Here is a 109,106-nt window from a genome sequence, read left to right as displayed (position 1 = left end):
GCTTCATCACTCCGGACGGCGGCGGCGAAGATCTGTTCGCGCACTTCTCGGAAATCAAGGTCGACGGCTTCAAGACCCTGCAAGAAAACCAGAAGGTTCAATTCGAAGTTCGCACCGGCCCGAAGGGCAAGCAAGCTGCGAACATCAAGCCGGTCTAAGCTCATGGCTCACCAGGATCGCTGGAACGCGGTCCTGTCAGGCTAGCTGACCGAGAAACCCCACGCTTCTCCCTGAAGGTGGGGTTTTTTCATTTCTGCCGTTTTTCTGCCGTTTTCCTTCCGCTCGCCAGGCCGCGTCAGACTGGCCCGCAGACGCTCCCGCTTCAGCCGAACAGACGCTGGGCGTGAATGCCGAGGCCCGTCGCCACGCTCGCCAGCCTGTCGCCGAACACCGGTTGCGCCTGCGAAAACGCCTCCGACAGCGCCTCGGTCAAGAACAGCAAACCGGTCGAGCCGCCCGTGAAATACAGTGCGCCGACCTCGGCGGGCGCAACGCCCGCAGCCTGCACCGTATCGCGAGCGGCCTGCACGATGCGGCGCGTTTCCTCACGGCCCGCTTCGATCAGTTGCGCGTCGCAGAAGGCCAGACGCAGATCGGCCTCCACCGCGTCCAGATCGATCATCGTCTCCCCGCCAGCCGAAACGCCGATCTTCGCCTCTTCGCCCCGCGCCGCCAGCGCATGTCCAAGACGCTGCTCGATCACGCGCATCAACCGGTCGTGGTGCCGCACGTCGCCGTACAGGTGGCGCATCAGTTTCAGTTCGGCCGTGCGCTTCGGCGTGTAGATCGTGTTGATCAGATGCCAGGTCGCGAGATCGAAGTAGACCCGGTTGGGGATTTCGCGGCCTTCCGGATCGAGCGTCTGGTAGCCGAGTTCGGGCAGGATCGTCGAGAGTTCCACACGGCGGTCGAAGTCGGTCCCCGCGACGTGAACGCCGTGGTGCGCGAGCACGTCGTCCTTGCGTTCGAGCCGCTGCATGCGCTGCGGTCCGACACGCACAAGCGAAAAGTCCGACGTGCCGCCGCCGATATCGGCCACGAGCACGAGCCCCTCTTGCGTGAGGCGCGATTCGTAGTCGAATGCGGCTGCAATGGGCTCGTACTGGAACTGGATGTCGCGAAACCCCACGGCACGCGCGGCGGCTTCGAGCTGTTCCTCGGCGAGGCGGTCGGCGCGCGCGTCGTCGTCGACGAAGAACACCGGGCGGCCGAGCACCGCACGCGTAATCGGCGCGCCTGCGCAGGCTTCGGCGCTGCGCTTCAGGTGCTCAATGAAGATCGCGATGATTTCGGTGTAGCGGATTGCGCTGCCGTCGCCGAGATCGGTCGTGCTGGTCGCAAGCGGCGAGCCGAGAATGCTCTTCATCGAGCGCATGAGGCGCCCGTCGAAACCGTCGATGTACGACGCCAGCGCCGCGCGGCCGAACTCGCGGGTGTGTTCGTCGGCGTTGAAGAACACCGTCGTCGGCAATGTGGTGTGCTCGCCTTCCACGGGCGCGAGCCGCATTGCGCCGCCAGCCGGGGACACAGGCAGCGCCACGGCCGAATTGGAGGTTCCGAAGTCGATCGCGCAGAACGTGGTCATGGCAGATGGGCGCCACGCAGAGCGCGCGCAAGTATGGACGGGGAGGACGGGCTTTGTATCACAGAAGTCCGGCGCGCGGCAATCGCAGCACATCACGCGCCAGCACCCATTAAACGCGCGGCCAGGCCGCGCATTTAATGGGTGCTCATGGGGATTTATTAAGGATTTATTGGGGGTTTATCGAGGATTTATCAGGGATTTATCGAGGGGTTTATCGCGATTTTATGGGCGGCGCAAAGCCCTGCCGCGCGTCGTGCCGGATGCCGGTCACGCCTTGAAGGGCTGCTTCCACGCGTTCGCGTAGGCCACGTCGCCCACCGCCGAGCGCGTGCGCTCCGCCTTTTCACGATCGCGCAGCACCGGATCCAGCTTGTCGACGTCGCCGTAATGGCCGATCGAGATGATGGCAAGCGGTTCCACATCGTTCGGCAGCGCGAACTCCTTGCGGAACGCGTTGACGTCGAAGCCGCTCATCTGGTGCGCCGCGAGGCCGAGCGCGTGCGCCTGCAGTACGAGCGACATCGCCGCTGCGCCCGCGTCGTATTGCGCCGTGCGGTTCACCTCGCCCTTTGCGTTGAGCGTGAGCGCCGTCACGGCGATCAGCACCGGCGCGGGCGCATTCCAGTTCTGGTTGAACGGCACGAGCGTCGCGAACGCGCGCTTGAAAGCCACTTCGTCAGCCGTGCGGTCGAACACGATGAAGCGCCACGGTTGCAGGTTGTAGCCCGACGGCGCCCAGCGCGCTGCCTCGATGACCGCATGCAGCGCCTCGCGGCTCACGGGTGCGCTCGAATACGCGCGCGGGCTCCAGCGCCCTGCGATCAGTTCGTGGATGGGCACGGCTGTCTGTGCGGTTTTTTGCTTCGTCATGCCTGGTCTGTCCTCGGTGTGTGAGGGCGGCTCGCCCGGAGCCCATAAGGATAACCGCGCAGCGTGAAACCCGCTCGACGTAGATCAGCAGTTCGAACGCCCGCGCTTATGCGGTTTGCACAGCAACGGCGCGCTCGCCGCGGTTGATCCGCAAAACGAGGAACGAAGCGACGAGGCACAGCCCGCCGGAGATCATCGACGCAACCGTGTATGTGCCGAGGCTCGAGCGCAGCAGCCCCGCACCGTAGGCCGCGAACGCCGCGCCAAGCTGATGCCCGGCCACCACCCAGCCGAAGATCACCGGCGCGCGTTCCTTGCCGTAGACATCGGTGGCGAGACGCACCGTCGGCGGCACGGTCGCGATCCAGTCGAGTCCGTAGAACACCGCGAAAATCGGCAGACCGAAAAATTCGATTCCGAACGCATGCGGCAGATAGATCAGCGAAAGCCCGCGCAAGCCGTAGTACCAGCAGAGCAGCCAGCGGCTGTTGAAGCGGTCCGAAAGCCAGCCCGAAAGCGTCGTGCCGAAGAGATCGAAGATGCCCATCGTCGCGAGCAGCGACGCGCCCTGCACCTCGGTCATGCCGTAGTCGCCGCACATGGCGATGAGGTGCGTGCCAACGTAACCGTTCGTGCTCGCGCCGCAAATGAAGAAACTGAAAAACAGCAGCCAGAAGTCGCGCGTGCGGCTCGCCGACGTCAGCGCGCCCAGCGCGATCTTCAGCGGATTCTCCTGTGGCTGCGGCGGCGCGACCGGCATGTCGTGCCCTTCGCCGTAGGGGCGCAGATTCAGGTCGGCGGGCCGCTCGGGCAACAGCAGCGCGACGAGCGGAATCACCACTGCCGCAGCCACGGCAACCACCAGCACGACCGGCTGCCAGCCGTATTTCTGCGCAATCGCCGCGAGGAACGGCAGGAACACAAGCTGCCCCGTGGCCGAACTTGCGGTGAGGATGCCCATTGCGAGGCCACGGTGCGTCGTGAACCAGCGCGTCACCACGGTTGCCGACAGCGCCAGTGCCGCGACGCCCGTCGCACCGCCCACCATCACGCCCCAGATCAGCACCATCTGCCACGGGTGCGTCATCATCGACGACAACGCCACGCCGCCGCCCATCGTGGCGAGCGCGGCGAGCAGCGTCGGACGCATGCCGAAGCGCTGCATCGCCGCGGCTGCGAACGGCCCCATCAACCCGTAGAGCGCGATGTTCACCGAAATCGCGAGCGAGATCGTCGCGCGGCTCCAGCCGAACTGGTGTTCGAGCGGCACCATCATCACGCTCGGCGTCGCGCGCGTGCCGGCGGCCGCCAGCAACACCAGAAACACCACCGCCACGACGAGCCATCCGTAGTGAAAACGCCCGCCGACCCACCTCGCTGCCCAGTTCATTCGCGCTCCTGTCGCTCCTCGCGGAGCCGCATCCTGCCCGATTTCGTCCGCCTTATTTCTTCTGCCTTGCTTCGCCTGTACGCTGCACCGCCGGCTTGTTACCGACCGGTCACAAGGGCGTGTTGCGATACTAGTTACCGCTCGGTAACATGTCAAGCAGATCCCTTTTATCGAGCATGTCATGACCGAACTCGAACCGACCGCCACCGCCCGCCGCACGGGCAAACCGCGTACGCAGACGGCGGGCGCGCGCGCGCATGAGCATCTGCTCGATGCAGCGGGCGAGCTGTTCTACTGGGAAGGCGTCCGTGCCGTGGGCGTCGAAGCCGTCGTGGAGCGCGCGGGGCTCAACAAGATGAGCCTGTACCGGCAGTTCTCGTCGAAAGACGATCTGGTGGTTGCTTATCTGAAGCGTTGCGACGATCGATTCTTCGAGCGCTTCGAATCGAACCTCGCCAGATATCCCGGCGAGCCGGTCAAGCAGCTGGTCCACTATTTCGAAGACCTGTCGCGGCGTGCTTCTGTGCCCCACTACCGCGGCTGCCCGTTCGTCAACGTCGCGGCGGAATTTCCGGAGCCGTCGCATCCGGCGCGGCTCGCGGTCGCCGACAACAAATCGAAGCTGATCGCGCGGCTCACCACGCTGGCCACCGAGGCGCAGGCGACGAATCCCGCCGCGCTCGCCAACGCGCTGGCGCTCCTGATCGAAGGGGTTTATGCGGCGAGCCAGACTTACGGCCCCGGTTGCGGCCCGATCCTCGCTGCGCCGCACACCGCAAAGCTGCTGATTGAAGCGATGTGCCCGGCGCCGGGTGTGGCGGCGCGGCCAGACGAAACGTAGAAGCCGGGCATCGCTTGGGCATCGCGTCACGCGAGGCCCACCGTGCAGGCCTGCCGTGCAAGCCCGCTTCACAGGCCCGAGTCACAGACCCACCTCGCAGGCCCGAGTCACAGGCCCGAGTCACAGGCCCGAGTCACAGACCCACCCCGCGGGCCCGGTAGAATCACGCCATGAACGCTATCGCCGCCCAGCCCTCCGACGCCAACGCCGCACACGCGGAAATCCTCACCGCAACCCGCCACTGGCTCACGCGCGCGGTGATCGGCCTGAACCTGTGCCCGTTTGCGAAGAGCGTGCATGTGAAGCAGCAGATCCGCTACGCGATCAGCGAGGCGACCGATCTGGAGGGCGTCCTCACCGATCTCGAAGCGGAGTTGAAGACGCTCGATGCAGCCGATCCCGCGCAACTCGACACGACGCTGCTGATCCTGCCCCACGCGCTCGCCGATTTCGCCGACTTCAACGACGCGACCTGGCTCGCGGATCGCCTGCTCGAACAGTTACGCCTCGAAGGCACGCTGCAGATCGCAAGTTTTCATCCGCAGTATCAGTTCGCGGGCACCGCGCCCGAGGACATCGAGAACTATACGAACCGCGCGCCCTACCCGATCCTGCATCTGCTTCGCGAAGCCAGCATCGAGCGCGCGGTGGAGGCGTTCCCCGATGCCGCCGACATCTACGAGCGCAACATGGAAACACTGCGCCGCCTCGGGCTTCAAGGCTGGCGCGACTGGATGCGCCGTGACGGCGAGGAGTAGAAAGAATCAGGCGCCGGTTTCGGCAACGCTCGCGGCTGCCGCGCCTTCGTCGATGAAGAAGCGCTCCTTCAGGTCGGCCAGGCCGAAGGTATTAAGGATTTCCGTAAGCCGTTCGGCGGGCCGCCGCCGCGGCAAATTCTTGTACTGGGCGATGATCAGCTCGTTCTTCATCGAGTGTTCCCAGCCCACCAGCTCCGTCACGCTCACCTGATAGCCGTGCGCCTCCAGTTGCAGGCAGCGCAGCACGTTCGTGATCTGACTGCCGAACTCGCGCGTATGCAACGGATGACGCCAGATCTCGGTTAGCGCCTCGCCGAGCGACTTCCCCTTGTTCCGCCGCAGCACGCCCGCCACCTCGGCCTGACAGCAGGGCACGACGACGATGTAGCGCGCGTGTTTTTTCAGCGCGAAGCGCAGCGCGTCGTCGGTGGCCGTGTCGCACGCGTGCAGCGCGGTCACGATATCGACAGTGGACGGCAGCGCTGTCGACGCAATCGAATCCGCGACAGAGAGATTCAGAAACGACATGCCCCCGAAGCCGAGCCGCTGCGCCAGATCGCGCGAGCGCTGTACGAGTTCGTCGCGCGTCTCGATGCCGAAGATGTGTGACCCGTCGAGCAGTTCCTTGAAAAACAGGTCATAGAGAATAAAACCCAGATAGGACTTGCCCGCGCCGTGGTCGACGAGCGTGACGTCATGCCCGTCCTGCTTCAGGTCTTTGAGAAGGGGCTCGATGAACTGGAACAGGTGATAGACCTGCTTGAGCTTGCGGCGGCTATCCTGGTTCATCTTGCCGTCGCGCGTCAGGATGTGAAGCTCCTTGAGGAGTTCGATCGACTGGTTCGGGCGGATTTCGTACGTCTTGCTGGACATCGGGTCAGGCACAGGTAGTGAGTCATTTACCGCGAAACGTGCGACAGATGACGGAAGGAGTAGGGTTGGCCTGCCATTTTACGTAAAAAGCGTGACCAGGCTGTCAATTGGCCCGCGACGCCCGAAATGCGAATCCGCGTTCGGGCGGCAGGAAGGGGTTGATTACACGGCACGGCGGACATCGATCCTCCATGTCAACAAAGGACCGGTAGTAGCACCGGCGGTGAGCGCGACTGGACGGCCACTGAGCGGCAACGGGCCGGACAGCGCGTGCGGGAGATCACTCCGGCAATGACCGGCGTCGACAGGACAGGCACGTCGCAGTTCACCGGTACGCAACATGCGCCCGGCGCTGTACGTCCTTGCATGGGGCACGCAATGAATACGATACCCGACGGAAACGCCGAACAGAAATTTCAGGAACTGCTCACGAAGCTGGTCACGCTTCCTCAGTGGACGGAAAAGCAGCAACTTGAGCTCGAGATGGCGCGCGACATCTCGGTACAGATGCTGCAGATCGCCGAAGTCATGCGTGACGGCACCGCCGATCTCGAGACCTGCCTGATCCTGCTGAAGTATGCAAAGGTTCTCGAGTTCGTGATGTCGTCGCTTGCAGCACGCCGCGAAATCAAGCCACAAACGTTGCGCGTGATTTTCAAGCTCGCGGGCCTGACGGTCGACGAGGCCTATCCGGGCTGATGCGCTTGCGAGCATCGCGCGCTGGACTGTGCCGATGCCGCAGCCTCACGCTGACGCACCATTGCACCAGTTCACCAGTGCACCGGCCAGGCCACTTTGTCCGCGGCGCCTGGCCGTGCGCGCGAACAGCGGCACCTGGCCGTGCGCGCGAATAGCGTCGCCTCACCTCACCTCGCCTCACGCGCCGCGAACCTTCAAACGCCACAGCGACGTCACTTCCTTCGCGCGCGCTTCGTATAGCGGATCGGTGCGGTCCGTTGCCTTCGGATGACGCGCGCGGATATCCTCGCGGCCAACCACTTCCAGCCCCGCATTGACGATCATCTCCATGAGCGCCTCGCGCGTGCGCAGGCCAAGATGCTCGGCGAAGTCGGAGAGGATCAGCCAGCCTTCGCCGCCGGGCTCCAGGTGATCCTTCAATCCGGCCAGGAAGCCGCGCAACATGCGGCTCTCCGGATCGAACACGGCATATTCGATCGGCGACGCAGGCCGCGCAGGCACCCACGGCGGATTGCAAACGACAAGCGGCGCGCGCCCGGCCGGAAACAGATCCGCTTCCACCACCTCGACCTGCCCGCCGTAACCGAGCCGCGTGAGATTCTCGCGAGCGCAGGCGAGCGCGCGCGGGTCCTGATCGGTCGCAACGATCTGTCTCACGCCGCGCGCCGCCAGCACCGCCGCGAGCACGCCCGTGCCGGTGCCGATATCGAACGCCTTGTCGAGCGACGGCAGCGCCACGCGCGCAACCAGATCGACATACTCGCCGCGTACCGGCGAAAACACGCCGTAGTACGGGTGAATGCGCGCATGATCGAGCGCCGGGATTTCGACACCTTTCTTTCGCCACTCGTGCGCACCGATCAGTCCGAGCAGTTCGCGCAGCGACACTGCGGACGCCTCGCCCGTCGCGGGTCCCCAGGCCTCCTCGCAGGCGAGCTTCACGTCGGGCGCGCGGCGCAGGGAAATCGTGTAGTCGCCTTCCAGCGGAATCAGCACCATGCCCAGCGAGCGTGCGCGTTGCGACTGCGCCTGGCGGTGCAGATTGAACGCGTCGAGCAGCGAGTCCGGCGCCTTGCGCGGCTTGCGATCGGCGCGGCGGGCGAGCGCCTGCAACAACTGGCGCGCGTTCTGGTAGTCGCCTCGCCACAGCAACGCCGTACCTTCGCAGGCGAGCCGGTAGGCGGCGTCGGCGCTCGTGCGGTCGTCTGCGAGGACAACACGCTTCGGCGGTGCAACGCCCGCCTCCGAACGCCAGCGGACACTGCGAGGGCCGTCCGTGTCGGGCCAGGTGAGAGTGGGAAAGTCGGTCATAGGCAATAGGTAGCAAGCGATACGGCAAGAGCGGCGCCATCATATAGCAGAGCAGGAAGGCATGTTTCGCCGCCCCCGCTTGCCATGATCATCGTCCACCTGCGCGCTGGCGTCGACTCGTCCGAAAGTCGTAGGACTCGTATCGACGGAGCGGGCATGGCGAAGCACACGAAAGCGCACGAACGCGCGCGGTAACAGTCTTGAGGCCAGGCACCGCGAGACAATCAATCAGCCATACGAATCAATTGCGCGCGCAAGCAATCGATTCCGTAAGCGCCCGAAGCAGACATAGCGGACAGGCGCGTGAAAAGCAAAAAGGGTTGCAACCGAAACGCTGCAACCCTCTATGTCGCGGCCCTATCCACATGAAATGCGACGTGGCTGCGGAACACGAAAACCACTTACCTCACCGGCCGCCACCCGCGGCCCCGGCCTGAAATATCTTCACCGCTTCAACGAGACGGCCCGTACGAATCTGCAGATCGTCGGCAGCGTCGGCCGACTGCTGCACCAGATTGGCGTTCTGCTGGGTCATCTGATCAAGCTGCGTGACCGCGACGTTCACCTGGCTGATTCCGGAGAATTGTTCGTTGGTCGCCGAGCTGATTTCGCCGATCAGGTCGGCGACGCGCGTTACCTGCCCCAGAATATTGCGCATCGCGTCGCCGGCCTTGCCGACGAGTTCGCCGCCCGAAGCCGTCTTGGCCACGCTGTCGTTAATGAGCGCCGTGATCTCTCTGGCCGCGGACGAACTCCGTTGCGCGAGCGTGCGCACTTCACCGGCGACCACGGCGAACCCGCGTCCGTGCTCGCCCGCGCGCGCGGCTTCGACGGCGGCATTGAGCGAGAGGATGTTGGTCTGGAACGAGATGCCTTCTATCAGGGTGATGATCTCTCTGATCTTCCTGCTCGCTTCGGTGATCTCGCTCATCGTTGCGATCACGTCGCGCGCGACGGCGTTGCCATCCGAAGCCGCCTGACTCGCCGATGCGGCAAGCCGGCTTGCCTGGATAGCCGTATCGGCGTTGTTTTTCACGGTGACCGTCATCTGCTCCATCGAGGCGGCCGTCTCTTCGAGGCTGGCAGCCGACTGAAGGCTGCGGTCATTCAGGTGCTGGTTACCCGCAGCGATGTCACTGCTGGCCCGCCGGAGCCCGCCGAGTTGCCCGCTCACATCGTCCACCAGCGATCGCAAGTTGAGCCCTGACTGATTGATCGCCCGCAGGATCATGCCGATCTCGTCGACGCGGTTCAGGTGCCGGTTTTCGCCAGGCTGGCCTGCGGCCACGGCTTGCGCCTGATTCAGCACCGCCTGGAGCGGCCGGCTGATCTGTGCATCGAGCCAGAGCGTGGCAAGCAGCGAAATGACTGCCGCCGCGCCGCAGAACGCACCGAGCATCGGTCCTTGCAACCCGGCCAGCCAGGCCGCGAGCACGACGAGCGCAAGCGACGCGAGCGTACTGGCACCGATTCGCCAACGCACGGACAGGGTTTGCAGCAGCGACATCCAGCCGAGAATCCCGGTTCGCACGACAAGCCCTTTCCGAAAACGACGCAGACCGACCTTGTTCTCGCGAAAGTCGCGGTAGAGGGATTCGGCTGCCTCGACTTCTTCACGACCCGGACTGGTGCGAACCGACATGTAACCGACGGTTTGTCCGTCGTGGATGACCGGCGTTGCATTCGCACGCACCCAGTAATGGTCGCCATCCTTGCGCCGGTTTTTGATCAGCGCAGTCCACGAAAGGCCTGCTTTTAGCGTCTCCCACATATCCGCAAACGCCTGCGAAGGCATATCCGGGTGACGTACGAGGTTGTGCGGTTGCCCCAGGATTTCGTCGGTATCGTAGCCGCTGACCTCGATGAATGCCTCGTTTGCGTAGGTGATGTGGCTGCTTGTGTCCGTCGTGGACAGGAGCGTCGCATCGGGAGGGAAATGAAATTCTTGCTGCGTGATCGGTAGATTGGTGCGCATTTCGTAGTGTGAGAAAATTTCTGACACCGAAGCATGCTTGCCCGGTTGACCTGCCCGCCCTGTTTAGACGTGCCGCGACGGATGTGCAGGGTGCGCTCGACGCCCCGAATCCCGCCCGGCAGCCATCTATGCGCATCGCATGAAGTATTCACATGCTCCTGGATCGACATCAAGGTTTACAAGAATTTTCGTTGCGATTGTGGCTAAAACCATGTAGTGACATCGCGCCGCAACATTGCCGGGGATTTTCTGCTAGCGGGAAGTTCGGCCAGGTGAGTTTGCTGTGGCGCGTGGTGCGTGGTGAAGCTGCTGCAATCGTGCGGAAATTGTTCGCGATCCTGAGTGCGCCGATGAACGGAGGCAATCTGAAATGCCCATATCGCGCGTGCGGATTACCGGACTTGAATCCGGCATTTGAACCGCAGACATTTTGACGCAGATTAATAAATCATCCACTATCACACGCATGCATGCACCTGTGCAGACACATATAATTCATTAACATTCAAATACTTAACGCAAATACGTGAAAACAACGCAGAGCCGCGGGGTCTTTACCTGCGCCACAGCGGCGAGGCGTAAAATTCGCAGCTTCAGGCAATCTGTGTGCGGCGTTACATGCCGGTGTGCACGATCCCCCTAATCTGGCTTTAAAGGAAGTTCACATGACCGAAACTGGCACTCACGTTTATCAGTTCGACGCACGCGGTCTCTCGAAGCGCCTGCGCCACGCATCCATTTTCGCTGCCCTCGAATCGCTCGATCACGGCGAAACGATGCGCTTCGTCAACGACCACGATCCGCTGCCGCTGCTGCAACAGATCCAGCAGCGCTATGGCAATCAGGTGCAGGTCAATTACGTCCAGCGCGCCGCAGAAGGCGTTGTCATCGACATGCTGATCTCCATCCCCGGAGCCGAAACGGCAGCCCCGGCGCGTACGAGCTGCTGCGGCGGCGGTTGCGGCGGCTAAGCCGGCAGGAACGCAGCCAGGCAGCGCGCGATTTCGCGGGGCGGTAGTCGAACTGCCGCTCATGTAACGCGCCGTGAGACTTGCTTGCAGAACAAAAAAGGGTCCCCGAGGGGACCCTTTTTTGCGTGTACGCGCTTTGAATTTGGTGCGGCTGCAGCAATCGAACCCTGAACCAAACCCGTCACTTGGCGCGGCTTTCGGCAATTTCGATCCCAAAAATACCAACAAATATACCAACAAAATTCGTGCATTCCCCTGTCCAGCAACGGAATCCCGAGTTCCTGCAAGCATCGCGACAGAACTCCAACGCTGGGCATAGACGGCGAAATTCGGCCGTGGACCCCGTACCGGCAGGCCGAGATCAAGGGGACATGACGCAATCATCACATTCGCTCGCGTCATGTCCATCGTCGTTCAGTCAGCGTACTCATCTTGCCAGCCATCGAATGCGCCCTGCTTTGGCACCGGGTCCGACCAGTCATCTACAACGTCGGCGGATTCGCCGCTGGCACCCTGCGCCTCATCGGCACCGGAGTGAGCCCCCGCGCGCAGCAGTTCAGCGGTCAGTTCCTCCAAGCGCTCGTAGGCCGCAGGGGCAGTCGTCTTCGAGTAGACGACGGTCCGGAGGTGCTCGTGCGGCTCGAACTCACCCGGATACTCGAACACACTAGCCAGCCCCGGGCGCACCCCTGCTTGCTGCACCCTCCACGGAATACGCAGGTCGATGCCGGTTTCGTCAAAGACCCGCTTGCGAATCGCAGAAAAGCGCTTGCTTCTCGCGTTCGCATCTGGATACACATTCAGCACCGGATAATCGCCAGGGTCCTTCCCTGAAAGATGCAGAAGGAGACAGGTTTTATCATCCTGTGACAACGATAAATTTCTGACAGACGTTTTCTGCATTCGCTTGACCCTCCACGACCGACCTAATTGAATTTTCACCCTCATTAAACCGAACACCTTCTTATAGGCATCAGGGTTATTACGCCAATTCTCCGGCTTGTCGAGGTCATTTTCTGCCAGCCACGCTTTGTGCGGCGTGACCTCTATTCGCACAGTACGCCCTGACCGTTCGGCCACCTCGGATTCTAGTTCCGGCTCATCAATCTCCCTCGAAAATGCCTTCGCCACACCGGGCTGTTTCACATAAAGGGCAATCCCGAATTCTCGATCCCGAATATACAGCGTGAAAACATCCTCGGGCCATTCCGCACCATCCGGCTTTACGTAAGCAGCCTTCATTCCTGGCCGCGAGTGCGGGCCATGATTAAGAACTGCCTCAACGTGCTGTCTAATATCGTTCAGCAACTCAAGCGCGGCATCCCTACTTTCGCACTCTTCCAAATAGGTCAGCGTGAATGGGCCAATAAAAACGTTTCCCCACTCAATATACGACAAGCCTTTGACAGTGCAGCCACGGCTAGCAAGAAAGTTCCGGAGAAGCGCAAAGCATATTTTTGCAGCCCAATACACGCCATTAACTAGCTCCCGGTTATGCCCGACCACACAAGCGGGGATATTGGCGCTGAGCCAGTATCCGCCAATACGGCCATGCCGGATACCACCTACGCCAACTGCCTTGATTTTAAATCCGGCGCCAGTGATCGGACTTTTCATCTCAAACTCATAGAACTCTCCACGGACACCATTAGATCCTTCAGGCTCCCATGGAAAGCGGCACGCCTCGTACTCGTCGTCGGGCATATCCGGTGCGAGGCCAACAAATATTTGCATTGAATCACACATGCAAGTTTCCTTGGTTATAAGGTGACTGCACGCTGATTATCCGCGGCAAGTAGCTACCCCTACGACTACTGGTCCACACACTGGAACTGTCCAGCGCTATGTAGCCGATACTTATGTACCCTCACACTGAAGCTTGATACTGCTTGGCTAGCTGTACGTGAGGGTTGGCTACTGGTGAGCTGTAGGCTGATTAGTGTAATAGTTACTATTGCTGCATTTTTCGGTTCCGCTCGACCGCTGAAAGCCGCTCAAAGAGCTACCTCTGAGCCTTTTTTGCAGGGCGCCTACGCGACCAACGGCTGGATGCGAAGGTCTGGCGCGTGGCGCAGCGTCACGAGCTTCCCGCACATACCCGCGACGAAAACTTCGCGGCCTTGACGCGCGTTTTTCGGCATGGTGCTGACCGAAAAATACACGGCTTTCACGCACACTGTTCAGTCCGACCAGAACTGAAAAATGCACCATTTCTGCGTGCATTTTTCAGCCCTGCCAACCCGACGCCGCGGATAGTCAGCACGATCATTTCAATAGGAACGATATTAATGTGCCTCACCTCGCTCTTTACGACGAAGCTCGATCCACTCAATGACCTCACCATAAACCCAGAAACTTGAACGGCCGTTTTTAATCGGGGACGGGAATAGTCCTTTTTTGACAAGAGCGTACATATAAGCCGGACTCATACCGGTCAAGGATTTCACTTCCGATTTTTTGATCAGGGCAAACCAGTTTCTGCTCATACTGCGGCATCTCCTTGCTTCTTCAGTTGGCTGTGCGGATTGCACAAGACGCAGCTTATTCTTCGGAGACACGCATGTAACCTGTATCAGGCACGCTGACACACCAAAACCCCCTACCGCCTCAGCTTGCTTTCTGGCCTGAATTGCTCGAACACGTCAACGAGCGCAGAAGGCAACTCATCCGCCAGACCGAAAGAAATTTCGGGCCAATCGAATTCAATGGAATCCACTCCCTCCAGGATAGCAACTCCGGTATTAAGCTTGCCTCGCCCGAAAACAAGGGCCGATTTGGCGCCATCCAGAATTTCACTAACAGTGACATTCCCCATAAAATCGATTGAAATCCTACTCCCCAATCCCCTGAGCATTTCTCGGTCCACACGCAAATCGGCATCCTTAAATTTCCGCAGCAACCAAGACGCCCACAAATGGGCTACGCCATCGAAATCCCCGAAATACTCCCTGACCAAAGTCAACCCGATTTTTGTCATTTCGGCCACGGCTTTTTGAGCCCCAGCCTTTCCATCACCATATCGCCTCACAAATTTATTCTGAAAAGAGCAACAGACAAGCAGAATTAACCCCGAAACAACTCCTTTCCTGAATAAGAGATCGATATCTGCGCGTCGCAAGAAATTTTCGTAATCCTCGAAGAATTCAACGATTTTATCCGGCGATCCGATCAAGGCAGGCCCGGCTTCTTTAGCCGATAGGTCCGGGGTATTTTGTTCAATCGCAATCATTTCGCCCCCGGATTTGACCCATTTATATTTCTGTTCTGCTGGGTCAATTGACTGGCCCGCGTCTTTCAGGATATGCATAACGCGAACGTGCTGAATCGCGGAACGGTACAGGCGTCTCAAATCGTCATCTTCTGGCCGGGGAAATAGCATCCACCCTGCAATAGCCAGTCTTCTTGAAACGTCGTGCTCCGGGAGTTTGATCAGCATGTTGCACGCGAGAAGTCGGTTGTCGTCTGCGTGCATAGAGTAACCGCATCGCCGTGCGTGACTCAACCCCATAACAAATCGAAAGGTCGTCCTTGGCTGCCGCCGTTATATGTTCACGCTTCGTGGATGACTTGTGTTCGCCGATCTAAATGCCTCAGCCCGCGACCGGTAGAGTTACGACGAACGTCGCTCCACTCGGTTCGATTTTGGTCAGCGTAACGGTGTACCGTTTGCCAGCCAGATCGAAGGGTAGTTGGCCGCCCACGTCAAGCAGATGCGGTGCCCCGTTGAAGGTCGCCTCAATATAGCTTCTATCGACGGAAGTTACACCGATCGTGACCAAGTTCGGAACAATCCAGTGCGCCTCGCCAACAGGCACCTCGATTTCCGTATTTTTTTGGAGCATCGAACTCACAGTAACTTTGAGGCTGTCGCGGTCACGCGTCACTTCATCGAGCCTCGTTTTCATATCTGTGTTCGCCTTCATCAGAGCCGGGAGCTGCCTATCTAAGGCGGTTAGTCTTGCTCGCTCGTCAGACGTTAGCTTTGCGGCCTCGGCGTAGCTCGAAAGGGACGAAATAGCATCCTTAAGGTGTAGTTCCTGCGCCGCCTTATAGCCTTGCAGCTCGTCAGACTGCGTTTTTTGACAAAACTGCCAAGTTGCAGCAACGCTGGCTGCACTTACCGCCCCGGCCACCGTCACTAAGAGCGTAATAAGTTTGAAGGGTGTGATGTCTTCTAGGACTTTCATTTTTCTCGTTCTGTCTCAATCCGACTATGGACGCCGGCAGGTTGCTTTAGTGCCGCAGATCATGACAGCGCATGCATAAACTGTCCAATACCACTCGTCCAACCGTAACCGTTCGGATGGGTGGATTGCTGACGTTCGATAGTTGTTGTTGGATTTGGGTTGCCGAGTGGAGCTGCCGTCTGAGGGTCCTAGCGCCCCTTTGCATGAAAGACCCCTCAACGGCCGACGGCCGCCTACCGATTCGATTAACGCTCGGCCAGCATCATTGCGATACGGTCTCGAAGTGGTATTGCAACAGCAACCGCCGTTATTCAACAGTTTTCGATACAGTGCGACACGCAGTTTCGGGTGTGGCGTATCGGTAAAGCCAAATGCAACGGCAGTGGTCGAGCGTTGCTCGAATCAGTCGGCGGCAGTCGGGCCAGGTCCGGCCATTCTCAACCGAGCAAAGACGGACATCCGAACGACCGTTCCCCCTTTGGTCATCGGCCGATCGCTGTGGCCCCGAGAGCGATTTCGGCTTCACCACCAGCGCGGAACTGCGATTTATGACCTTGCTGCAGATCTGTCTGACCGCACTGCATAAAATGCAATGCCGCTAACTCGAGTTAGCGGCATTGAGGCGTTTGCAAACAAACCCGGGCGAAGCCGGGCTGGTGATGCCTCACGTCTCTGTCGTTGGTGGCCGCTCCCATGGCTGCCGCCACTGGAAGCAGGGGATCACTCGGTCGGCTCGTCAATGAGGACCGTCTTCGTGCCCGGTTCCTGCACCAGCAGGACATAAGTCTCCGGCAACGCCTCCAGCCAATACCCTTCCTGTGCGCTGCATGGATACATCGCTCCGACGTGCCCCGTCGTCTGGCCATTGAAGCGCAATTCGCCCTGCAGAACCACTTTCAGGTTGTCACCGCTGTGGTTGTGCCGTGGCGCCCTCGCACCGGGCTCGTAGCGAATTACCTTCGCTTCAAATCCGTTGAACGCAAACGTTTCTGACGCGCTCACGCCATCATAGAGCGGCGTATATGTCAGGTCTTTGTAGTTCTTTATCTCCATTTTGTTCTCCTAGTTCGCATGGAAGCCTTAGGGACATGGTGGCTCCGCCCTTGGAGCCGTCGCGAAGCATAGGCGACGGGTATTTGCATGCGCTTTCTACTTTGTGCGGTACACCACACAAGGACGCAGTTAGGTTCGCGCATGGCCGTTCAATACGGTTCGGCCGGCGGTAACGGCGGCCCCTGCACGCGCGTTAGGACGGGGGTGGGGGTTGTTCAAGGGTGTGGAAGAGTTTTCGCGCGCCACGCTGCGGGTGATGCTGTTATTCCCATCAGATCTCATTCACCCTTACCCTTATGCTGTCCATTCCGAAGCCCATCCTCCAGCGGACCAGCGCTGCTACCCATCACGACATGGCGAAATACGACGCCCTTGAAGCGCATCTGCGCAGCCTGACCGGCGATACCGTCCGGCTCACCTTTGAAGAGATCAACACTATGCTTCCGAAGGGGCTGCCCCCCTCCGCTTACGAGCACCCGCCGTTCTGGAGCAACACGGACTCGCACGTCCACGCCGTGGCGTGGCAACGCGCAGGATGGCGGACGGTCGGCCACAACCTCGAGCAACAGTACGTGGACTTTCGCCGATTCGCGTCCGTACCACCTGACGGACCTCAAGCGGACGCCGAGCCTGCAGACGAAGCTGCCGCGTTAGCGGCCAGTGACGACGCGGCGGCGGACGGCACCGCCGACGACAGCAAGGACGGTGAGAACCGGCAACTCGTCGCCATCAAGACCCGCCGTGGCCAGCCCGAATTCCGCGACCGTCTTCTCAGCGCCTACGACAGCACCTGCGCCGTCAGCGGCTCAACGGTCGAACCGCTGCTCGAGGCGGCTCACATTGTCCCGCATGCACTCGAAACGAACTACACGACCTCCAACGGGCTCGCGCTGCGCGCCGATATTCACACGCTGTTCGATCTGCACCTGATAGCCGTCGATGCGGGCGGGCGAGTGGCCGTTTCGCGGTCACTGGAACGGACGGAGTACGCGCAGTACCGCGGCCGCCGCCTCGTTGCGCTTCCTGCCGATCCGGACGATCAGCCGTCCCCGGATCGGTTGAAGCGCCACCACGACCTGTTCCTTGCGCGCGAAGACGCGCTGGATGCCTGACGATCCGCCGCCTATGGAAACTGAGACCCTCTTTCTGCTCGACCGCAACGCTGTCTCGCTCATCAAGGACGCCGTCGCCGGCAGAGAGCCACCAAACGCCAAGAAGCAGGCCGACCTTGTAACGTTGCGGGCGCTCGATGTCCCGCAGCACAGCATCAGCGCACTGCTGTCCATCATGGAAGGGGCGCGCGGTAACGCAGATAGCATCGGGGAAAAGGTTGACTGCCTTATTGAGGAAACAGATGCGATCGCAGAGTTCTTTTTGCGGGCACGCACAGATTCGGTCTATCTCCGGGTGCTCAGTAACTTGGTGGCCCAGATCTTTACCGGCTCGCGAGAAAGCCAGTGGGATGAACGGGCGGAATTCCTCGTAAAGGCAGCGCCGCTCGTTGTTCAGAAGATCGCCGCGCGCAAGCGTCGTGGCGTCGAAAACGAACTCGTTTCGCTCGCGCTAGAAACCAGCCTGGCCGCCAACGACGCGATCGTGATGCTCTTCCTTGCCTGCCTTTACGGGAACGACGCTGCGCGCAAGGTGATCAAGCCCACGGAGCCGAACGCCTACAACGTTCTCTCGGATGTCCACGCAATATCCCGCGTTGGCATGGTCAAGGCAGCAGCTCGACAGATTTCAAGACCCATCAAGGTCCGGTTCCACACACTTGACGAAGGTTTGCGGGACGTGCTGAAACACGTGGACATCGTGCGTCCGCGATTCACGAGCGCCGGCGGGCTGGCGATGCAGATGCGGTACGGCCTCCGGCTTTTTCCCGAGCTTGCCGCTACGGAGTCGATTGCACTGCTGCAGCGGCTTGAAGATGCTGCCGTGAAGTAGTGATATTCGTCGACGAACACTAGGTCAAAGCCATCACGCTCGCGCAAGGCTCTACCACCAGAGTAACCCGCCCGATGTTGGGCTTTTTGCGCCCAGTGGTTGCCGAGTCGTCTTGCAGTCGGCGGCACCGTGTGCGGGTGTCCGCAAGACGATTCGGGGCCCGCAGGCGGTGGGCGACATGCGGGAAGCGTGCATTTTGTTGCACTCTCATGCAACCGTGCGCCGTTCTTATGCCGCCTCGTAGGCTTCCCATGGTTGATGGTAGCGTGATGACCGATGGCTCATGTCGGGGGGAACAAGTCCCTCCGAAAAATATACGAGTTCGGTGCCACGGCGTGCGTTCCCGTGCGCGCTGTAATGAAAATTCATTTCGCCTTCGGTGTGGCCGCCATAGCATTCGCGGATAAGTGGATGCGCGTCATACGAGACCATCCAGGGACGGCGCAGCTTGGTCGCCACCCATTTAGCCAGCGAGCGATGATCTTCTTCGCCATAGTGGTTCAGGTACAGGCCCGGGCCCTTTTCCACATAGGGTGGGTCGAGATAGATCAACGACTTGCGCGGCAGGTCCGGTTGCAGGGCTTTCAAGAATTCAACGGCCTCTTGGTTATAGACGTGTATCCGCGAACGAAACCGCCCTATTGCTTCGATTCGCTCGATCAACCGGTCACGGTTGTAGCGGGCATCCAGTTTCCATCGTCCCGTCTGGTTTTTCCCGCCAATGACACCCGCATCAAGTATTCCTGATCTGTTGGTTCGATTAAGAAAAAAAGTTGCAAAAGCAAGGTCGAGCAAATTCGATTTTGCACGGTTCACCCAGACAGCACGTTGCTCGTGCCACGTGTCGATCGAGCAGGGCGTGTCGCCGATTCGTGTGCACAACGCGTCTGTGCGTCTCGTTGCGCTATACCAGAACGCGTAAACGGCCCGATCAAGGTCGTTTATATGGATCGTACTGACCGTGTAGTTCATGAGTAATTCGAGCGCCAAGCCAGCTCCACCGCAGAACGGCTCGACGTAGTGAGCATCGTACAGGTGGTTTTGCTCGATCAATCGTTCGAGGTAGGGGCGCAAGCGTGCCTTGCCGCCTGGGTACCGAAGAGGGGTGCAATTGGCCATTGATGCTTATGTATTACTTAGGCGACCGCCGTTGCTTTCTGCGCGCGAGCGACTTCAGCAGCATGGATTCTTTTCCACAAAAGTTCCATTCCGCCGCCTAGATTATTCCATGTTGCGCGAAGGTGGTCAGCGCTGAGATCAGTCAGCTTGCTGTGCGCAGTCGACGACAATTCCTCATAGGTCTGCCGGAATTGGTTGAAGTTCTCGGCGATGTCTCGCTTATCGCCTGGATCTGTCGGATGCGAATTTCCTAGGAGGTGCTTTGCGGCTGCGTCAATGTTCGCGCTGCGGTTCGTTGGCTTCTGGTTAATCACAGTCGATACGTAAATCTCTGCCGTCAGCTCTTGGAGGCAGCGCATGAGCAGGGCACATCCGTAAGGTGCATATTGCACCGGCACTGTTTGTTTCAGCTCAGAAACGATTTCCCTGCATTTGGGATTGGTCACCGTTGTGAGCTCATGTTTTGCCAGGAGGAATTTCGACACGCGTTTCTTCCGTACGGGCGGAAGGGTTGCTCCCGAGCCTCCCGCGCTTGCCGTTCCCGCAGAGCTTCCCATTCCGCCGGAACTTCCGGTGCCAGCCGCGGGAGGCGCAGGCGGTATGAACGTTGTGTGCGAACCACCTGAGCCGGCACTCGGCTGTGAGGGCGGCGGCTTTGCAGGATTTCCAGCCGCGGGTGCCGCCGTTTGAGCAAAATGGTCATTTACACCTTTCTCAACCTCATCGATGTAAGGCCCCATGGACTTCGCTTCTGCGAATTCCCCCCGAGAATGCACGCGGCCAGTAGTCACATCATTGGCGACCCGCGCGAGAGCCTTTAGCGCTCGAGGGGCACCAGCACCGGCATCGAAGGTATTCTTCCCTATCGAGCATCCGAACCGTCGCTGGAACTCTTCGGAGGTCACCACACGATCGAAGCTCGTGATATTAAATTCACTACGGTCGAGTTCGCTCAAAACCGCCAAGCTGAGTTCTTTGGCAGCGCGGAGGCGATCGAGACACTGCCAAAGTCCGGTATTGTCGAAACGGGCAATTTGCAAGGCCGACCAAGCGCTGCGGCCTGCCCCTGCGTTCTCCCCAGTGTGTCGCAACCGAATGAAATGGTCCGCCGCATCACGGTTGTCGAAGACAACGACGTCGACCTCGGTAGGCCAACGATTTGCGTAGTCAGTTTGTAGTCGTTTGAAGCGATTTTTTAATGTAGGTGTAATCCCCACGTCGTCACGCTCAATAAGTCCCGGCTGGGAGAGCAAGCGTAGCGCGGCCAGGCGGCGATTACCATCGAGCACTGTGAAGCGATTTTTTGACTCTGATGGGACCACGTACAGCCGATCGCCTGGATCGAGCATCTCTGTCTCGCAGATGTCCTTGGCGAGCTCGTAGACTTTCTCACCATCCCGCTCCACTGCGAGCAGTCCGCGCAGAGCGTCAGTCTGATTATCTTCCGGCTTAGCTCGCGGATTGGTGACGTCTAGATCGAGCTGCGTGACACTTAGCGTTCGTTTTGTGGCCATCTGTCGATTCCCCGTATCTTCTTCGTGCCGCCGAGATTAGTGGCTGATGTTGGTCGCCATATTGTAAGCGTTGATGCTCGACGGACCGGCGGGAGGTGGCGACGAGGATCACTTCGGGCCCGAGGGCGCCCATAAAAGGCGGAGTCGAAGGACTGCAACTGGTCGGCGATGAGCCTGATTAGAGGGCGCCGCGGTGACGTAGCGCCCTTTTTTCCTGATACGTTGAAAATTCGGATGGCAGGTCAATATCCGGCAGCAGTCTTGCGGCTCGCGGCGGAGTCAGCGTCCCCTTCGGGCCCGAACGGAGACAAACACGTCTCAATCGCCAACGCCAGCGCAATACCTGTGGACCGTAACGCGATCAATGCCAAAGTCCCGCGCGAGCGCGCTGCGGTTCTCGCCCGCCTCAAAACGCTGTCTTAGCTCAGCCTGCTGCCCTGCCGTGAGTTTGGGTCTACGGCCCCGATACTTTCCTCCCTCCGCGCGGGCGCGGGCAATCCCCTCGCGCTGGCGCGCCTTGCGTATGCCGTTCTCGAACTCGGCAAACGCCGCGAACATCGTCAGTGCCAGCTTGCCCGCTGGCGTACCAGTGTCGAATTGCTGCTGGATCAGGATGAGTCGCACCCCACGCTCGTGCAACGCATTAATGGTCGAGAGTACGTCAACGGTGCTACGGCCCAGCCGGTCGAGTGCATACACAACGAGGGTGTCGCCCTCGCGAAGATATTGCGCACACGCGGCCCAGCCCTCCCGGCTGTCGGCGGCGGTCGTCCCACTCGTCGCAGCATCGATAAATTCCCTCCCGGTTTTCAGGCCCGCGGCGGCTATGGCCTGCCTCTGATTTTCCACGGTTTGCCCGGCCGTCGATACGCGCAGATACGAAATGATGCTCATGGCACTCCCTCTGTCATTGCGGGCCGAGCGGTGCATCAAACCGCTCAAGCATCCACTGCGCGGCGCGTCCGAGCGCCATGTCTTCACTTTCAGTCATTTCTACGTGTTCCCGTGTACGTGGGCGAATCAGGGGAGCGATTCGTCCGATGATGTTGAAGCGATCGCCTTCGCAAACTCGTCCTCGAACCATCGCTGGAAGGGTGCGAAGACCTCGTACCACCACAGCCGGTACAGGTCGTGGTACACAACGACGTGCTCTGGCAACAGGCCATCATCGACGTAGCCGCCTGCGACCTTGCGCGGATCGGATTCGAAGACTCGCAATTCGCAGAAGCGGCCCGCACGGAACGTCGATACGCGAATGCAGGTCGCCGAGACAAAAAACGCTACGGGTGGCCGGTCAACGCGCAAAACCATGTCAATTCGCGTTTGGCGTAGCGCGACGGTTGCCCCGGGTATCATCGCGTGCCGGTTGGCCCATGCCAGAAACGCCCGTCGCCGCAGGCTGTGCTGCTGGTGCTCGCTGCGCATGGCGGACGCCTTGCCCCCGGCGCGCTCGTGCAGGCCGCGTGTCGGCTCCCTCTCGCGGGCAGGCCGCTTGCTGCGGAGCCTTCGCTTCATCAACCGCGTGAAAAACCACGCCTGTTGCGAATGGGTCACGAGCCTCATGTGCAGCGCCCTCCGGGCTGACGCTGGCCGGTACTGCCAGTACCACGGGCGATGTAATCAGCCGTATGGCGACGGCAGGCCACGGCAAGCGCGTAGGCGTATGCAAGTGCCTCACCGAGTTCAACCTGTAACCGGCCAACGGCTACGATGTGTTCGGCGCGTAGTTCGCCGTCCGCGATCCGTTGCGCCGTGAGCGCATTCAGCAACCCGATGGATGACACGCCGTCGTGAATGATCTGGAGCACGAGTTCAGCCGACTCGGCCAAGCTCACCAGCAGGTCCGCATCCGCTTCGGCATAGTCGGGCACACCAGTCTCCGTCGTAGGCAACTGAGGCAGAAGCGCCAGCATGTCGCGCAGCGGGCGGCGCAGCCGGTTCGTTAAGGCCATTTCGGGCGCGGCAGGGTGAATGCTGCTCATAATCAGTATTCCTCGGGTAGGAGGAGCGTCGTGACGGATCGATCAGCCTCCGTGATGATCCACACGCGCTCATTGGCAATCGAATAGCTCGACAGGATGCGCCCGCCGTGCGCGACGGCCTGCCGGTTTGCCTCCGCGTCTTCGGGCGGAATCGCCCCCCAATCCCCCCAGGCATGCATCCGAAGGTAAGACACGGCGTCGATGCCGTGGCGTTCGAGATGAAGGGCGACGCCGCGTGTCGCAACGACTCGCCCCAACGGGAAGAACGGCCAGGACGGCGGCGGCGGCACGTCAGTGCGATCATCTGGCGTGCTCGATGCTGAGTTGTTGCTGGACATAAAAAGGTCTCCATTGATGGGAAAACACCCGCCGCCACGAATTCATGAGCCGTAAACGCACGAAGCCGGAGCATGACGCTCCGGCTTCGGCTTGGTGCTACGGTAACGGGAATGATTTGGGCGATCAGGCCCGGTTGTTTAATTGCGTGATTGCACGCCCATATTCAGGTTGTCGTGTTGCACGCGATCAGTTCAGCTTCGATGCGATCCAGGCGTCGGAATCGGCCAGGGCCTTGGCCTCGATGCCGAGGTATCCATGCGGCGATTCCGGGCCGCACTCTTCACCGCCGTCTTCGGTTGAAGACTCGGTTATGAGCGTCAGGCCGTTCTTGCTCACGAGGCGCTGCGCGCCCGAATACCGGGCTGCGGGGCACCCGTCATTCTCGTTGGACATCAGCATGGTCCTGTCACGGTACGCTTGCGGAACGTCCAGATCAGCGATGCCGATGTACTTCCGGGCAATCGATACCGGCGAAGTCAGCACGTACAGGTCTGCCAATTCCGGCGCGCCCATGAGGATATTGCCCTCGGTGGCGGTGCCGTTACTCGTCCCATAAAGCACGACCTTCACGCCGGGGAAGCGCTTGCGAATTTCGGCAGACACGACCTTCTGGTCGGCAAGGATATCGGGAGTTCGGCGCGTATATGCACTCAGGCCATCGCGCCAATGATCGGACGGCACATCGACCTGCACCACTGCGTAGCCGTGGTCGATCCAGTAGCTCGCCGTGCGGATCACGAAGTTGTCGCGGGACTTGCTCGGACCGTCGGCCTCCAGGTGCAGGCGGCCCTCTCCCCCCGAATACAGCACCATGACGGCCTTCGGCGGCGTCTGCCGCGGTGTCGTGATGAAGATGCCTTGCGTCACACCGGGTCGCGTGTCGAGTTTGACGAGTTCGCCCTGGCCAAGCGGTTCAGCCAGGGAGACGAGCGGGATAGCGATGAGCAAGGTCCCCAATGCATATCCAATACGTTTCATTGTTCTTGTCTCTGTTGGTGTAGGCAGGTCGTCAGCCATCCACGTGGAAACACCCGCCGTATCAGGGCTTCCATCACGCGTTATGGCTGGATTCGTTGGTTCAGTTTTGGCTGAAAGTGTAGGTATAGTCCCCGCTGTCAGCCTTGACCTCGACTTCCATCACGTTACACATGCCTGTCAGGATAATGGCCCTTTGCCCGAATTTCAGGGGTTCTTTCACTCCAACGTAGGGCGTAATTTCACAATTACCTCGATTGACGATGACCTCATTAATCGTTTCCCTGTCACTCGTTACCGTGATATTGATACTTGGCGGCCGTGGATTCGTCACCACAGAAAAATGAGGCTTATCGTCTGAGCACCCAGACAGAAGGATTATGCCGATACCTACGATTGCGGCGGTAACGAATTTGAATTGATTCATGGTAATTTGAATTTCCAGTTACTCTTTCCGGATTGCCAGGAATCGGCTGCCCGCCAGCATCAGTTTTCGGCCATTCACCTTGTAGGTGAGCTGGGTTAAATGGCTCGGGAAGTTCGGCGAATCTTCCTGCCCGACTTCAAGGCTTTTAACGACGATCTGGTCGTCACTGAACGCAAGCGAGTCCAGTTGATTGGGTGGCTGGTTCGTCTGGCTGCTGCTGCCGTCGGCGAAAAATACCCAGAGCCAGTTGCGCGGAGCCTGCCCACCCGCACAGCCGTTCGACCCCGCCGATATGACGGTCACCGGCCCCACGCCAGCGAGATTCCCCGAATACGCCGTCGTGGCGACCCCATCGCCGGTATCGCCATCGCATTCCCTGGTCGCTGCCTGCACGACCTGCTTTTTATAGTGGGCGATCTGCGATTGGCCGACCGCATGGGAATCGAGTTGAGCTGCGTCGTTGGTGTATTTCTGTATGCGGCCGACGCGCGCGGCAAAGTACGCGGTGGTGTCATCGTTGCTGGCACTCATGCCGTAACGCCGCAGAACCGCATTGATGCGGTTTGCCGCTGCGACCTCCATAAAGCGCGGGTCGCGCGGGAAATGCTCGGCGCTTGCCACCTCGGAATCGATGACCACCCCGCCGATATCGAGCGCGACGCAAAACTCGACGCTGCGCTCAAGCGCTTTCTGACCGGGACGCAAATGCCCGTAGCACTGGGTGACGGCCGTATAGACCCCGGTTATGCCGCCCTGCCGGTACGTCTTGAATGCTTTCTGCCCGGCAGCCATGAGATTGATGTCCTGATCGGAAAAATTTTGCGCACTGGCAAGCGATGCCGACGCGGCCAGGACTGCCGCAAGAAAAACTCCTCTCATTGATGCCCCCGCAAGGTTTGTTAACACTTTGAGTTTGGTTATTCGCGAATATAGCCCAAACCAAACTCAAAGTGTGTGGATTAAGGGTCACAGCCCCGGGACACTCCGGGCATGACTCACCCAACGCAAAAGTGTGATGTCCAGCAGCTGTTCGGAAGTAATGTGCGACGCATCCGCCACGCGAAGGGACTGACACAGGAAAAACTGGCCGAAGCGGCCGACCTGCATCCGAACTACATCAGTTCGGTGGAGCGTGGTGAGCGCAATATCTCAATCGGTAATATCGAGCGCATCGCCAAGGCGCTTGGCGTCACGATGGCGGAGCTTGTCGCGGAGGGTGCCCGGTAATGGCCCGGTGCTTACTTGCTGGTTTTCGCTTTCTGCTGCATCGCGTGGATGCCGATGAAATAGGCCGTTGGCGGTAGAGCGGCCCGAACGTGGTCCTGTGGCCTGATCCAGTACGCCGGGTCGATTATGTAGTGCACGTTCACGTTCGGATCATGAGACGCGCGTCCACGGTGGTAGATCACGTGGCGACCCATTTCGAGTTCTGGCAAGTAGTCAGTGAGAAGAATCGCCAGCGGTGGCAATTCGCTGAAGGAAGTAAACTCCTTGTAAACCGTGGCGACGTACTGGTAGTGCGCCAGCAGGCTGCAGATCAAATCCTCGGTAATCCAGCGCGGCGGATGTGCCGGGAACCTGAACGCCTCTATGGCCGCCGTTCTCACCTCGTCGAGTGTCTTGCCGACGATCATGGCGATGCAAGCGAAGGCGCAGTCTGCCTCGCCCTCCTGCTGCACCCGCGTAAATGCGGGTGTAAAACTCTCCGGGGTGCTGGTCACGGTGGCGGGAATGCCTGACATATACGCTCCTGAAAATGCAAAAGAGAAGCGCGCAGCAACGCCTGCCTTGGCGGCATCGGACATTTTGGGTAGATCAGAAGGGAAAATTCGAGGAGAAATCCGACCAAATTCCGGCGGATTTGCTCAGGCATGCGCTGCGGCGCGAGCGGCGAGCCGAAAACCGGTCAAACGACGGTTTTTCGGTCGTATTGACATGCTACCAGGGTCAAATCAAGGCATCAACGGCCAAATAACTTTGACAGACAAGCGAAAAGACGCCGATTTCCGCTAATTTTCACTCCGTTTCTGCCGAAATTCACTCAGCACGACATTCTCCCCGCGCGAAACGGCGTCCAGATAATCCGACCATACCTGCATCATCTGCTTACGCTCGGAAAGATATTGGGCACGGTTATACGCCGCGCGGACTTTGTTCCGTTCCGCGTGGGCGAGTTGCCGCTCGATCCAATCAGGATGGAACCCCATTTCGTTCAGGATCGTCGACGCTGTCGCGCGAAAACCGTGCCCTGTGGCTCGGGAGTGATAACCCATCCGGTACAGTGCATAGAGCAAGGTGTTCTCGCTGATGCACTTGTCGCGACGTCCATTGCCAGACGGAAACACGAGTTCCGAATCGCCATTGATGCACTCCAACTGACGAAGCAGGGCAACCGACTGCCTCGACAGCGGAACAATGTGCTCATCGCGCATCTTCATGCGTTCGGCAGGGATGCGCCATTCGCCCAATTCGAGGTTGAATTCAGCCCACCTAGCTGCACGCAACTCGCCAGTCCGGACAAACGTGTGGGCCAGTAACTGAAGCCCGATGCGGGTCTGAAAGTCGCCATCGTACCCATCCACGTGAGACATGAACGCAGGAAGTTCGGCGTGTGACAACGCAGCATGGTGCTTTCGCTCAGGCGTCTTCAAAGCGCCCCGCAACTCGGCCGCCGGATTGGCGGTGATCCGCCCCGTCGCGACCGCGTATCGAAAGACCGCGTTGCAGCGCTGCAATACGCGCCCAGCGATTTCTAGTGCTCCACGACTCTCGATGACTCGCAATGCCGCCAGCAGGTCGGGGGCGCTGATCGCGGCAATCGGGCGGTCGCCAAGCTTCGGGAAAATATCTGCCTCAAGCGAATTCATGATCTTTTTCGCATGAGACTCCGTCCAACTCGATTGCTTCGTCCTATGCCAGTCGCGGGCAATGAGTTCGAATGTGGTTGCCTGCTCGTCGTATTTGCGACGTGAAGTCTGCTTTCGCTCGACAACTGGATCAATTCCCTGCTTGATGAGCTTTTTCGCCTCGTCTCGCATCTGCCGCGCCTCGGCCAGAGAGACCTGAGGATAGACGCCGAGGGCGAAAATCTTCTGCTTGCCGAACAGGCGATAGGCTAGCCGCCAGTATTTGCCGCCGTTCGGCGTGACGTGTAAATACATACCGCCGCCATCAGACCGTTTGTATGGTGCGGCTGCAGGCTTGAGATTCCGAACTGCCGTATCTGTAAGGGGCATATTCCTGATACCAACATTTTGAACGTCGATACCAACCAATATACCATCATCGATACCAGCAATCAGTGCACGACCACGGACACCGAAAAACAAAAAACCCCGCAAAATCAACGATCTCACGGGGTTTTCTGGTCACCACCATACAACGGCGGATAAATATGTGGTGCCGGCTGCAGGACTCGAACCCGCCACCTGATGATTACAAATCAACTGCTCTACCAGATGAGCTAAGCCGGCGTAGCCCGCGATTTTACTTCATTTCACGACCTTGAGGTGCCCCTTGCCGCCCTTCGCGCCCTCGTCTGCGCCCTTCTCCGGAGCGGACACAGCCGGTTCGCTGACAGGTTCATCATGCGCCGCTGGCGCATCGGCAGACGCTTCGTACTCGTCCTGCGCCGAAGGCAGCACTTCATCGGCGTCGCCCGGCGCCATTTCGACCGGAAACGCCATACCCTGCCCGTTTTCACGCGCGTAGATCGCGAGCACGTTCGCCACCGGCACCTCGATCTTGTGCGACTTGCCCGAAAAGCGCGCGTTAAACTCGATCAGCTCGTTGCCCATCTGCAGCTGGCTCGTGGCCTCGAAGCTGATGTTCAGGACGATCTCGCCGTCGCGCACGAACTGGCGCGGCACGCGCGTCTGGTTGTCGACCCGCACCGCGATATGCGGCGTAAAACCGTTGTCGGTGCACCACTCGTACAACGCGCGAAGCAGGTACGGCTTCGTGGAAATCTCTTGCATCAACGATCCTTGTCGGGAACCGCATGCGGCGTCCAATCCGCCGCACACCGCATGCCGCCCCTGGTTGCCTTGCCCGCAGGCGTTTAGCGACGCATCACCTTTTCCGAGGGCGTCAGCGCCTCGATGTAGGCCGGACGGCTGAAAATGCGCTCGGCGTACTTCATCAGCGGCGCAGCATTCTTCGACAGTTCGATGCCGTAGTGATCCAGGCGCCACAGGAGCGGTGCGATTGCGACGTCGAGCATCGAGAACTCTTCGCCCAGCATGTACTTGTTCTTCAGGAAGATCGGCGCAAGCTGCGTGAGGCGGTCGCGGATCGCGAGGCGCGCCTTCTCGTGATTCTTCTCGGCGGCCTTGCCCTTCTCGTTTTCGAGCGTGCTCACGTGCACGAACAACTCTTTCTCGAAATTGAGCAGGAACAGCCGCGCACGCGCACGCTGCACCGGGTCGGCCGGCATCAGTTGCGGATGCGGAAAGCGCTCGTCGATGTATTCGTTGATGATGTTCGATTCGTACAGGATCAGGTCACGCTCGACCAGAATCGGCACCTGGCCATACGGATTCATCACGGCGATGTCTTCCGGCTTGTTAAACAGGTCGACGTCGCGGATTTCGAAGTCCATGCCCTTTTCGAACAACACCAGCCGGCAGCGCTGGGAGAACGGGCAGGTAGTGCCAGAGTACAGAACCATCATGATTTACTTTTCCTCAATAAACCCAAAAGGCCAGCGTGCGAACGAATCGTCAGACGGCTTCCAGACGGTTCGCTCGCGGCGCCGGCCCCACGTCGGTACGGACGTGCCTATTTGATATCTTTCCAGTATGCAGCGTTCAGTCGCCACGCAAAAAAGCTCAGGACGCCGAGAAACAGCAAGACCCACACGCCAAGCTGCCTGCGGGTTTTCTGCGTCGGTTCTGACATCCAGCCGAGATATGCCACCAGATCGGCCACGGCAGCATCATAATCCACCCGCGATAGCTGCCCCGGCACAACCTGTTGGTACCCCGCAAAACGATGGACCTTTTCCCCGGTTCGTTCGTCCACCGTATCCTCGAACTTCGCCGTGCGGATTCCCTGCAATTGCCACAGCACGTGCGGCATGCTCACGTTGTCGAATACCAGGTTGTTCCAGCCGGTCGGGCGCGTGTCGTCGCGGTAAAAGCTGCGCAGGTACGTGTACAACCAGTCGCGGCTGCGCGAGCGCGCAATCACGGAAAGGTCCGGCGGCGTCACGCCGAACCACGTTTTCGCGTCGTCCGGCCGCATGGCGACCGACATCGTGTTGCCGACCTTGTCGGTCGTGAATAGCAGATTGTCCTCGATCTGCTTCTGCGTAATGCCGAGATCCTGCAACCGGCTGTAGCGCATCAGATTCGCACTGTGGCAGCTGAGGCAGTAGTTTACAAACAATCGCGCGCCATGTTGCAGTGAAGCAAGATTTTCGCCGTTATCGGGAGCACGGTCGAGCGGAATGTTTTCCTGGGCGTGCGCCGGCGCAACCGCCAGCGCGCAGCCGAGCGCCAGCGCGGCCATGCCGAATCCGCGCGTGAGCGCCGCCAAGAGGGATTTCGTCGTCATGATTTCCTCGCTCCCGGGTTAATGGGACTTGAACCGCACGCGCTCGGGCGGCTGCTTGAACGTGCCAAGCCGCGTCCAGAACGGCATGCCAAGGAAAAACGCGAAGTAGATCAGCGCGCAGATCTGGGCGATCAGCGTCGCAGCCGGCGACGGCGGCCGCGTGCCGAGGAACCCGAGCGTCAGGAACACCACCACGAAAATCGCGTAGAAGACCTTGTGGAAGAACGGCCGATAGCGAATCGACTTCACCGGGCTCTGGTCGAGCCACGGCAGGAAGAACAGTGAAATCACGGCCGAACCCATCACCACGACGCCCCAGAACTTCGACTCCGTGAAGTACATCGCAAGGATCACGAGGATGGCCAGCACCGGCAAGCCCAGTTTCCACTTGCCGCGTGCACGCACGAGTGCGAGCACGCCGAGCAGCGCGATCACGACCATCAGCACGATCTTGAACGGGTCGGTCGTGGCGCGCAGCATCGCGTAGAACGCCGTGAAGTACCAGACCGGCGCAATTTCAGGCGGCGTCTGCAGCGGATTCGCGGGGATGAAGTTGTTCGCTTCGAGGAAGTAGCCGCCCATCTCCGGCATGAAGAACACGATCGCCGCAAAAACCATCAGGAAGATGCAGACGCCCAGGAAATCGTGCACCGAATAGTAGGGATGAAAAGGAATGCCATCGAGCGGAATGCCGTCGGCGTCCTTTTTCTCCTTAATTTCGATACCGTCCGGGTTGTTCGACCCCACTTCGTGCAGCGCGATGACGTGCGCGATCACGAGCGCGAGCAGCACGAGCGGGATGGCGATCACGTGGAAGGCGAAGAAGCGGTTCAGCGTAACGTCGGAGACCACGTAGTCGCCGCGGATCCACAGCGACAGGTCAGGCCCGATGAACGGAATCGCCGAGAACAGGTTCACGATCACCTGCGCGCCCCAGAACGACATCTGTCCCCAGGGAAGCAGGTAGCCGAAGAACGCTTCGGCCATCAGGCACAGGAAGATCGCGCAGCCGAAGATCCACACGAGTTCGCGCGGCTTGCGATACGAGCCGTACAGCAGCCCGCGGAACATGTGCAGATAGACGACGATGAAGAACATCGACGCGCCCGTCGAGTGCATGTAGCGGATCAGCCAGCCCCACGGCACTTCGCGCATGATGTACTCGACCGAGGCGAACGCGAGCGTCGCATCGGGCTTGTAGTTCATCGTGAGAAAGATGCCCGTGACGATCTGGTTCACCAGCACCAGCAGCGCGAGCGAGCCGAAGAAGTACCAGAAGTTGAAATTCTTCGGCGCGTAGTATTCGGACAGATGCTCGCGCCAGAGCGCGGTGAGCGGAAAGCGCCTGTCGATCCAGCCAAGCAGGCCCGTCGTTTCTACCTTGTTCGCGGTTCCCGTCGCCATCACGCTTCTCCTTGTTCGTCGCGGCCGATCGAAATCTGCGTCGGGGACGTGAACATGAACCTGGGGATGTCGAGATTCTGCGGCGCGGGCTTGTTCCTGAACACGCGCCCGGCGAGATCGTAGGTCGAGCCGTGACACGGGCACAGGAAGCCGCCCGGCCAGTCGTCGGGCAGGTTGGGTTGCGGGCCCTCCTGAAACCGCGGCGTCGGCGTGCAGCCCAGATGCGTGCACACGGCCACCGCGACGAGAATGTTCTTGTGCTCGGCACGCGACCGATATTCGTTGCGGCAGTAATCCGGCAGCGGCATCGAGAACGGGTGCGTGGAATTGGGATCGGCCAGTTGGGGAACGGCCTTCAGGACATCGGCCATCATGCGGTCGGTGCGGTTCAGGATCCAGACCGGTTTGCCCCGCCAGGCCACCGTCATCATGCTGCCCGGTTCGAGATTGCTGATATCGGCTTCAACCGGCGCACCGGCGGCGCGAGCCCTTTCGGACGGCGCAAACGAAACCACAAACGGTACGGCTGCCGCTACGCCTCCGACGCCGCCTGTTACGGACGTCGCAATCAGCCAGGTACGGCGGCTGCCATCGACGCGGTCATTTTCGTTGTCTCGCATCACATCGCCCCACTTCTGAGTTGGATTCTTCCGCCACGGCCCGCCTACCCGCGCTGCAGCCGAACGCTAGTTTGCTCGAATGGAGTTGGCATTTACAAGGGGCCGCTTCGAAAAAGCGATTCAAGCCATTGATATGCATGGCTTTTCCCGTGCAAAAAAAGGCGTCTCCGTTTTTATGTTGTAAGTGTCTTTTGAATAAATCGCGGGTTATCGAACCCGGGTCAGGCAACCGTCGATGTGCCTGAGCCGCTCAAACCGGATTGTGGATATCGATAAACAGGTGCTCGACATTGAACACTTCCGAAAGGTGCGTGCCAAGCGCCTGCACGCCGAAGCGCTCGGTCGCGTGGTGACCCGCCGCAAGAAACGCCACGCCGCTTTCGGCCGCCGTATGGGTGGTCGGCTCGGAAATCTCACCGGTCAGGAAGACGTCGGCGCCCGCGTCGATCGCTGCGTCGAACAGGCTTTGCGCCGCGCCCGTGCACCAGGCCACGCGGCGCAGTTGCCAGTCCGGATCGCCGAGCACGAGCGGCGCGCGGCCAAGCGTATGCTCGACCTGCGCTGAGAAGTGCGCAAGCGTGATGGGCATCGGCAGGGTGGCCATCCAGCCGAGATCCTGGTCGCCGAAGCGCTGCTCGCCGATCCAGCCGAGCTTCGCGCCGAGCTGCGCGTTGTTGCCGAATTCAGGATGGCAGTCGAGCGGAAGGTGGTAGGCGAACAGATTGAGGTCGTTGGCGAGCAGCGTTCTCAGGCGCCGGTACTTGCGGCCCGTAATTTGCGGCGTATCGTTTTTCCAGAAGTAGCCGTGGTGGACCAGCACGGCGTCGGCGCCCCATTCGAGCGCGGCTTCGAGAAACGCGAGCGACGCGCTCACGCCCGTCGCAATCTTCTCCACGCGGCGTCGCCCTTCAACCTGCAGGCCGTTGGGACAATAGTCCTTGAAGCGCGCGGCTTCGAGAAGATTGTTCAGATACAATTCTAGTTCGATCCGATCCATATAATCCTCTAATCATCAGATGCTTAGACGCTTTTGGCTGTTCTTCGCCCAGGCGGTGACGGTCCTGCTTGCGCTGATGTTCATCATCGCAACGCTCAAGCCGCAGTGGCTGCAGCATCAGGGGCAATTCGGCAAGCAGCTTGCCGAGCCGATGGTCGCACTGCGAGAGGTGGCGCCCGGGATCGGCAGCGGCCCGGCGCAGGGCTCCTATGCGGACGGCGCCCAAAAGGCGATGCCCGCGGTCGTCAATGTGTTCTCGAGCAAGGACGGGTCGCTCCCGCCCGACGCGCGCCAGAACGATCCGCTGTTTCGCTACTTTTTCGGTGATCGCAACCACAACCGCAAGCCGCAGCAGCCGCCCGCCGCGAACCTCGGTTCGGGCGTCATTGTCAGCCCGGACGGTTACATTCTAACGAACCAGCACGTGATCGAAGGTGCGGATCAGATCGAAATCGCACTATCCGATGGCCGCACCACGACTGCGAAGGTGATCGGCATCGACCCCGAAACCGATATCGCGGTCCTCAAGATCAACCTGCCGAACCTGCCCACCATCACGCTCGGCCGCATGGACCGGGCGCGCGTGGGCGACGTCGTGCTCGCCATCGGCAACCCGTTCGGCGTCGGCCAGACGGTGACGATGGGCATCATCAGCGCGCTCGGGCGCAATCACCTCGGCATCAACACGTTCGAAAACTTCATCCAGACCGACGCGCCGATCAACCCCGGCAACTCGGGCGGCGCGCTCGTCGACGTGAACGGCAACCTGCTCGGCATCAACACGGCCATCTACTCGCGCTCGGGCGGCTCGCTCGGCATCGGTTTCGCCATTCCTGTCTCCACCGCGCGCAGCGTGCTCCAGAGCATCATCACGACAGGATCGGTCACGCGCGGCTGGATCGGCGTCGAGCCGCAGGATGTGACGCCCGAGATCGCCGAATCGTTCGGGCTGCACCAGAAATCGGGCGCAATCGTCGCGGGCGTGCTGCAAGGCGGCCCCGCCGACAAGGCCGGCATCAAGCCGGGCGATATCCTGCTCTCCGTGAACGGCCAGGAAATCACCGATACGACGCGCCTGCTGAACGTGATCGCCCAGATCAAACCCGGTACCGACGCCAAGGTCCATCTCGCACGCAAGAACCACGACATGGATCTGGACGTGATGATCGGCAAGCGCCCGCCGCCGCCGAAGCAGGCCGATCAGGAAGACGGCGAAGGCGACAGCGGCGGCTGATCGGGCTGGCGAGGTGGTCATCGCCCGCACTACCGGCACAACCCGCAGCACAAACAAGAAAGGCCGCGAACTCACCGTTCGCGGCCTTTCTTTTTGATGCGTGCGCAGGGCGTGATGCGTACACCCGGCGGTTCGGTGGCCGATGCGCGGACGCTTGTGCCCGCGCGCCCGGCTAGCTGCTCGCCGTCTCGCTATTGTCGGAATCGGGTGTCTTCTCGCCCGTGCCGATGAAGACCCGTGCGGCGATGATCCCCGCCTCGTAGAGCACGATCAGCGGCAACGCGAGAATGAGCTGCGAGAACACGTCCGGCGGCGTGACGACGGCTGCGACGATGAACGCGCCGACGATCACATAGGGCCGAATCTCCCTGAGCTTCTTCACCGTGAGCAGTTTCATGCGCACGAGCAGCACGACCACAATCGGCACTTCGAAGGTCACGCCGAACGCGAGGAACATGGTGAGCACGAAGCTCAGGTAGTTGTCGATGTCGGTGGTCATCTCCGCGCCGAGCGGCGCGTTGTAGTGCGCCATGACACGGAAGATGGTCGGAAACACGACGAAGTAGGCGAACGCCATGCCGCACAGAAACAGGACGTAGCTGCTCGCGACGAGCGGCACCACCAGTTTCTTTTCGTGCTGATAGAGACCAGGGGCGATGAACGCCCAGATCTGGTAGAGCACGAATGGCAGCGCGATCACGAACGCGACGAGCATCGTGACCTTCATCGGCACGAAGAACGAGCCGGTGACGTCGGTGACGATCATCTTTCCGTCGCGCGGCAGGTTCTGCATCAGCGGACGCGCGAGCAGACGGAAGATATCGGGCGCCCAGTAGACGAGCCCGATAAACACGACGATGACCGAAATGCCCGCGCGGACGATGCGATCGCGCAATTCGACGAGATGCGAGATGAAGGACTCTTGAGCGCCTTCATCCTGGTTTTGCTGGGGGTCGCTCACACCGGCCCTCGGTTGGATGAGTCCATGCCCGTTGTGGGCATTAGAAGAAGCGCACCGGCCGCCGCAGGCTGGCCGGTGTATGTTGTGCGACGCGTGCCGCGCCTGACTGCACGCGCGTGCGCCGCTGCGTCTCGCGCTTGTACCACTTCGGAGCCGCAGCCTGCTTCACGCGCCAGTTCTTGCGTTTGGCCGGCCGCGCACCTGCGTTGCTGCTGCGCCAGAACGACGACGTACCAGCGCTTGCGGTGCTTGCAGTGCTCGCAGTGCCCGACGTGCTTGCGGAACTGGTCGCAGTTGTCTGCGCGCCGATCACGGCGCCTGGCGACACCGAAGTGCCTCCGCCAAACGCCTCGTTCAGTTCGGTCTCCTGCTTGCGCAGATTGTCCTGAACCGTCTTCTCGACGTTCTGCGCCGCCTGCTCGAACTCCGTCTTCACACGGCGCAGTTCGTCCAGTTCGATCTCGCGCGAAACTTCCGCCTTGACGTCGTTGATGTAGCGCTGCGCGCGGCCGAACAGCGCCCCGGCAGTGCGTGCCACGCGCGGCAGCCGCTCCGGTCCGAGCACGACCAGCGCAACTACGCTGATCAGCGCCATCTTGGTTAGACCCAGATCGAGCATGAATGCAGATTTCCGTCAGCCAGTGGTAGGGCAAGCCGCCGCGTTAGCGGTAGTCGTTCGAACGCGGGGTTTTGTCCCGGGCTTCGACGTCGACCGTGCTGCCATCGGACGGCAGTTCACGCTTTTGCTGGTCGGCTGCGGGGGCATCGCCCTCGCGCATGCCGTCCTTGAAACCCTTCACCGCACCGCCAAGATCGCTGCCGATATTGCGCAGTTTCTTCGTCCCGAAGACGAGCGCCACGATCAGCAAAACGATCAGCCAGTGCCAAATGCTCAATGAACCCATGATTCCAATTCTCCTTTACCCCGTCGTCACCCAGCTTGTGCGGCGATTAACGCTGGCGCGCCAGGAGCGCGCCTCTTTTGCGCCCACCGAAAATCCGGAGCGACGCGATTCAAAATAGTGCCTGGATACCGCAACCTCAGCCAGGCGACCTCCGCGCGGCGCTCAACCCATGCGTTGCCAGGGCCGCGGCCCGGCGAGCAGATGAGCGTGCAGGTGATACATCTCCTGACCGCCGCCCGGCCCCGTATTCACGACCGTGCGAAATCCTGTTTCGCCGCCCGTGTACGACACGCCCAGCTCTCTTGCGAGGCGCGCGACCAATACCATCATTCTACCAAGCAGAGGGGCGTCACTTTCAAAGCAATCCGCGAGAGTGGCAATATGCCGTCGTGGGATGACAAGCACATGTGTTTGCGCCGCAGGGCGAATGTCGCGGAAGGCGACGAATTCGTCATCTTCATAAACGCGCGAGCTCGGAATTTCGCCATCGGCGATCTTGCAGAAAAGACAGGTGCTGCGGTCGTGAGTCATGGTGCTCCTGGTGAGCATGGCGCGCAATGGATGTGGATGGACTACCCGGAAAGCCGGCCCGGCGGACCTTCAGACCCACCCGCGCGGGTTGGCGAGCGGCTTGTTGTCGTAGAGATACAGCCAGCCTTTGATGATACGGTACAAGGTCCAGATCGCGACAGCCCACAGAATCGGAATGCCGATCAGTGCGATGAAGAGCGCAATACCGATCAAATGCCCCGCGAGCCCCAGCCAGAAGGTGCGGATCTGCCAGGTGAAGTGCTGCTCGTACGGCGTGCCAAGCACCTCGTCGCGCTTGAGGTAGTTCAGGATGATCGCGATAAGCACCGAAATACCGCCCGTGAGCCAGTAGATGGCGTAGAGCGCGTAGAGAACATGCGTGAAGGTACGCAGGCTGCGCAGACGCTCCGCATCGAGCGGATCGCGAACGGTCTGGGGCGGAAAATCGCCGGGCATGGACATGCTGTTCGTCTCCCTGTCGTTCCGGAGTGAATGCTTCAGCACTCGTGCCGGCCGCGCTGCCGGCACTTCAGTCATCAGTTAACGACCGATCGGCCGCTCATCAGTCGCCGTTTTGCTCGCGCGCGCGGCTCTTGCGCAGCGCCTTTTCCTCAAGGCCCGACAGGCCTTCGCGGCGTTCCAGTTCCGCCAGCACGTCGGCCGGGCTCAGGTCGAAATGCGAGAGCGCGACGAGGCAGTGGAACCACAGGTCGGCCACTTCGCCGACAAGCGCCGTCGGCGCGCCGCCCTGGCGCACGTCCTTGGCCGCCAGCACGACTTCGGTGGCCTCTTCGCCGATCTTCTTGAGCACCGCATCGTCGCCCTTGTGGAAGAGGCGCGCGACGTAGGATGCGTCCGGATCGCCGCCCTTGCGGCTGTCGATCACCGCCGCGAGGCGCAGCAGCGTGTCGTTGGTCGTGAGTTGCGTCATTTGTAGATGTGTTCGGGGTCTTTCAGCACGGGATCGACGGCGACCCAGCGGCCGTCGTCGACGGTGCCGTCGAATTGCTGGAAAAAGCACGAGTGGCGGCCGGTATGGCACGCGATACCCGAGACCTGCTCGACCTTGAGCAGCACGACGTCCTCGTCGCAATCGAGACGGATGTCGCGGACCTGCTGCACGTGGCCCGACTCCTCGCCCTTGAACCACAGGCGCTGGCGCGAGCGCGAAAAGTACACGGCGCGGCCCGTTTCGACCGTTTTCGCGAGCGCCTCGCGGTTCATCCACGCGAACATCAGCACGTCGCCCGTCGAGGCTTCCTGCGCAATCACGGGCACGAGACCGTTGGCGTCCCAGTTGATCTTGTCGAGCCAGGCAGCGCCCGGCGTAGCGTTCGTCGTCACGATTACAACCTCACCGAGATGCCCTGCGCGGCCATGAAGCGCTTCGCCTCGCCGACCGTATGTTCGCCGTAGTGGAAGATGCTCGCGGCCAGCACGGCGTCGGCATGGCCTTTTACGACGCCGTCGGCCAGATCCTGCAGGCCGCCCACGCCGCCCGAGGCGATCACCGGAATTGGCACTGCGTCGGAGACCGCGCGCGTCAGTTCGAGGTCGAACCCGCTCTTCGTGCCGTCGCGGTCCATGCTCGTGAGCAGGATCTCGCCCGCGCCGGATTCGGCCATCTTGCGCGCCCATTCGACGGCGTCGATGCCCGTCGCCTTGCGCCCGCCGTGCGTGAACACTTCCCAGCGCGCAGGCTCACCGGCGGCAGACACGCGCTTCGCGTCGATGGCGACGACGATGCACTGAGAGCCGTATTTGCCGGAGGCGTCGCGCACGAGCTGCGGATTCGCCACCGCCGACGAGTTCATGCTGATCTTGTCCGCGCCCGCGTTCAGCAGCCGGCGCACGTCCTCCACGGCGCGCACGCCGCCGCCGACCGTCAGCGGAATGAAGACCTGCGACGCAACCGCTTCGATGATCGGCAGGATCAGGTCGCGCTGGTCCGAGGTGGCGGTGATGTCGAGGAAGGTCAGTTCGTCCGCGCCCTGCTCGTCGTAGCGGCGCGCGATTTCTACGGGATCGCCCGCGTCGCGCAGCTCGACGAAATTGACGCCCTTGACGACCCGCCCGGCAGTCACGTCGAGACAGGGGATGATGCGTTTGGGTAGAGCCATGATCTTGCCGATGTTGCCCGTCGATTGAATCAGTGGATGTGCCTGCCGGCGATGGGTCTGCAACCTGACGCGTCGTGGCGGGCGCAGCCGGTTGCGGCCGGCCAGACAGCGCGTTACGGGTCCGTTACGGGTCCTTATGCGTCCTTACGCGTCGTCGGATTCGCGCAGGCTGTCCGCCCGCGTCTGTGCTTGCGCGAAATCAAGGTCGCCCGAATAAATCGCGCGGCCGCAGATCACGCCTTCGACGCCCTCGCCTTCGACCTCGCACAGCGCGTCGATGTCGGCGAGATTCGACAGTCCGCCGCTCGCGATGACCGGAATCTTCACCGCGCGCGCAAGGCGCACCGTCGCGTCGATGTTGATGCCCTGAAGCATGCCGTCGCGGCCGATGTCGGTGTAGATGATCGACTGGACGCCGTAGTCCTCGAACTTGCGCGCGAGATCCACGACTTCATGGCCCGTGAGCTTGCTCCAGCCGTCGGTGGCGACCTTGCCGTCCCTGGCATCGAGGCCGACGATGATATGCCCCCCGAATGCCGTGCACGCTTCCTGAAGGAAGCCGGGGTTCTTCACGGCTGCGGTGCCGATGATCACGTACGAGAGGCCGTCGTCGAGATAGCGCTCGATCGTGTCGAGATCGCGGATGCCGCCGCCCAACTGCACGGGGATCTGGTCGCCGACTTCCGCGATGATCTCGCGGATCGCGTCTTCGTTCTTCGGCTTGCCCGCGAATGCACCGTTCAGATCGACGAGGTGCAGACGGCGCGCGCCGCGCTCGACCCAGTGTCGGGCCATGGCCGCCGGGTTCTGGGAGAAAACCGTCGCCTGGTCCATATCGCCTTGCTTAAGGCGCACGCAGTGACCGTCTTTGAGATCGATGGCCGGAATCAGCAGCATAGCTATCGGGGGATATCTGGGAAATAAAGTGGAATTCAGCCGACGCCGGGAAAAAAGGTCAGATCCGGCGCCGCTTCGCTAGTTTAGTACAACTCTTTCCGCACGCTTGCAGACGCAAGGGCGACAAGGCTCGCCCGCGCAATCACGGGTTCCATCACGGGTTCCAGTGAACGAAATTGCGATAGACGCGCAAGCCCGCCGCGGCGCTCTTTTCCGGGTGGAATTGAGTGGCGAAGATGTTATCCCGCGCCACCGCCGAGGTAAACGCTGCGCCGTACGGCGTTTCGCCTACCGTGTGCGCCGCATTGTCCGGCACAACGTAATAACTGTGCACGAAGTAAAAGTAGCTGTCGTCGGGCACGCCTTCCCAGAGCGCATGGCCGCGCGCCTGGTGGACGATGTTCCAGCCCATCTGCGGCACCTTGAAGCGCGAGCCGTCGTCCTGAAGCTGGTCTTGCAGCTCGAAGCGCACGACCTTGCCGGGCAGCAGGCCGAGGCCCTTCGTGTCGCCCTCGGCGCTCCAGTCGAACAACATCTGCTCGCCGACGCACACGCCCATCAGCGGCTTCGTGCGCGAAGCCTCGATCACGGCTTCCTGCAGGCCCGATTCGGCGAGGCTGCGCATGCAGTCGGGCATCGCGCCCTGGCCGGGCAGCACCACGCGGTCCGCTGCGCGAATCGCCTCGGGATGCTCGACGATCGCCACATCCGCTTCCGGTGCAGCCTGCCTCAGCGCCTGGGCCACCGAACGCAGGTTGCCCATCCCATAATCCACAATCGCAATTGAAGTTTTCATCTCGAATCAGGCCGCCTGGGCCTTGCCCTTCGCTTTGGCTTTACGTGACTTCTCGTGACTTTGCATGACACTACGTGACATTACGTGCATTACGTGCATTACGTGGCGACGGAAACGCGCGCGTGCGCCTGTGTGCCGTCCCAACCGATCCCGCCCGAGCGCTCGCGGTTCGCATTCACGAGACGTCACACGCAATGTGACCCGTGCGCCGCGCACCAAGGCTTCATTCAGCCCGACGGCCGCATAGTCGCGCGACGCGTGCCGCTTCGCGAATCCGTTCGCCCGGATGGGTGTTTCGCTCGTTAGAGGCTGCCCTTCGTCGACGGGATTTTGCCCGCCGCGCGCTCGTCCAGTTCGCTCGCCATGCGCAGCGCGCGGCCGAACGCCTTGAATACGGTTTCCATCTGGTGGTGAGCGTTCAGGCCGCGCAGGTTGTCGATGTGAAGCGTGACGCCCGCATGATTGACGAAGCCGCGGAAAAACTCGATCGACAGATCGACATCGAACGTGCCGATGCGTGCGCGCGTGAACGGCACGTGGAATTCGAGGCCCGGGCGTCCCGAGAAGTCGATGACGACGCGCGACAGCGCCTCGTCGAGCGGCACGTAGGCATGGCCATAGCGGCGGATGCCCTTCTTGTCGCCGATGGCCTGCGCCACCGCCTGTCCGAGCGTGATGCCGACGTCTTCCACCGTATGGTGGTCGTCGATATGCGTGTCGCCCTGCGCCTCGATCTCGAGATCGATCAAACCGTGTCGTGCAATCTGGTCGAGCATGTGGTCGAGAAACGGCACGCCGGTTGCGAGCTTTTGCTCGCCGGTGCCGTCCAGATTGATCTTGACGCGGATCTGCGTTTCGCTGGTGTTGCGAACGACTTGCGCGACGCGCATGGCAATTTCCTTCATTCAGCCGCTCAGTCAGCCGGTCATTCAGCCGGTAACAGGAGAGTTAGAGAACGGAGCCCGTCACTTGAGCACGAGCTTCAGTGCGGCGAGAAGCTGCGCGTTTTCGTCGGGCGTTCCGACAGTCAAACGGACGCAATTCGCCAGCAATGGGTGCATTTTACTCACGTTTTTGATCAAAACCCGCACGCCCAGCAGCGTATCGAACACAGCGGCAGCGTCGGGCACGCGCACGAGCAGGAAATTGCCGGCGCTCTCGAACACCTCGGCGCCCGGCAGACTCGCCACCTGGGCGGCCAGCACCGCGCGCTCCGCACGCAGTTGCGCGGCCTGCGCATCGAGCACGTCGATGTGGTCGAGCAGGAAGCTCGCCGTCGCCTGCGTGAGCACGTTCACGTTGTACGGCGGACGCACCTTGTCGAATTCGTTGAGCCACGTCGCCCGCCCGGCGAGATAGCCGAGACGGATCCCGGCAAGTCCGAGCTTCGACATCGTGCGCATCACGACCACGTTGTCGAACTCGCCCGCGCGCGGCATCCAGCTTTTCTGCGCGAACGGCTGATACGCCTCGTCGATCACGACGAGGCCCTGCGCATCCTGTGCGGCCGCAACGATGCGCTCGATGGCGGCGTCGTCGAAGAGCGTGCCGGTCGGGTTGTTCGGGTAGGCGAGCCAGATCACCGCAGGGCGGTGTTCGGCAATCGCGGCGAGCATCGCTTCGGTATCGAGCGTGAAGTCGGCCTTGAGCGGCACGCCGACGAATTCCGCCTGGGCGAATTTCGCCGAAATCGCATACATCACGAAGCCCGGCACCGGCGCGAGCATCTTCGCACCGGGCTTCGCGCACGCCATCGTGATCATGCTGATGATTTCGTCCGAGCCGTTGCCGAGCAGCACGTCGCACTCGGCGGGCACATGCATCGCGGCCTTGAGCTTCGCGATGAGCGTCTCGGGGCGCGGCGCCGGATAGCGGTTCAGCGCGACCTGCGCCAGATGCTCGCCGAGCTGGGCGGCCAGCGCGGCGGGCAGCGAAAACGGGTTTTCCATGGCGTCGAGCTTCACGAAGCCGGTGGCGTCGGGGACCGGATAGCTCGTCATCGCGAGTACGTCGCGACGGATGATGTCTCGTGGCGTTGTCATATTGGGCAGGCCCGCCCTCGCGAACGGGGCAAGCGCTTGCGAGCGGCTTCAAGGCCGCTCTGGTTGTCGTCAGGTCTCGCGCTTGTGGTACGTCGGCTGTCCGTCCTGGTCCCGCACGGCGAACTGGCAGGCGCACGGCGCTTGCCAGCGAGTTCAAAGCGGGTTCAAAGCTGCTTCATGCGGTATTCGGCGCTGCGCGCATGCGCCTGCAAGCCCTCGCCGTAAGCCAGCTCCGCGGCGATCTCGCCGAGCGTCTGGGCGCCTTCGGCGCTGACCTCGATGAGACTCGAACGCTTGATGAAATCATAGACGCCGAGCGGCGACGAAAAACGTGCAGTACGCGACGTCGGCAGCACGTGATTCGGGCCCGCGCAGTAGTCGCCGAGACTCTCGCTCGTGTAGCGGCCCAGGAAGATCGCGCCTGCATGGCGGATCTCGGTCCCCCACTTCTGCGGCTCCAGCGCCGAGATTTCGAGGTGCTCCGGCGCGATCTCGTTCGCAATCGCACAGGCTTCCGCCATGTCGCGCACCTTCACGAGCGCGCCGCGGTTCGTGAGCGACGTGGCGATCACGTCGGCGCGCGGCATCGCGGGCAGCAGCTCGTCGATTGCGTCTTCCACGCGCTTGATGAACGCCTCGTCCGGGCACAGCAGGATCGACTGCGCGAGTTCGTCGTGCTCGGCCTGCGAGAACAGATCCATCGCAACCCAGCGCGGATCGGTCGTGCCGTCGCACAGCACGAGAATTTCCGACGGCCCCGCGATCATGTCGATGCCGACCGTGCCGAACACGCGGCGCTTGGCCGACGCGACATAGGCGTTGCCGGGGCCGCAGATCTTGTCGACGGCCGGGATCGTGGCGGTGCCGTAGGCGAGCGCCGCCACGGCCTGCGCGCCGCCGATCGTGAACACGCGGTCGACGCCGCCGAGCAGCGCCGCAGCCAGCACGAGCGGGTTCTTCACGCCGTCCGGCGTGGGCACGACCATGACGATCTCGCGCACGCCCGCAACCCGCGCCGGAATCGCGTTCATCAGCACCGACGACGGATACGCAGCCTTGCCGCCCGGCACGTAAAGCCCGACGCGGTCGAGCGGCGTGACTTTCTGGCCGAGCACGGTGCCATCGGATTCGGTGTACTGCCAGCTATGCGAGCCGCACTCGATGCGCTGCTTCTCGTGGTAGCCGCGCACGCGCGCCGCCGCCGCTTCGAGCGCCGCGCGCTGCTTGGGCTCGAGGCTCTCCAGCGCCGCTTCGAGCTCGCTGAACGGCAGCTCGAGCGCCGCGACGCTCGCCGAAGCGAGACGGTCGAAGCGGTTCGTGTACTCGAGCACGGCGGCATCGCCGCGCGCTTTCACGTCGGCGAGGATCTGCGCCACCGCGCGCTCGATCGCTTCATCCTCGCTCGCCTCGAACGCGAGCACCGCGTGCAGCGCCTTCTTGAAGCCTTCGGCGCTGGAATCGAGTTTGCGAATCGTGATTGCCATGCTGATATCCATCCGTATCGGTTGTGCGCGGGTTATGCGCGTGACGCATGCGCGCGCGGGCGGCGCTTTTGCCTTATGCAGCCTGTTCGCCGCGGTGCGACGCGCGCTCGAACGCGTCGATGATCGGGCGCAGCGCGGTGCGCTTCAGCTTGAGCGCCGCCTGGTTGACGACGAGGCGCGACGAGATCGGCATGATCTCCTCGACTTCGACCAGATTGTTCGCGCGCAGCGTGCTGCCCGAGCTGACGAGGTCGACGATCGCATCGGCGAGGCCGACGAGCGGCGCCAGTTCCATCGAGCCGTACAGCTTGATGAGGTCGACGTGCACGCCCTTCGCCGCGAAGTGCTGCCGCGCGGTTTCCGTGTACTTCGTCGCGACGCGCAGACGCGCACCCTGGCGCACGGCGCTCGCGTAGTCGAAGCCCGCCGCCACCGCGACCGACATGCGGCAACGGGCGATGTCGAGGTCGACCGGCTGGTACAGGCCGCTGCCGCCGTGTTCGAGCAGCACGTCCTTGCCCGCCACGCCGAAATCGGCGGCGCCGTATTCCACGTAGGTGGGCACGTCGGACGCGCGCACGATGATGACGCGCAGGTTCGGATCGGTGGTCGGCAGAATCAGCTTGCGCGAGGTCTCCGGATCTTCGGCCACGTGTACGCCCGCGGCGGCGAGGAGCGGCATCGTCTCTTCGAAGATGCGGCCCTTCGAGAGCGCGAGCGTGAGCGGCGCGGCTGCGGCCGGCGTCGTAGGCGTGCTCATGCTGCGTTCCCCTTGATGCGCTTCACGTTCGCGCCGATTGCGTTGAGCTTCGCCTCCATGCGGTCGTAGCCGCGATCGAGGTGATAGATGCGGTCGATCAGCGTCTCGCCCTCGGCGCACAGCCCCGCGATCACGAGACTCGCCGACGCGCGCAGATCGGTCGCCATGACCTTCGCGCCCGACAGCTTCTCGACGCCCGTCACGAGCGCGGTGTTGCCGTCGATCGTGATGCGCGCGCCGAGCCGGTTCAGCTCCTGCACGTGCATGAAGCGGTTCTCGAAGATCGTTTCGACGACCTGCGAGGTGCCGTCCGCGAACGCATTGAGCGCCATGAACTGCGCCTGCATGTCGGTCGGGAATGCCGGATATTCGGAAGTGCGCACGTTCACGGCGCGCGCGCGCGCGTTCATGCGCACGCGCATCCAGTCGTCGCCCTCTTCGATCGTCGCGCCCGCTTCGCGCAGCTTGTCGGTGACGGCGTCAAGGATGCGTGCGCGCACGTGGCGCAGCGTGACGTCGCCGCCCGCCGCCGCGACGGCGCACAGGAACGTGCCGGCCTCGATGCGGTCGGGAATGACCGTGTGTTTCGCGCCGTGCAGCTTCTCGACGCCCTGGATCACAAGACGGTCCGTGCCGATGCCGTCGATCTTCGCGCCCATCGCGACGAGCAGATGCGCGAGGTCGCCCACTTCGGGCTCGCGCGCGGCGTTTTCGATCACCGTCTCGCCATCGGCGAGCACCGCGGCCATCAGCAGGTTCTCCGTGCCGGTGACCGTGATCATGTCGGTGACGATGCGCGCGCCCTTCAGGCGCTTCGCGCGCACCTCGATGAAGCCGTGCTCGATGTTGATCTCGGCGCCCATCGCCTGCAGGCCCTTGATGTGCTGGTCGACCGGGCGCGCGCCGATTGCGCAGCCGCCCGGCAGCGACACTTTCGCCTCGCCGAAGCGCGCGACGAGCGGCCCGAGCACGAGGATCGACGCACGCATGGTCTTCACGAGCTCGTACGGCGCGACGAGGTTCGTCACGTTCGCGGCATCGAGCTGCACGCGATTGCCCGACTGCTCGGTGCGCACGCCCATCTGGCCGAGCAGCCTGAGCGTCGTGCGCACGTCCTGCAGATCGGGGACGTTGTCGAGATGGACCGGCTCCGCGCTCAGGAGACCCGCGCAGAGAATCGGCAGCGCGGCATTCTTCGCACCCGAAACGGCCACTTCCCCCGCGAGCTTCTGCCCGCCGACGATGACGAGTTTGTCCATGCCTGAGGTTTCCTGATCGGTGCGGCCAGCCCGCGGCGGCGCATCTTTCGTGTGAACGGCGCCACTGGCGGCGCCGTCCTTATCCTGGGTATCCTGGGTGATTCGCACTGATGTTCCAGATTAACCGTTCTGCCATTCGGCGGGCGTGAGCGTTTTCATGCTGAGCGCGTGCACTTCCGCGCGCATGCGCTCGCCGAGCGCTGCGTAGACGAGCTGATGGCGCTGGATCGGGCGCTTGCCTTCGAAGGCGGCCGAGACGATGGTCGCGTAGAAGTGCTGGCCGTCGCCCTTCACTTCGAGGTGCTCGCACGGAAGGCCTGCGGCGATGTATTGCTGGATCTGATCTGGAGTCGGCGACATGGAAAGAGGCTCCTGTGCGAAGTGGTTCAGTGGCGCAGCTTGTAGCCGGTCGCGAGCATGCGCATCGCGAGCGCGGCCAGCGCCACGAAAAAGACGAAAACAATCGTAAGGCTCACGAACGGGTTGATATCGGACAAGCCGAAGAAACCGTAGCGAAAGCCGTCGATCATGTAGAAAAACGGGTTGAGCCGCGACACTTCGCGCCACACGGGCGGCAGCGAATGCGTCGAGTAGAACACGCCCGAAAGGAACGTGAGCGGCATGATCAAAAAATTCTGGAACGAGGCGAGCTGATCGAATTTTTCGGCCCAGATGCCCGCGATCAGGCCGAGCGTGCCGAGAATGGCCGAGCCGAGCACCGCGAACACGATGATGAAGAGCGGTGCCGCGAAGCCGAGCGGCACGAACCAGATCGTCACGATGAATACGCCCGCGCCGACCGCGAGCCCGCGCAGGATCGAGGCCAGCACGTAAGCCGCGAAAATCTCCGGGGCGGCCAGCGGCGGCAGCAGAACGAACACGAGGTTGCCGGTGATCTTCGACTGGATCAGGGACGACGAACTGTTCGCAAACGCGTTCTGCAGCACGCTCATCATCACGAGGCCGGGAATCAGGAAGCTCGTGTACGTGACGCCGGGATAAACCTCGACACGGCCGGAGAGCGCGTGCCCGAAGATCGTCAGATAGAGGAGCGCTGTGACGACCGGCGCGAGCACGGTCTGGAAGGCGACCTTCCAGAAACGCAGCACTTCCTTGTAGAAGAGCGTGCCGAAACCGCTATAACCGCTCATGCGAGCCCCTCGATGGCTTCCGGCGCGCTCATCATCTGCACGAAAACATCCTCCAGATCGGCCTTGCGCACTTCGATTTCATCGAGCGTGCAGCCGTTCTCGCGGCACAGCGCGAGAATCCGCTCGACGTCTTCGTAGCCCGCAAGACGCAGCAGATGCTCGCGCGCGTTGACGTTCGACGGATCGACTTCGAGCGCGCGCAGCTCGGCAGGCAGCACGCCCGCGGAAAAACGCACGAACAGCTGCATGCCCGCGAAGCGCCGCAACAGCGTGCAGGTGCGCTCGAGCGCGACCACCTCGCCGCGACGCAGCATCGCAATGCGGTCGCACAGTGCCTGCGCTTCTTCCAGGTAGTGCGTGGTCAGCACGATCGTGTGGCCCTCGCGGTTCAGGCGCGAGATGAATTTCCAGAGCGTCTGGCGCAGCTCGACGTCCACGCCGGCAGTCGGCTCGTCGAGCACGATCACGGGCGGACGGTGCACGAGCGCCTGCGCAACCAGCACGCGGCGCTTCATGCCGCCCGAGAGCGCACGCATGTTGACGTCCGCCTTTTCGGTGAGATCGAGGTTCGCCATGATCTCGTCGATCCACGCGTCGTTATTGCGCAAGCCGAAGTAGCCGGACTGGATGCGCAGCGTCTCGCGAACCGTGAAGAAGGGATCGAACACGAGTTCCTGCGGCACGACGCCGAGATTGCGGCGCGCGTTGCGGTAATCGTGGACCACGTCGTGGCCGCGCACGTCGATCGAGCCTTCGTCGGCGCGCGCGAGTCCCGCAAGAATGCTGATGAGCGTCGTCTTGCCCGCGCCGTTCGGGCCGAGCAGCCCGAAGAACTCGCCTTCTTCGACCGTGAAAGTGACGCCTTTGAGCGCCTGAAGCGCCTTGTAGCTCTTCTTGACGTTACGAAAATCGATGGCTGGCATGACTTGAGCGCCGCCCGTCTCATGCCGGTGCGGCCGAAAAGTACATCAATGCTGCGGGGAAAATCCGGAATTCGGGGACAGCCTGTGTTGTGATCGCGTTGCCGTCCGCAGCGTCGAACGCCCGGCGGCAAATCCCAAAAAACGTTTGATTATAGGGCAAAAGGCGGGGGTGAAAGGCCGGGGCGAAAGTCGGACAGCCCGGCTGGCCCGAAAGGCAAAGCGGCGGCGGACCCTGTGTTGCCGTGGCCGGCGGTCCGCCGCGCGCGTCACGCGTGCGTCAGTGCCGCTCGTTCAGGAGCGGATCGACGCCGTAAGCTTGCGCGAGGCTCGCGAGCTTGGGCGGGAGGTTGAGGACGTCGAGCGCGGCGCCGCGCGCCCGCGCGGCGCGCTGCCAGGCGATCAGCACGGCAAGCGCCGACGAATCGAACTGCGAGAGTTGCGCGCAATCGACGGCGGTCGCGCCCGCCGCGATCCGCGCGAGGCCCGCCGAAAGCACGCTGTTGGCGCTCGCGTGAGTCAGATTGACGCCCGCGTCGAAACTTGCGCTCACGAGTTCTTGCCTGCGGCGAGCTGCTGGTTGCGCTGCGTGAGGAACTGGATCAGTCCGTCCACGCCGCCCTGCTGGATCTTTTCCTGGAACTGCTGCTGGTAAGCCTGGATCAGCCATGCGCCGAGCACGTTGATGTCGTACACGCGCCAGCCCTGCGGCGTCTTGTAGAGGCGGTAGTCAAGCTCGATCGTCTGGCCGTTGTTCAGCACGGTCGAACGCACGACCACATCGGTATCGTCCGGATTCGCGCGGAACGGCTTGTACTGGATCTGCTGGTCGCGCACCTGAGCGAGCGCGCCCGAGTACGTGCGAATCAGCAGCATCTTGAACTGGTCGATGACCTGAGCCTGCTGCTCGGGCGTCGCGGTGCGCCAGTTACGGCCCATCGCGAGCTGCGTCGTGCGGCGGAAGTCCATGTACGGCAGGATCTTCTGGTCGACAAGCTGCGTGATCTTCGTGATGTCGCCCGACTGGATCGACTTGTCGCCGCGGATCTGGTCCATCACCTGCTGCGTGATGGTCTTGACCATCGCGTCCGGATTGCTGGTGTCCACCGCCTGGGCCGATGCCGACGCCGCGCCGGCCGTCGCAAAAAATGCTGCAAAAAGCGCAAACAGAAAGAATTTTTTCATATCGAATCCTGCAAGTTGGGGAGGAAGCCCCCGGTGGAGCCAACGATATCACGCGAGTTCAAGCGCGCTCCAGCCTTAAACTGCGACGATTGTGCGACAAGCGTTTCCGGCTGTTACGTCAGACAACGCCGCACAGCCGGTGTGCCAATACATGGCAATACATCAGCGCAAGCGCAATGCCGGGTAGCCGAAGCGCGCGGGCGGAATCATCTGATCGGCCGGAACCGTCGTCGAGCCGGGGCCCGAGGCGCCTTCCGGAGCCGCGGCGCCCGGCGCTCCACCCGGCGCCTGACCGCCGGCGGGAACCGCGGGCGCCGAGGCGCCAGCCGGAGCCGCCGCACCCTGATCGCCCTGGTCGTAGTTCGGCGGCGGTGCTTCGCCGTAGTCCGGCAGATTCGACGACGATGCGCCCGCCTTGCCGTCCGACAGCAGATATTGGCGACGCTGCAGGTAGGTATTGCGCACGAACGAATACTTGTCGATCGCGGCGCCTTCGAGCAGCTCGCTCGCGCCGAGCAGATTCGCCCGCGTGCTGACGACGTTCAGACCGTACAGCCCCCAGCTGAGCGCTGCGGGATCGACGTAGCTGAGCGGGTTGATGAAATAGTTGCCCGCTGAGCCGATGCCGTCGCGCACCGTGCTCGGCCCGAGCAGCGGCAGCACGAGGTACGGACCGGCCGGCACGCCATAGTGGCCGAGCGTGAGACCCAGATCCTGGTTGTGCTTGGGCAGCTTCGCGAGCGTCGCCACGTCGAACAGGCCGCCGACGCCGAAGACCGTGTTGATCACGACCCGCATGATGTCCGAGACGCCGTCGGCGATCTTCAGCTGCAGCAGGTTGTTCGCCGCGTTGTAGACGTCGCCGATATTCGAGAAGAAGCTCGTGACGCTGGTGCGCACCGGCTGCGGCGTCACCTTCACGTAGCCCTTCGCGGCCGGCTTGAGCGCGTATTGGTCGACCTTGTCGTTGAATGTGAAGACCGTGCGGTTGAAGCCTTCCCACGGATCGTCCTTCGACGGCGTCTGCACTGTCGCGCAACCCGCCATCGTCATTGCCGCAACCCCTATTGCCGCGGCGCGCATGCGCATCGTGGTCATTTTTACCCCCTTACTTGCCAGCCGTGTCCGAGCCTGCTGCCGCGGGAGCCGAAGCCGGTGCCGGTGCAGCACCTGCGCCGCCCGCCGGCTTGTTTGCCCCCGAATCGGCCGCCTTGCTGTACAGGAACTGGCCGATGAGATTTTCGAGCACGATCGCGGACTGCGTCATCGCGATGGTGTCGCCCGCCTTGAGCATTTCGGAATCGCCGCCCGGCTCGAGGCCGATGTACTGTTCGCCGAGCAACCCGGCGGTCAGGATCTTCGCGGACGTGTCCTTCGGAAACTGGTACTGCTGGTCGATGTTGATCGTCACCAGCGCCTGGTAGGTGTTCGCGTCGAAGCCGATCGACGCGACGCGGCCCACCGTCACGCCCGCGCTGCGCACCGGCGCGCGCGGCTTGAGGCTGCCGATGTTGTCGAACTTGAGCTTTACCGGGTAAGTCGACTGGAACGACAGCGAGCTCATGTTGCCGGCCTTCAGCGCGAGAAACAGCAGCGCGACGAAGCCCAGCACCACGAACAGCCCGACCCAGAAATCGAGAGCATTCTTTTTCATCGTCATCCCAATCAGAATCCATTGCGGCGGCGAGCGGACCTGCGGCCCGGCCTAGCTAAACATCAGGGCAGTGAGCAGGAAGTCGAGGCCGAGCACCGCGAGCGACGCGTACACGACCGTCTTCGTGGTCGCACGCGAGACGCCTTCGGGCGTCGGCTTCGCCTCGTAGCCCTGGTAGAGCGCGGTGAACGTCACGGCGAAGCCGAACACGATGCTCTTGACCACGCCATTGCCCACATCGGCCCAGACGTCCACGCCGCCTTGCATCTGCGACCAGAACGCGCCTGCATCGACGCCGATCAGCACCACGCCAACCACATAGCCGCCGAGGATGCCGACCGCGCTGAAGATCGCTGCGAGGATCGGCATGGCGACCACGCCGGCCCACATGCGCGGGGCGATCACGACGCGCACCGGATCGACGGCCATCATCTCCATGGCGGTGAGCTGCTCGCCGGCCTTCATGAGGCCGATTTCGGCGGTGAGCGACGTGCCCGCGCGCCCCGCGAACAGGAGCGCCGTGACGACCGGCCCGAGTTCGCGCACGAGCGACAGCGCGACGAGCAGGCCGAGCGCCTGCTCGGACCCGTAGCGGTTCAGCGTGTAGTAGCCCTGCAGGCCGAGCACGAAACCGACGAAGAGCCCCGAGACGGCAATGATCAACAGCGAATAATTACCGACGAAGTGGATCTGCTTCGTGACAAGGCGCGGGCGGCGCAGAAGCGGGAAAAATTCCAGCACGAGGCGCACGAAGAATCGTGCCGCATGCCCCGCGCGTGTGATCGTCTCGATCACCGTGCGCCCGAGCAGGCTGATTGCGCCGGTCATGTGCGATCTCCGCGAATGCCGAAGTCCGCCGGAAGCGGCACGTTCGCCGGGTAGTGAAAATGGAACGGACCGTCGGGTGCGCCGTCGATGAACTGGCGCACGGTCGGGTCGGTCGAGGCGCGCAGTTCGGCGGGTGTGCCCTGTGCATGCACCTTGCCGTTGGCGAGGAAGTAGACGTAATCGGCGATGGCGAACGACTCGGGCACGTCGTGCGAGACGAGGATGGACGTCGCGCCGAGCGCGTCGTTGAGCGTGCGGATCAGATTGGCCGTGATGCCGAGCGAAATCGGATCGAGCCCCGCGAAGGGCTCGTCGTACATCATGAGTTCCGGGTCGAGCGCGATGGCGCGCGCGAGCGCGACGCGCCGCGCCATGCCGCCCGAGATCTCCGAGGGCGCGAGGTCGCGTGCGCCGCGCAGCCCGACCGCGTTGAGCTTCATGAGCACGAGGTCGCGAATCAGTTCTTCGGGGAGATCGGTGTGCTCGCGCAGCGCAAAGGCGACGTTTTCGAACACGGACATGTCGGTGAAGAGCGCGCCGAACTGGAACAGCATGCCCATCTTGCGGCGCAGCACGTAAAGGCCTTCGCGCGACTGTGCGCCGACATCCTCGCCATGGAACAGCACCTGGCCGCGCTGTGCGCGCACGAGGCCGCCGATCAGGCGCAGCACCGTGGTCTTGCCGCCGCCCGAGCCACCCATGACCGCCACCACCTGGCCGCGCCCAAAGCGCATGTTCAGGCCGGACAGGACGAGCCGGTCGCCATAGCCGAAATCGACGTCGCGCAGCTCCAACAGGGTCTCAGAGGATGATGGCACGTAGGCTGACAATGCATTTACACGAAGGCGGGATTATAGGGCCATCATTCAAAAAATGCCGTGATGCGCCCCGTCCCGAACGTCGGCCGGTCACCACAAAACAACACACACCGGCCCCCTTGACCAGCGGCGCATATAAGTGCGGCTCCGCCGTCCGGTCGAAGGGGCATTATTGCGTAAACGCGTTTTGCAGCGCAGCGACCGCCACAGCCGGATCGGCCGCCTCGGTGACGGCACGCACAACCGCCGCGCTGCCCACCCCCGTCGCGAGCACCTGCGGCAGCACCGCGCCGTCGATGCCGCCGATCGCCACCAGCGGCGCAACGCCGTTCAGCAGCTTCACGTAGCGCACAAGGCGCGCGAGGCCCTGCGGCGCGGTCGGCATGACCTTGGTCGTCGTGGGGAATACCGCGCCGAGCGCGACGTAGCTCGGGCGGAAATGCATCGCGATCAGCATTTCGTAGTAACCGTGCGTCGACAGGCCGAGGCGCACGCCCGCCGCCGCCAGCGCGCCGAGATCCGCATCGCGCAGATCCTCCTGGCCGAGGTGCACGCCATAGGCGCCTGCCGCCAGCGCCTCGCGCCAGTGGTCGTTGATGAACACGCGGGCATCGGCATGCTTGCGCCCTGCCGCGACACAGCGTTCTATTTCACGCATCAATTCCGGCGACTTCGGCTGCTTGCTGCGCAATTGGACGGTCCTCGCGCCGTAGTCGAGCACGCGTTCGACCCAGTCGGCCGTCGGCAGCACCGGATAGATGCCGAGCCTTTCGGGGCACGGCGCAAAAGGCTGCGCCGGCGCGTCGGGCAACCCCGGCACGCGCGGAAAGCGCGAGAAGTCGACGGGCCAGGCATCTTCGCGCGCTTCGTCGCCGTCACGCCAGGCGAGCGCCAGCACGAGCGCATCGTGCGGATCGAAACCGCAGTCGAGGAACGCCGCCAGCGCGGGGATCCAGTCTTCGGCGAGTTCGCCTTCGAGCGGATAGCGCTCGCCGCCGAGATGCAGCGTCGCACGGCCAGGTGCGGCTTCGATCACGCCCGCGCCGTCGAGCATCCAGCGCGCGATGTTCGCCAGGTGCGGCGCGGCGTCGGTCACGACGATCAGATCGCCGCCGTTCGGCGCGTCCGGCGGCGAGTTGGGCGGCGTCAGGCAGATGCGCCACGGCGCGTGGGTGGGCGGCCAGTCGCCGAGGCGCGAACGGATGCGCTCGGTCGTGGCCGTCAGGCCGTCGGCGGGCGGCCAGAAGAGTTCGCGCGCCTGCAGTCGCAAGGTTTCGGTCATCACTTGCCTCCGTCCTGGTTCCAGAACGGCATGCCGACGACCGGCGTACTCGCAACCGCCGCCTCGCGCTCGGCCATCGGCCCGGCGAGATACGCGGCGCGGCCCGCCTCGACGCCGAGCGCGAACGCGCGCGCCATCGCGTCGGGATGCGTGGCCTGCGACACCGCCGTGTTGAGCAGCACGCCGTCGAAACCCCACTCCATCACCTGCGCCGCATGCGACGGCACGCCGAGCCCCGCATCGACGATGAGCGGCACATCCGGCAGGCGCTCGCGCAGCACGCGCAGACCGTACGGATTGATCACGCCCTTGCCGGTGCCGATCGGCGCGCCCCACGGCATCAGCGCCTCGCAGCCCGCATCGAGCAGGCGGCGGCCCATCACGAGGTCTTCGGTGCAATACGGCAGCACCTTGAAGCCGTCACGGACGAGCCGCGAGGCCGCTTCGATCGAGGCGACCATATCGGGCTGCAGCGTGTAATCGTCGCCGATCACTTCGAGCTTGATCCAGTCGGTTTCGAAGATTTCGCGCGCCATGTGCGCGGTGGTCACCGCCTCGTCGACGGTATAGCAGCCCGCCGTATTCGGCAGGAGCGGCACGCCGTGGCGCTTGAGCAGATCGAAGAAGCCGTTGGTGGTCGCGCCGTTGGCCAACTGGCGGCGCAGCGCGATGGTGACCATGCCGGGGCGCGCAGCATCGATCGAATCGGAGAGCGACTGCAGCGACGGATAGCGCGACGTGCCGAGCAGCACGCGGCTTGCAAAGGTTTCGCCGTACAGCGTGAGCGCTTTGTCGGTCGGAAGAGTGGTGGTCATGGAGATGGGATTCCTGGAGTCTGATTTATTGGATGTATCGGGATGTGCTTCGATATGTTCGGCGCCCGGTCAGCCGCCCGCGACCGGGCTCACGACGTCGAGCCGGTCGCCCGCCTGGAGCGTGCGCACGGCATGCTGCGCGCGCGGGACGAAGTCGCAGTTGACCGCCACGGCAAAGGGCGGGCGCGCACCGTACGCGGCGAGCGCGTCGGCTACCGTCGCGCCTTCGGGCAGCGTGAGCCGCTGCTGGTTGACGTCTATGTCCATGTCGATTCTGTTCAATGTGTATTGCTGAATGTATTTCCGACTCCGACGATGCGGGATCAATCGGGCTCAATCGGGCTCGCCCGCGCCGTGCGCGTGCAGCATCGCACTCCAGCGCGATTCGCGGCGCAGTGCCTCGAACGCATCGGCATCGGCAATGCGGCCCTCGATGAGCGCCTGCGCGCACCGCACCGCCTCGTCGGCCACTTCGGGCGCAATCATGAAGCCGTGCCGGTAGAGCCCGTTCACGCGCAACGTCCGCGCGCCGTCCCAGACCAGCGCGGGAAGGTGATCGGGCAAGGTCGGCCGGCACTGCGTGTTGAGTTCGAGAATGCGCGCCTCGCCGAACGCCGGATGCACGGTATAGGCAGCGCTCAGCAGTTCGAGCGCGGAGCGCACGCTCATCGGCGACAGGTCCTCGCCCTCGATCTCGGTCGCGCCGATCACGTAGACATCGTTCTGCTTCGGCGCGACATAGATCGGGTAACGCGGATGCAGCAGGCGCACCGGCCGCGTCAGCCCGATGCCGGGCGCGTGAACGCGCACGACCTCGCCGCGAATGCCGCGTAACGCGGGCAGCGCGGGTTTCGCGCCCAGCCCGCGCGTGTCGATGGTCACGCGTGCGCGCGGCGGATCGGCGTCGTCGACTGCGGTGTTCCAGTGCGTTTCGACGCCCCGCTGCGCAAGCCCCGCCGCCAGCGCGCGCAGCGCCTGGCGGTTGTCGAGCTGGCCGTCGCCCGCCAGCAGCCAGCCGCGCCCGAAGCGTCCGGCGAGTGCGGGCTCCGCCGCGTCGAGCTGCTCGCCCGCGAGCGCGATGAAGCGCTCGTCGGCGAGCCAGTGCGGCGCGTTCGCACGCATGTGGCGCTCGAAAAGCGGAGCTTCGGTGCGGTCGGCGCGATGCCAGACGATGAGCGTGCCGTTGCGCTGGAAGAAGACCGGCTCGGGCAGTTCCGCAAGAATGCGCGGCCAGGTTTCGAGCGATGCGACGCCCAGCTCGGTGACGAGCAGCTCGGCGACGGCAGATTCCGCGAGCGGCGCGAGCATCGCGGCTGCGACCCAGGCCGCCGAGTTGGAACCGTCGGCGCCGCCGCGCTCGTAGAGCGCGACGCGATGGCCCGCGCCCGCGAGGCGCCACGCGACGAGACGCCCGCACAGGCCGCCGCCGAGGACGGCGAAATCGGGCATCGATGAGGGGGATCGAGCGCCGTTCATGACGGCGCCCTGATGGACGATCCGACACGCGCGAACGCAAGGCTGCACGGCGCGCCGGAGCACACGCCGAAGCACGCAGGACGGGTTGATTGAATCGAGAAATAAGCGGTCATCGCATCCTTTCCGTACGGTAACAACAGACGTACCCAAGGACGAAACCGGCTGGCAAGGCCGGCCGGACAGGCGATGCACAGATGGGACGCTGGTCCCGCGCTTGCCCGGCGGAGAGCTGGATGGGGTTCCAGCTAGATCTTCCAGAAACTTCCCTCGCCGGTATTACCCGGATCGGGTGCAAAGGGTCTCTCTCAGCCTCGCTGCGACATGCCAGCAAAGCACCCCTGTTTCGTCAGCGGCCATTAGACCATAAAAGCCGCGAGCCCAGCAAACTCTGACGGGCGTGGCCTTCGGCGCGCGATTGGTGCAAGCGCGCACGGTGATCTGCGCACGCGCTCTGGCACAATGCCTTCTGACAGCGCGATACGTCAGGCGCTCGGTGCCAGTGGGACAATGAGCTTCGCAATCGATCTCCGATTAAGCCCCGCTTAAGCGCGCCCCGACAGAATCGCTGCACCGCGCGCCTCGCTGCACGCCTGGCCCATACCGGCTGCTGGCCGGACCACCCATCGGGACATACATGACCAACCTTTCTCCCCGCGACACGCCGGATCAGGATGAGCGGATCTCGGCCTGGCGCCTGATCAAGCCCTATTGGGTGTCCGAGGAACGCTTGATCGCCTGGGGCCTGCTCGTCGCGATCATCGTGATGAATCTGCTCATCGTGTGGATCAACGTCCGGCTCAACTTCTGGAACCGCGATTTCTTCAACGCGCTGCAAGCCAAACAGGCCAAACAGTTCTGGCATCTGCTGCTCGTCTTCACCGGCCTCGCGTTCGCTTACATCATTCTTGCCGTCTACAAACGTTATCTGACCCAGATGCTCAGCTTCCGGTGGCGTCAGTGGCTCACCACGCGTTTTCTCGGCGACTGGCTCGGCGAAGGCACCTTTTACCGCATCGAGCGAGACCGCCTCACCGACAACCCCGACCAGCGGATCAGCGACGATCTGCAATCCTTCGCGACAACCACGCTTTCGCTCACGCTGGATCTTTTTTCCACGGTCGTCACGCTTTTCTCGTTCATCACGATCCTGTGGACCGTTTCGGGCGCGGTTTCTTTCACGCTGGGCGGGCATCCGGTCAGCATTCCGGGCTACATGGTCTGGATCGCCGCGATCTACGCAGCCGTCGGCTCGTTTATCGTGCACAAGGTGAATCACCCGCTCGTGTCGATCAACTACCAGCAACAGCGCGTCGAAGCCGATTTCCGCTTCGGTCTCATTCGCCTGCGTGAAAACGCCGAGCAAATTGCGCTGTACCACGGCATGGATATCGAGCGAAAGAACGCGCAAGGCCTGTTCCAGCACATCCGCGATAACTGGTGGCTGGTCATGAAGTACACGCGGCGGCTCATTTTCGTGCAGGCCTTCTACGGCCAGGTATCGGGCATCTTTCCGCTCGTCGTCGCTGCGCCCCGTTATTTCGCCGGTGCGATCGAGTTCGGCGTGGTGACGCAGATCGCCGGCGCATTCGGCACCGTCAGCGATTCGTTCTCGTGGTTCATCAACAGTTATTCGACGCTGGTCGAATGGCGCGCTACGGTCAACCGTCTGCGTGAATTCGGGCGCGTGGTCCACTCGCCGCGCCTGAAGGAAACCGTCTCGCCCGCTACCGAGCACGGCGGCATCAATCTGCATTTCGTCGACGCCAACGCGCTCTCCACCGGCAACCTGAAGCTCGCGCTGCCCAACGGCGAGACGCTCTCCGAAGTGCGCGACGTCGCCATCAAGCCGGGCTCGCGCTGGCTCGTGCGCGGCCCGTCGGGTGCGGGCAAGAGCACGCTGATGCGCGCGCTCGCGGGCCTCTGGCCGTTCGGCGAGGGCTCGATCGACGCGCCCGTCGACGCGCGCATGATGTTCATCCCGCAGCAGAGCTATCTGCCGATCGGCACGCTCAAGGCGGCGCTCACGTATCCTTCCGCCCCCGACACCTATAGCGACGACGACTGCCGCGAAGCATTGCGCGCCTGTCGTCTGGAAGCTTACGTGGACCGGCTGGGCGAATCGGCGCACTGGACGCGCGTGCTCTCGCCGGGCGAGCAGCAGCGGCTTGCGGGCGCGCGCGTGCTGCTGCACAAGCCCGACTATCTGTTCCTCGACGAAGCGACGAGCGCGCTCGACCCCGACAACGAAAGCCGCCTCTACAAGCTCTTCAACGATCGCCTGCCGAAAGCGGCCATCGTGAGCGTCGCGCATCGCGAGTCGCTGGCTTCCTTCCACGACGAGACACTCGACATCGCGCGCATGCCCGAAGAGCGGATCGCCGCGTAAGGGTGAACGCGATGGACGGGTTCACGCGCTGGCGAGCGCCACGCTCGCCAGCGCTTCGTAGCGCGCGCCCTGGCGGGCGAGCGTACTCGAATACAGCACGAGAGACGTGAAGCGCAGCGGCGGCAGCGCCTGCGCATCGCACGCGAGCGTCGCCGACGTCGCGTCGCGCGTAAAGCGCGCAATCGTGACGTGCGGGCGGAACGCGCGGGCGTCGAGCGGCAAACCCACGTCGAACATCAAAGAGCGCACGCGCCAGTCGAGCGCGACGAACGCATCGGACATCGCCAGCACGGCGACCATCAAATGTGGACGCACACAGTTCGGCCAGCACTCGATCTTCGCGACCGGCGCGGGCGGAATCGACACGGCGTGCTCCTGCAGGCGGCGCGCCAGCGTTTCGCCCTGCTCTTTTCCCAGCATCCCGATGAACGCGACCGTCAGGTGCAATTGCACGTACGGCACGCGCCGCGAATTGGGCGGAACCGCGAGCACGGCGAGTGCGTCGCGCGAAGGCGCGTCGGGCGTGAGAGCGATGAAGCAGCGCTTCCACGGATCGCTGTTCGAGGCTTCTGACATGGTCGGAGCGGGATCGGTCGCGCAGTTCGGGCGCAGTTCGCTTCATGGTAGCGCGTCGGCGGGCAATGGCTGGCGAAGCATGCCGTGCGCAGCGCTTGCCGGGCATCCGGATCGGGCGCGTAAACGAAGAAGCCGGGCCACTTTCTCAAGTGCCCGGCTTCGTGGTACGGCTCGTATTCGTCACGCGGACGTCACGCCAACAGACAAATTAACGCGGCAACTCCGAGCTGCCCATCAGGAACGCGTCGACCGAACGCGCGCACTGACGGCCTTCACGAATCGCCCAGACGACGAGCGACTGGCCACGGCGCATGTCGCCCGCGGTGAACACCTTGTCGACGGACGTGTAGTAGGCCTTCTCGCCTTCAGTCGAGGCGCGCACGTTGCCGCGCGGGTCCTTGTCGACGCCGAACGCTGCGAGCACCTGCGACACCGGCTGCGTGAAGCCCATTGCGAGCAGCACGAGGTCGGCCTTCATTTCGAACTCCGAATCCGGCACTTCGACCATCTTGCCGTCCTTCCACTCGACGCGCGCGGCGACCAGCTTCTCGACCTTGCCGTTCTTGCCCTCGAAGCGCTTCGTCGCGACCGACCAGTCGCGCTGGCAGCCTTCCTCGTGCGACGACGAGGTGCGCAGCTTGACCGGCCAGTACGGCCACACGAGCGGCTTGTTTTCCGCCTCGGGCGGTTGCGGCAGCAGTTCGAACTGCGTCACGCTCTTCGCGCCGTGGCGGTTCGAGGTGCCGACGCAGTCGGAGCCCGTGTCGCCGCCGCCGATCACGACGACGTGCTTGCCCTTCGCCAAAAGCTGGCCGGGGAGCTTGTCGCCCGCGTTGACCTTGTTCTGCTGCGGCAGGAAATCCATCGCGTAGTGAACGCCCTGCAGCTCACGGCCCGGCACCGGCAGATCGCGCGGCGTTTCCGCGCCGCCTGCGATCACCACGGCGTCGAACTGTTCCTTCAGTTCGTCCGGCGTGATGGTTTCGCGCGCCGTGTTGCCGATGTATGCGGGCAGCTCGCCCTTGCCGACGAAGACGTTGGTGCGGAACGTCACGCCCTCGGCTTCCATCTGGCGCATGCGGCGGTCGATCTGCCACTTCTCCAGCTTGAAATCGGGGATGCCGTAGCGCAGCAGGCCGCCGATGCGGTCGTTCTTTTCGAACACCGTCACGTCGTGCCCGGCGCGCGCGAGTTGCTGCGCGGCGGCGAGGCCCGCGGGGCCCGAGCCGACGACGGCAACCTTCTTGCCGGTCTTGTGCTTCGCGATCTGCGTCGTGACCCAGCCTTCGGCCCACGCTTTATCGATGATCGCGTGCTCGATCGACTTGATGCCGACCGGCTCCTTGTTGATGTTGAGCGTGCACGCCGCTTCGCACGGCGCCGGGCAGATGCGGCCCGTGAACTCGGGGAAGTTGTTGGTCGAGTGCAGCACTTCGATCGCCGACTTCCAGTCCTGGCGGTACACCAGGTCGTTGAAGTCCGGGATGATGTTGTTGACCGGGCAGCCGTTGTTGCAAAACGGAATGCCGCAGTCCATGCAACGCGCGCCCTGGATCTTCGCATCCGCGTCTGACAGCGCGGCCACGAACTCCTTGTAGTGCTTCACCCGCGTCAGCGGTGCTTCGTACGCCTCATGCTGGCGCTCGTACTCGAGAAAACCGGTTACCTTACCCATTTGGCTCTCGTCTATCCATGAATTCGGTGAGGGGATCGGCGCCCGCGCTTCATACGCTTTGCGCGCTTCATGCACCGCATGCGCTGCGCGGCGGGCGCCCCTTCGTCTTTACGTCGTGCCGTCAGGCGGCGAGCACTTCCTGGTTCGCCTTCTTCGCGCCGATCTCGGCCAGTGCGCGCTTGTATTCCGTCGGGAACACCTTCACGAAGTGCCGGCGCGACGCGTCCCAGTTTTCCAGCAGCACCTTCGCACGCGGCGAGCCGGTGAACTGGAAGTGACGCTCGACGAGCCCCTTGAGCAGCGTCTCGTCGGTCTGGCCCGTGTGCCACAGCGCGCGATCCACGGTGCGCTCCTGCTCGGCTTGCTGCAGCACCGGATCGAGCGTAACCATCGAGCGGTTGCACTTGCCTGCGAACGCGCCGTCCGGGTCGTACACGAATGCGACGCCGCCCGACATGCCGGCCGCGAAGTTGCGGCCCGTCTCGCCGAGCACGACGACCGTGCCGCCCGTCATGTACTCGCAACCGTGATCGCCCGTGCCCTCGACCACCGCCGTCGCGCCCGAGTTGCGCACGCAGAAGCGCTCGCCCGCGACGCCGCGCAGGAAGGCTTCACCCTCGATCGCGCCGTACATCACCGTGTTGCCGCAGATGATGTTTTCTTCGGACTTGCCGCGGAAATCGTTGGTCGGACGGATGATGATGCGCCCGCCCGAGAGGCCCTTGCCGACGTAGTCGTTGCCGTCGCCGACGAGGTCCAGCGTGATGCCCTTCGCGAGGAATGCGCCGAAGCTCTGGCCCGCCGTGCCCTTGAACTGGATGTGGATCGAATCGTCGGCGAGGCCGTCGTGGCCGTACTTCTTCGCGACCATGCCCGAGAGCATCGCGCCGACCGTGCGGTTCACGTTGCGCACCGGCTGAATGAACGAGACGTGCTCGCCGTTTTCGATTGCGGCCCGCGCCTTTTCGATCAGCGTATGGTCGAGCGCGCGCGAAAGGCCGTGATCCTGCGACTCGACGTGCAGACGCGCGACTTCGGCGCTCACTTGCGGCTGGTAGAACACGCGCGAGAAGTCGAGGCCCTTCGCCTTCCAGTGCTCGATGCCGCGGCGCGTGTCGAGCAGGTCCGCACGGCCGATGAGGTCGTCGAACTTGCGGATGCCGAGCTGCGCCATGATTTCGCGCACTTCTTCGGCCACGAAGAAGAAGAAGTTGACGACGTGCTCGGGCTGGCCCGAGAACTTCGCGCGCAGCACCGGATCTTGCGTCGCAACGCCGACCGGGCAGGTGTTCAGGTGGCACTTGCGCATCATGATGCAGCCTTCGACGACGAGCGGCGCCGTCGCGAAGCCGAATTCGTCGGCGCCGAGCAGCGCGGCGATGGCGACGTCGCGGCCCGTCTTCATCTGGCCGTCGGCCTGCACGCGAATGCGGCCGCGAAGCCGGTTGAGCACGAGCGTCTGCTGGGTTTCGGCGAGGCCGAGTTCCCACGGCGTGCCGGCGTGCTTGATCGACGAGAGCGGCGACGCGCCCGTGCCGCCGTCATGACCGGCGATCACGACGTGATCGGCCTTCGCCTTTGCGACGCCCGCGGCCACCGTGCCCACGCCGACTTCCGACACGAGCTTCACCGAGATCGACGACGTCGGGTTCACGTTCTTCAGATCGTGAATGAGCTGCGCGAGGTCTTCGATCGAGTAGATGTCGTGGTGCGGCGGCGGCGAGATGAGGCCCACGCCCGGCACCGAGTAACGCAGCTTGCCGATGTACTCCGAAACCTTGTGGCCCGGCAGCTGGCCGCCTTCGCCCGGCTTCGCGCCCTGCGCCATCTTGATCTGGATCTGGTCCGCCGACGCGAGGTACTCCGCCGTCACGCCGAAGCGGCCCGACGCGACCTGCTTGATCTTCGAGCGCAGCGAATCGCCGTCCTTGAGCGCGATGTCCTTCACGACTTCCTTGCCGATCACGGATTGCAGCGTGTCGCCTTCCTTGATCGGAATGCCGCGCAGTTCGTTGCGATAGCGGTTCTCGTCTTCGCCGCCCTCGCCCGTGTTCGACTTGCCGCCGATGCGGTTCATCGCGATGGCAAGCGTGGCGTGCGCTTCGGTCGAAATCGAGCCGAGCGACATCGCGCCGGTGGCGAAGCGCTTGACGATTTCCTTCGCCGGTTCGACGTCGTCGATGGCGATCGCGCGCATCGGATCGATGCGGAACTCGAACAGGCCGCGGAACGTCATGTGACGCTTCGTCTGGTCGTTGATGAGGTGCGCGTATTCCTTGTACGTCTGGTACGAGTTGCTGCGCGCCGAGTGCTGGAGCTTGGCGATAGCATCCGGCGTCCACATGTGGTCTTCGCCGCGCACGCGGTAGGCGTACTCGCCGCCCGCGTCGAGCATGTTCGCGAGGACCGGGCTGCCGCCGTAAGCGTCGCGATGCAGGCGAATCGCTTCGTCCGCGACTTCGAAGAGACCGATGCCGCCGACCTTCGACGCCGTGCCCTTGAAGTACTTGCCGACGAGGTCTTCCGCGAGGCCGATCGCTTCGAAGATCTGCGCGCCCGTGTACGACATGTACGTCGAGATGCCCATCTTCGACATGACCTTCTGCAGGCCCTTGCCGACCGCCTTCGTGAAGTTGTAGACCGCCTTCTCCGGCGACAGGTCGCCCTTCAGGCTGCTGGCCAGCTGCGCGAGCGTTTCCATCGCGAGGTACGGGTGCACGGCTTCGGCACCGTAGCCCGCGAGCAGCGCGAAGTGGTGCGTCTCGCGCGCCGAGCCCGTTTCCACAACCAGACCCGTGCTCGTGCGCAGGCCTTGCGACACGAGGTGCGTGTGGATCGCCGAGGTGGCGAGCAGCGCCGGGATCGCGACGTTGTCGCGGTCGGTGCGGCGGTCCGAGACGATCAGGATGTTGTAGCCGAGCTTGACCGCATCGACGGCTTCCGCGCACAGCGAGGCGAGACGCGCTTCGATGCCTTCCTTGCCCCAGGCGACCGGATAGCAGATGTTCAGTTCGTAGGAGCTGAACTTGCCGCCCGTGTACTGCTCGATCGCACGGATCTTCGCGATGTCCTTGAAGTCGAGCACCGGCTGCGACACTTCGAGACGCATCGGCGGGTTGATGTTGTTGGTGTCGAGCAGATTCGGCTTCGGGCCGATGAACGACACGAGCGACATCACCATGTTCTCGCGGATCGGGTCGATCGGCGGGTTCGTGACCTGCGCGAAGAGCTGCTTGAAGTAGTGATAGAGCGTCTTGTTCTTGTTGGACATGACCGCCAGCGGCGAGTCGTTGCCCATCGAGCCGATCGCCTCTTCACCGGCCATCGCCATCGGCGCCAGCAGGAACTTGATGTCTTCCTGCGAATAGGCGAACGCCTGCTGACGGTCGAGCAGCGTGGCTTCGGCGCGCGCGGTCGCGACGTCTTCGGCCTTCGGCTCGATCTCGTCGAGCTTGATGCGCACGGCGTCGATCCAGCTCTTGTACGGCTTGGCGTTTGCCAGGTTGTCCTTGAGTTCCTTGTCGTCGATGATGCGGCCGTGCTCCATGTCGATCAGGAACATCTTGCCCGGCTGCAGACGCCACTTCTTGACGATCTTCGATTCGGGGATCGGCAGCGTGCCCGCTTCGGACGCCATGATGACGAGTTCGTCGTCGGTGACGATGTAGCGCGCCGGACGCAGGCCGTTACGGTCGAGCGTCGCGCCGATCTGACGGCCGTCCGTGAAGGCAATCGCGGCAGGGCCGTCCCACGGCTCCATCATCGCGGCGTGGTATTCGTAGAACGCGCGGCGGTTCTCGTCCATCAGCGTGTGTTGCTCCCACGCTTCGGGAATCATCATCATGACCGCGTGCACGAGCGGATAGCCCGCCATCACGAGCAGTTCGAGGCAGTTGTCGAACGATGCCGTGTCCGACTGGCCCGGATAGATCAGCGGCCAGAGCTTCGGCAGATCGTCGCCGAGGACGTGCGAGGCAATCGCGCCGGTCCGCGCGTTCAGCCAGTTCACGTTGCCCTTCACGGTGTTGATTTCGCCGTTGTGGGCAATCATGCGGTACGGGTGGGCGAGTTCCCACGCCGGGAACGTGTTCGTCGAGAAGCGCTGGTGCACGAGCGCCAGCGCCGAGACGACGCGCTCGTCTTGCAGGTCGCGGTAGTACACGCCGACCTGGCCCGCCAGCAGCAGGCCCTTGTAGACGACCGTGCGCGCCGAGCACGACGGCACGAAGTATTCCTTGCCGTGCTTGAGCTTGAGCGCCTGGATGCGGTGGCTCGCGGTCTTGCGGATCACATAGAGCTTGCGCTCGAGCGCGTCCGTGACCATCACGTCCTTGCCGCGGCCGATGAAGATCTGGCGGATCAGCGGCTCGCTCGCCTTGACGGTGGGCGAGATCGGCATCGCATGGTCGACCGGCACGTCGCGCCAGCCGAGCACCACCTGGCCTTCGGCGCGCACCGTGCGCTCGAGTTCCTGTTCGCACGCGAGGCGCGAAGCGTGTTCCTTCGGCAGGAAGATCATGCCGACGCCATATTCGCCAGACGGCGGCAGCGTCACGCCTTGCTTGGCCATCTCTTCGCGATAGAAGGCGTCCGGAATCTGGATCAGGATGCCCGCGCCGTCGCCCATGAGCGGATCGGCGCCGACGGCGCCCCGATGGTCGAGGTTTTCGAGAATCTTCAGCCCTTGCTGAATGATTTCGTGGCTCTTCTTGCCCTTGATGTGGGCGACGAAGCCGACGCCGCAAGCGTCGTGTTCGTTCTGCGGGTCATAGAGACCTTGCGCGGCGGGCACCGCGGCGCGCTGCTGGTGATCGTTCATGGGGACACCGTCCAAGAATGGCCAATTGCTGGCCGTTAATTCCGTCTTTTAGTTTCCCGCCGCTTGCGTGACCGCGGTACGGCGTTGCGCGGGCGATGCGGGCTTCCCGCGTCGTGCGCCGAGGAGAGCCGAAAGGCGAATATACGCGACGAATCAAGGGCATGCAAATAAAACCGCATGGTCGAACCCCGATTATCGAGATGGTGCATGCGTGCACCATTTTATTGGGGACATATTTAAATAAAGCCAAAGAAAACGGCATCCGAAGATGCCGTTCCTCGCGTAAGTCGTTGATCCTGAAGCCGATCAGTGCTGCCCGGCACCCGGCTTTCGCTCCTCGTGAGCGGGCGATGAACTCGTCGTGCTGCCGCTACCCGAAGCCGCCGTTCCGCTCGACTGGCCGGTTGGACCGTCCGAATGCGCACCCTGATGTCCGCCTGGATGCGCCCCGGCTTCACTGCCGGGGTGACCGCCCGATGCGCTCGAACCCGGACCGGTCGAAGACGGCACATGATGCGCCCCCGGCTGTCCAGGCTGCGGCGATGCCGCGGCGGCTGCCGGCGCGCCTGCGGCCGGCAGCGGCGCCTCGCGCACCTTGCGCGGCCGCCCGCGCGGCAGCGGCGACACACGCCGGTTCGCCGAGCGGGACGCCCATTCGCGATAGGTATCGCTGCCGAGCACCCAGCCCTTGAGGGTCGCCTGCATCAGCTGGGAGGTCTCGCGCTCGTCGAGCGTTTGTTCGCACAACTCTCGATAGGCGCGCTGACGCTCGAACGGCGTATTGCCGAGTGCCCAGTAGAGCCGGTGGTCGGTGATGAGGCTGTCGACGGTGAGCCCGATGTGATGCCGGTAGCTCGACCACCTGTAGTCCTCAGGGATCGCGACGAGGTGGTTGCGCACCGGCGCGAGTTCGACGACGCGGCTCGCCAGCAGGAAATAGCGCTCGCCTTCGATGACGGTCGCGCGGTAGCGGCCCTCCCACAACGTGCCGCGTCGCGCATAGCGCCGGTTGAAGTGCGCCACGTAGCGCCGCCCGACCGCCTGCATTGCCTTCGGCAGACTCGATTCGTCGGATGGAGTGACGAGCAGTTGCACCGCGCCGGGCATTAACACCCACGCGTGAACCGCCAGATGATGATCGCGCGCCGCCGCTTTCAGGCAGTCGATGAAAAGCTCGTAATCCTGTTCATCGACAAATGCAGGCTGTTGGTCGAGCCCGCGAAGGATCACGTGCTGCGGCTGATCAGGAACATAAAGACGTGCAAGCCGTGCCATGCTCGATTTTCCATTTGTCCGTTGGTGAATACCCGCAGACCCGCCAGGCCGCATGGGCGCTCGTCGCGCCGTGGTGCGGCTTCGGCGGAAACCTCGCGGCGCTTAGGGAGATGCTTCTAGTGGGCGCATATGGTCTGATGGAAGCCTTTTGTACATAATGTGCTGGCCTTTTATGGAGGAGAACCTAAATGAAATTAAAACAGGCGCTGGCAGGTGTCGCCGCGCTCGCCGCTGTATCGGCAGCACACGCTCAATCAGCTCACACGCTTTACGTCACGACCGGGTGGTTCCATTTCGCACCGCAGGACTCCAGTGACCCGCTCACAATCGACAGCGTTGGCGGCAGGCCCGTCAACTCACCCATTCCCGGCACCGGCGCCAGCGTCGGCAACGCCGACACGGCCGGAGTGAGCCTCGGCTACTTCATCACCGACAACATCGCCGCCGAAGCCGAACTCGGCATTCCGCCGAAATTCGACCTCTCCGGTTCCGGCTCGCTCTCCCCGCTCGGCAAGATCGGCGAGGCACGCATGTGGGCTCCGGCAGTGCTGCTCAAGTACTACTTCAACAAGGCCGACTCGAAGTTCCGTCCGTATCTCGGCGTCGGCGCCACGTACGTCTGGTTCACGGGCGACAGCATCACGAACCAGACCCTGACGCAAAACATCGGGTTGATCGGCACTCGTCCGCTTGCTCCGCTCGGGCTGGCAGGTCCGGGGGTTCAAACCAGCGTTTCGACAACGAATTCCTGGGCACCTGTCTTTAGCGCGGGCTTCAACTACAACTTCACGAAGCACTGGTTCGCGGGCTTCTCGCTGTCGTACATCCCGGTCAACGTCACCGCCAACCTCGACACCACCAACACCGCGGGCGTCCATGTCCGCTCCGAAGCCAAGATTCACCTGAACCCGATCGTTACCTACCTCAAGGTCGGTTACGCATTCTAGGCGCCGCTGCTTCAGCAGCCGCCTGATCCGCGAGCCCTCCGCCCCCGCACTTACGGCGCCCGGCGGAGGCGCCTCCGCCCTCCCGCCGGTTTGTCACCACAATCATGCAGGTTTTCTCTGATTCTATGCCTCTGAGAAAAACCGTGCTGTCCCCGTAATCACCAATTACACACTAAGCCGAAGAACGCTGTCTGCCGCGCGCACGCGACCAGACCGTATGAGCACGCTCGCGCGTCGGGTACAGGAATTGCGCAATACTTTCTAACTCCCGCGTCCAGTTTTTGCATGGACGCAGCCAGTCATTGACCCTGCGTTTTCAACAACGGAGCGATTCATGAGCGCATTCCCAAATACGCGAAATGCAATCGGGGAATCCTGGAGCAAGACGGGCCGTCACGCCCGCCGCATCGCACGTCGCAGCCGCAATGCGGCGGCCGACATCGCCGACGAACTGCGCGACCTGCTCGCCGAGCTGGAAACAACACTTGGCGAGGGCACCCAGGCCGATGCCGCAGCGCTGCGCGAGGATGTACGCAAGCGTCTCGATGCAGCGCGCGAACGCCTGGAAGTCGCGCGCACCGCGGCGCGCGAGCGGGCCGACGAAGCCCTCAGCCACGCCGATGACTACGTGCATCGCAATCCCTGGCAGTCGATTGCCATTGCGGGCGGCCTGGCGTTGATCGTGGGCGCGTTGATCGCGCGTGGCCGCCAGGACGGTTGACGGGTCGCCCGTTCGGACAATTCAGACGATTCAGACGATTCAATCGTCGAGCGCGTGCGGGCCGATCAGATCGATACGGTCCGTGCAGATCGTATCGACGCCCCAACGCGCGAGACACCGCGCACGCTCGAGGTCGTTCACCGTGTAGGCGAGGATGTACAGGCCCGCAGCCTTGATACGTGCAACGAGCGCTTCATCCAGATGCCGGTGGCTCGCGTGCAGCGAGACGCAACCCAGGTCGCGACACCGCTCGCGCCAGTCGCCCGGCACCTGCTCGAACAGCAGACCGCGCGGCAGGTCCGGCGCGGCGTCACGCGCAACCGCAAGCGCCTCGAACGAAAACGACGACAGCAAGGGCGGCGGCATCGCGCCCGCCCACAGCCGCGCGGCCTCTGCCGCTACGACACGTCCTGTCTCGACCTCGCGCCGCGGGCACGGCTTGATCTCGATATTCGCCGCGAGTCCCGCCTCGCGGCAGTACTCAGCAATCTGCGCGAGCGTCGGCATCCGCTCGCCCGCATATTCGGCACCGCGCCAGCCTCCGGCGTCGAGCGCCGACATTTCGGCATAGCCCAGCCGCGCTGCCGCGCCGTGCCCGTTCGTCGTGCGATCGACGGTGTCGTCATGCAGGAGGAAGACGATGTCGTCGGCGGAGAGTTTCGCGTCGAACTCGACCATCTTGTGCCCGAGTCGCGCGCCGGTGCGCATGGCGGCGAGCGTGTTCTCAGGCGCGAGCGCACCGCCGCCACGGTGCGCGCAAACGCGTGGATACGGCCAGGGTTTCATAGGATGGGCATCGCATGGGCTCCCGGATTTGACGACCGCGTCTGACGACCTCATCTGACAGCACCAGCGGCCAGCATCAATCGACATCGGAAGCCGTCAGACTTCCTCCGGGACGACGAAGAGCCGCCGATACTCCTTCAGCGCATACCGGTCGGTCATGCCGGCGATGTAATGCGCGATCAGGCGCGGCTGCGCCTCTGTTTCTGACGACTGGTAATCGGGCGGCAAGAGGCGCGGATCGTCGGAGAACGCTTCGAACAGCCCCTTCACCACGCGCTGCGCCTTGTTCGCCATGCGCATCACGCGATAGTGGCGATAGAGGTTTGCGTACAGGAAGCGCTTGAGCGCGGTTGCCTGCACCGCGACGCCCTCGCTGTGCGCGACGAGCGGCGGCGCGGCGCGCACCTCGTCGAGCGACTGCGGTGTGTATCTGGCCAGATTGCGGCTCGTCTGCTCGATGAGATCGACGATCAGCGTGTTGATCACGCGCCGCACGGTCTCGTGGATCAGACGGCGTCCCTCGATTTGCGGGTAGTCGCCGCGCGCGGCCTCGTAGTGCGTCTGCCAGAGCTCGACTTCGGCCAGTTGCTCGATCGTGATCAGGCCCGAGCGCAGACCGTCGTCGACGTCGTGATTGTTGTAGGCGACTTCGTCGGCAATGTTGGCGATCTGCGCCTCGATCGACGGCTGACGACCGTGCAGGAAACGCTCGCCGAGATCGCCGAGCCGCCGCGCATTCTCGCGCGAGCAGTGCTTGAGAATGCCCTCGCGCGTCTCGAAGCAGAGGTTCAGACCGTTGAACGCGCCGTAATGCTCTTCGAGTTCGTCGACGACAGCGAGGCTCTGCAGGTTGTGTTCGAAGCCGCCGTGGCCGCGCATGCATTCGTTGAGCGCGTCCTGCCCCGCATGGCCGAACGGCGTATGCCCGAGATCGTGGGCAAGCGAGATCGCCTCGACAAGATCCTCGTTCACGCGCAGGTTGCGCGCAATCGAACGGGCGATCTGTGCAACTTCGATGCTGTGCGTGAGCCGCGTGCGAAAGAGATCGCCCTCATGGTTCACGAACACCTGGGTCTTGTATTCGAGCCGCCGAAACGCCGTGGAATGAACGATGCGGTCGCGATCACGCTGGAACTCGCTGCGCGCGGCGGGCGGCGGCTCGGGATAGCGCCGTCCGCGCGACTGTGACGCGCGCGCTGCGTACGGCGCAAGGCCTGCCTCCAGCATGGCGACCCGCGACGCGTACGCGCTGTCCGCCGGGCCGTTTGAAGTGTCGTTGCGAGTGTCGCTCACCAGGGTTCTCCGCAAGAGTGGGCAGACCGGCGGCGCTCAGCCCACCGTCGTGGCAGCGAGTGTGGCCTGAACGGCTTCGTCCGGTGCGCGGGTGATCAGCGTGTCGCCGAACCGTTTCAGCAGGATGAACTTGATCGCGCCGCCCTCGGCCTTCTTGTCGACCTGCATCAGTTCGACATAACGCGCAGCGCCCAGCGCGGGCGCTCGCACGGGCAGCTTCGCCGCATCGATCACGCGCACGAGGCGCGCACGCGAAGCTTCGTCCAGATGACCGAGCCGCACCGACAGGTCCGCCGCCATCGCCATGCCGCAGCCGACGGCTTCGCCGTGCAGCCATTCGCCGTAGCCGAGGCCCGCCTCGATCGCATGGCCGAACGTATGGCCGAAATTGAGAATGGCGCGCAGGCCGCCCTCGCGCTCATCGGCGGCCACCACCGACGCCTTGATCTCGCACGAGCGCTTCACCGCGTGAACGAGCGCCTCTGGTTCGCACCGGTTCAGTGCATCGACATGGGTTTCGATCCACTCGAAGAATTCGGCATCGGCAATCGCGCCTGTCTTGATCACTTCGGCGATACCTGCCGCCAGCTCGCGCGCCGGGAGCGTACGCAGCGCGGCAATGTCGGCGATCACGGCCTGCGGCTGATAAAAGGCGCCGATCATGTTTTTGCCGAGCGGGTGATTGATCCCCGTCTTGCCGCCCACCGACGAATCGACCTGCGAAAGCAGCGTGGTCGGCACCTGGATGAACGGCACGCCGCGCATGTAGCACGCAGCGGCAAACCCGGTCATGTCGCCCGTCACGCCGCCGCCGAGCGCGATCAGCGTCGTCTTGCGGTCGGCGCGCGAGGTGAGGAGCGCGTCGAAGATCTGGTTGAGCGTCTCCCAGTTCTTGTGCGCCTCGCCATCGGGCAGCACGACGGTATGGACGTCCTTGCCGAGCGGCGCGAGCGCCGTGCGCAGCGCGTCGCCATACAGCGGATCGACGACGGTGTTCGTCACGATCGTCACCGACTTGCCTGCGATATGCGGCGCAAACAGCGCCGTCTGGCCGATCAGGCCGGCACCGATATGGATGGGGTAGGCGCGCTCGCCCAGTTCGACGTTGACAGTAATCATGCTAGCCATTATCGCTGACGCGCCCTGGGGGCGCCGGGATTCGGATGACGCCGGCCATGTCGAGCTGCATCAGCACCATGTTGACGAGCCCGTTGACGGAAGGCCGGCCGGTTTCGATCACGAAGTCGGCGATTTCGCGGTAAAGCGGATCGCGGACTTCATAGAGCGCTTCGAGCCGCGCTTTAGGATCTTCGGTCTGCAGGAGCGGGCGGTTCTTGTCGCGCCGCGTACGCAGCCACAGGTCGTGTGGATTGGCGCGCAGATAGACGACGAAGCCGCGTTCCTTGAGCGCCGCGCGGTTCTCGGGCCGCAGCACCGCGCCGCCTCCGGTCGCCAGTACGATGTCCTCGCGGGCAGTCAGTTCGTCGATCATCTGGGCTTCGCGCTCGCGAAAGCCCGCTTCGCCTTCCAGTTCGAAGATCACGGGAATGCGCGCACCGGTGCGTGCCTCGATCTCATGGTCCGAGTCGAAAAACGGACGCCCCAGCCGGCGCGCGACTGCCCGGCCCACGGTCGTCTTACCGGCACCCATGAGCCCGACAAAAAAAACATTGGCGTTTGCATCCCGCACTTGCTGCGTTTCCTCGATAGGGTTGGTGCCGCAGCTTACTGGCAAAGCTGCGGGGTTGTCGAGCCTGCGGCTCGTAACCGGGGCCGATTCGCCGGGGGTCAGTTCACCGGGTGTCAATCCGCTTCAATGACGCGCGGCGTAATGAACACCACAAGCTCGCTGCGCTGGCCGCGATGTGCACGGTGCGAAAAAAGCGCGCCCAGGATGGGTATTTTGCCCAGGAGCGGCACGCGCGTCACATCATCCCGGTCGCCGGTCGCATCGATCCCGCCAATCGACACCGTGCCGCCGTCCTCGATCTCGACTCGCGTCCGGACGTGTTTCGTGTTGATTGCGGGCCCCGCAGCAGTCTGCTCACCGACGCTGTCCTTCGCGACATCAAGGTCGAGGATAACGCGGCCGTCCGGCGTGATTCGCGGTTCGACCTCCAGTTTCAGACTTGCGCGGCGAAACTGCACGCCCGAGACGCCCTGCCCGACCTTCGCCTGATACGGCAACTCGGTGCCCTGCTCGACGACGGCGCGCGTGCGATCGGCGGTCACGACACGCGGACTCGACACGACTCGCCCGCGTCCCTCGGCTTCGAGGGCGCTCAACTGGATATCGAGCAGGCGTGTCGCGCGCGCCGCAAGCAGCGACAGGCCGAGTTGCGCGGCGTCGTAGCCCGCAAGCGGGCCTGCGGAAAGGTCGTAGGCCGTGCCGTCCTTCCCGCCGTGAACGCCGTGCGTGGCGGCCTGGGTGGCGGCCTGCGTGGTGGCCTGGATGGTGCCGTTCGCGCTGCCATCCGCGCTGCTGTCCGCCCTGGTCGGCGTCACGCCGAGGCGCACCCCCAGTTCGCGCGAGAGCCCCTCGTCGCCCTCGACGATGCGCGCTTCGATCAGCACCTGACGCGCGGGTGCGTCGAGCATCAGGATCAGTTCGGCGATCTGGTCGAGGCGCGCGGGCAGATCCGTCACGAACAGCAGGTTGGTGCGGGCATCGGCCACTGCCGCACCGCGTTTCGACAGCGCGCGCTGGGCGCCCGAGCCGGTCAGCAGGCGCCGCAGATCCTCGGCGCGTGCGTAGTGCAGCTCGAACGCGCGGCTCGCCAGCGGTTCGAGTTCTGCAGCCCGGGCGTGCGCCTCGAAGCGCTGCCGCTCGCGCGCGGCGAGTTCGGCGGCGGGCGCGACCCAGATCACGCCGCCAGCGCGTTCCATCGCGAGTCCGTTCGCCTTCAGCAGCAGATCGAACGCGGTGCGCCACGGCACGCGGTCCAGCCGCAGCGTTACCTGGCCGCGCACACGCTCGCTCGCGACGATATTGAGCTTCGTGAATGCCGCAAATGTATTCAGCACAGCGGAAAGCTCCGCGCGCTGAAAATTCAGCGTGATCGGGCGATCGGGCGGAAGACCGTCGTCTGTTTGCGCGGGATCGCCGAGCCGCAGCGGCGCGCGTAACGGCACAGGCGGGCCTTCGAGTTGCGTCGTCGCCTGGGCTGCGCCACTGTTTGCATCTGATGTGGCGGCGGGCGGAACCGCCTGTGAATTACGCGGCATTTCAGGTGCCTCGCTCAACCCGGCGGCAGACGGATTTTCACCGTCGCCCTCCGCGACAAACGGATTTGCGGTCCATCCCGACGCATCGCGAGAATCGGCCGGCGCAGGCAGCGGCGCAACGACGTAGCGTTCGACCGCCGCCCCCGCGTCCAGTGACGACACCAGCTGCGGAAGCGGGACGGCGGAAATCGCGTCAGCCGCAAAGCAAGCGCCACAGAACATCAACACCATTGCACGCACGGCCTTCACTTCGCCTCCCCGGCCCAGGTCAAGGTCTGACGCGTCCCACCCGAGGTGAGAACCACACGCGATGTCTCGATCCGTTCGACGCGAGCGCCCGCGAACATCTGCCCGACCTGTACGGCCTTTGTGCCCGACGCGGATTCGATGAGCGCGATACGGCCCGCGCGATCCTGAAGCACGCCGGTCAGGCGCAGCGCGCCGTTGCCCGTGCCATCGGCGACGCTGTTCGCAAACGGATCGAATGTCGCTCCGTCCGAAGCGCTGCCTGTTGTGCCTGTTGTGCCTGTTGTGCCTGTTGTGCCTGTTGTGCCTGTTGTGCCGGGTTGCACGGGCGGCAGACCGTCAAATACCTGCAATGTCGCGGCAACAGAAAGACGCTCGCCGTTGCGCTTGATGGTGAGTTCCCCCGGCACGACAAGCTCCGGCTGCACCGAGAGTCCGGCGAGAAACGCCCGCACTTGCGAAAAGCTTCCTTGCGCGACGAGTTTCATTGTCTGGAAGCTTTCCGCACCGGCGCCGCCCGAACCGGAAGGCTCAAGCGTTGACAGGGCCAGTCCGGCATTCGCGGTCAACCCGGAAACTCGCCTCACCTCGTCGGCTGCCGAGTTCTTGCGATTTCCATACGTCGCCCCCGATCCTGCTTGCCTGAGCGACTGAGTGAGCACCGGCAAGCGCGCAACGGCGCGTTGCGCGTCGGCCAGCGTATGTTCAGCCTCGTGCAGCGCGCTTCTTGCAGCCCGCACGCCCGCGAAATCCACGGCGACACAGGCGAAACCGGCGCTCAACGCCGCCATAAGCGCGAGCGCAGCCGCGACACCAGTGCGCCGCCGCACGCTCCACGCGTGCAAACGCATCCAGTCGCGCAGCGCCTCGAAGCCCGCGTACGCCGATAAGCCGTTGTGCATCATCAGCACGTCACTCATTCCGGATTCCTAACTTTCACTCGCGAGGTGCTTTCCGCTGATTGCGCCGGGGCGGCGGTGCCATGCCACGCGAGCCGGGTGATCACGCGAATCGGATCATCTTCGATGCTCGTCCGTGGCTTCGTATTCCCGGTCTGCTGCGTGCGCTTGAATTCACGCACGCTCACTGTTTCGACATCAGGCACCTGGCGCAGACGCTTGAGCCAATCGGCGATGACGTTCTCGCTGGCGAGTGCGGCATGCAGATGGGTTTCGCCGCCGCGATGCTCGATCTGGTGCAGCACGACGCCAGCCGTTCCCACACTTGCCAGCGCATCGAGCAGCGCAACCATGCGCGTCAGCGGCTTGCCGTGCTGTTCGGTCAGTTGCACGGCGGCCTGCTGCGCCGCGGCTTCGCTGGCGAGGCGCTGCGCTTCGGCATACGGCGCCCGCAATGGCGCCATCGACTGCTCGACGACAAGACGATGCGCTTCGGCGCGACTGCGCTGCCACATCTGCCAACCCACCAACGGAGCCGAAAAGGCGCACCCCAACATGACCGCCGCGCCCCACTCGATCATGCGACGGCGACGCAACCGCTGTATCTCGCGCCGTCGCCATGGCAGCAGATTGAAGCCGACGCGCGCGCTCGCCGTCCCCTTGCAAACTGGCTTCATTCGCTCACCCCGCGCAACGCAAGGCCGAATGCAACCGCGCACGATGGATCGTGCGCGAGGAGCATGGGCAGCGGCCGCTCGGAATCGGCGAGCGCAGCGCACTCGAACGGCAAGACCGGGCAGCCGAGTTCCTCGCCGATATCCGCAAGCGTGAAATGCACGCCGCGCAACATGCCGATATCGCCCGCCACGAGCGCGCAGCTCGCCTGTTCGCCCTGCGTGAGATCGCGCAACGCTTCGACAAGATCCGCGTGCTCCAGCGCGGGAAAGCGCATCTCGCGCACGATCGAATCGTCGACCATGGCCCAGCCGCGTATGCCCTCCGCGCCGATCCACAGCGCCAGATACCGCTCGTGCGGCTGCAACTCGAACCCGGCTGCGTAGCGCATCGCACGCAATGCCGCGTGCGCTTCGTCGTCCACGGCGGACAACGCGATGCCGGCCATGGCCGCGCATTCGATGCGTGCTTCCAGATGCGCACGCGCCCCCGCCGCGATCGTCACTTGCGTTCCGCCTTCGATCTCGCGAGCGGACGCGCTGCCCGGCTGCGTCACGCGCCAGTCGACCGCAAGTTCGTGCCGCTCGACGCCCGCCATGCGCTCGGCTTGCGCCAGCACGAGCGGTTCGAGTTCGGCATGGATTTGCGAAGCGTCGGCACTGCTCGCAGCCGGTGAGAGCCGCGCGAGCGGCATCGTGGCCATGAGCGTCGCGCTCGCCGGCAGCGCCATCGCGCAGCGCATCGGCACGCCCGCGCACTGGCGCGGCAACTCGCCGAACACACTGCGCAGCGCCTCGACCACTGCGGCCCGGTCGACGATCTCGACGCCTGCAATCGCTTCGCGCGGCAACGGCGCGCTGGCGAGACACTCGAGGCGTACCGGCGCCGCGCCGAACAGACGCCGGCTCAGCACCGCCAGCGTGACTCCGCGCGCCGCCACGTCGATACCTGCTGCAAAACGGCGCGCACCCAACAAAACCGGCTTCATGAGGCCCATCGCAATCCCTCTTTCGCGTTGCACGCCACGAACCATTCGAAAGCATGCGGTAAGGAACATTGTGCGAATCGGCGGCACGCGCGAATACTCGTCCGAACGGCCAAACCTCGGTTTGCGTCCTGTTCACACGCGAAAGCGGCGTCTACAGTGCAGATATGTGCTCTTCGCGTCCCGCACCGCCTGCGTAAGCATTTAGAAAGATTACCAGCCGGACAGCTATAATCGCGGGACTGTTTTTTCGGTGCCGGTATGCAAGAAACCTCGTCTTCGTCGTCCACGCCACCGCCGCCAAAGCGTCGGCGCCCATGGTGGGCGAAGCTGTTCATCGGCTTTGCCGGGTTGAGCGCGGCGGGCGCCGTCTGTATCGCGCTGGTGGCCGGTTACGCACTGATCTTCGCCCTCCCCAGGCTGCCGTCGCTCGACGCACTCACCGACTACCGGCCCAAGGTTCCCCTGCGCATCTACACGCGCGACCACGTGTTGATCGGCGAATTCGGCGCAGAGCGGCGCGACGTCGTCCACATCCAGGATGTGCCGGACAATCTTAAAAAGGCCGTGCTCGCGATCGAGGACGCCCGCTTCTACGATCACGGCGGCGTGGACCTCGCCGGTATTGCGCGCGCGGGCTTCGTTGCGCTCACCAACGGGCACGCCACGCAGGGCGCGAGCACGATCACGATGCAGGTCGCGCGCAATTTTTTCCTGACGACGGAAAAGACCTACACGCGCAAGATCTACGAGATGCTGCTCGCCTACAAGATCGAGACGAAGCTCTCGAAGGACCAGATCCTCGAGGTCTACATGAACCAGATCTACCTCGGGCAGCGCGCGTACGGCTTCGCGAGCGCGGCGCGCATCTATTTCGGCAAGAATCTGAAGGATCTCTCGCTCGCCGAGTGCGCGATGCTCGCCGGTCTGCCCAAAGCGCCGTCAGCCTACAACCCGGTCGTGAATCCGCGGCGTGCGAAGGTCCGCCAGAACTACATCCTCCAGCGCATGCTCGAACTGCGCTACATCACGCAGGCGCAGTACGACGAGGCGGCGAGGCAGCCGCTCGTCGTGAAGGGCACGAGCAAGGAATTCAGCGTCCACGCGGAATATGTCGCCGAAATGGTCCGGCAGCTGATGTACGCGCAGTACCGCGAAGAGGCCTACACGCGTGGACTGAACGTCGTCACCACCATCGACTCGGCCGACCAGGACGTCGCGTACCGCGCGCTGCGCAAGGGCCTGCTCGATTACGAGCGGCGCCACGGCTATCGCGGGCCCGAAGCATTCATCGAGCTGCCCGCCGATGCGGACGAGCGCGAACAGGCCATCGACGACGCCCTGCTCAATCACCCGGACAACGGCGAACTCGTCGCAGCGGTCGTGACTGCCGCGAGCCCGAAAGAGGTGCAGGTCACGTTCATCGACGGCAACGTCGCCACCCTTCACGGCGACGGCCTGCGTTTTGCGCAGTTCGCGCTCGGTGCGCGTGCGTCGGCCCGACAGCGCATCCGGCCAGGCGCGATCATCCGCGTGATGCACAACAGCAACGGCAACAGCAACAGCAACGGCGGCGACACGGGCGAATGGTCGATCACGCAGTTGCCGCAGATCGAAGGGGCATTCGTCTCGGTGGTGCCGCAAAGCGGGGCGATCCGCGCACTCGTCGGCGGCTTCGACTTCAACAAGAACAAGTTCAACCACGTCACGCAGGCGTGGCGTCAGCCGGGCTCGAGCTTCAAGCCGTTCATCTATTCGGCGTCGCTCGACAAGGGACTCGGACCGGCCACCGTCATCAACGATGCGCCGCTCTTCTTCAGTGCGGCGGAAACCGGCGGCCAGGCGTGGGAGCCGAAGAACTACGGCGGCGGCTTCGACGGTCCGATGACCATGCGCACCGCGCTTCAGAAGTCGAGAAACCTCGTGTCGATCCGTATCCTCAGCCACATCGGCACGAAGTACGCACAGCAGTACATCACGCATTTCGGCTTCGACGCAGATCGTCATCCCGCCTATCTGCCGATGGCGCTCGGCGCCGGTCTGGTCACGCCGCTGCAGATGGCGGCGGGCTATTCCGTCTTCGCCAATGGCGGCTATCGGATCAATCCGTATCTGATCGCCGAAGTCACGGACCAGCGCGGCATCGTGATCGCACAGGCGCAGCCGATCATCGCGCAGCAGAACGCGCCGCGCGCGATCGACCCGCGCAATGCGTACATCATGAACAGCCTGCTGACGAGCGTCGCGCAGCACGGCACGGGCGCGAAATCGAACGTCCTCAAGCGTACCGACCTCGCCGGCAAGACCGGCACGACGAACGATTCGCGCGACACGTGGTTCGCCGGCTACCAGCACACGCTCACGGCCATCGCCTGGCTCGGCTACGACAATCCGCGCAGCCTCGGCGACAAGGAAACGGGCGGCGGCCTCGCACTGCCGGTCTGGATCGACTACATGGCCCGCGCGCTCAAGGGCGTGCCGACTTACCAGATGCCGATGCCGGAAGGCGTCGTCACGCTAGGCGACGAGTTGTATTACGCCGATCTCACGCCGGGGAACGGGTTCGTGTCGACGGTGGGGATCAGTCAGGCCACGCTCGATACGGCGGCAAGCGGCGTGCCGGGCGAAGCCGCAGCCGCAAATGCGGCGGCGGCACCCGAGCCCGAGCAGGTCAATGCGGCGGAGAAGGAGGACATCATGAAGCTGTTCCGCGGGCACTGACTTGAGATTCGAGGCGCAAAATCCGCGACTCGATGCCCGTCTGCCCCGGGCACCAGCCGGGTGCCCATCGGGTGCCGCTCACGGCCAGTCAGTGCCGGTCAGGGCGGATCAGGGTGTAAAGCGAACCGGTTCGCCCGCCTGCTCGGTCGCGTAGGCCGAGAGCGCCGAAAAGAACTCCGAGTCCGAACGCGTGTCGCGCCATTCGCCGTCCCGGAAGCGGTAGTGAAAACCACCGGCTTTTGCTGCGATCCAGATCTCGCTCATCGGCGGTTGCAGGTTGACGATGATCTTGGTCCGGTTGTGGAATTCAAGCGTCAGAACATTGCCGCTGCGTTCGAGTTCGATATCGGCATCGGCCTCGTCGACGGCACGCTCCACCGCTGCCAGCACGGCTTCCGCCCGGCTCAGGTAGTCACTGTCGGTCATGCTAAACTCCACCGGTTATTCATTCAGGAACAATTATGCGTGTCATTTTCAGGATGCGCGCAGCGGCGCCTGGCGTTGCAACGCGCGGCGCAATTTTAGCTGTTTCGGCAGTTTTTGCTGCCGTTGCCCTTACCGGCTGTGGGCAGCGCGGCCCGCTCTACCTGCCCACCGTTCCGCCGCTTCCGGCCAAGCCCAGTTTCGAGACGCAGGACAGCGGACGCGCCGCGACTGCCGCTGCAACGGGTACATCCGGCGCAGAGGCCGAATCGATTCCCGACACGTCGGGCAATCCGCTCACGCTGTCTCCTGATACCGAACTCGGCACGACGCCGTCCGCGTCGGCAAGTCCGCCCGCGCCCGCCAGCGCCACGCCAAACCAATAAGATGCCCGTATGACCCAGCCCGCTTTTCACCGCATCGACGGCGCGCTCTACGTCGAAGACGTTCGCGCCAGCGATCTCGCCGAGCAGTTCGGCACGCCGCTCTACGTGTACTCGCGCGCGGCGCTCACCGCCGCATGGCACGCCTACGCCGACGCGTGCGCAGGCTGGCGCGCCTCGGTTCACGTCGCGGTCAAGGCGAACAGCAACCTCGCGGTGCTCAATCTGTTCGCGCGTCTCGGCGCGGGCTTCGACATCGTTTCGGGCGGCGAACTCGCCCGCGTGCTGGCTGCGGGCGGCAAAGCAGAGAACGTGGTGTTCTCGGGCGTCGGCAAGACCGCCGACGAAATGCGCATCGCGCTCGAAGCAGGCGTGAAGTGTTTCAACGTCGAATCGATTCCCGAACTCGACCGCCTGAACGCCGTGGCAGGCGCGCTCGGCAAGCAGGCGCCGGTTTCGCTGCGCGTGAACCCGGATGTGGATCCGAAAACGCACCCCTACATTTCCACGGGGCTGAAGGCGAACAAGTTCGGCGTTGCGTTCGAAGACGCGCGCGCCGCCTATCGCGCCGCCGCGGCGATGCCGCATCTCGCGGTGGTCGGCATCGACTGCCACATCGGCTCGCAGATCACCGAGATCGAGCCGTATCTCGACGCCATCGAAAAGCTGCTCGAACTCGTCGACCAGATCGAATCGGATGGCGTGAAGATTCATCATATCGACGTCGGCGGCGGCCTCGGCATCCGTTACGACGACGAGACGCCGCCCGAGATCGGCGCGTTCGTGCGCACGGTGCTCGATCGCATCGCAGCGCATGGCGGCCAGCGCGAAGTCTTCTTCGAGCCGGGCCGCTCGCTCGTGGGCAACGCGGGCCTGCTGCTCACGCGCGTCGAGTTCCTGAAGCCGGGTGCGGAAAAGAACTTCGCCATCGTCGACGCCGCGATGAACGACCTCGCGCGCCCCGCGATGTACGACGCGTATCACGCGATCGAACCGGTGGTCGAGCGCAGCACGCCCGCGCAGACCTATGACGTGGTCGGCCCTGTGTGCGAGAGCGGCGACTGGCTTGGCCGCGCGCGCACGCTCACGATCGAGCCGGGCGATCTGCTCGCGATCCGGTCGGCGGGCGCGTATGGCTTCGCGATGAGCTCGAACTACAACACGCGCCCGCGTGCGGCCGAGCTGATGGTCGACGGCACGCGCGTTCACGTCGCGCGTGCGCGAGAGACGGTCGCGCAACTCTTTGCAGGTGAAAACCTGCTGCCGGACTAAGGCTCGCGCGCGCAGACGCCGCCGCAAGCATCGGTACAACGCGCGGTACAACGCAGCACAGCGTGGTACTGCACGGGCACAGCGCCAAAACAAAGGCGACGCTTCTCTCGAAGCGTCGCCTTTTTTATTGCACCGCCAGCGGCAAGTTCTACGTCGTGCGCCCGCCGGCACGCAACTGATAGCGCGCCAGCAACCACGCACCGATCCGCCAGCCGAGCAGCACGATCATGATCGCCGCATAGAGCCTGGGCAGCGCGAGGTCGTGCTTGCCGGCCTTCATCCACCAGAAGTGCAGTATCGCGAGTACGCCGATCGCATAGATCAGGCGATGCAGCGTCTGCCAGCGCCGCCCGAGGCGTCGTGCCATCGCGCGCGGCGAGGTCGCGGCGAGCGGAAGGAGCAGCACGAACGCCGTAAAGCCGACGGTAATGAACGGCCGCTTGCCGACATCCTTGAAAATTTCCGCGACGTCGAACCACTTGTCGAACCAGATGTACGTGACGACGTGCAGCGACGCGTAGAAGAACGCATAGAGACCGAGCATGCGGCGAAAGCGGATCAGCGTCGGCCATCCGGTCAGCTTGCGCAGCGGCGTGACAGCCAGCGTGATGCACAGGAACACGAGCGTCCAGAGCCCGGTCGAGCGCGTGATGAACTCGATCGGATTCGCACCGAGCTGCCCGGTCACGCCGAAGACGACGAGGCGCGCGAGCGGATACCACGCGGCCACGAAGACGACGATCTTCGCCCAGGCAAGCCAGCGCGGCCCGGTTACGGCAGCCGTCGCGGCGTCGCGCTTCAGCGCCGCGCGTGCAATCACGCCTGAACTCGCGCTCGAACTCGCGGGGCGCGGCACGACGCCGGATGGCGTCGTCGTTTCCATCGGTTGCTCCATCGCGGCCTCGCGCCCTAGAAGTTCTTGCGCAGATCCATGCCCTGGTACATCGACGCAACCAGTTCACCGTAACCATTGAACATCAGCGTCTTGCGCTTGGGCGTGAAAAAGCCGTCCTCGCCGATGCGCCGCTCCGTCGCCTGGCTCCAGCGCGGGTGATCGACGCTCGGGTTCACGTTCGAGTAGAAGCCGTATTCGTTCGGCGCGTAGGTGTTCCAGCTGGTCTTTGGCTGTGCCTCGACGAAGCGGATCTTGACGAGCGACTTGGCGCTCTTGAAGCCGTATTTCCAGGGCACGACCACACGCACGGGCGCACCGTTCTGGTTCGGCAGCACCTGCCCGTAGACGCCGACCGTGAGCAGCGTCAGCGGATTCATCGCCTCGTCCATGCGCAAACCTTCGGAGTACGGCCAATCGAGGATCGGATCGGCGAGACCGGGCATCTGCGAACGATCGTCGAGCGTGATGAACTGCACGTAGCGCGCGTTGCCGGTGGGCTGCGCGCGGCGGATCAGTTCGGAAAGCGGTACGCCGATCCACGGAATGACCATCGACCAGCCCTCCACGCAGCGGTGCCGGTACACGCGCTCTTCGAGCGGTGCGAGCTTGAGAATCTCGTCGATGTCGTACACCTTCGGGTTCTTCACCTCGCCCTCGACGCTCACCCGCCACGGACGCGGCCGCAGCGTGTGCGCATGCTCGGAGGGATCGCTCTTGTCGGTGCCGAACTCGTAGAAGTTGTTGTACGTGGTGATGTCCTTGAACGGCGTCACCTTGTCGAGCGCGACGAACTTCGTGCCGGTTTTCGCGGCGAGTTTCAGCGCCTTCGGATCGGGGGACGCGTATTCGGCGAACGCATTCTGTGCGCCGAAGGTGCCCGCCACGCCGCCGAGCGCCATTGCCCCGGCCGCCTGCAATACGCGCCGACGCTGTTCGAAGATCCGCTGGGGGGTGATTTCGCTGGCGGCGATGTTGTCGCCGTTGAGGATGATCCTGCTGCTGCGCCTCGTCCACATGATGCCGCTCCGATCAAGAACAGAAGTTGGACCTGCACCCGCCGCACTGCGTTCAGATGGCAAAAGCGGCGAATTCAGGTCCTCACCGGAACAAACACGCACGGCACCCGAATCTTCCCGCCAGACGAAAAAAAACCGCCGGTGCAAAGCATCCGACGGTTAGTTCGTCCTGAGGGCCGCGAAAGTTACAGCTTGCCGTAACTATGCAGACCCGAAAGGAACATGTTCACGCCAAGGAACGCGAAGCTCGTCACCAGCAAGCCCGTGAGCGCCCACCAGGCGGCCACGCCGCCGCGCAGCCCCTTCATGAGCCGCATGTGCAGCCAGGCCGCGTAGTTGAGCCAGACGATCAACGTCCAGGTTTCCTTCGGGTCCCAGCTCCAGTAGCCGCCCCAGGCCTGCGCGGCCCACAGCGCGCCGAGGATTGTCGCGATCGTGAAGAACGCAAAGCCGACGGCGATCGACTTGTACATGACGTCGTCGAGCACGTCGAGCGCGGGCAGACGGTCCGCCAGCATGCCGCGTTCCTTCAGGATGTACGCGACGCCGACCATCGCCGACAGCGCAAAGCTGCCATAACCGATGAAGTTCGCCGGAACGTGGATCTTCATCCACCAGCTCTGCAGCGCGGGCACGAGCGGCTCGATCTGCTGGGCGTCGCGCGAGACCGAGTACCACATGAGGAAGCCGATCGCCGCGCTGACCACGAGCAGCACGAACGCGCCGAGCGCGCGCGTGTTGTAGTGCTTTTCGTAATACAGATAGAAGAGCGCCGTGATCAGGCAGAACAGCACGAAGACTTCGTAGAGGTTCGAGACGGGAATGTGGCCGACGTCCGCGCCGATCAGGTACGACTCGTACCAGCGAACCATCAATCCGGTGAAGCCCATCAGCACCGCCACCCACGTGAGCCGCATGCCGATTGCACCGCCCGTCTCCGAGCGCGCGAGCAGTCCGACCCAGTAGAAGAACGTCGCGAAGACGAACAGCGCGCTCATCCACAGAATGGCCGACTGGCTCGACAGCAGGTACTTGAGGAAGAACGTGGATTCGGCGCGCGCGAGGTTGCCCTGATAGATCTGGATCGCGACGATCGACAGCACCGCGATCGAAGCCATCAGCAGACGCGACGGCTTCCAGCGCCAGCCGAGCACGACAAGCGCCGGCACGGTGCAGCCCAGCACCAGCTTGTCGTAGTAATGCATGTACGCGTGGTAATGCGAGAACGCGAAGACCGCGCCAGCCGCGAGCGCGAGCGCGAACAGCCAGTCCACCAGCGTCAGCCGGCGCAGGAACGGGCGTTCGTCGAAGAGCGCGAATTGAAGGGAATCGTGCGCATTCATAGCGCCGCGCACAGTGTCCGCATTCGACGCACGGCTGGCACGCCGTGCGTTTGCGGAAGAGGAAACCTGACTCAAATCCATGAAGCGTTCCGCTATTAATCGTGTGTAACCGTGGACCGTGACGCCTGGTCCGACCCGCTTTCGCCGTCCCGTTTTCCTTCCGTACCATCGTGGCCTGCCGGTTGGGACCCCAGCACGCGGCCTACCGCGTCACGGGTACGGGCAAACTCCTTTTCGAAGTCGAGGGTCCGGCGTGCGGTCGACATCGCCATGGTCACACTCACGCCGCGACCATTGTTGTCCGCGCTGTTGTCCGCGCTGTTGTCCTTAAGCCAGAACCACATCCGTCGCTCGCGCACGTAGAACATGCAGAAGATGCCGGTCACGAGCAACAAGCTGCCAAGATACACGACTTTCTTGCCCGGTGCGCGAGTCAACTGGAATACCGACGCCTGCACCTGCTTGAAGGAATCGAGCTGGAGCAAAACCGGCGCACCGTAGAAGAAGCTGTCCGAAACGGCATTGATCGAATCCTGCACGAAGCGCCCGGACGTCGCGTCGGGCTTGAGATCCGGCTCGCCCGCTCGCTCGCGCGCGAGCTGCCAGAGATCCCACGTCAGGCCGTTCAGCATGCGCAGCATCGTGTCCGCCGCCTTTTCCTGCTGATCCTTCGGCACCGACTTGTCGATGAGCGCCGCCACCGCCTGGAAGCCGCCCGCGTCCTCCGGCCTGGCTGCATTCACGCCCGGCTGACCGTTGCCCGCAAACAGGGTCAGCACACGCAGCGAGCTTTCTTCCAGACGCTGTTGCAGTTCCTTGTTCGCATTGGGAACCGCACGTGCGGCAAAACGCTGCGCCGCTTGTTCGCGCAACGCGGGATCCGCGAAGGCCGCGCGCAGCAGCATCCACTCCTTGATCGTGCCGCCGCTGTCGGCCGGAATACGCAGGTAACGGAACGGTTCCTCGGGACTCGTGCGCACGCCCGCGAGGAACACGCGCGAACCGGCAACCTCGACGGGCATCATGTAGCTGTCGTACTCGCGTGCCTGGCCATCCTTGTCGCGCACCTTGTACTGCACCGAAGGCCCGATGTTCTGCAGATCCTTCGGCTTCGAGGTCTTCGCGCCCGAGCCGAGGCGCTCGTCGAAGGCCTGCTCGATCGACGTGTGCGCGACGCCGCGTGCGTCGTTCGCGCCGTTGGCGTTCGTCATGTTCTCGACGTTGATCGCGCGAAAATCGGCGAATTCGATGCTCTGCCCGTTCATGCCCGGCACCGTGTCGCCCGCCGGAGCGAGCAACGGCGCCGAATAGCCGATCGTGCCGCCGAACGGGAAGCTCTTCGCGCTCGCGCCGGACATCGGCCACGCGGTCATCTGCATATGCGAGCCGCCGTCCTGGAAGCTCGACTGGTAGATCGACACGCCGTCGTACTCGAACGGCGCATTCACCTCGACGCGCGCCGACATGCGCTTGCCCGTCTTGTGGTCGATCACGACGATGTCGCTCGCGAAGAGCTTCGGCATGCCGGTCGAGTAGTAATCGACGCGGAACTTGTTCAGCTGGATCGAGAAAGGCAGATCCTGGACCAGCATCCCGTTAGGCTGATTGAGGATGGCCGTCGATACGTTCTGGCCTTCGGGCACCCACGCATTGCCGCGGAAGGTCGGATTCGACGCCGAAAGCCGATGCTCGGGCGCGATGTCCCTGATGACGGCGTCGGTGCGGATCGGCGTCTTGTTGAAGAGCCACATCTGGAATTTGATCGGCAGGTTGCTGTCGAGCAGCCCGCCGAGACAGATCACCACGATCGCGAGGTGAGCGAAGATATAGCCGACCTTCGTGAGCGCGCCGCGCTTGGCGGCGATGAGCGTCGCGCCCTCCGTCTCGCGCGTGACGAACCGGTAGCCGAGGCGCTGCGTGAGCTTGCCGAGCACTGCGGCCGTCTGCGCGCGCGTGGCGCCCGCGTGCACGAATTCGCCCTTGTGGTGGAACGCGTGCAGGCTGGCTTCGCGGACCTTGTCCTTCCAGCTCCTCGCGTCGGCGATCATCTTCGGCGCGTTGCGAATCACGCAGAGCGAGATCGACACGACGAGAAAACCGAGGATCGTCATGAACCACCAGGCGCTGTAGACCGTATAGAGGCTCAGCGACCGGAAGATGTCGGCCCAGAACGGGCCGAACTGGTTCACGTAATTGGGATACGGATCGTCCTGGGTGAGGACGGTGCCGATGACGCTCGCAATCGCAAGCACGACTAGCAGCGCAATGGCAAAACGCATCGAACTGAGCAGTTCGATGGCGTTCCTGAACGCCTTCTGGCGTACGTTCGACTGCAGACCCGACGGGGTGACGCTCATTCCAACTCCACATCAAACGGCAACTCGATCGTCACCGGACAGCAAAAAGGGGGCAGCGCTGCAACACCTGCGGCGCCCTCCCCCTTCTTGTTCTTCGACTGGTGGCGCACCCGCTATGCGCCACGCCTTTTCAGTGCAGACCGGCGGCGTAATCGGCGACGGCCTTGATTTCATCGTCCGACATCCGGCGCGCAATCTGTCGCATCGGCTCGCTGTTGTTGCGCGTGCCTTGCTGGAACGCGTTGAGCTGCGCCGCGACATAGTCCGCCCACTGGCCCGACAGGCGCGGATACTGGACCGGAATGCCCTGACCGGTCGGCCCATGACAGGCCGCACAGGCCGGAACGCCCTTCTCCGCGATGCCGCCGCGCCAGATGCGCTGACCAAGCGGCACAGTCTTCGCGTCGCGCGCGTAACCGGGCTTGGTTGTCTGCGAGGCGAACCAGGCAGCGACGTCGATTGCATCCTGATCCGACAGCGTCGCAGCGAGGCCATTCATGATCGGATTACTACGTGCAGGCGGCTTGCCGCCCTGCGATTTGAAGTCCGTGAGCTGCTTGACGAGATAGTCGGCATGCTGGCCAGCGAGCTTCGGATACGTGGCCGCCGGACTATTGCCGTCCGCGGCGTGACAGGCCACGCACACCTGCGCCGCAATGGCCTGACCGTGCGCTGCGTTCGCCGCGTTCGGCCTGGCCGCATCGGCCAGCGCCGGTGCCGACATCATCGAGAAACCCGCCGCAAAACCTGCCACCACCAGAAATTCGTGCACCTTCAAGGACTTACACAGTCGATTCATTCGTGCACCTTGTTTCGTCTTGTGGGAAGAAGGTTCTGCAAAGTACGACAAAGACCGAACTGTCCCGGAAGGTCCGCGCAGATCTCACAGGTATTCAGTAAATCGACGCATTGTACAATAGCGCGGTGGACGCAACCGCGCCAGTCGGACCTCCCCCCGATATCCAGAATTCCTTCCCGGCCGCCTCCGGGCCTGCGGCAAAGCCGCCAAGTTGTCTCATATTGTGGTTTTCCAGATGGCCTTCCTGCTGCACCAAGCCCGCTTTTTCACGACGGTAAACCATCTGCGCGACCTGCCCGCCACGGCGCGGCCGGAAATTGCGTTTGCCGGCCGCTCGAACGCCGGCAAATCCACGGCGATCAACCTGCTGTGCAATCAGAAGCGGCTCGCATTCGCGTCGAAGACGCCGGGGCGCACCCAGCACATCAACTATTTCGCGGTCGGCCCGGCCGACGCTCCCGCGGGCTATGTCGTCGACCTGCCCGGCTACGGGTATGCGGAAGTGCCCGCGGCGTCGAAGGCGCACTGGGAAGCGCTGCTGTCCCAGTATTTGCAGTCGCGCGCGCAGTTGCGCGGCCTGATCCTGATGATGGACGCGCGCCGTCCGCTGACCGACCTCGACTGCCGCATGATCGAGTGGTTTGCGCCGACGGGCAGGCCGATCCACGCGCTGCTGACGAAATGTGACAAATTGACTCGGCAAGAGTCTGTGCTCGCGCTGCGCGCGACGAAAAAGGCGTTCGACGAATACCGTCAGCAGGGCTTCGAAGGCGAACTGAGCGCACAACTTTTCTCGGCGCTCAAGCGCGTAGGTCTGGAAGAGGCGAACACGCTGATCGAAAACTGGCTCGTGCCGCCCGCCGACCAGGGCGACGCGGGCAAAGCCGCTGAAAGCCCCGTGAAATAAAGGCGTTGTCGCATGCGAGCAGAAAGCGTCGCGGGTGTCGCAGCCCGTTTCAGGCGGACATAAAAAAACCCGCCGTTAATGCCGGCGGGCTAAACAGCCTTATCGAAAAACGACAGGCACCCGCTCAGGGAGGAGAAGCGGGGAGTCCGGCGCAGGGCGCCTCGCTCGAACGGTATGATATACCATTGTCCTGAAAAATTTCCGGGGCCTCCGGGAACCCACTTCGACTCAGAAAATCCGCCGACATGAGCTTCTATCCGCATCATCGTCCGCGCCGTATGCGCCGTGACGACTTCTCGCGCCGCCTGATGCGCGAAAACATCCTGACCACTGACGATCTGATCTACCCGGTGTTCGTCGTCGCCGGCAGCAACGTGCGCGAAGCCGTGCCGTCGATGCCGGGCGTCGAACGCATCTCAGTCGATCTGCTGATGGGCGTCGCCGAGCAGTGCGTCGAACTCGGCGTGCCGGTGCTGTCGCTGTTCCCGGCTGTCGATCCGTCGCTCAAGACGCCCGACGGCATCGAGGCCACCAACCCCGAGGGCACGATTCCGAACGCCGTGCGCGAACTCAAGAAGCGCTTCCCGGAGCTGGGCGTGCTGTGCGATGTCGCGCTCGATCCGTACACGAGCCACGGCCAGGACGGCGTGCTCGACGAGAATGGTTACGTCCTCAACGATGTGACGGTCGAAATTCTCGTCGCGCAGGCGCGCACGCAGGTCGAGGCGGGCTGCGATATCGTCGCGCCGTCGGACATGATGGACGGTCGCATCGGCGCGATCCGCGAGATGCTGGAAAGCGAGAACCACGTCCATGCGAAGATCATGGCGTATTCGGCCAAGTATGCTTCGGCGTTCTACGGCCCGTTCCGCGATGCGGTGCAATCGGCATCGAATCTGGGCAAGAGCAACAAGATGACCTACCAGATGGATCCGGCCAACAGCGACGAAGCGCTGCGCGAAGTGCGCCTCGACATCGAGGAAGGCGCCGACATGGTGATGGTGAAGCCGGGCATGCCGTATCTCGACATCGTGCGCCGCGTGAAGGACGAATTCCGCTTCCCGACCTACGTCTACCAGGTGAGCGGCGAATACGCGATGCTCAAGGCCGCCGCGCAAAACGGCTGGCTCGATCACGACAAGGTGATGATGGAATCGCTGCTCGCGTTCAAGCGCGCGGGCGCGGACGGCATTCTCACGTATTTCGCACTCGACGCTGCGCGTCTGTTGCGCGAGCGGAAGTAAGCCGCGCGGCGCACGGTTCGCCGGAGCGCCGCTGCTGGGTGCTTCGAAGTAAAAATGGCACGTCGATTCGACGTGCCATTTTTGTATCCGCGTTTTTGTACCCGCGCGCTGCGCACTTTTACGACTGCGGCACGGGCGGCGTCACCCGCGCGGCCACCTGATCCAGTCGAGCGAGGAAACGGTCCGCAGGCTCGTAACCCACGACGCGCAACACTTCGTGCCCCTTCGCATCGAAGAAGATGATGCCCGGCGGCCCGAACAGGCCAAAGCGCTTGAGCAGCGCCTGATCGTCCTTATTGTTCGCCGTCACGTCTGCGCGCATCAGGCCGAGTTGCTTCAGACGCGCCGCGACGCGCGGGTCGCTGAACGTGAACTTCTCCAACTCCTTGCAGCTCACGCACCAGTCGGCGTAGAAATCGAGCATCGACGGCTTGCCCGCCGTCCCGAGCGCGGCATCGAGCTGTGCAGGCGAAGCCACACTGGCGAACGGCAGCGTGTTTGCATCCGGTGCGTCTGGCGTCGTGGACGCCGTGGCGCTCGCGCCACCCACGCGCATGGCGAGCACGCCGAGCGGGCGCAGCGGATCGGTCGAACCGGCCGCGAGGCCGACCAGCAACGTCGCCGCCCAGATCGCGAACGCAGCGCCGACGCCGCGTCCGAGACGGCGCCAGACGGTCGCGCTTCCGGCATTCGGCGTGAACAGCCCGAGCGCCGCGGCGGCAAGCAGCAGCCAGAGTGCAGCGAGCAGCATCTTCGTCGTTGCGCCGAGCACCGGCCACACGATCCACAGTGCAGCCGCAAGCAGCACGACGCCGAAGAACACCTTCACGCCGTCCATCCAGCCGCCCGCGCGCGGCAGCAGCGTGCCCGCGCCGAAGCCGATGATCATGAGCGGCACGCCAAGGCCGATGCCCATGGCGAAAAGTGCGGCGCCGCCAAGCACGGCGTTGCCCGTATGGGCGATGAACGCGAGCACGGCGAAGAGCGGCGCGGTCATGCACGCGCCCACGACGAGTGCGGAGAGCGCGCCCATCGCGGCGACGGCGGCGAACTTGCCGCCCGAGCGCCCCTGCGAGGCGCGCGATGCGCCGTCCTGCCAGCGCTGCGGCAAGGCGATGTCGTAACCCGCGATCAGCGTGAGTGCGAAACCGGTAAGCAGCACGGCGAACGCGCCGAGCACCCACGGGTTTTGCAGCCACGCGCCTAGCGCCTGACCGACCATCGCCGCGGCAATGCCCAGCACCGTATAAACAAGCGCCATGCCGAGCACGTAGGTGAACGAGAGCGCGAAGCCGCGTGCGCGCGTCACGCGCGCCCCTTCGCCGACGATGATCGCTGAAAGGATCGGGATCATCGGATACGAACACGGCAGGAGGCTCATCACCATCCCGGCGAGGAAATACAGGCCCACCACGGCGAAGAAGCCGCCGCCCTGAAGCAGCGACTGCGCGTAATCGGCGCTGGTCGCGCGCACGTACCACGGTTCATCGTTGCTCTGCGCGTTGTCTGCTGCATTACCTTCCGCAGCCGGCGAGTCCGTGGCGGACTGCGCCGCATTGGCCGCCGTCTCGGCTCCAGCCGGTTGCAGCGCCGCGCCGCTCACGTGGACGACATGCACGGCGGGCGGATAGCAGATGCCTGCGTCGGCGCAGCCTTGTGAAGTCACCGCGAGATCGAACGGCCCACTCGCGTCCTTCACCGGCACGCGGATCGTCAGTTGGCCCCGATAGATTTCCAGGTTCTTTTGAAAGGTCGGGTCAAACTTGATGTGGCCCGCCGGCATTTCGGCCGGGCCGAGCGTAGCCGTGCCCCCGCGCGTCGCGAACACGAAGTGCTCGCGATACAGGTAGTAGCCATCGGCGACTTTGAAATGAACGTCGACTCCGCCAGGCTGCTCGGAGGCGCTGAAACCGAACGCCTGGTCGGGCTCGAGCAGATCGCCGCCAGCATGGGCGAGCGGTGCAAACGCGAGGAGCGAGAGCAGCGCGACGAGGAAGGAGATCCCGGCGCGCAGGCGCCTTTCGAAGCGGTTAAACATGAATGGGACGCTGAGTTTCGGCATTGATCCACTGCCCGTAAGCGTTCGACGCCGTGACCTGCCACGAAAGGATTTCGGGCGTGTCGTACGGGTGCTGTGCCTGGATGAACTCTTCGAGGTCGGCCGCGCGAGCGACGCTCGTCTTGAAGAGCAACTGGATTTCGTCGGCGGACTCGACTTTGCCCTGCCAGTGATACTGCGATTGAACTGCGCCGAGACGCGTAACGCATGCCGCCAGACGCTGAGCGAGCGCCTGCGCGGCCAGCCGGTCGGCGGTCGCGGCGTCAGGCACCGTCGTCAGCATCAGGGTCACATCGAGAGTCACGGCAAATTCCAGCGCGAGGCATAAACAGATCGTTATCGTACCACCGGGGCCACACCCGTTCCGTTAGTGGCCGGTGCGACAAGTCGCGCTCGCGGGGGGCACGCGGGGGGCACGCGGGGGGCAAATACTTGGCGAACAGCCGGCAATTGATCGGCAAACAGCCGCTGCGCGCCCTTATTCCGCGGCCAAAACAAAAAAGCCAGGCGTTGCCTGGCTTTTTCTGCATACGGCTCGAACGCTGCAGGAAGCTTATTCCGCTTCTTGCACGTTCTCGTCTTCTGCGATTTCCGGACGGTCGAGCAGCTCGACGAGCGCCATCGGTGCGTTATCGCCGACGCGGAAGCCGAACTTCAGGATGCGCAGGTAGCCGCCCGGACGGTTCGCGAAATGCGGACCGAGCACGTCGAACAGCTTCGCGACCGAGTCACGATCGCGCAGACGGTTGAATGCCAGACGGCGGTTTGCGAGCGACGGCTTCTTGCCGAGCGTGATGAGGGGCTCGACAACTTTACGGAGTTCCTTCGCCTTCGGCAGCGTCGTCTTGATGACTTCGTGCTCGATCAGCGAGTTGGACATGTTACGGAGCATTGCCAGACGGTGGCTGCTCGTGCGGTTCAGTTTCCGCAGACCATGACGGTGACGCATTTCAGTTTCCTTGAAACAGAGTTTTTGCCCAGCTCTTCTATCGCCTCAACATCAAGTGAGGCACGGGCCGGTACGTGAAAAAGGCAAGACGCGGATTCTAAAGGAAAATCCGCGTCCGTGCCACATTGCTTACTTGTCCAGACCAGCCGGCGGCCAGTTTTCGAGCTTCATGCCGAGCGTGAGACCGCGCGAAGCGAGCACTTCCTTGATCTCGTTGAGCGACTTGCGACCCAGATTCGGGGTCTTGAGCAGCTCGTTTTCGGTGCGCTGGATCAGGTCGCCGATGTAGTAGATGTTCTCGGCCTTCAGGCAGTTCGCCGAGCGAACCGTGAGTTCGAGATCGTCCACCGGACGCAGCAGGATCGGGTCGATCTGCGGTGCGCGCGACGGTGCTTCCGCCGCCGTTTCGGTGCCTTCCAGGGCAGCGAACACCGACAGCTGATCGACGAGGATGCGCGCCGACTGGCGGATCGCTTCCTCAGGCGAGATCACGCCGTTGGTTTCGATGTTCATCACGAGCTTGTCGAGGTCGGTACGCTGCTCGACACGCGCGCTTTCCACGGCGTAGCTCACGCGGCGAACCGGCGAGAACGATGCGTCGAGCACGATGCGGCCGATGATCTTGGCCGACTCGTCGCCATAACGGCGCACGTTGCCCGGGACATAGCCACGGCCCTTTTCGACCTTGATCTGGACGTCGAGCTTGCCGCCCTTCGTCAGACGCGCGATCACGTGATCCGGGTTGATGACTTCGCAGTCGTGCGACAGTTCGATGTCGCCCGCCGTCACGACGCCTTCGGATTCCTTGCGCAGCGTAACCGTCACTTCGTCACGGTTATGCAGCTTGAACACCACGCCCTTCAGGTTCAACAGCAGGTTGACCACATCCTCTTGCACACCGTCGAGCGTCGAGTATTCGTGCACGACGCCTGCGATCGTCACTTCGGTCGGCGCGTAGCCCACCATCGACGACAGCAGCACGCGCCGGAGCGCGTTACCCAAGGTGTGGCCATAACCGCGTTCGAACGGCTCCATGACCACTTTCGCGTGGTTCTCGCCGAGCGATTCCACAGCGATGATCTTGGGTTTCAACAAACTGGTTTGCATAGGTTTTCCTTTTCAATACCCTCGGCTCGTTACACCGATAAGGCTGAGATGGCAACAACCTGAAAATGAACAGCCGAGGACACCTCTCGCGTGAAGCAAAGAGGCAACCCCGGCTGTCAATCCGATTAACGCGAATACAATTCGACGATCAGGCTTTCATTGATGTCGCCAGCGATGTCGCTGCGCTCCGGCACGCTCTTGAACGTACCTTCGAACTTCTTCGCGTCGACTGCGACCCAGCTCGCCATGCCGCCTTGCTCAGCCAGCGACAGGGCTTCGACGATACGAGCCTGCTTCTTCGACTTTTCGCGCACGGCAACGATGTCGCCAGCCTTCACCTGCATCGACGGAACGTTCGCGACGACGCCGTTCAGCGTGAGCGCCTTGTGGCTCACGAGCTGACGCGCTTCAGCGCGCGTCGAGGCGAAGCCCATGCGGTAGACGACGTTGTCGAAACGCGATTCGAGCAGTTGCAGCAGGTTTTCGCCGGTGTTGCCCTTGCGGCGGTCGGCTTCCGCGAAGTAGCGGCGGAACTGGCGCTCGAGCACGCCGTAGATGCGCTTCACTTTTTGCTTTTCGCGCAGCTGCGTGCCGTAGTCCGACGTGCGCGCACCCGAGGTGCGGCCGTGCTGACCCGGCTTGCTGTCGAGCTTGCACTTGTCGGCGAGCGAGCGGCGGGCGCTCTTCAGGAACAGGTCGGTGCCTTCACGGCGGGACAGCTTGGCCTTCGGGCCGATATAACGTGCCACGTTACTTTCCTTCGATAATTGATCACGCGAGAGCCGGTGGGAAAACCCTGCCTTCGCGCTAGTCCGGTTCTTTGAACCGAACGGTGGGCTTAGTCAATTCAATAACGCCGAGAGCCTGGGGCGCCGTTGCCGGCGTCACAGGCGCAAGGCAAAAGCGACGCCTTAGATGCGGCGGCGCTTCGGCGGACGGCAGCCGTTGTGCGGAACCGGCGTCACGTCGGAGATCGCGGTGATCTTGATGCCAAGACCATGCAGCGCGCGCACCGCCGATTCGCGGCCCGGGCCGGGGCCCTTGATACGCACTTCGAGGTTCTTCACGCCGTATTCCATCGCCACGCGGCCAGCCGATTCGGCTGCGACCTGAGCTGCGAACGGGGTCGACTTGCGCGAACCCTTGAAGCCCTGACCGCCCGAGGTCGCCCAGGCAAGCGCGTTGCCTTGACGGTCGGTGATCGTGATGATGGTGTTGTTGAACGACGCGTGAACGTGAACTACGCCCTCGGCGACGTTCTTCTTAACCTTCTTGCGAACGCGTTGCGCCGCGGTGTTGTTCGAAGCCTTAGCCATTACGTTTTCCTGTAACTATCAGATCCGCTTACTTCTTCAGCGACTGTGCTGCGCGGCGCGGACCCTTGCGCGTGCGCGCATTGGTACGCGTACGCTGGCCACGCAGGGGCAGGCCCTTGCGATGGCGCACGCCGCGGTAGCAGCCGAGGTCCATCAGGCGCTTGATGTTCATCGTCACTTCACGGCGCAGATCGCCTTCGACGACAAACTTGCCCACTTCCTCACGCAGCTTTTCCAGATCCGCGTCGTTCAGGTCCTTGACCTTCTTGTCAAACGGCACACCAGCGGACACGCAGATGTTGCGCGAACGCGTGCGGCCGATACCGAAAATTGCGGTCAGGCCGATTTCGGTGTGCTGGTGGTTCGGGATGTTAACCCCTGCGATACGAGCCATTGTTTTTCCTCAAACAAAAAGCGCAAGCGCGCTGATCAGCCTTGACGCTGCTTGTGGCGCGGGTCCGAGCTGCAGATCACGCGAACGACGCCGTTGCGCTTGATGATTTTGCAGTTGCGGCAAATGCGCTTTACCGATGCCATCACTTTCATGATATTACCCTTTTTCTAAATCACTTCGCCCGGAACACGATCCGCGCACGCGACAGATCGTAAGGCGTCAATTCAACCGTCACCTTGTCGCCCGGAAGAATGCGGATGTAGTGCATCCGCATCTTCCCGGAAATATGACCCAGCACGACATGGCCGTTCTCCAGCTTCACCCGGAAGGTCGCGTTGGGGAGGTTTTCGATAACCTCGCCCTGCATCTGGATTACATCGTCTTTGGCCATAGGTCCTTTCAACGCATCGGGACACCACCGCCCTTGAAGTTTGCCTTCTTGAGCAGCGATTCATATTGTTGCGACATCACGTACGACTGCACCTGCGCCATGAAGTCCATTGTGACGACGACAATGATCAGCAGCGACGTTCCACCAAAATAAAACGGCACATTCCAGCGCAGCACCAGAAATTCCGGCAGCAGACACACGAACACGATATAGAGCGCACCGGCCAGCGTCAGACGCGTGAGGATGCGGTCGATATAGCGTGCCGTCTGGTCGCCAGGGCGGATGCCCGGCACGAACGCGCCGCTCTTCTTCAGGTTGTCGGCCGTTTCCCTGCTGTTGAACACCAGTGCGGTGTAGAAGAAGCAGAAGAACACGATCGCCAACGCGTACAGCAACACGTACACGGGTTGGCCGGGCTTGAGAGCTTCGGCCACGTTGTGCAGCGTGTCTGCGAACCAGCCGGATCGCGACCCCGAACTGAACCAGTTCAGGATGGTTGCCGGGAACAGGATGATCGACGATGCGAAGATCGGCGGAATCACGCCCGACATGTTCAACTTCAGCGGCAGGTGGGACGACTGCCCGCCGTAAATCTTGTTGCCGACCTGACGCTTCGCATAGTTCACGAGGATCTTGCGCTGGCCGCGTTCGATGAACACCACCAGGTAAGTCACTGCAGCAATCAGCACGACGACCAGGATCGCGGAGAACGGTCCCATCGAACCGGTCTGGACCAGCGAGAACAGCCCGCTCACCGCATTCGGGAAGCCCGCTGCGATGCCGCCGAAGATGATGATCGAGATGCCGTTGCCAAGGCCGCGTTCCGTGATCTGCTCACCGAGCCACATCAGGAACATCGTGCCCGTCACAAGCGTCACGACCGTCGTCAGGCGGAACACCATGCCCGGATCGATCACGAGTCCCGGCTGGTTTTCCAGTGCAATCGCGATACCGAATGCCTGGAACGTCGCCAGTACCACCGTGAAGATCCGCGTGTACTGCGTGATCTTGCGTTGTCCAGCCTGCCCTTCCTTCTTCAGCGCTTCCAGCTGCGGCGAGACGATCGCCATCAGCTGCAGGATGATCGACGCCGAGATATACGGCATCACACCCAGCGCGAAAATCGTGAACCGCTGCAGTGCGCCACCCGAGAACATGTTGAACATGCCAAGGATGCCGCCCGACTGGCTCTGGAAGAGCTTCGCCAGCTGCTCCGGGTCGATGCCCGGAACCGGAATATGCGCGCCGATGCGATAAACGACCAGCGCCAGCAGCAGGAACACTGCACGCCGACGCAGGTCGCCGAACTTCGGTGCGCTGCGACCGGTTTTTGCGAGACTCGGGCTGTTAGCCAAGTAGCTTCTCCGATGCAGATGCTAGGGACGGCGGGCAAGCCCGCACGCACCACTCACAATCACTCGGCAAAAGAGCCGCCCGCTGCTTCGATCGCAGCACGCGCGCCCTTCGTCGCACCCAGACCCTTCACGACGACCTTGCGCTTGATCTCGCCGGTGGCGATGATCTTCGCGCTGCGGGTCAGTTCGCCCACGAGGCCAGCCTGCTTCAGCGCCAACAGATCGATTTCGCCGACCGGCAGCGTTTCCAGGTCGGAGAGGCGCACTTCACCCACGAATTCCTTCGTGAGCGAGGTGAAGCCACGCTTCGGCAGACGACGCTGCAGCGGCATTTGACCGCCTTCGAAGCCGACCTTGTGGAAACCGCCCGAACGCGATTTCTGACCCTTGTGACCACGGCCAGCGGTCTTGCCGAGGCCGGAGCCGATGCCGCGACCGACGCGACGCTTTGCGTGCTTCGCGCCTTCTGCCGGCTTCAGGTTATTCAATTCCATTTTCAACTCCTGGAGACTTTGGTCGACCGCTTAGCCGATGACCTTAACGAGGTACGAGACCTTGTTGATCATGCCGCGCACGGCCGGCGTGTCCTGCAGCTCGGAAACCGAGTTCAGGCGGCGCAGGCCGAGGCCGCGCACGGTGGCGCGGTGCGATTCGCGGGTCCCAATCAGGCTCTTGACGAGCTGAACCTTGACAGTTTTTTCAAACATGGTGCCCACCCTTAGCCCAGAATTTCTTCGACGGACTTGCCGCGCTTCGCCGCGATGTCAGCCGGGGTCGACTGCTTGCGCAGGCCGTCCAGCGTCGCACGAACGAGGTTGTACGGGTTCGTCGAACCGTGGCTCTTCGCCACGACGTTCTGCACGCCCATCACGTCGAACACTGCGCGCATCGGGCCGCCGGCGATCACGCCGGTACCGCCCTTCGCCGGAGCGAGGAGGACCACCGAGGCGCCGTGCTTGCCGTGCACTTCGTGTTGCAGGGTGCCGTTCTTCAGGGGCACCTTGAACATGTTGCGGCGAGCCTGCTCCATTGCCTTCTGGACAGCGACCGGCACTTCCTTCGCCTTGCCCTTGCCCATACCGACGCGGCCATCGCCATCGCCAACCACGGTCAGTGCGGCGAAGCCGAGAATACGGCCACCCTTCACGACCTTGGTCACGCGATTGACCGAAATCATTTTTTCGCGAAGGCCGTCGTCGCGCTCGTCAGCCTGAACTTTCGCTTGCATCTTTGCCATGACGAATTCCTTCCTTAGAACTTGAGCCCGGCTTCGCGCGCAGCCTCAGCCAGCGCCTTGACGCGGCCGTGGTAGCGGAAACCCGAGCGGTCAAAGGCGACGGATTCGATGCCGGCGGCCTTGGCCTTTTCTGCGATACGCTTGCCGATCAGCGTGGCAGCGGCGACATTGCCGCCCTTGCCCGATTGGTCAGCCAGTTGCGCACGCACTTCGGCTTCGAGCGTCGACGCGCTGGCGAGCACCTTGGTGCCGCACGGCGAGAACACTTGCGCATAGATGTGCGTGTTCGTGCGATGCACGGCCAGACGCGCGACCTGCAGCTCAGCGATCTTGAGACGCGTCTGACGAGCGCGGCGCAGGCGAGATTGAGTCTTATCCATGATTGCGCACCCTTACTTCTTCTTCGTTTCTTTGAGGATCACAACCTCGTCGGCGTAACGCACACCCTTGCCCTTATAGGGCTCAGGCGGGCGATAACCGCGCACTTCGGCAGCGGTTTGGCCGACTTTCTGCTTGTCGATCCCCTTGATCACGATTTCCGTTTGCGACGGGGTTTCGGCCTTCACGCCTTCGGGCATCTGATGCACCACCGGGTGCGAGAAACCCAGCGACAGGTTCAGCTTGTCGCCTTGCGCCTGAGCACGATAACCGACGCCAACCAGCGTCAGCTTGCGCTCGAAACCCTTCGTCACGCCTTGCACCATGTTCGCGACGATCGCGCGCATCGTGCCCGACATCGCATTGGCTTCGCGGCTTTCGTCGGTCGGCTCGAACTTCAGCGTGCCGTTGTCGTTCACCACCTTGACGAGGTGATTCGCAGCCTGCGAAATCGTACCCAGCGGGCCCTTGACGGTAATCTTCTCGTCGCTGAGCGTCGCCTCTGCGCCTTGCAGCGCGATCGGGCTCTTACCTACTCGAGACATGTTTCTTCTCCTTCGGCGTTAAGCGACGTAGCAGATGACTTCGCCGCCCACGCCATTGGCGCGAGCCTTGCGGTCCGTCATCACACCCTTCGGCGTCGATACGATCGCAACACCGAGGCCATTCATGACCTGCGGGATGTCGTTGCGGCCGCGGTACACGCGCAGGCCAGGCTTCGAGACGCGCTCGAGGCGCTCGATGACCGGACGGCCGGCGTAGTACTTCAACGCGATGTTCAATTCCGACTTCGCACCTTCGCTCTTCACTGCGAAGTCGTCGATATAACCTTCGTCCTTCAGGACCTGCGCAATCGCAATCTTGACTTTCGACGAGGGCATTTGCACCGAAACCTTCTCGACCATCTGCGCATTGCGGATGCGAGTCAGCATATCGGCGATAGGATCACTCATGCTCATTTATGTTTCTCCTATTACCAGCTCGCCTTGGTGACGCCAGGGATCTCACCACGGAACGCGATTTCACGAATCTTGTTACGTGCGAGACCAAATTTGCGGAACGTGCCACGCGGACGGCCCGTCAGCGCGCAGCGATTACGCTTGCGGGTCAGGCTCGAGTTGCGCGGCAGTTGTTGCAGTTCGAGGCGAGCTGCGTAACGCTCTTCGTCCGACTTGCTTTGGTCGTCGATGACTGCCTTCAGCGCTGCGCGCTTCGGCGCATACTTCGCTGCCAGACGGGCGCGCTTCTTTTCACGTTCGATCAGTGCCAGTTTAGCCACGGTAACCTCAGTTTCTGAACGGGAACTTGAAGCCGGCGAGCAGTGCCTTTGCTTCTTCGTCGGTCTTCGCAGTCGTCGTGATGCTGATGTTCAGCCCACGCAGCGCGTCGATCTTGTCGTAGTCGATTTCGGGGAAAATGATCTGCTCTTTCACACCGATGTTGTAGTTGCCGCGGCCGTCGAACGCCTTGCCCGACACGCCACGGAAGTCGCGCACGCGGGGCAGCGCAACCGTCACGAAACGGTCGAGGAATTCGTACATGGCCTGGCCACGCAGCGTGACCATCGTGCCGATCGGATAGCTTTCGCGGATCTTGAAACCGGCGATTGCCTTGCGCGACTTCGTTACGACGGGCTTCTGGCCAGCGATCTTCGTGAGATCGCCAACAGCGTGATCGAGGACCTTCTTGTCAGCGACGGCTTCACCGACACCCATGTTCAGGGTGATCTTGGTGAGGCGCGGCACTTCCATGATCGACTTGTAACCGAACTTCTCGATCAGGCCCGGAACGACCTTCTCTTTATAAAATTCTTGCAAACGTGCCATTTTTTACTCCGCAGCGTCAGGCGCTCAGGACAGCACCGGTCGTCTTCAGGAACCGAACCTTCTTGTCCCCTTCGACCTTGATGCCGACACGCGAAGCCTTGCCATTCGCGTCGACGAGTGCGACGTTCGAAATGTGCAGCGGCATCGCCTTGGCTTCCACGCCACCAGTCGTACCCTTCATGGGGTTCGGCTTCACATGCTTTTTAGCGATGTTGAGGCCTTCGACGGTCACGCGCTCTTCACCAACGGCCAGCACGACACCGCGCTTGCCCTTGTCCTTGCCGGTGATGACGATAACTTCGTCACCCTTGCGAATCTTGTTCATCGCGACTCCTTACAGCACTTCCGGCGCGAGCGAAACGATCTTCATGAATCGCTCGCTACGCAGCTCACGCGTGACCGGCCCGAAAATACGGGTGCCGATCGGCTCAAGCTTGGTGTTCAAAAGCACGGCGGCGTTGCCATCGAACTTGATCAGCGAGCCGTCCTGACGGCGCACGCCCTTGGCGGTACGAACCACAACAGCGTTGTAGATTTCGCCCTTCTTCACGCGCCCGCGCGGCGTTGCTTCCTTGACGGTCACCTTGATGATGTCGCCAATGCTGGCATAACGACGCTTCGAGCCGCCGAGCACCTTGATGCACATGACTTCACGCGCACCCGTGTTGTCGGCCACTTCAAGCCGAGATTCGGTCTGGATCATGGTTTATCTTTCCCAACTTAATCCGGCTGCACCACCATGGCACACCCGGTCAGTCTTGGTCCCGTCAGCCGCGCCGCCACTAGAACGACCGCTCAGCTGCTTGGGTAAGAACAGCAGCGACGGCAAACGAAACCGGCCATCGCATTCCGGTGAATCCTGCAGATCCGGACTGGCGCCCGCACCCGCGTTTTACAGATTCCCACCTACTTTCGCCTGCTGCTTTGCCAACAGCAAACCCATAAAGAGGGAAGTCCAAGATTGTATCGAGACAATCTTGGACTTGCAAGCGAAATCTGTAGCGATTTCAACTACTTCTACTACCGCGCATCAGGCCGGAGCACGAGGCCCCGGATGAGGCGCTTCCAAGGGATTGCTCCCTTAGATGATGCGAGCAGCTTCGACCAGCTTCGACACGGTCCAGGCCTTCGTCTTCGACAGCGGACGGGTTTCCTGGATTTCGACGAGGTCACCCTCGTTGTACGTGTTCGACTCGTCGTGCGCGTGGTACTTCTTCGACTGCACGACGTACTTGCCGTAGATCGGGTGCTTCACGCGGCGCTCGACCAGGACGGTGACCGTCTTGTCCATCTTGTTGCTGACGACCTTGCCGACCAGCGTCCGCTTAAGCGAGGTTTTCACGCTATCGTTCATTTCTGGTTCGCCTTCTCAGTCAGGACGGTCCGCACACGTGCGATGTCGCGACGAACCTTCTTCAGCTGGCTCGTGTTCGTGAGCTGCTGGGTCGCGAGTTGCATGCGCAGGCCGAATTGCGCCTTCAAGAGGTCCGACAGCTCCTGGTTGAGCGCGGCCTTGTCTTTCTGGTGAAGTTCAGAAGCCTTCATCATTCACTCCTTAGGAGCCGAGCTGGCGAACCATGAAGACCGTCTTCAGCGGCAGCTTCGCTGCAGCCAGACGGAAGGCTTCACGGGCCAGTTCCTCGGTCACACCATCCATTTCATACAGCATCTTGCCCGGTTGGATCTCGGCGACGTAGTACTCCGGGTTACCCTTACCGTTACCCATACGTACTTCAGCCGGCTTTTGCGAGATCGGCTTGTCCGGGAAAATGCGGATCCAGATGCGGCCACCGCGCTTGATGTGACGCGTCATTGCACGACGCGCCGCTTCGATTTGACGCGCGGTCAGGCGGCCGCGACCGATAGCCTTCAGACCGTATTCACCGAACGAAACTGCGTTGCCGCGCGTTGCGACGCCGGTGTTACGACCCTTCTGCTCTTTGCGATACTTCCTGCGTTTCGGTTGCAGCATCGTTATTCTCCACTCTTGCCGTCACCGCCAGCCGCGCCACGGCGCGGTGCGCCACGACGGGCGCCCGGTGCGCCTTCACCATCACGACGCGGACGACGATCGCCCGGGCGCGCGTTGCGGCGCGGACGCTTTTCTTCGGCGACTTCTTCCACCACCGGTGCGTCGTTGCGGCCGAGCGTGTCGCCCTTGTAGACCCAAACCTTCACGCCGATGATGCCGTACGTCGTCTTCGCTTCCGAAGTTGCGTAGTCGATGTCGGCACGCAGCGTATGAAGCGGCACGCGACCTTCGCGGTACCACTCGGTACGTGCGATTTCGATACCGTTCAGACGGCCGGCGCTCATGATCTTGATGCCCTGGGCACCCAGACGCATCGCGTTCTGCATCGCGCGCTTCATCGCGCGGCGGAACATGATCCGGCGCTCGAGCTGTTGCGTGATCGAATCGGCGATCAGTTGCGCATCGGTTTCCGGCTTGCGGATTTCTTCGATGTTGACGTGAACGGGCACGCCCATGCGCTTTTGCAGTTCGGCCTTGAGGAGTTCGATGTCCTCGCCCTTCTTGCCGATCACCACACCCGGGCGCGAGCTGTAAATCGTGATACGTGCGTTCTTTGCAGGACGCTCGATCACAACACGGCCCACCGAAGCGTTCTTCAGCTTCTTCTTCAGGTATTCACGAACACCGATGTCTTCCTTCAACATCGCCGCGAAATTGTTGTTGTTCGCGTACCAGCGCGACGCCCAATTGCGGCTGACGGCCAAACGGAAGCCAGTCGGATGAATTTTCTGTCCCATCGTATGGCTCCTTAATTCCCGACCGTCACAGTGATGTGACAGGATTGCTTCTCGATGCGGTTACCGCGACCCTTTGCGCGTGCGGTGAAACGCTTCAGCGAAGCAGCCTTGTCGACATAGATGCTCTTGATGCGCAGCTCGTCGATATCGGCGCCTTCGTTGTGCTCTGCATTGGCGATCGCCGAGAGCACAACCTTTTTCACGATGCCAGCCGCTTTCTTCGGCGAGAACGTCAGAACGTTCAGTGCCTTGTCGACCGGCAGACCGCGGATCTGGTCAGCCACAAGACGCGTCTTCTGCGCCGAGATGCGGGCACCGCGATGAATTGCCTTCACTTCCATCTTGATTGCCCCTTATTTCTTGGCCTTCTTGTCGGCCGCGTGACCCTTGAACGTACGGGTCAGTGCGAACTCGCCAAGCTTGTGGCCGACCATGTTTTCCGTGACATACACGGGAACGTGTTGACGGCCGTTGTGAACGGCGATCGTCAGGCCGATGAAATCCGGCAGGATCGTCGAACGACGCGACCAGGTCTTGATCGGTTTCTTGTCACGCGTTGCTGCAGCCGCCTCAATCTTCTTCAGCAAATGGGCGTCGCAGAACGGACCTTTCTTGATAGAACGTGCCATTGCCTACTCCTTAACGCTTGTGACGGCGCTGGACGATCATGCTCGTCGTGCGCTTGTTGCTGCGGGTGCGATAGCCCTTCGTCGGCGTGCCCCACGGGCTCACCGGATCGCGACCTGCAGCCGTGCGGCCTTCACCACCACCGTGCGGGTGATCGACCGGGTTCATTGCAACGCCGCGCACCGTCGGGCGGATACCGCGCCAGCGGTTCGCGCCGGCCTTGCCGATCTGGCGCAGGCTGTGCTCTTCGTTACCGACTTCACCGATCGTCGCCCGGCACTCGACGTGCACGCGGCGGATTTCGCCCGAACGCAGACGAACCTGCGCATACACGCCTTCGCGTGCGAGCAGCATGGCGGACGTGCCAGCCGAACGCGCCATTTGCGCGCCCTTGCCCGGCAGCATCTCGATGCAGTGGATCGTCGTACCGACCGGGATGTTGCGGATCGGCAGCGTGTTGCCTGCGCGGATCGGAGCTTCCGAACCCGACATCAGTCGCTGGCCAACCGTCGCACCCTTCGGAGCGATGATGTAGCGGCGCTCGCCGTCTGCGTACAGAACCAGCGCGATGTTCGCGCTACGGTTCGGGTCGTACTCGAGACGTTCGATCTTTGCCGGAATGCCGTCCTTGTTGCGACGGAAATCGATCACGCGGTAATGTTGCTTGTGACCGCCGCCCTGGTGGCGCGTCGTCACGTGACCGTTGTTGTTACGGCCGGCCTTCGAGAACTTCTTCTCGAGCAGCGGCGCGTACGGTGCACCCGTGTGAAGATCCTTGTTGACGATCTTCACCATCGCGCGGCGACCCGGCGAAGTCGGCTTAACTTTCACGATTGCCATGATTACTTGGCCTCCGCTTCAAAGTTGATTTCCTGGCCGGGCTTCAGGCAGACGTACGCCTTCTTCACGTCCTTGCGGCGACCCAAGAAGCGGCCAAAACGCTTGTTTTTGCCCTTCTGGACCAGCACGTTGACGGAATCGACTTCCACCTTGAACATCAGCTCGACAGCAGCCTTGACTTCCTGCTTGGTCGCGTCCGGCGCGACTTCGAACACTACCTGTTCGTTTTTCTCCGCCACCAGCGTCGCCTTTTCGGAGATCACCGGCGCGAGCAGGACCTGCATCAAACGATGATCGTTCTTGCGAATCTCGCTCATGACAGCAACTCCTCGATCTGGGCGACCGCAGCCTTCGTGATCAGAATCTTCTTGAAGAAGATCAGCGAGAGCGGGTCGGCGTAACGCGGCTCAACGACTGCCACGTGGGGCAGGTTGCGCGACGCGAGATACAGGTTCTCGTCGACCGTGTCGGTGATGACCAGCACGGATTCGAGACCCATGGCCTTGAACTTTTCGGCCAGCAGCTTCGTCTTCGGCGCTTCGAGGGAGAGATCCTCGACGACCGAGATGCGGCCTTCGCGGGCCAGCTGCGAGAAGATCGAGCAGAGACCTGCGCGATGCATCTTCTTGTTGACCTTGTGCGAGAAGTTTTCTTCCGGCGAATTCGGGAAGATGCGACCACCGCCGCGCCACAGCGGGCTCGACGACATACCGGCACGAGCACGGCCCGTACCCTTCTGGCGCCACGGCTTCTTGGTGGTGTGCTTGACCTGCTCGCGATCCTTCTGCGCGCGGTCGCCGCTACGTGCGTTCGCCTGGTAGGCGACGACGATCTGGTGGATCAGGGCTTCGTTGTAGTCACGGCCGAACACGACGTCCGACGCGTTGACCGCAGCACCTTCCTGACCATTGGCATTCAGGAGCTTCAGTTCCATTATTGCGCTCCTTTCTTCACGCGGGCCTTGACCGCCGGCGTCACGAAAACCTTGCCGCCCTTGGCACCCGGAACGGCACCCTTCACGAGCAGCAGGCTGCGCTCTGCGTCGATACGTGCGATTTCGAGGTTTTGCACCGTCACGGTTTCGTCACCCATGTGACCGGTCATGCGCTTGCCCGGGAACACGCGGCCCGGATCCTGCGCCATACCGATCGAGCCCGGCACATTGTGCGAGCGCGAGTTACCGTGCGAAGCACGGCCCGAGGCGAAGTTGTAACGCTTGATGGTACCGGCGTAGCCCTTACCGATCGACACGCCCTGCACGTCGACCTTCTGGCCTTCTGCGAAGAGATCCACACCGATCACGCCGCCAGCGTTCAGCTCGGCAGCCTTGGCGGCGTCGATCTGGAATTCCTTGAGGATTTCACCGGCTTGAACGCCGGCTTTGGCGAGATGACCTGCGAGCGGCTTCGTCACGCGCGATGCACGGCGCGTACCGAACGCAACCTGAACGGCCGTGTAGCCGTCGGTTTCAACAGTCTTGATCTGCGTCACGCGGTTGTCGGACACGTCCAGCACGGTAACGGGAATCGAGTCCCCATCGGCCGTGAAGATACGGGTCATGCCAACCTTGCGACCTACGAGTCCAAGGCTCATCGTTTTCTCCATTCCCGACTGCGATTGGTCGGGGCTAATTTACAAAGTGCCGGTGCTTGTTCGCCGCCATTTCACGTGCTTTTGCACGTTATTTCACGCAAAACCCGTGAAAGGGACACACCAGCTTTTTGCGCAAATGCGCGAAAAGACGTCAAGTATAACGCCCTCTCTCGTTTTCCGCAAGCAATCAAAGACTTAGCGCCGCCCGGCGATCCGGGCAGCGCCTGAGATCCTTACTGCAGCTTGATTTCGACGTCCACACCAGCCGGCAGATCGAGCTTCATCAGCGCGTCGACGGTCTTGTCCGTCGGGTCGACGATGTCCATCAGGCGGAGGTGGGTACGGATTTCGAGCTGATCGCGCGACGTCTTGTTGACGTGCGGCGAACGCAGGATGTCGAAACGCTGGATGCGCGTCGGCAGCGGCACCGGGCCGCGGACGATTGCACCGGTCCGCTTCGCCGTGTCGACGATCTCGGCAGCCGACTGGTCGATCAGGCGATAGTCGAAAGCCTTCAGGCGAATACGGATTTTCTGGTTCTGCATGACAATTCCTTGAAAAGAGCGAGGCGGACTTGCGCCGCCAGACTAGATAAAGAGCAAAGGACCGGGCCATGCGACAGGAGCCGGTGCGTTAAGCGCCAATTCCCGTCGACAGGCGGAGAGCCGTGGCCCGGTCCCGGATACATCGCCTTCTACTGCTACAGCAAACCTGCGATTTTACTCGATGATCTTGGCAACGACACCGGCGCCGACGGTACGGCCGCCTTCGCGGATGGCGAAGCGCAGACCTTCTTCCATGGCGATCGGGGCGATCAGCTTCACCGTGATCGACACGTTGTCGCCCGGCATGACCATTTCCTTGTCCTTCGGCAGCTCGATCGAGCCCGTCACGTCCGTCGTACGGAAGTAGAACTGCGGACGGTAGTTGTTGAAGAACGGCGTGTGGCGGCCGCCTTCGTCCTTGCTCAGCACGTACACTTCAGCCGTGAAGTGCGTGTGCGGCGTGATCGAACCCGGCTTGGCCAGCACCTGGCCACGCTCGACATCTTCGCGCTTCGTGCCGCGCAGCAGGATACCGACGTTGTCGCCTGCCTGACCCTGGTCGAGCAGCTTGCGGAACATTTCCACGCCCGTGCAGGTCGTCTTCACCGTCGGCTTGATACCGACGATTTCGATTTCCTCGCCGACCTTGACGACGCCGCGCTCGACGCGACCCGTCACCACCGTGCCGCGACCCGAGATCGAGAACACGTCTTCCACCGGCATCAGGAACGCACCGTCAACCGCGCGCTCCGGCGTCGGGATGTACGTGTCCAGCGCGTCGGCCAGGTTCATGATCGCCACTTCGCCCAGCTCGCCCTTGTCGCCTTCGAGCGCCAGCTTCGCCGAACCCTTGATGATCGGGGTGTCGTCGCCCGGGAAGTCGTACTTCGAGAGGAGCTCGCGCACTTCCATTTCGACGAGTTCGAGCAGCTCGGCGTCGTCGACCATGTCGCACTTGTTCAGGAACACGATGATGTACGGCACGCCGACCTGACGGGCGAGCAGGATGTGCTCACGCGTTTGCGGCATCGGGCCGTCAGCGGCCGAGCACACCAGGATCGCGCCGTCCATCTGCGCGGCGCCCGTGATCATGTTCTTGACGTAGTCGGCGTGGCCCGGGCAGTCGACGTGTGCGTAGTGGCGGTTAGCCGTTTCGTACTCGACGTGCGCGGTGTTGATCGTGATACCGCGTGCCTTTTCTTCCGGTGCGGCGTCGATCTGGTCGTACGCCTTCGCCTCGCCGCCGAACTTCGCGGTCAGAACCGTCGTGATCGCTGCCGTCAGCGTGGTCTTGCCGTGGTCAACGTGACCGATCGTGCCCACGTTCACGTGCGGCTTGGTCCG

The 109,106-nt window shown here is 62.9% G+C and carries 121 protein-coding genes, 1 tRNA gene, 2 pseudogenes and 1 riboswitch (1 of these 125 running past the window's edge); of the genes and pseudogenes, 17 read left to right on the top strand and 107 right to left on the bottom strand.

Features of this window, described 5'->3' with window-relative positions:
• Positions 1-158: the 3' portion of a cold-shock protein gene (locus tag EPN59_RS09670; RefSeq protein ID WP_027797379.1), read on the top strand. Its footprint begins 46 nt before the window's first position; only the last 158 of its 204 coding nucleotides appear in the window; its start codon lies off the left edge, out of view; the stop codon is at positions 156-158.
• A 164-nt stretch (positions 159-322) separates the two neighbouring features.
• Here EPN59_RS09670 and EPN59_RS09665 read toward each other — a convergent pair whose 3' ends face one another.
• The 3 genes from EPN59_RS09665 to EPN59_RS09655 form a co-directional block, all read right to left on the bottom strand.
• Positions 323-1,585 (bottom strand): Hsp70 family protein, encoded by a 1,263-nt coding sequence (locus tag EPN59_RS09665; protein ID WP_293041013.1) that lies wholly within the window; start codon positions 1,583-1,585, stop codon positions 323-325.
• A gap of 267 nt (positions 1,586-1,852) precedes the next feature.
• Positions 1,853-2,455: a nitroreductase family protein gene (locus tag EPN59_RS09660; RefSeq protein ID WP_293041010.1), complete on the bottom strand. Its 603-nt coding sequence runs from the start codon at positions 2,453-2,455 to the stop codon at positions 1,853-1,855.
• A 106-nt stretch (positions 2,456-2,561) separates the two neighbouring features.
• Positions 2,562-3,845 carry an MFS transporter gene (locus EPN59_RS09655; RefSeq protein WP_293041007.1) on the bottom strand — a complete coding sequence of 428 codons (1,284 nt, stop codon included), beginning with the start codon at positions 3,843-3,845 and terminating at the stop codon, positions 2,562-2,564.
• A gap of 181 nt (positions 3,846-4,026) precedes the next feature.
• On the opposite strand from EPN59_RS09655, the gene EPN59_RS09650 reads away from it, so the two are divergent.
• Together EPN59_RS09650 and EPN59_RS09645 are read left to right on the top strand one after the other, a co-directional pair.
• Positions 4,027-4,686, top strand: coding sequence for a TetR/AcrR family transcriptional regulator (locus EPN59_RS09650; protein WP_293041004.1), 660 nt, complete (start codon positions 4,027-4,029; stop codon positions 4,684-4,686).
• Positions 4,687-4,856: 170 nt separating this feature from the next.
• Entirely contained in the window at positions 4,857-5,444 is a 588-nt protein-coding gene (locus EPN59_RS09645; RefSeq protein WP_293041002.1) for a DUF1415 domain-containing protein, read from the top strand.
• Positions 5,445-5,450: 6 nt separating this feature from the next.
• Here EPN59_RS09645 and EPN59_RS09640 read toward each other — a convergent pair whose 3' ends face one another.
• On the bottom strand, positions 5,451-6,317 hold the full coding sequence (locus EPN59_RS09640; RefSeq protein ID WP_293041000.1) for an SAM-dependent methyltransferase: 867 nt from the start codon (positions 6,315-6,317) through the stop codon (positions 5,451-5,453).
• A 378-nt stretch (positions 6,318-6,695) separates the two neighbouring features.
• Here EPN59_RS09640 and EPN59_RS09635 point away from each other — a divergent pair, with 378 nt between their 5' ends.
• Positions 6,696-7,016 carry a DNA-binding protein gene (locus EPN59_RS09635; RefSeq protein WP_293041023.1) on the top strand — a complete coding sequence of 107 codons (321 nt, stop codon included), beginning with the start codon at positions 6,696-6,698 and terminating at the stop codon, positions 7,014-7,016.
• A gap of 177 nt (positions 7,017-7,193) precedes the next feature.
• Here the strand turns inward: EPN59_RS09635 and EPN59_RS09630 are convergent, their stop codons facing one another.
• Both EPN59_RS09630 and EPN59_RS09625 read right to left on the bottom strand, forming a co-directional pair.
• Entirely contained in the window at positions 7,194-8,327 is a 1,134-nt protein-coding gene (locus tag EPN59_RS09630) for a class I SAM-dependent methyltransferase (RefSeq protein WP_293040998.1), read from the bottom strand.
• 406 nt (positions 8,328-8,733) lie between these two features.
• Positions 8,734-10,302: a methyl-accepting chemotaxis protein gene (locus tag EPN59_RS09625; RefSeq protein WP_293040996.1), complete on the bottom strand. Its 1,569-nt coding sequence runs from the start codon at positions 10,300-10,302 to the stop codon at positions 8,734-8,736.
• A gap of 665 nt (positions 10,303-10,967) precedes the next feature.
• Here EPN59_RS09625 and EPN59_RS09620 point away from each other — a divergent pair.
• The gene (locus EPN59_RS09620) at positions 10,968-11,273 is read left to right on the top strand and encodes a DUF2249 domain-containing protein (protein ID WP_293040994.1); all 306 of its coding nucleotides are present in this window, start codon (positions 10,968-10,970) and stop codon (positions 11,271-11,273) included.
• Between the two features lie 414 nt (positions 11,274-11,687).
• Here the strand turns inward: EPN59_RS09620 and EPN59_RS09615 are convergent, their stop codons facing one another.
• The 5 genes from EPN59_RS09615 to EPN59_RS09595 form a co-directional block, all read right to left on the bottom strand.
• Complete coding sequence (locus tag EPN59_RS09615; protein WP_293045941.1) at positions 11,688-12,890, bottom strand: hypothetical protein; 1,203 nt, start codon at positions 12,888-12,890, stop codon at positions 11,688-11,690.
• A 668-nt stretch (positions 12,891-13,558) separates the two neighbouring features.
• Positions 13,559-13,759 (bottom strand): AlpA family phage regulatory protein, encoded by a 201-nt coding sequence (locus EPN59_RS09610; RefSeq protein WP_293040990.1) that lies wholly within the window; start codon positions 13,757-13,759, stop codon positions 13,559-13,561.
• Between the two features lie 113 nt (positions 13,760-13,872).
• Entirely contained in the window at positions 13,873-14,709 is an 837-nt protein-coding gene (locus tag EPN59_RS09605; protein ID WP_293040988.1) for a hypothetical protein, read from the bottom strand.
• Positions 14,710-14,863: 154 nt separating this feature from the next.
• Positions 14,864-15,460 carry a hypothetical protein gene (locus EPN59_RS09600; protein ID WP_293040987.1) on the bottom strand — a complete coding sequence of 199 codons (597 nt, stop codon included), beginning with the start codon at positions 15,458-15,460 and terminating at the stop codon, positions 14,864-14,866.
• Positions 15,461-16,180: 720 nt separating this feature from the next.
• Positions 16,181-16,513, bottom strand: a complete 333-nt coding sequence (locus tag EPN59_RS09595) for a hypothetical protein (protein ID WP_293040985.1) — start codon at positions 16,511-16,513, stop codon at positions 16,181-16,183.
• 353 nt (positions 16,514-16,866) lie between these two features.
• Here EPN59_RS09595 and EPN59_RS09590 point away from each other — a divergent pair, with 353 nt between their 5' ends.
• A complete protein-coding gene (locus EPN59_RS09590; RefSeq protein WP_293040984.1) occupies positions 16,867-17,625 on the top strand; it encodes an HNH endonuclease in 759 nt (252 codons plus the stop codon).
• A gap of 13 nt (positions 17,626-17,638) precedes the next feature.
• Complete coding sequence (locus EPN59_RS09585; RefSeq protein ID WP_293040982.1) at positions 17,639-18,457, top strand: hypothetical protein; 819 nt, start codon at positions 17,639-17,641, stop codon at positions 18,455-18,457.
• 228 nt (positions 18,458-18,685) lie between these two features.
• Here the strand turns inward: EPN59_RS09585 and EPN59_RS09580 are convergent, their stop codons facing one another.
• The 9 genes from EPN59_RS09580 to EPN59_RS09540 form a co-directional block, all read right to left on the bottom strand.
• On the bottom strand, positions 18,686-19,576 hold the full coding sequence (locus EPN59_RS09580) for a DNA adenine methylase (RefSeq protein ID WP_293040980.1): 891 nt from the start codon (positions 19,574-19,576) through the stop codon (positions 18,686-18,688).
• A 17-nt stretch (positions 19,577-19,593) separates the two neighbouring features.
• Positions 19,594-21,090, bottom strand: coding sequence for a hypothetical protein (locus EPN59_RS09575; protein WP_293040978.1), 1,497 nt, complete (start codon positions 21,088-21,090; stop codon positions 19,594-19,596).
• 318 nt (positions 21,091-21,408) lie between these two features.
• Complete coding sequence (locus EPN59_RS09570) at positions 21,409-21,984, bottom strand: recombinase family protein (RefSeq protein WP_293040976.1); 576 nt, start codon at positions 21,982-21,984, stop codon at positions 21,409-21,411.
• Positions 21,985-22,110: 126 nt separating this feature from the next.
• Positions 22,111-22,653 carry a hypothetical protein gene (locus tag EPN59_RS09565; protein WP_293040974.1) on the bottom strand — a complete coding sequence of 181 codons (543 nt, stop codon included), beginning with the start codon at positions 22,651-22,653 and terminating at the stop codon, positions 22,111-22,113.
• The gene (locus EPN59_RS09560) at positions 22,650-23,072 is read right to left on the bottom strand and encodes a hypothetical protein (protein ID WP_293040972.1); all 423 of its coding nucleotides are present in this window, start codon (positions 23,070-23,072) and stop codon (positions 22,650-22,652) included. The genes EPN59_RS09565 and EPN59_RS09560 overlap by 4 nt, the downstream gene beginning before the upstream one ends.
• A gap of 2 nt (positions 23,073-23,074) precedes the next feature.
• Complete coding sequence (locus EPN59_RS09555) at positions 23,075-23,410, bottom strand: hypothetical protein (protein WP_293040970.1); 336 nt, start codon at positions 23,408-23,410, stop codon at positions 23,075-23,077.
• 187 nt (positions 23,411-23,597) lie between these two features.
• Positions 23,598-24,389 carry a hypothetical protein gene (locus tag EPN59_RS09550; RefSeq protein WP_293045938.1) on the bottom strand — a complete coding sequence of 264 codons (792 nt, stop codon included), beginning with the start codon at positions 24,387-24,389 and terminating at the stop codon, positions 23,598-23,600.
• A 100-nt stretch (positions 24,390-24,489) separates the two neighbouring features.
• Positions 24,490-24,813, bottom strand: a complete 324-nt coding sequence (locus tag EPN59_RS09545; RefSeq protein WP_293040966.1) for a hypothetical protein — start codon at positions 24,811-24,813, stop codon at positions 24,490-24,492.
• An 18-nt stretch (positions 24,814-24,831) separates the two neighbouring features.
• The gene (locus EPN59_RS09540) at positions 24,832-25,692 is read right to left on the bottom strand and encodes a hypothetical protein (protein WP_293040964.1); all 861 of its coding nucleotides are present in this window, start codon (positions 25,690-25,692) and stop codon (positions 24,832-24,834) included.
• A gap of 111 nt (positions 25,693-25,803) precedes the next feature.
• Between EPN59_RS09540 and EPN59_RS09535 the strand changes: the two genes are divergently transcribed.
• Positions 25,804-26,040 carry a helix-turn-helix transcriptional regulator gene (locus EPN59_RS09535; RefSeq protein ID WP_293040962.1) on the top strand — a complete coding sequence of 79 codons (237 nt, stop codon included), beginning with the start codon at positions 25,804-25,806 and terminating at the stop codon, positions 26,038-26,040.
• Positions 26,041-26,051: 11 nt separating this feature from the next.
• On the opposite strand, the gene EPN59_RS09530 is transcribed toward EPN59_RS09535, so the two are convergent.
• From EPN59_RS09530 to EPN59_RS09490, 9 genes are all read right to left on the bottom strand, one after another.
• Positions 26,052-26,618, bottom strand: a complete 567-nt coding sequence (locus EPN59_RS09530) for a hypothetical protein (protein ID WP_293040960.1) — start codon at positions 26,616-26,618, stop codon at positions 26,052-26,054.
• 204 nt (positions 26,619-26,822) lie between these two features.
• Entirely contained in the window at positions 26,823-28,049 is a 1,227-nt protein-coding gene (locus tag EPN59_RS09525) for an integrase arm-type DNA-binding domain-containing protein (RefSeq protein WP_293041021.1), read from the bottom strand.
• Positions 28,050-28,210: 161 nt separating this feature from the next.
• Positions 28,211-28,286 (bottom strand) — tRNA-Thr (locus tag EPN59_RS09520).
• 18 nt (positions 28,287-28,304) lie between these two features.
• Complete coding sequence (locus EPN59_RS09515; protein ID WP_293040958.1) at positions 28,305-28,790, bottom strand: ClpXP protease specificity-enhancing factor; 486 nt, start codon at positions 28,788-28,790, stop codon at positions 28,305-28,307.
• 83 nt (positions 28,791-28,873) lie between these two features.
• Complete coding sequence (locus tag EPN59_RS09510) at positions 28,874-29,485, bottom strand: glutathione S-transferase N-terminal domain-containing protein (RefSeq protein WP_027797364.1); 612 nt, start codon at positions 29,483-29,485, stop codon at positions 28,874-28,876.
• A gap of 107 nt (positions 29,486-29,592) precedes the next feature.
• The gene (locus EPN59_RS09505; protein ID WP_293041018.1) at positions 29,593-30,324 is read right to left on the bottom strand and encodes a cytochrome c1; all 732 of its coding nucleotides are present in this window, start codon (positions 30,322-30,324) and stop codon (positions 29,593-29,595) included.
• Positions 30,325-30,387: 63 nt separating this feature from the next.
• Positions 30,388-31,773, bottom strand: a complete 1,386-nt coding sequence (locus tag EPN59_RS09500) for a cytochrome bc complex cytochrome b subunit (protein WP_293040952.1) — start codon at positions 31,771-31,773, stop codon at positions 30,388-30,390.
• Complete coding sequence (gene petA, locus EPN59_RS09495; RefSeq protein ID WP_293040951.1) at positions 31,773-32,393, bottom strand: ubiquinol-cytochrome c reductase iron-sulfur subunit; 621 nt, start codon at positions 32,391-32,393, stop codon at positions 31,773-31,775. Before petA ends, EPN59_RS09500 begins: the two co-directional genes overlap by 1 nt.
• A gap of 250 nt (positions 32,394-32,643) precedes the next feature.
• Complete coding sequence (locus EPN59_RS09490) at positions 32,644-33,390, bottom strand: Nif3-like dinuclear metal center hexameric protein (RefSeq protein WP_293040949.1); 747 nt, start codon at positions 33,388-33,390, stop codon at positions 32,644-32,646.
• 19 nt (positions 33,391-33,409) lie between these two features.
• On the opposite strand from EPN59_RS09490, the gene EPN59_RS09485 reads away from it, so the two are divergent.
• The gene (locus EPN59_RS09485; RefSeq protein ID WP_293040948.1) at positions 33,410-34,624 is read left to right on the top strand and encodes a Do family serine endopeptidase; all 1,215 of its coding nucleotides are present in this window, start codon (positions 33,410-33,412) and stop codon (positions 34,622-34,624) included.
• Positions 34,625-34,796: 172 nt separating this feature from the next.
• On the opposite strand, the gene tatC is transcribed toward EPN59_RS09485, so the two are convergent.
• The 28 genes from tatC to EPN59_RS09345 form a co-directional block, all read right to left on the bottom strand.
• Entirely contained in the window at positions 34,797-35,585 is a 789-nt protein-coding gene (tatC, locus tag EPN59_RS09480; protein WP_293040946.1) for a twin-arginine translocase subunit TatC, read from the bottom strand.
• Between the two features lie 40 nt (positions 35,586-35,625).
• Positions 35,626-36,204 carry a Sec-independent protein translocase protein TatB gene (gene tatB / locus EPN59_RS09475; RefSeq protein WP_293040945.1) on the bottom strand — a complete coding sequence of 193 codons (579 nt, stop codon included), beginning with the start codon at positions 36,202-36,204 and terminating at the stop codon, positions 35,626-35,628.
• A 43-nt stretch (positions 36,205-36,247) separates the two neighbouring features.
• Entirely contained in the window at positions 36,248-36,490 is a 243-nt protein-coding gene (gene tatA, locus EPN59_RS09470) for a Sec-independent protein translocase subunit TatA (RefSeq protein WP_293045935.1), read from the bottom strand.
• 162 nt (positions 36,491-36,652) lie between these two features.
• Positions 36,653-37,021: a histidine triad nucleotide-binding protein gene (locus EPN59_RS09465; RefSeq protein WP_293033919.1), complete on the bottom strand. Its 369-nt coding sequence runs from the start codon at positions 37,019-37,021 to the stop codon at positions 36,653-36,655.
• A 69-nt stretch (positions 37,022-37,090) separates the two neighbouring features.
• Complete coding sequence (locus EPN59_RS09460) at positions 37,091-37,483, bottom strand: hypothetical protein (RefSeq protein WP_293033918.1); 393 nt, start codon at positions 37,481-37,483, stop codon at positions 37,091-37,093.
• A gap of 100 nt (positions 37,484-37,583) precedes the next feature.
• Positions 37,584-37,952, bottom strand: a complete 369-nt coding sequence (locus EPN59_RS09455; protein ID WP_293033917.1) for a phosphoribosyl-ATP diphosphatase — start codon at positions 37,950-37,952, stop codon at positions 37,584-37,586.
• Positions 37,949-38,365 carry a phosphoribosyl-AMP cyclohydrolase gene (gene hisI, locus EPN59_RS09450; protein ID WP_293033916.1) on the bottom strand — a complete coding sequence of 139 codons (417 nt, stop codon included), beginning with the start codon at positions 38,363-38,365 and terminating at the stop codon, positions 37,949-37,951. Before hisI ends, EPN59_RS09455 begins: the two co-directional genes overlap by 4 nt.
• Before the next feature lie 2 nt (positions 38,366-38,367).
• Positions 38,368-39,141, bottom strand: a complete 774-nt coding sequence (gene hisF, locus EPN59_RS09445; protein WP_293033915.1) for an imidazole glycerol phosphate synthase subunit HisF — start codon at positions 39,139-39,141, stop codon at positions 38,368-38,370.
• Between the two features lie 144 nt (positions 39,142-39,285).
• Entirely contained in the window at positions 39,286-40,038 is a 753-nt protein-coding gene (hisA, locus tag EPN59_RS09440) for a 1-(5-phosphoribosyl)-5-[(5-phosphoribosylamino)methylideneamino]imidazole-4-carboxamide isomerase (protein ID WP_293033914.1), read from the bottom strand.
• A gap of 154 nt (positions 40,039-40,192) precedes the next feature.
• Positions 40,193-40,834: an imidazole glycerol phosphate synthase subunit HisH gene (gene hisH, locus EPN59_RS09435; RefSeq protein ID WP_293033913.1), complete on the bottom strand. Its 642-nt coding sequence runs from the start codon at positions 40,832-40,834 to the stop codon at positions 40,193-40,195.
• Between the two features lie 302 nt (positions 40,835-41,136).
• Positions 41,137-41,724: an imidazoleglycerol-phosphate dehydratase HisB gene (hisB, locus tag EPN59_RS09430; protein WP_293033922.1), complete on the bottom strand. Its 588-nt coding sequence runs from the start codon at positions 41,722-41,724 to the stop codon at positions 41,137-41,139.
• 75 nt (positions 41,725-41,799) lie between these two features.
• On the bottom strand, positions 41,800-42,876 hold the full coding sequence (hisC, locus tag EPN59_RS09425) for a histidinol-phosphate transaminase (RefSeq protein ID WP_293033912.1): 1,077 nt from the start codon (positions 42,874-42,876) through the stop codon (positions 41,800-41,802).
• Between the two features lie 164 nt (positions 42,877-43,040).
• Positions 43,041-44,360 (bottom strand): histidinol dehydrogenase, encoded by a 1,320-nt coding sequence (gene hisD / locus EPN59_RS09420; protein WP_293033911.1) that lies wholly within the window; start codon positions 44,358-44,360, stop codon positions 43,041-43,043.
• A 73-nt stretch (positions 44,361-44,433) separates the two neighbouring features.
• On the bottom strand, positions 44,434-45,120 hold the full coding sequence (gene hisG / locus EPN59_RS09415; protein ID WP_293033910.1) for an ATP phosphoribosyltransferase: 687 nt from the start codon (positions 45,118-45,120) through the stop codon (positions 44,434-44,436).
• On the bottom strand, positions 45,117-46,379 hold the full coding sequence (gene murA / locus EPN59_RS09410) for a UDP-N-acetylglucosamine 1-carboxyvinyltransferase (protein ID WP_293033909.1): 1,263 nt from the start codon (positions 46,377-46,379) through the stop codon (positions 45,117-45,119). The genes hisG and murA overlap by 4 nt, the downstream gene beginning before the upstream one ends.
• Positions 46,380-46,499: 120 nt before the next feature.
• Positions 46,500-46,739 (bottom strand): BolA family protein, encoded by a 240-nt coding sequence (locus tag EPN59_RS09405; RefSeq protein WP_293033908.1) that lies wholly within the window; start codon positions 46,737-46,739, stop codon positions 46,500-46,502.
• Between the two features lie 26 nt (positions 46,740-46,765).
• A complete protein-coding gene (locus tag EPN59_RS09400; protein ID WP_293033907.1) occupies positions 46,766-47,530 on the bottom strand; it encodes an ABC transporter permease in 765 nt (254 codons plus the stop codon).
• The gene (locus tag EPN59_RS09395; protein WP_293033906.1) at positions 47,527-48,453 is read right to left on the bottom strand and encodes an ABC transporter ATP-binding protein; all 927 of its coding nucleotides are present in this window, start codon (positions 48,451-48,453) and stop codon (positions 47,527-47,529) included. Before EPN59_RS09395 ends, EPN59_RS09400 begins: the two co-directional genes overlap by 4 nt.
• Positions 48,454-48,730: 277 nt before the next feature.
• Positions 48,731-49,003 carry an STAS domain-containing protein gene (locus EPN59_RS09390; protein ID WP_293033905.1) on the bottom strand — a complete coding sequence of 91 codons (273 nt, stop codon included), beginning with the start codon at positions 49,001-49,003 and terminating at the stop codon, positions 48,731-48,733.
• Entirely contained in the window at positions 49,000-49,635 is a 636-nt protein-coding gene (locus EPN59_RS09385; RefSeq protein WP_293033904.1) for an ABC transporter substrate-binding protein, read from the bottom strand. The genes EPN59_RS09390 and EPN59_RS09385 overlap by 4 nt, the downstream gene beginning before the upstream one ends.
• Before the next feature lie 162 nt (positions 49,636-49,797).
• Positions 49,798-50,733, bottom strand: coding sequence for a VacJ family lipoprotein (locus EPN59_RS09380; RefSeq protein WP_293033903.1), 936 nt, complete (start codon positions 50,731-50,733; stop codon positions 49,798-49,800).
• 10 nt (positions 50,734-50,743) lie between these two features.
• The gene (gene mlaD, locus EPN59_RS09375; RefSeq protein ID WP_293033902.1) at positions 50,744-51,295 is read right to left on the bottom strand and encodes an outer membrane lipid asymmetry maintenance protein MlaD; all 552 of its coding nucleotides are present in this window, start codon (positions 51,293-51,295) and stop codon (positions 50,744-50,746) included.
• 45 nt (positions 51,296-51,340) lie between these two features.
• A complete protein-coding gene (mlaE, locus tag EPN59_RS09370) occupies positions 51,341-52,117 on the bottom strand; it encodes a lipid asymmetry maintenance ABC transporter permease subunit MlaE (RefSeq protein ID WP_293033901.1) in 777 nt (258 codons plus the stop codon).
• Positions 52,114-52,935, bottom strand: coding sequence for an ABC transporter ATP-binding protein (locus EPN59_RS09365; protein ID WP_293033900.1), 822 nt, complete (start codon positions 52,933-52,935; stop codon positions 52,114-52,116). The genes mlaE and EPN59_RS09365 overlap by 4 nt, the downstream gene beginning before the upstream one ends.
• A 169-nt stretch (positions 52,936-53,104) precedes the next feature.
• Complete coding sequence (gene thiE, locus EPN59_RS09360; RefSeq protein WP_293033899.1) at positions 53,105-54,217, bottom strand: thiamine phosphate synthase; 1,113 nt, start codon at positions 54,215-54,217, stop codon at positions 53,105-53,107.
• Positions 54,217-55,032, bottom strand: a complete 816-nt coding sequence (locus tag EPN59_RS09355; protein WP_293033898.1) for a thiazole synthase — start codon at positions 55,030-55,032, stop codon at positions 54,217-54,219. The genes thiE and EPN59_RS09355 overlap by 1 nt, the downstream gene beginning before the upstream one ends.
• Before the next feature lie 69 nt (positions 55,033-55,101).
• Positions 55,102-55,299: a sulfur carrier protein ThiS gene (gene thiS, locus EPN59_RS09350; protein ID WP_293033897.1), complete on the bottom strand. Its 198-nt coding sequence runs from the start codon at positions 55,297-55,299 to the stop codon at positions 55,102-55,104.
• A gap of 66 nt (positions 55,300-55,365) precedes the next feature.
• Positions 55,366-56,508 carry an FAD-dependent oxidoreductase gene (locus EPN59_RS09345; protein WP_293033896.1) on the bottom strand — a complete coding sequence of 381 codons (1,143 nt, stop codon included), beginning with the start codon at positions 56,506-56,508 and terminating at the stop codon, positions 55,366-55,368.
• 245 nt (positions 56,509-56,753) lie between these two features.
• Positions 56,754-56,858: riboswitch (TPP riboswitch) on the bottom strand.
• Between the two features lie 284 nt (positions 56,859-57,142).
• Here EPN59_RS09345 and EPN59_RS09340 point away from each other — a divergent pair.
• Positions 57,143-58,894 carry an ABC transporter ATP-binding protein/permease gene (locus tag EPN59_RS09340; protein WP_293033895.1) on the top strand — a complete coding sequence of 584 codons (1,752 nt, stop codon included), beginning with the start codon at positions 57,143-57,145 and terminating at the stop codon, positions 58,892-58,894.
• A 21-nt stretch (positions 58,895-58,915) separates the two neighbouring features.
• Here the strand turns inward: EPN59_RS09340 and thpR are convergent, their stop codons facing one another.
• The 4 genes and pseudogenes from thpR to EPN59_RS09320 all read right to left on the bottom strand — a co-directional run.
• Positions 58,916-59,470: an RNA 2',3'-cyclic phosphodiesterase gene (thpR, locus tag EPN59_RS09335; protein ID WP_293033894.1), complete on the bottom strand. Its 555-nt coding sequence runs from the start codon at positions 59,468-59,470 to the stop codon at positions 58,916-58,918.
• Between the two features lie 208 nt (positions 59,471-59,678).
• Positions 59,679-61,145 carry a glutamate synthase subunit beta gene (locus EPN59_RS09330; protein WP_293033893.1) on the bottom strand — a complete coding sequence of 489 codons (1,467 nt, stop codon included), beginning with the start codon at positions 61,143-61,145 and terminating at the stop codon, positions 59,679-59,681.
• A gap of 121 nt (positions 61,146-61,266) precedes the next feature.
• Positions 61,267-65,964, bottom strand: a complete 4,698-nt coding sequence (locus tag EPN59_RS09325) for a glutamate synthase-related protein (RefSeq protein WP_293033892.1) — start codon at positions 65,962-65,964, stop codon at positions 61,267-61,269.
• A 585-nt stretch (positions 65,965-66,549) separates the two neighbouring features.
• A pseudogene (locus tag EPN59_RS09320) lies at positions 66,550-67,239 on the bottom strand (transposase); the annotation flags it as partial.
• A 188-nt stretch (positions 67,240-67,427) separates the two neighbouring features.
• Here EPN59_RS09320 and EPN59_RS09315 point away from each other — a divergent pair.
• Positions 67,428-68,186 carry an OmpW family outer membrane protein gene (locus EPN59_RS09315; RefSeq protein WP_293033891.1) on the top strand — a complete coding sequence of 253 codons (759 nt, stop codon included), beginning with the start codon at positions 67,428-67,430 and terminating at the stop codon, positions 68,184-68,186.
• 334 nt (positions 68,187-68,520) lie between these two features.
• Complete coding sequence (locus EPN59_RS09310) at positions 68,521-68,907, top strand: DUF883 family protein (protein ID WP_293033890.1); 387 nt, start codon at positions 68,521-68,523, stop codon at positions 68,905-68,907.
• 39 nt (positions 68,908-68,946) lie between these two features.
• On the opposite strand, the gene ugpQ is transcribed toward EPN59_RS09310, so the two are convergent.
• From ugpQ to pilM, 8 genes and pseudogenes are all read right to left on the bottom strand, one after another.
• A complete protein-coding gene (ugpQ, locus tag EPN59_RS09305; RefSeq protein ID WP_293033889.1) occupies positions 68,947-69,693 on the bottom strand; it encodes a glycerophosphodiester phosphodiesterase in 747 nt (248 codons plus the stop codon).
• A gap of 96 nt (positions 69,694-69,789) precedes the next feature.
• Positions 69,790-70,917: pseudogene (locus EPN59_RS09300) on the bottom strand (deoxyguanosinetriphosphate triphosphohydrolase); the annotation flags it as partial.
• 105 nt (positions 70,918-71,022) lie between these two features.
• Complete coding sequence (gene aroB / locus EPN59_RS09295; RefSeq protein ID WP_293033888.1) at positions 71,023-72,114, bottom strand: 3-dehydroquinate synthase; 1,092 nt, start codon at positions 72,112-72,114, stop codon at positions 71,023-71,025.
• Entirely contained in the window at positions 72,107-72,637 is a 531-nt protein-coding gene (locus EPN59_RS09290) for a shikimate kinase (protein ID WP_293033887.1), read from the bottom strand. The genes aroB and EPN59_RS09290 overlap by 8 nt, the downstream gene beginning before the upstream one ends.
• A gap of 152 nt (positions 72,638-72,789) precedes the next feature.
• Positions 72,790-74,442 (bottom strand): type IV pilus secretin PilQ, encoded by a 1,653-nt coding sequence (pilQ, locus tag EPN59_RS09285; protein ID WP_293033920.1) that lies wholly within the window; start codon positions 74,440-74,442, stop codon positions 72,790-72,792.
• A gap of 14 nt (positions 74,443-74,456) precedes the next feature.
• Positions 74,457-75,377: a hypothetical protein gene (locus tag EPN59_RS09280; protein WP_293045931.1), complete on the bottom strand. Its 921-nt coding sequence runs from the start codon at positions 75,375-75,377 to the stop codon at positions 74,457-74,459.
• On the bottom strand, positions 75,374-75,871 hold the full coding sequence (locus EPN59_RS09275) for a hypothetical protein (protein WP_293045928.1): 498 nt from the start codon (positions 75,869-75,871) through the stop codon (positions 75,374-75,376). Before EPN59_RS09275 ends, EPN59_RS09280 begins: the two co-directional genes overlap by 4 nt.
• Positions 75,872-76,029: 158 nt before the next feature.
• Positions 76,030-77,028, bottom strand: a complete 999-nt coding sequence (gene pilM, locus EPN59_RS09270; protein WP_293033884.1) for a pilus assembly protein PilM — start codon at positions 77,026-77,028, stop codon at positions 76,030-76,032.
• 249 nt (positions 77,029-77,277) lie between these two features.
• On the opposite strand from pilM, the gene EPN59_RS09265 reads away from it, so the two are divergent.
• Complete coding sequence (locus tag EPN59_RS09265) at positions 77,278-79,737, top strand: penicillin-binding protein 1A (RefSeq protein ID WP_293045925.1); 2,460 nt, start codon at positions 77,278-77,280, stop codon at positions 79,735-79,737.
• A gap of 108 nt (positions 79,738-79,845) precedes the next feature.
• Here the strand turns inward: EPN59_RS09265 and cyaY are convergent, their stop codons facing one another.
• Positions 79,846-80,163 carry an iron donor protein CyaY gene (cyaY, locus tag EPN59_RS09260; protein WP_293033882.1) on the bottom strand — a complete coding sequence of 106 codons (318 nt, stop codon included), beginning with the start codon at positions 80,161-80,163 and terminating at the stop codon, positions 79,846-79,848.
• 35 nt (positions 80,164-80,198) lie between these two features.
• Between cyaY and EPN59_RS09255 the strand changes: the two genes are divergently transcribed.
• Together EPN59_RS09255 and lysA are read left to right on the top strand one after the other, a co-directional pair.
• Positions 80,199-80,546 (top strand): lipoprotein, encoded by a 348-nt coding sequence (locus tag EPN59_RS09255; RefSeq protein WP_293033881.1) that lies wholly within the window; start codon positions 80,199-80,201, stop codon positions 80,544-80,546.
• A 9-nt stretch (positions 80,547-80,555) separates the two neighbouring features.
• Entirely contained in the window at positions 80,556-81,815 is a 1,260-nt protein-coding gene (gene lysA / locus EPN59_RS09250; RefSeq protein ID WP_293045922.1) for a diaminopimelate decarboxylase, read from the top strand.
• Positions 81,816-81,963: 148 nt separating this feature from the next.
• Here lysA and msrQ read toward each other — a convergent pair whose 3' ends face one another.
• From msrQ to EPN59_RS09225, 5 genes are all read right to left on the bottom strand, one after another.
• On the bottom strand, positions 81,964-82,710 hold the full coding sequence (msrQ, locus tag EPN59_RS09245) for a protein-methionine-sulfoxide reductase heme-binding subunit MsrQ (RefSeq protein ID WP_293039515.1): 747 nt from the start codon (positions 82,708-82,710) through the stop codon (positions 81,964-81,966).
• A gap of 14 nt (positions 82,711-82,724) precedes the next feature.
• A complete protein-coding gene (msrP, locus tag EPN59_RS09240) occupies positions 82,725-83,726 on the bottom strand; it encodes a protein-methionine-sulfoxide reductase catalytic subunit MsrP (protein ID WP_293039517.1) in 1,002 nt (333 codons plus the stop codon).
• Positions 83,727-83,911: 185 nt separating this feature from the next.
• Entirely contained in the window at positions 83,912-85,150 is a 1,239-nt protein-coding gene (gene ccsB, locus EPN59_RS09235; protein ID WP_293045920.1) for a c-type cytochrome biogenesis protein CcsB, read from the bottom strand.
• 14 nt (positions 85,151-85,164) lie between these two features.
• Entirely contained in the window at positions 85,165-87,426 is a 2,262-nt protein-coding gene (locus tag EPN59_RS09230) for a cytochrome c biogenesis protein ResB (protein ID WP_293039521.1), read from the bottom strand.
• A 130-nt stretch (positions 87,427-87,556) separates the two neighbouring features.
• Positions 87,557-88,225 carry a c-type cytochrome gene (locus EPN59_RS09225; protein ID WP_293039523.1) on the bottom strand — a complete coding sequence of 223 codons (669 nt, stop codon included), beginning with the start codon at positions 88,223-88,225 and terminating at the stop codon, positions 87,557-87,559.
• A 235-nt stretch (positions 88,226-88,460) separates the two neighbouring features.
• Between EPN59_RS09225 and yihA the strand changes: the two genes are divergently transcribed.
• The gene (gene yihA / locus EPN59_RS09220; protein WP_293039525.1) at positions 88,461-89,132 is read left to right on the top strand and encodes a ribosome biogenesis GTP-binding protein YihA/YsxC; all 672 of its coding nucleotides are present in this window, start codon (positions 88,461-88,463) and stop codon (positions 89,130-89,132) included.
• 245 nt (positions 89,133-89,377) lie between these two features.
• Complete coding sequence (gene hemB / locus EPN59_RS09215) at positions 89,378-90,376, top strand: porphobilinogen synthase (RefSeq protein ID WP_293039527.1); 999 nt, start codon at positions 89,378-89,380, stop codon at positions 90,374-90,376.
• A 118-nt stretch (positions 90,377-90,494) separates the two neighbouring features.
• Here hemB and dsbD read toward each other — a convergent pair whose 3' ends face one another.
• The 32 genes from dsbD to tuf form a co-directional block, all read right to left on the bottom strand.
• Positions 90,495-92,414, bottom strand: coding sequence for a protein-disulfide reductase DsbD (dsbD, locus tag EPN59_RS09210; RefSeq protein ID WP_293039552.1), 1,920 nt, complete (start codon positions 92,412-92,414; stop codon positions 90,495-90,497).
• Positions 92,407-92,718, bottom strand: a complete 312-nt coding sequence (gene cutA / locus EPN59_RS09205) for a divalent-cation tolerance protein CutA (RefSeq protein WP_293039554.1) — start codon at positions 92,716-92,718, stop codon at positions 92,407-92,409. The genes dsbD and cutA overlap by 8 nt, the downstream gene beginning before the upstream one ends.
• 270 nt (positions 92,719-92,988) lie before the next feature.
• Positions 92,989-93,384, bottom strand: coding sequence for a 50S ribosomal protein L17 (gene rplQ / locus EPN59_RS09200; RefSeq protein WP_293045917.1), 396 nt, complete (start codon positions 93,382-93,384; stop codon positions 92,989-92,991).
• A gap of 129 nt (positions 93,385-93,513) precedes the next feature.
• On the bottom strand, positions 93,514-94,491 hold the full coding sequence (rpoA, locus tag EPN59_RS09195; protein ID WP_293039530.1) for a DNA-directed RNA polymerase subunit alpha: 978 nt from the start codon (positions 94,489-94,491) through the stop codon (positions 93,514-93,516).
• Positions 94,492-94,616: 125 nt separating this feature from the next.
• Complete coding sequence (gene rpsD, locus EPN59_RS09190) at positions 94,617-95,240, bottom strand: 30S ribosomal protein S4 (RefSeq protein ID WP_293039532.1); 624 nt, start codon at positions 95,238-95,240, stop codon at positions 94,617-94,619.
• Positions 95,241-95,402: 162 nt separating this feature from the next.
• Positions 95,403-95,807, bottom strand: a complete 405-nt coding sequence (gene rpsK / locus EPN59_RS09185; RefSeq protein ID WP_017777173.1) for a 30S ribosomal protein S11 — start codon at positions 95,805-95,807, stop codon at positions 95,403-95,405.
• A gap of 28 nt (positions 95,808-95,835) precedes the next feature.
• Positions 95,836-96,201 (bottom strand): 30S ribosomal protein S13, encoded by a 366-nt coding sequence (rpsM, locus tag EPN59_RS09180; protein WP_028228144.1) that lies wholly within the window; start codon positions 96,199-96,201, stop codon positions 95,836-95,838.
• 35 nt (positions 96,202-96,236) lie between these two features.
• Positions 96,237-96,353 carry a 50S ribosomal protein L36 gene (gene rpmJ / locus EPN59_RS09175; RefSeq protein WP_027819338.1) on the bottom strand — a complete coding sequence of 39 codons (117 nt, stop codon included), beginning with the start codon at positions 96,351-96,353 and terminating at the stop codon, positions 96,237-96,239.
• A gap of 20 nt (positions 96,354-96,373) precedes the next feature.
• Positions 96,374-96,592, bottom strand: coding sequence for a translation initiation factor IF-1 (gene infA / locus EPN59_RS09170; RefSeq protein WP_004521905.1), 219 nt, complete (start codon positions 96,590-96,592; stop codon positions 96,374-96,376).
• Positions 96,593-96,600: 8 nt separating this feature from the next.
• Positions 96,601-97,947, bottom strand: a complete 1,347-nt coding sequence (gene secY / locus EPN59_RS09165; protein WP_293039539.1) for a preprotein translocase subunit SecY — start codon at positions 97,945-97,947, stop codon at positions 96,601-96,603.
• Positions 97,948-98,006: 59 nt separating this feature from the next.
• Positions 98,007-98,441: a 50S ribosomal protein L15 gene (gene rplO, locus EPN59_RS09160; protein ID WP_293039541.1), complete on the bottom strand. Its 435-nt coding sequence runs from the start codon at positions 98,439-98,441 to the stop codon at positions 98,007-98,009.
• A 30-nt stretch (positions 98,442-98,471) separates the two neighbouring features.
• Positions 98,472-98,654 (bottom strand): 50S ribosomal protein L30, encoded by a 183-nt coding sequence (gene rpmD / locus EPN59_RS09155; protein WP_293039543.1) that lies wholly within the window; start codon positions 98,652-98,654, stop codon positions 98,472-98,474.
• Positions 98,655-98,665: 11 nt separating this feature from the next.
• Entirely contained in the window at positions 98,666-99,184 is a 519-nt protein-coding gene (rpsE, locus tag EPN59_RS09150; protein ID WP_293039544.1) for a 30S ribosomal protein S5, read from the bottom strand.
• Between the two features lie 14 nt (positions 99,185-99,198).
• Positions 99,199-99,564: a 50S ribosomal protein L18 gene (rplR, locus tag EPN59_RS09145; RefSeq protein ID WP_028228149.1), complete on the bottom strand. Its 366-nt coding sequence runs from the start codon at positions 99,562-99,564 to the stop codon at positions 99,199-99,201.
• Between the two features lie 12 nt (positions 99,565-99,576).
• Complete coding sequence (gene rplF / locus EPN59_RS09140; protein WP_293039547.1) at positions 99,577-100,107, bottom strand: 50S ribosomal protein L6; 531 nt, start codon at positions 100,105-100,107, stop codon at positions 99,577-99,579.
• An 18-nt stretch (positions 100,108-100,125) separates the two neighbouring features.
• Positions 100,126-100,521 (bottom strand): 30S ribosomal protein S8, encoded by a 396-nt coding sequence (rpsH, locus tag EPN59_RS09135; RefSeq protein WP_293039549.1) that lies wholly within the window; start codon positions 100,519-100,521, stop codon positions 100,126-100,128.
• Positions 100,522-100,535: 14 nt separating this feature from the next.
• The gene (rpsN, locus tag EPN59_RS09130) at positions 100,536-100,841 is read right to left on the bottom strand and encodes a 30S ribosomal protein S14 (protein ID WP_293039551.1); all 306 of its coding nucleotides are present in this window, start codon (positions 100,839-100,841) and stop codon (positions 100,536-100,538) included.
• A gap of 7 nt (positions 100,842-100,848) precedes the next feature.
• Complete coding sequence (rplE, locus tag EPN59_RS09125; RefSeq protein ID WP_293045914.1) at positions 100,849-101,388, bottom strand: 50S ribosomal protein L5; 540 nt, start codon at positions 101,386-101,388, stop codon at positions 100,849-100,851.
• A gap of 16 nt (positions 101,389-101,404) precedes the next feature.
• Positions 101,405-101,713, bottom strand: a complete 309-nt coding sequence (gene rplX / locus EPN59_RS09120) for a 50S ribosomal protein L24 (RefSeq protein ID WP_293038882.1) — start codon at positions 101,711-101,713, stop codon at positions 101,405-101,407.
• Between the two features lie 9 nt (positions 101,714-101,722).
• Positions 101,723-102,091: a 50S ribosomal protein L14 gene (rplN, locus tag EPN59_RS09115; protein ID WP_124152989.1), complete on the bottom strand. Its 369-nt coding sequence runs from the start codon at positions 102,089-102,091 to the stop codon at positions 101,723-101,725.
• A gap of 378 nt (positions 102,092-102,469) precedes the next feature.
• A complete protein-coding gene (rpsQ, locus tag EPN59_RS09110) occupies positions 102,470-102,742 on the bottom strand; it encodes a 30S ribosomal protein S17 (RefSeq protein ID WP_293038886.1) in 273 nt (90 codons plus the stop codon).
• Entirely contained in the window at positions 102,739-102,933 is a 195-nt protein-coding gene (rpmC, locus tag EPN59_RS09105; protein ID WP_028228156.1) for a 50S ribosomal protein L29, read from the bottom strand. Before rpmC ends, rpsQ begins: the two co-directional genes overlap by 4 nt.
• A 10-nt stretch (positions 102,934-102,943) precedes the next feature.
• Positions 102,944-103,360 (bottom strand): 50S ribosomal protein L16, encoded by a 417-nt coding sequence (gene rplP, locus EPN59_RS09100; protein WP_293038889.1) that lies wholly within the window; start codon positions 103,358-103,360, stop codon positions 102,944-102,946.
• Positions 103,361-103,362: 2 nt separating this feature from the next.
• Complete coding sequence (gene rpsC, locus EPN59_RS09095; RefSeq protein ID WP_028213348.1) at positions 103,363-104,157, bottom strand: 30S ribosomal protein S3; 795 nt, start codon at positions 104,155-104,157, stop codon at positions 103,363-103,365.
• Between the two features lie 11 nt (positions 104,158-104,168).
• Positions 104,169-104,498 carry a 50S ribosomal protein L22 gene (gene rplV, locus EPN59_RS09090; protein WP_090541985.1) on the bottom strand — a complete coding sequence of 110 codons (330 nt, stop codon included), beginning with the start codon at positions 104,496-104,498 and terminating at the stop codon, positions 104,169-104,171.
• A gap of 12 nt (positions 104,499-104,510) precedes the next feature.
• On the bottom strand, positions 104,511-104,786 hold the full coding sequence (gene rpsS / locus EPN59_RS09085) for a 30S ribosomal protein S19 (RefSeq protein WP_293036675.1): 276 nt from the start codon (positions 104,784-104,786) through the stop codon (positions 104,511-104,513).
• Positions 104,787-104,796: 10 nt separating this feature from the next.
• Positions 104,797-105,624, bottom strand: coding sequence for a 50S ribosomal protein L2 (rplB, locus tag EPN59_RS09080; RefSeq protein WP_293036676.1), 828 nt, complete (start codon positions 105,622-105,624; stop codon positions 104,797-104,799).
• Positions 105,625-105,626: 2 nt separating this feature from the next.
• Positions 105,627-105,941: a 50S ribosomal protein L23 gene (gene rplW, locus EPN59_RS09075; RefSeq protein ID WP_293036678.1), complete on the bottom strand. Its 315-nt coding sequence runs from the start codon at positions 105,939-105,941 to the stop codon at positions 105,627-105,629.
• Positions 105,938-106,558: a 50S ribosomal protein L4 gene (rplD, locus tag EPN59_RS09070; protein WP_293036679.1), complete on the bottom strand. Its 621-nt coding sequence runs from the start codon at positions 106,556-106,558 to the stop codon at positions 105,938-105,940. The genes rplW and rplD overlap by 4 nt, the downstream gene beginning before the upstream one ends.
• Entirely contained in the window at positions 106,558-107,217 is a 660-nt protein-coding gene (gene rplC / locus EPN59_RS09065) for a 50S ribosomal protein L3 (protein WP_293036681.1), read from the bottom strand. Before rplC ends, rplD begins: the two co-directional genes overlap by 1 nt.
• Before the next feature lie 233 nt (positions 107,218-107,450).
• A complete protein-coding gene (gene rpsJ / locus EPN59_RS09060) occupies positions 107,451-107,762 on the bottom strand; it encodes a 30S ribosomal protein S10 (RefSeq protein ID WP_017777154.1) in 312 nt (103 codons plus the stop codon).
• 174 nt (positions 107,763-107,936) lie between these two features.
• The coding region (gene tuf, locus EPN59_RS09055; protein ID WP_027798019.1) for an elongation factor Tu at positions 107,937-109,106 on the bottom strand (1,170 nt) is incomplete at its 5' end.

It is taken from the genome of Paraburkholderia sp., assembly GCF_004298475.1.
In the GTDB taxonomy this organism is placed as follows: Bacteria; Pseudomonadota; Gammaproteobacteria; order Burkholderiales; family Burkholderiaceae; genus Paraburkholderia; species Paraburkholderia denitrificans.
The sequence above is the reverse complement of the archived record's forward strand: the minus strand, read 5'-3'. Positions and strand labels throughout refer to the sequence as shown.

What these genes read in the sequence shown, in the direction of transcription:
- EPN59_RS09665 (WP_293041013.1), bottom strand. Translation starts at nt 1,585, where the DNA reads ATGACCACGTTCTGCGCGATCGACTTCGGAACCTCCAATTCGGCCGTG.
- EPN59_RS09660 (WP_293041010.1), bottom strand. Translation starts at nt 2,455, where the DNA reads ATGACGAAGCAAAAAACCGCACAGACAGCCGTGCCCATCCACGAACTG.
- EPN59_RS09655 (WP_293041007.1), bottom strand. Translation starts at nt 3,845, where the DNA reads ATGAACTGGGCAGCGAGGTGGGTCGGCGGGCGTTTTCACTACGGATGG.
- EPN59_RS09650 (WP_293041004.1), top strand. Translation starts at nt 4,027, where the DNA reads ATGACCGAACTCGAACCGACCGCCACCGCCCGCCGCACGGGCAAACCG.
- EPN59_RS09645 (WP_293041002.1), top strand. Translation starts at nt 4,857, where the DNA reads ATGAACGCTATCGCCGCCCAGCCCTCCGACGCCAACGCCGCACACGCG.
- EPN59_RS09640 (WP_293041000.1), bottom strand. Translation starts at nt 6,317, where the DNA reads ATGTCCAGCAAGACGTACGAAATCCGCCCGAACCAGTCGATCGAACTC.
- EPN59_RS09635 (WP_293041023.1), top strand. Translation starts at nt 6,696, where the DNA reads ATGAATACGATACCCGACGGAAACGCCGAACAGAAATTTCAGGAACTG.
- EPN59_RS09630 (WP_293040998.1), bottom strand. Translation starts at nt 8,327, where the DNA reads ATGACCGACTTTCCCACTCTCACCTGGCCCGACACGGACGGCCCTCGC.
- EPN59_RS09625 (WP_293040996.1), bottom strand. Translation starts at nt 10,302, where the DNA reads ATGCGCACCAATCTACCGATCACGCAGCAAGAATTTCATTTCCCTCCC.
- EPN59_RS09620 (WP_293040994.1), top strand. Translation starts at nt 10,968, where the DNA reads ATGACCGAAACTGGCACTCACGTTTATCAGTTCGACGCACGCGGTCTC.
- EPN59_RS09615 (WP_293045941.1), bottom strand. Translation starts at nt 12,890, where the DNA reads ATGAAAAGTCCGATCACTGGCGCCGGATTTAAAATCAAGGCAGTTGGC.
- EPN59_RS09610 (WP_293040990.1), bottom strand. Translation starts at nt 13,759, where the DNA reads ATGAGCAGAAACTGGTTTGCCCTGATCAAAAAATCGGAAGTGAAATCC.
- EPN59_RS09605 (WP_293040988.1), bottom strand. Translation starts at nt 14,709, where the DNA reads ATGCTGATCAAACTCCCGGAGCACGACGTTTCAAGAAGACTGGCTATT.
- EPN59_RS09600 (WP_293040987.1), bottom strand. Translation starts at nt 15,460, where the DNA reads ATGAAAGTCCTAGAAGACATCACACCCTTCAAACTTATTACGCTCTTA.
- EPN59_RS09595 (WP_293040985.1), bottom strand. Translation starts at nt 16,513, where the DNA reads ATGGAGATAAAGAACTACAAAGACCTGACATATACGCCGCTCTATGAT.
- EPN59_RS09590 (WP_293040984.1), top strand. Translation starts at nt 16,867, where the DNA reads ATGGCGAAATACGACGCCCTTGAAGCGCATCTGCGCAGCCTGACCGGC.
- EPN59_RS09585 (WP_293040982.1), top strand. Translation starts at nt 17,639, where the DNA reads ATGGAAACTGAGACCCTCTTTCTGCTCGACCGCAACGCTGTCTCGCTC.
- EPN59_RS09580 (WP_293040980.1), bottom strand. Translation starts at nt 19,576, where the DNA reads ATGGCCAATTGCACCCCTCTTCGGTACCCAGGCGGCAAGGCACGCTTG.
- EPN59_RS09575 (WP_293040978.1), bottom strand. Translation starts at nt 21,090, where the DNA reads ATGGCCACAAAACGAACGCTAAGTGTCACGCAGCTCGATCTAGACGTC.
- EPN59_RS09570 (WP_293040976.1), bottom strand. Translation starts at nt 21,984, where the DNA reads ATGAGCATCATTTCGTATCTGCGCGTATCGACGGCCGGGCAAACCGTG.
- EPN59_RS09565 (WP_293040974.1), bottom strand. Translation starts at nt 22,653, where the DNA reads ATGAGGCTCGTGACCCATTCGCAACAGGCGTGGTTTTTCACGCGGTTG.
- EPN59_RS09560 (WP_293040972.1), bottom strand. Translation starts at nt 23,072, where the DNA reads ATGAGCAGCATTCACCCTGCCGCGCCCGAAATGGCCTTAACGAACCGG.
- EPN59_RS09555 (WP_293040970.1), bottom strand. Translation starts at nt 23,410, where the DNA reads ATGTCCAGCAACAACTCAGCATCGAGCACGCCAGATGATCGCACTGAC.
- EPN59_RS09550 (WP_293045938.1), bottom strand. Translation starts at nt 24,389, where the DNA reads ATGAAACGTATTGGATATGCATTGGGGACCTTGCTCATCGCTATCCCG.
- EPN59_RS09545 (WP_293040966.1), bottom strand. Translation starts at nt 24,813, where the DNA reads ATGAATCAATTCAAATTCGTTACCGCCGCAATCGTAGGTATCGGCATA.
- EPN59_RS09540 (WP_293040964.1), bottom strand. Translation starts at nt 25,692, where the DNA reads ATGAGAGGAGTTTTTCTTGCGGCAGTCCTGGCCGCGTCGGCATCGCTT.
- EPN59_RS09535 (WP_293040962.1), top strand. Translation starts at nt 25,804, where the DNA reads ATGACTCACCCAACGCAAAAGTGTGATGTCCAGCAGCTGTTCGGAAGT.
- EPN59_RS09530 (WP_293040960.1), bottom strand. Translation starts at nt 26,618, where the DNA reads ATGTCCGATGCCGCCAAGGCAGGCGTTGCTGCGCGCTTCTCTTTTGCA.
- EPN59_RS09525 (WP_293041021.1), bottom strand. Translation starts at nt 28,049, where the DNA reads ATGCCCCTTACAGATACGGCAGTTCGGAATCTCAAGCCTGCAGCCGCA.
- EPN59_RS09515 (WP_293040958.1), bottom strand. Translation starts at nt 28,790, where the DNA reads ATGCAAGAGATTTCCACGAAGCCGTACCTGCTTCGCGCGTTGTACGAG.
- EPN59_RS09510 (WP_027797364.1), bottom strand. Translation starts at nt 29,485, where the DNA reads ATGATGGTTCTGTACTCTGGCACTACCTGCCCGTTCTCCCAGCGCTGC.
- EPN59_RS09505 (WP_293041018.1), bottom strand. Translation starts at nt 30,324, where the DNA reads ATGGCCGCGCTGGCGCTCGGCTGCGCGCTGGCGGTTGCGCCGGCGCAC.
- EPN59_RS09500 (WP_293040952.1), bottom strand. Translation starts at nt 31,773, where the DNA reads ATGGCGACGGGAACCGCGAACAAGGTAGAAACGACGGGCCTGCTTGGC.
- petA (WP_293040951.1), bottom strand. Translation starts at nt 32,393, where the DNA reads ATGCGAGACAACGAAAATGACCGCGTCGATGGCAGCCGCCGTACCTGG.
- EPN59_RS09490 (WP_293040949.1), bottom strand. Translation starts at nt 33,390, where the DNA reads ATGGATCGGATCGAACTAGAATTGTATCTGAACAATCTTCTCGAAGCC.
- EPN59_RS09485 (WP_293040948.1), top strand. Translation starts at nt 33,410, where the DNA reads ATGCTTAGACGCTTTTGGCTGTTCTTCGCCCAGGCGGTGACGGTCCTG.
- tatB (WP_293040945.1), bottom strand. Translation starts at nt 36,204, where the DNA reads ATGCTCGATCTGGGTCTAACCAAGATGGCGCTGATCAGCGTAGTTGCG.
- tatA (WP_293045935.1), bottom strand. Translation starts at nt 36,490, where the DNA reads ATGGGTTCATTGAGCATTTGGCACTGGCTGATCGTTTTGCTGATCGTG.
- EPN59_RS09465 (WP_293033919.1), bottom strand. Translation starts at nt 37,021, where the DNA reads ATGACTCACGACCGCAGCACCTGTCTTTTCTGCAAGATCGCCGATGGC.
- EPN59_RS09460 (WP_293033918.1), bottom strand. Translation starts at nt 37,483, where the DNA reads ATGTCCATGCCCGGCGATTTTCCGCCCCAGACCGTTCGCGATCCGCTC.
- EPN59_RS09455 (WP_293033917.1), bottom strand. Translation starts at nt 37,952, where the DNA reads ATGACGCAACTCACGACCAACGACACGCTGCTGCGCCTCGCGGCGGTG.
- hisF (WP_293033915.1), bottom strand. Translation starts at nt 39,141, where the DNA reads ATGGCTCTACCCAAACGCATCATCCCCTGTCTCGACGTGACTGCCGGG.
- hisA (WP_293033914.1), bottom strand. Translation starts at nt 40,038, where the DNA reads ATGCTGCTGATTCCGGCCATCGATCTCAAAGACGGTCACTGCGTGCGC.
- hisH (WP_293033913.1), bottom strand. Translation starts at nt 40,834, where the DNA reads ATGAAAACTTCAATTGCGATTGTGGATTATGGGATGGGCAACCTGCGT.
- hisB (WP_293033922.1), bottom strand. Translation starts at nt 41,724, where the DNA reads ATGCGCGTCGCGCAAGTCGTTCGCAACACCAGCGAAACGCAGATCCGC.
- hisC (WP_293033912.1), bottom strand. Translation starts at nt 42,876, where the DNA reads ATGACAACGCCACGAGACATCATCCGTCGCGACGTACTCGCGATGACG.
- hisD (WP_293033911.1), bottom strand. Translation starts at nt 44,360, where the DNA reads ATGGCAATCACGATTCGCAAACTCGATTCCAGCGCCGAAGGCTTCAAG.
- hisG (WP_293033910.1), bottom strand. Translation starts at nt 45,120, where the DNA reads ATGAGCACGCCTACGACGCCGGCCGCAGCCGCGCCGCTCACGCTCGCG.
- murA (WP_293033909.1), bottom strand. Translation starts at nt 46,379, where the DNA reads ATGGACAAACTCGTCATCGTCGGCGGGCAGAAGCTCGCGGGGGAAGTG.
- EPN59_RS09405 (WP_293033908.1), bottom strand. Translation starts at nt 46,739, where the DNA reads ATGTCGCCGACTCCAGATCAGATCCAGCAATACATCGCCGCAGGCCTT.
- EPN59_RS09400 (WP_293033907.1), bottom strand. Translation starts at nt 47,530, where the DNA reads ATGAGCGGTTATAGCGGTTTCGGCACGCTCTTCTACAAGGAAGTGCTG.
- EPN59_RS09395 (WP_293033906.1), bottom strand. Translation starts at nt 48,453, where the DNA reads ATGCCAGCCATCGATTTTCGTAACGTCAAGAAGAGCTACAAGGCGCTT.
- EPN59_RS09385 (WP_293033904.1), bottom strand. Translation starts at nt 49,635, where the DNA reads ATGAAAAAATTCTTTCTGTTTGCGCTTTTTGCAGCATTTTTTGCGACG.
- EPN59_RS09380 (WP_293033903.1), bottom strand. Translation starts at nt 50,733, where the DNA reads ATGACCACGATGCGCATGCGCGCCGCGGCAATAGGGGTTGCGGCAATG.
- mlaD (WP_293033902.1), bottom strand. Translation starts at nt 51,295, where the DNA reads ATGACGATGAAAAAGAATGCTCTCGATTTCTGGGTCGGGCTGTTCGTG.
- mlaE (WP_293033901.1), bottom strand. Translation starts at nt 52,117, where the DNA reads ATGACCGGCGCAATCAGCCTGCTCGGGCGCACGGTGATCGAGACGATC.
- thiE (WP_293033899.1), bottom strand. Translation starts at nt 54,217, where the DNA reads ATGACCGAAACCTTGCGACTGCAGGCGCGCGAACTCTTCTGGCCGCCC.
- EPN59_RS09355 (WP_293033898.1), bottom strand. Translation starts at nt 55,032, where the DNA reads ATGACCACCACTCTTCCGACCGACAAAGCGCTCACGCTGTACGGCGAA.
- thiS (WP_293033897.1), bottom strand. Translation starts at nt 55,299, where the DNA reads ATGGACATAGACGTCAACCAGCAGCGGCTCACGCTGCCCGAAGGCGCG.
- EPN59_RS09345 (WP_293033896.1), bottom strand. Translation starts at nt 56,508, where the DNA reads ATGAACGGCGCTCGATCCCCCTCATCGATGCCCGATTTCGCCGTCCTC.
- EPN59_RS09340 (WP_293033895.1), top strand. Translation starts at nt 57,143, where the DNA reads ATGACCAACCTTTCTCCCCGCGACACGCCGGATCAGGATGAGCGGATC.
- thpR (WP_293033894.1), bottom strand. Translation starts at nt 59,470, where the DNA reads ATGTCAGAAGCCTCGAACAGCGATCCGTGGAAGCGCTGCTTCATCGCT.
- EPN59_RS09330 (WP_293033893.1), bottom strand. Translation starts at nt 61,145, where the DNA reads ATGGGTAAGGTAACCGGTTTTCTCGAGTACGAGCGCCAGCATGAGGCG.
- EPN59_RS09325 (WP_293033892.1), bottom strand. Translation starts at nt 65,964, where the DNA reads ATGAACGATCACCAGCAGCGCGCCGCGGTGCCCGCCGCGCAAGGTCTC.
- EPN59_RS09315 (WP_293033891.1), top strand. Translation starts at nt 67,428, where the DNA reads ATGAAATTAAAACAGGCGCTGGCAGGTGTCGCCGCGCTCGCCGCTGTA.
- EPN59_RS09310 (WP_293033890.1), top strand. Translation starts at nt 68,521, where the DNA reads ATGAGCGCATTCCCAAATACGCGAAATGCAATCGGGGAATCCTGGAGC.
- ugpQ (WP_293033889.1), bottom strand. Translation starts at nt 69,693, where the DNA reads ATGAAACCCTGGCCGTATCCACGCGTTTGCGCGCACCGTGGCGGCGGT.
- aroB (WP_293033888.1), bottom strand. Translation starts at nt 72,114, where the DNA reads ATGGCTAGCATGATTACTGTCAACGTCGAACTGGGCGAGCGCGCCTAC.
- EPN59_RS09290 (WP_293033887.1), bottom strand. Translation starts at nt 72,637, where the DNA reads ATGGGTGCCGGTAAGACGACCGTGGGCCGGGCAGTCGCGCGCCGGCTG.
- pilQ (WP_293033920.1), bottom strand. Translation starts at nt 74,442, where the DNA reads ATGGTGTTGATGTTCTGTGGCGCTTGCTTTGCGGCTGACGCGATTTCC.
- EPN59_RS09280 (WP_293045931.1), bottom strand. Translation starts at nt 75,377, where the DNA reads ATGAGTGACGTGCTGATGATGCACAACGGCTTATCGGCGTACGCGGGC.
- EPN59_RS09275 (WP_293045928.1), bottom strand. Translation starts at nt 75,871, where the DNA reads ATGTGGCAGCGCAGTCGCGCCGAAGCGCATCGTCTTGTCGTCGAGCAG.
- pilM (WP_293033884.1), bottom strand. Translation starts at nt 77,028, where the DNA reads ATGGGCCTCATGAAGCCGGTTTTGTTGGGTGCGCGCCGTTTTGCAGCA.
- EPN59_RS09265 (WP_293045925.1), top strand. Translation starts at nt 77,278, where the DNA reads ATGCAAGAAACCTCGTCTTCGTCGTCCACGCCACCGCCGCCAAAGCGT.
- cyaY (WP_293033882.1), bottom strand. Translation starts at nt 80,163, where the DNA reads ATGACCGACAGTGACTACCTGAGCCGGGCGGAAGCCGTGCTGGCAGCG.
- EPN59_RS09255 (WP_293033881.1), top strand. Translation starts at nt 80,199, where the DNA reads ATGCGTGTCATTTTCAGGATGCGCGCAGCGGCGCCTGGCGTTGCAACG.
- lysA (WP_293045922.1), top strand. Translation starts at nt 80,556, where the DNA reads ATGACCCAGCCCGCTTTTCACCGCATCGACGGCGCGCTCTACGTCGAA.
- msrQ (WP_293039515.1), bottom strand. Translation starts at nt 82,710, where the DNA reads ATGGAGCAACCGATGGAAACGACGACGCCATCCGGCGTCGTGCCGCGC.
- msrP (WP_293039517.1), bottom strand. Translation starts at nt 83,726, where the DNA reads ATGTGGACGAGGCGCAGCAGCAGGATCATCCTCAACGGCGACAACATC.
- ccsB (WP_293045920.1), bottom strand. Translation starts at nt 85,150, where the DNA reads ATGGATTTGAGTCAGGTTTCCTCTTCCGCAAACGCACGGCGTGCCAGC.
- EPN59_RS09230 (WP_293039521.1), bottom strand. Translation starts at nt 87,426, where the DNA reads ATGAGCGTCACCCCGTCGGGTCTGCAGTCGAACGTACGCCAGAAGGCG.
- EPN59_RS09225 (WP_293039523.1), bottom strand. Translation starts at nt 88,225, where the DNA reads ATGAATCGACTGTGTAAGTCCTTGAAGGTGCACGAATTTCTGGTGGTG.
- yihA (WP_293039525.1), top strand. Translation starts at nt 88,461, where the DNA reads ATGGCCTTCCTGCTGCACCAAGCCCGCTTTTTCACGACGGTAAACCAT.
- hemB (WP_293039527.1), top strand. Translation starts at nt 89,378, where the DNA reads ATGAGCTTCTATCCGCATCATCGTCCGCGCCGTATGCGCCGTGACGAC.
- dsbD (WP_293039552.1), bottom strand. Translation starts at nt 92,414, where the DNA reads ATGTTTAACCGCTTCGAAAGGCGCCTGCGCGCCGGGATCTCCTTCCTC.
- cutA (WP_293039554.1), bottom strand. Translation starts at nt 92,718, where the DNA reads ATGCTGACGACGGTGCCTGACGCCGCGACCGCCGACCGGCTGGCCGCG.
- rplQ (WP_293045917.1), bottom strand. Translation starts at nt 93,384, where the DNA reads ATGCGTCACCGTCATGGTCTGCGGAAACTGAACCGCACGAGCAGCCAC.
- rpoA (WP_293039530.1), bottom strand. Translation starts at nt 94,491, where the DNA reads ATGCAAACCAGTTTGTTGAAACCCAAGATCATCGCTGTGGAATCGCTC.
- rpsK (WP_017777173.1), bottom strand. Translation starts at nt 95,807, where the DNA reads ATGGCTAAGGCTTCGAACAACACCGCGGCGCAACGCGTTCGCAAGAAG.
- rpsM (WP_028228144.1), bottom strand. Translation starts at nt 96,201, where the DNA reads ATGGCTCGTATCGCAGGGGTTAACATCCCGAACCACCAGCACACCGAA.
- rpmJ (WP_027819338.1), bottom strand. Translation starts at nt 96,353, where the DNA reads ATGAAAGTGATGGCATCGGTAAAGCGCATTTGCCGCAACTGCAAAATC.
- infA (WP_004521905.1), bottom strand. Translation starts at nt 96,592, where the DNA reads ATGGCCAAAGACGATGTAATCCAGATGCAGGGCGAGGTTATCGAAAAC.
- rplO (WP_293039541.1), bottom strand. Translation starts at nt 98,441, where the DNA reads ATGGAATTGAATAACCTGAAGCCGGCAGAAGGCGCGAAGCACGCAAAG.
- rpmD (WP_293039543.1), bottom strand. Translation starts at nt 98,654, where the DNA reads ATGTTTGAAAAAACTGTCAAGGTTCAGCTCGTCAAGAGCCTGATTGGG.
- rpsE (WP_293039544.1), bottom strand. Translation starts at nt 99,184, where the DNA reads ATGGCAAAGATGCAAGCGAAAGTTCAGGCTGACGAGCGCGACGACGGC.
- rplR (WP_028228149.1), bottom strand. Translation starts at nt 99,564, where the DNA reads ATGGATAAGACTCAATCTCGCCTGCGCCGCGCTCGTCAGACGCGTCTC.
- rplF (WP_293039547.1), bottom strand. Translation starts at nt 100,107, where the DNA reads ATGTCTCGAGTAGGTAAGAGCCCGATCGCGCTGCAAGGCGCAGAGGCG.
- rpsH (WP_293039549.1), bottom strand. Translation starts at nt 100,521, where the DNA reads ATGAGCATGAGTGATCCTATCGCCGATATGCTGACTCGCATCCGCAAT.
- rplE (WP_293045914.1), bottom strand. Translation starts at nt 101,388, where the DNA reads ATGGCACGTTTGCAAGAATTTTATAAAGAGAAGGTCGTTCCGGGCCTG.
- rplX (WP_293038882.1), bottom strand. Translation starts at nt 101,713, where the DNA reads ATGAACAAGATTCGCAAGGGTGACGAAGTTATCGTCATCACCGGCAAG.
- rplN (WP_124152989.1), bottom strand. Translation starts at nt 102,091, where the DNA reads ATGATCCAGACCGAATCTCGGCTTGAAGTGGCCGACAACACGGGTGCG.
- rpsQ (WP_293038886.1), bottom strand. Translation starts at nt 102,742, where the DNA reads ATGAACGATAGCGTGAAAACCTCGCTTAAGCGGACGCTGGTCGGCAAG.
- rpmC (WP_028228156.1), bottom strand. Translation starts at nt 102,933, where the DNA reads ATGAAGGCTTCTGAACTTCACCAGAAAGACAAGGCCGCGCTCAACCAG.
- rplP (WP_293038889.1), bottom strand. Translation starts at nt 103,360, where the DNA reads ATGCTGCAACCGAAACGCAGGAAGTATCGCAAAGAGCAGAAGGGTCGT.
- rpsC (WP_028213348.1), bottom strand. Translation starts at nt 104,157, where the DNA reads ATGGGACAGAAAATTCATCCGACTGGCTTCCGTTTGGCCGTCAGCCGC.
- rplV (WP_090541985.1), bottom strand. Translation starts at nt 104,498, where the DNA reads ATGGAAGTGAAGGCAATTCATCGCGGTGCCCGCATCTCGGCGCAGAAG.
- rpsS (WP_293036675.1), bottom strand. Translation starts at nt 104,786, where the DNA reads ATGGCACGTTCTATCAAGAAAGGTCCGTTCTGCGACGCCCATTTGCTG.
- rplB (WP_293036676.1), bottom strand. Translation starts at nt 105,624, where the DNA reads ATGGCAATCGTGAAAGTTAAGCCGACTTCGCCGGGTCGCCGCGCGATG.
- rplW (WP_293036678.1), bottom strand. Translation starts at nt 105,941, where the DNA reads ATGAGCGAGATTCGCAAGAACGATCATCGTTTGATGCAGGTCCTGCTC.
- rplD (WP_293036679.1), bottom strand. Translation starts at nt 106,558, where the DNA reads ATGGAACTGAAGCTCCTGAATGCCAATGGTCAGGAAGGTGCTGCGGTC.
- rplC (WP_293036681.1), bottom strand. Translation starts at nt 107,217, where the DNA reads ATGAGCCTTGGACTCGTAGGTCGCAAGGTTGGCATGACCCGTATCTTC.
- rpsJ (WP_017777154.1), bottom strand. Translation starts at nt 107,762, where the DNA reads ATGCAGAACCAGAAAATCCGTATTCGCCTGAAGGCTTTCGACTATCGC.